The organism is Hyphomonas sp., from assembly GCF_041689225.1.
GTDB lineage: Bacteria > Pseudomonadota > Alphaproteobacteria > Caulobacterales > Hyphomonadaceae > Hyphomonas.
Genome location: NZ_JBDNGN010000054.1, coordinates 1 through 82,912 on the forward strand (window position 1 = coordinate 1; position 82,912 = coordinate 82,912).

An 82,912-nucleotide genomic window follows, 5' to 3' on the forward strand; every position below is an offset into this window, starting at 1 on the left:
AGCGAAACGCCAATCCAAAGCCTTACATCTGGCGCAAAAAGGGCGCCGAAATCCTTGCCAAAATCAACCGAGCCCGCAAAGCACTCGACAAAGCTCAAACCGCATGAGTTATGAGGCCCTATTTGAGTGTCAGGACACTAGAGTGCAGGACGCTCGCTTGCAACGCCGAGCGCAGCTTCGAGGGCACGGCCGAGGGCCAGCATCGGTCCTTCGCGAAACAGCGGGGCCCAAAGCGAGATCGCGACAGGTGTTCGCGCCACGGGGGCATCAGGGTTGGCGTCGGTGTCGAACAGTGTCCGGGGCGTTGTCTCGTCGAAGCCGCAGCGCATCACCAGGCACGGATGCCCAGTGAAGTTCGTCGGCGTGACCATGCCGCTGGAATAGCTCGGCCCGATCACCACATCGACGCCGTCAAAGGCCTCATGCATGGCCTGCATCCACATGCGGCGCAGCCGGTCGACCTGAATGAGATCGACCGCGCTGATGAAGCGCGCCCCGCGGAACGAATTCGGCCACGCTTCCGGATCTTGCCAGGTCAGCTCGTCGTCGCGGCCGGACAGGGTGAGATCTTCGAAGGCGGCGGCCGCCTCGGCGGTCAGTTGCAGGGAGAGCGGATCCGACGCGAGGTCCGGCCGTTTGAAGTCGACGAGAGTTGCGCCCAGGCTTTTTGCCGCCTGGATTGCCGCGCGTTCGGTGCCGGTCGCTTCTTCCAGCCAGGCCGGGTCGATCCCAAGTCTCAGTCCGCTGATGGGCGTGCGATAATCATAGGTGAAACCGGCGGCGATGGAGCCGGCATCGGCAGGATCGTATCCGTTCAAGGCATCCAGCACGAGCGCGCAATCCTCGACGCTGCGGGCGATGGGGCCGGCTTTGTCCAGCGACCAGCACAACGCCATGCCGCCGGCGCGGCTGACGCGGCCGAAAGTTGGGCGCAGGGCTGTCGTGCCGCAGCGCATCGAAGGCGAAACGAGCGAGCCCAGCGTCTCCGTGCCGATGGCAAAGGCGCACAGGCCGGCCGCAGTGGCGCTGGCCGATCCAGCGCTTGAGCCTGACGAGCCTTCGCGCGGATCGAAGGGATTGCGCGTGACGCCGCCGAACCAGATGTCGCCATAGGCCAGCGCGCCACAGGTGGTCTTTCCGAGCAGGATGGCTCCGGCCTCGCCAAGCCTGCGCACTATGGCGCTGTCGCTATGCGACGCCTGATTCTTGTAAGGCGCCGCGCCCCAGGTCGCGGGCGAGCCGTCGGCGTCGAACAAATCTTTGAGCCCGTAGGGTATGCCGTGCAGGGGCCCCCGGATGTTTCCGGCGGCGCGTTCGGCATCCATGGCGTCGGCCTCACGGCGGGCCCGGTCTGCCATCACTGTGACGAAACACTCCAGACGCGGCGCGATCAGGTCGATTCGCTTGAGATAGATGTCGGTCAGCTCGCGACTGGTCAGGGTGCCGGCGCCGAGCCAGGTGGCCAATTGGGTGAGCGTTGCGAAGGCTATGTCTTCATCGGCCGGCCTTGCGGTGGGTTCGTCAGGCGAGACAGTGACTTTCGAGCTAGGCGTGATGCCGTAATTGACGCCCGGAAGGCGTGGCTCGAACACGGTGGCTGGTGCCAGAGAATTCGGTTTTCCCACCGACCGCAACTGTTTGAGGATGTCGAGGCGTGCCTCCAGATCGGACACCATCTGCGCCCGTTCGGCGTCCGTGTAGCTGATTCCGGCAAGTTGCTCCGCGTGTTGAATGGTATTGGTGGAAATGCCGTCGGCAGTGGAGGGCGGCGCCGGTTCGCCGGCGCAGGCGGCGACTGCGAGCCCGGCAAGGCTGACTCCAGCACCTCTCAGAATATCCCTGCGCGATGTGGTGTGCAGTATCTTCGACTCGGTCATGTCCTTCCCCCGTTTGCCATCTGTCGTCTCTCAGACTAAATCGTCATTCACGTCGGGGGACGAGTCAAATCCTTGATTGGGGCCACGGCCCCAGAGCGCCGGAGAGTCCACGCGCAGATTCCTGACCCCCTGACGGCCCTAATGCTTGCATCATGCGCCAGCGCACCCGAAACGGAGACTTTTTTGCCCGAGACGCCCGCCCCTATCATTGAAACCCAAGTCGACGACCCGAACCTCTGGCTGGAGGCGGTCGAAGGCGACGATGCGCTGGCCTGGGTGCGGGCACAGAACGCGCGCAGCTTGGCCGGGCTGCAGGCCGATCCGCGTTATGCGGGGTTTGAAGCGGCTGCGCTTGATGCGCTGAATTCCAAAGAACGCATCCCCTATGGGGCCGTGCGCGACGGGATGGTCTACAATTTCTGGCAGGATGACGTGAACGTCCGGGGTCTCTGGCGCCGGACCAGTCTTGATAGCTATGCGACGGCGAAGCCGGACTGGGAGACGGTTGTCGATTTCGACACGCTCGCCGCAGATGAAGGCAAGAACTGGGTCTACAAGGGTGCCAATTGCCTGCGCCAAGTGGGCAAGCCGGCGCGTCATTGCCTCGTGTCATTGTCCGATGGCGGCAAGGACGCGGTCGTGAACCGGGAATTCGACCTGGTGACAAAGGCCTTTGTCGCGGACGGCTTCGTCACGACAGAGGCCAAGCAGGGTGTCGCCTGGGTCGACGCTGACACATTGCTGATCGCGTCTGACTGGGGCGAGGAGACGGTGACCGCGTCAGGCTATCCGTTCATCGTGAAACGCTGGCATCGCGGTACGCCGCTCGAGGCCGCCGAGGAGGTGATCCTCGGAACGCGCATGCAGGTCGGCGTCTGGCCGATGGTCATGGAACTGGATAACGGCCGTATTCTTCAGGGCGCGGTGAAGTCCGAAACCTTCTTCACCCATTCCTATTGGTGGCTGCCGGATGGCGAAGCCGAGCCCGTGCGCTGGCCGATCCCGCTGAAATCGTCGCCGAACGGCATCTACAAGGGCCAGTTCCTGGTGTCGCTTGAGGAAGACTGGGCGCCGGACGGCCAAGCGGGCTCGTTCAAGTCGGGCGACCTGGTCGCCTTCGGCGTGGACGTTTTCCTCGAAACGCGGACATTGCCGACAGTCAGTCTCGTGTTTCATCCTGACGCGACACAGGCCGTGAATGGTGTGGCGATTGCCAAGGGCGCGGCGCTGCTGTCGATCAATGACAATGTTGTCGGTCGGGTGATGCGTCTGGAGCCGTTGGCGGACGGGTGGACTCACGTCCCGATCGACCTGCCGGGTACGGGACAGGCGGGCATCGCCTTTGCCGACGAGCATGAAGAAGCCGTGTTCCTGAACTATGAGGGCTTCCTCACACCGGATTCCCTGCTGTCCTATGACATCAAGACCGGCGACGTTGCGTCCCTGAAAAGCTTGCCCGGCAAGTTCGACGCATCAGGCCTGAAGGTCGAACAGTTCTTTGCGACGTCAAAAGACGGGACGCAGGTACCCTATTTCATCGTGCACAAAGCCGACATGGTGCTGGATGGCAGTACGCCGACGCTGCTCTATGGCTATGGCGGGTTCCAGGTGTCGATGAACCCATCCTACAGCCCGGTGACCGGGCGGCTGTGGCTGGAACAGGGAGGCGCTTATGTTCTGGCGAATATCAGGGGCGGTGGCGAGTTTGGCCCGGCCTGGCACCAGGCAGGCCTGAAGCTCAACCGCCAGCGCGTGTATGATGATTTCATCGCGGTCGGCGAAGACCTGATTGCGCGCAAGATCACCAGTTCCGAACATCTCGGCATCATGGGCGGATCGAATGGCGGCCTGTTGATGGGCGTCATGCTGAACCAGCGGCCTGATCTCTGGAATGCGGTCGTGGTGCAGGTGCCCCTGCTCGACATGCTGCGCTACCACTTCCTGCTCGCGGGCGCGTCATGGGTGGACGAATACGGCTCGCCGGATGTACCCGAAGAGCGGGCGTTCCTCGAGACATTCTCGCCCTACCAGAATTTCGATGCGTCCAGGCCTTATCCCGAACCCTTCTTTGTGACCTCGACCAAGGATGACCGCGTGCATCCCGGCCATGCGCGCAAGATGGCGAAACTGTTCGAGGATGCCGGTTTGCCCTTCCTGTACTATGAGAATGTCGATGGCGGGCATTCGGCGGCGGCGAACCAGACGGAGCGCGCCAAGCGCACCGCTTTGGAATTCACTTATCTAACCGAGCGCCTTTTTCCTGAAGGTCGTGAATAGAAAGTCTGAAAAAAGAATTCTAATATTTATTGGGTTCCAAAACAGAATTCAGAATTTCTTTTTCCCGCACCCTTGTGTCCGTCGCGATCCGTGAGACGCTAGCTCATGCGGCTCGATGAACAAGGTTTGCACAATGATGTCGTGAGGCTCGACCGGCTGGAGGAATCCGACAGGGCGCGGCTGGGCGGATCAGGCGCCATATCCGCCATGTGGGATTGGCTGCCGGTCATTCCCTCTGGAACGAACTTCAATGCCTATTTCGATTTGATGCTGGCCATGAAGCAGAAGGGCAACGTCATCCCTTTTTCGATTACACGTCAGGCTGACGACGTATTTGCGGGCGTGATTGCTTATCTTGACGTGTCGCGCACCCATCGACGCGTCGGGATTGGATACGTTTGGCATCCGCCTGAAATGCGGGGCACCATCGTGCCGGTGGCGACACAGATGGCGATGATTGGACGTGCTTTCGGCGCGCGTATGCGGCGGATCGAATTCCCGATCGCGGCGGCCAATGAGCGGGCGATCAGCTCGCTAGAGCGCCTGGGTGCGCGCAAGGAAGGTGTCCTGCGCCGTTACATGCGTCTCGCCGACGGCTCATGGGCGGATCTGGCCATACTGTCGCTCGTCGATTCCGAAATTCGCGCGGCCATCGACCTGCTCAAGGACCGCGTCGCCCAGATGCAGCTGGCTTGACCTCACGAACCTCACATGCTTTAGGCGCCGCTACATCCGCGCAAACATGAAAAGCGCGCTTTGACTGACACTTGAGGTCAGCGAGGCCCCCCGCCTGGCGAATTTTCGCTCAGCGGGGCTTCATGCTTTGTGCGCCGGGTTTGAGCGCCTAAGTCTGTCCTGCAGGCAAACGGCAAAGGAGTAGGCACATGTTCGACGCTTTGAGCGATCGCCTTGGCGGCATTTTCGACGGCCTGACCGGTCGCGGCGCGCTGTCCGAGAAGGACGTGAATGCTGCACTGCGCGAAATCCGTGTTGCCCTGCTTGAAGCCGACGTCGCCCTGCCCGTGGTCAAGGATTTCATCGAAAGCGTGCGCGCCCGCGCCGTTGGCGAGGAAGTCGTTCGCTCGGTGAAGCCGGGCCAGCAAGTCGTCAAGATCGTCTATGACGGGATCGTCGAGATGTTGGGCGGAGCGGATGCCGAGACAACCCTGCGCATCGACACGCCGCCAGCCGTGATGATGATGGCGGGCCTGCAGGGCTCAGGCAAGACGACGACGACGGCCAAGATCGCCAGGCGCCTCGGCGAGAAGCAGCGCAAGAAAGTCCTGCTCGCCTCGCTCGACGTGCGCCGTCCGGCCGCGATGCAGCAGCTCGCGATCCTTGCCGACCAGTGCGGCGACAATGTCTTCTCCCTGCCGATCATCGAAGGCCAGCTGCCCGCCGATATCGCGCGGCGCGCCGTGCAGGCCGCCAAGATAGGCGGTTATGACGTCCTGATCCTCGATACCGCCGGCCGCACCACACTTGACGAGCAGATGATGTCTGAGGCGGCAGAGATTGCCGACATCGCGAAGCCGTCCGAGACGCTGCTGGTGGCGGATGCACTGACCGGCCAAGATGCTGTGGAGACGGCGAAACGCTTCCACGACCGCCTGCCACTGACGGGCCTCGTCCTGACTCGGATGGACGGTGACGGGCGCGGCGGCGCAGCGCTGTCCATGCGCGCGGTTACCGGCCTGCCGATCAAGTTCCTCGGCACCGGCGAAAAGCTCGACGGTCTCGACGCGTTCGATGCCTCCCGTGTGGCAGGCCGTATTCTTGGCCAGGGCGATATTGTCAGCCTGGTCGAAAAAGCGTCGGAGCAGATGGATGCCGACAAAGCCGAGCGCATGGCCGCGAAGCTCAAGAAAGGCGAATTCGACCTCGAGGACATGGCCGACCAGCTGCGCCAGATGCAGCGCATGGGCGGGCTCGGTGGCATCATGGGCATGATGCCCGGTGCCCGCAAAGCCAAGGAAGCCATGGCGAATGCCAATCTCGACGACAATGTCCTGAAGCGCCAGGAAGCGATCATCCTGTCGATGACCCGCAAGGAGCGGCGCAAGCCGGCGGTGCTCAACGCGTCGCGCCGCAAGCGTATCGCGGCGGGGTCCGGCACCTCGGTCCAGGAAGTGAACAAGCTGCTGAAAATGCACCAGCAGATGGCCACGATGATGAAGAAGATGCGCACCAAGGGCGGCATGAAAGCCATGATGGGCGCGGCCTCGCAGGCCGGCATGTCACCAGCCGATCTTGCAAAAATGGGTGGCCAGCAAATGCCGGGCGGATTGCCGGGTATGGGATCAGGTGGCTTGCCTGGCCTGGGAGGCAGCCTGCCAGGCCTCGGGGGAAAGAAAAAGTAGATGATGAGTACAGACAACACGCTCGCCCAATTCCAGCTGAACCAGTTGCGCGCCAGCATCGACAACATGGATGCGATCCTCGTCCACACGCTGGCCGAACGCTTCAAGGCAACGAAAGAAGTCGGCAAACTGAAAGCGCTGCACAACATGCCGCCCGCCGACAAATCCCGCGAAGGCCAACAGATCGAGCGCCTCCGCGACCTTGCCAACGAAGCCGGCCTCGACCCGGCCTTCGCCGAGAAATTCCTCTCTTTCATCGTGGCGGAAGTCATTCGCCACCATGAGCAGATCCGCAGCGACGAAGCTGAACTTTAATTACAGAGACGACACTTTACAGGAGTAACCCCAATGTCCCTCAAGATCCGACTCGCCCGTGGCGGGTCCAAGAAACGCCCCTTCTATTCCGTCGTCATCGCTGACGCCCGCGCGCCACGTGATGGTCGCTTCATCGAGAAGATCGGCACCTATGATCCGCGCCAGCCCAAGGATTCCGGCGAGCGCGTAAAAATCGACGGCGTCAAAGCCGCAGCATGGATCAAGAAGGGCGCCCAGCCGACCGACCGCGTCGCACGCTTCCTCTCGCAGATCACCGTCGAGGGTGAGTCCGCCCCGGTCTACACGTGGACTGCCGGCAGCAACCTGAAAAAGGGTGAGCCAGGCAAGAAGGCTCAGGATCGCGTGAAGGAGCGCGCCGACAAGGCGACCGCCGCTGCTGAAGCTGCTGCAGAAGCCGCCAAGGCACCTGCCCCGGTCGAAGAGCCAGCTGCTGAAGAAGCGTCCGCCGAGGAAGCCGCTTCCGAATAGGTCCGGCATACATATAGTTTTGATGAGGCCAGTGCATTTTTGCACTGGCCTTTTCTTTTGTCTGGCGGTGGCTCCCGCAACTGAATGCGGCACAACGCGCAACCTTGTCCCGGTTCAGTTCGCTTCACATCCAAGCGAACTGAACTGACAGGAGACCGCTATGACCAAATTGAGCCTTTTCCGGACCGGCGCGCTCGTCGCGGCCAGCCTTGGCGCCCTGACCGTGCCGGCATACGCGGATCGCGGGCCTGATCCGTATCGCGGCGGATACAGCGGTGTCGTGCTGCATGCAGATGCCGGTTTCCGCGGCGAAGCCATTGAAGTGGCTGGGGCGATCCCCGACCTGAAGCCGATGCGGTTCAATGACCGGGTCTCGTCGATCAGCGTCCGGTCGGGTGCGTGGGAAGTCTGCACGGATGCGAATTTCCGGGGCCGGTGTGCGACCGTCGACACGAGCGTATCCCGTCTGAATGACTTGCGCCTGAACGATAATGTCTCGTCGCTCCGTCCCGTCGGCTACGGGCCCGGCAGCGAGGGACAGGATGGTGCGTGGAACTACGGCCATGGCGGGCGTTCGGCCAATCTGGTCCCGTTTTCGAATGTCGACCTGCGCGGTGAACCGATCGAGATCAATGGCGACATTGCTGACCTTACCGCCTACCGGTTCAATGACCGGGCGAGCTCGGTCCTCGTGACGCGCGGAACCGGGATCGCCTGTGAACACGCGAACTATCGCGGCCGCTACGAAGTGATCTCGCGCGGCTCAGGCGACCTTCGCCCGACCGGACTCAACGACAATATCTCGTCGATCTGCCGATATGACGGCCGGGACGCGGCCCGCAACGGCAATGACCGCGACTGGCGCCGTCACTAAACGGTGTCAGGCCGGTTCTCTCCGGCGCGGTCTGGCGCTACAGAGGCGAGATGAAGACCTATCCGAATGACAAACTGATCGTTGTGGGCGCCCTGAAGGGCGCCCACGGCGTGCGCGGCGAAGTGCGCGTGAAGAGCTTCACGGCAGACCCTGAAGACCTCTTCATTTACGGCCCCCTCACAGATGAAGCGGGGCGGCTGGTGCTGACACCCCTCTCGGCGCGGCCGGGGAATGATCACTTCATCGTGAAAGTCCGCGAACAGAAACAGAAGGAAGAGTGGGATGCCCTGAAGGGCACCCTGCTGCATGTCGAGCGCGCGCAATTGCCAAGCGCCGATGAAGGCGAATTCTATATCGAGGACCTTGTCGGCCTGGAGGTCTGTTCTGTTGGAGACGTTGCAGAAGGGCGGATAAAAGCGGTCCAGAATTTCGGCGCCGACGATCTGCTGGAAATCCACCTGATTACCGGTGGCGGAACCGTTTTCGTACCGTTCACGCAAACCGACGTGCCGGAAATTGACCTCAACGCGGGGCGTGTCCGGATCCCGGGTCTGGCCCAGTGGGCCGAGGTGGAAGACGATAAATAGCAGGCCGCCTGCCTGACGTTGTGCGGCATTCAGACGCCGTGTTCCATGTTACTGTCAGTAACTGAGAGGATTTGGCCATGTTTGCCACGCTCCTGCGCCTTGGCGCCCTTATCGCAGTCCCCCTTGTCGCCGCTGGCGCGGCGGCTGCGCAATATGATGCACCGCAGGATGAAGCGGCGCTGATCCTGTTCAGCGGCGCGAATTATACCGGCGACGCGGTCAATATCTTCGATCCGATCCATGCGCTGCCCGATATCCGGTTCAATGACCGGGCCCGGTCCGTTGCGGTCTTGTCTGGCGCGTGGGAGATCTGCGAACACAGCGATTTCACCGGCCGCTGCGTGTTGTTGCGCGAGGACGTGCCGGACCTGCGCTATTTTGATCTTGGGGGAGACGTGTCGTCGGTTCGGCCGATTTATGAGTATACCGATGCCGAGCATGGCCTGATGTTCGTGCGCGATGAGCGCGGCTATATCCAGTATGGCGATGCCGTGCGTTACGGGAATGACGGCTATGATTTCGGCTACGGTCGCACGACGCGGGTCGAGGTGTATCACTACGGCTATTCACCGGCCTACCGGTCCTACGGCTATTATGATCCGCTGGCGGGCTATGGCCCGTACGGGTTCGGGTATTCACGCGGCGGGTACAATACTTACCGCGCCTACCACCGCGAGCGCCCGCCGCTGCGGGGCCATTATGGCGCGCGTGACGCGGACGCCACCTTGTATGTCGACGCCAACGGGCGCGGTGCGTCGCTTGGCATCGATCGCGGGGTCAAGGACCTCAGCCGCTTCCGGTTCAATGACAATGTCTCGTCCCTGAACATCAAGTCGGGCAAATGGGAAGTGTGCGAACATGCCAACTTCCAGGGCCGCTGCCAGATCATCGATGCCTCGACGGGCAAGCTCAACGGCTACCGCCTGAATGACAATATTTCCTCGATCCGCCCGGTTGGCGATACGCGGCCTGTGACGGGCCGGCCCGGCAAGGGCGAGCGTGACGGCGACCTTAGCCGCGAGCGGGATAGCCGCCGCGACGGACCGCGCGACGGGGATGCAGGGCGCACACGCCGTCCACAAGCTGAAGGCACGCTGCCTGTTCGCAGCAGGGGCTCGACTGCCGCGCTGGCAGGTGATCCGGGCACCGTACCCTCGCTGCCCGATACGACCCTGCCAAATAGCCAGAGGCGCGCGACGCCGTCCTTCATTCCGCCCGACCCGGTCAGCAGAACCGTGCGTGAACCCGGGACGCGCCGCGACACAGCACGCGGTCAGCCGCCTCGCCGTGATGCGAACCCGGCACCGGCCGTCGAAACGCCGCGCGTGCGCCCGGTAACCGAGCAGCCGCGACGGTCGCAGGTGCGTGTTGAACAGACCCGCGTTGAACCCGACCGGGCGCCGCGTTCTGAAGCGCCCCGGGCCCGACCACAGCAACAAGGCCAGCGGACCGAGCGGAACACGCGCCAGCAGGCCCCGCGCGTGCTGCCGCAGAGCCCTGCCATGCGATCTCAGGCGCCCCAGCGGACACAGGCCCAGCCGACACGCCAGACCCGGGCGCCTGTCCAGGCCGCGCCGAAGGCCCGCGCGCCCGTTCGCGCTGCGCCTGCGCCCGCACCCGTCAGGGTTGCGCCTGCCTCTGCGCCGCAAACAAAAGCCAGGTCGCGTCCGAATCCTCGGTCGCCGGACGGCATGCGCGCACGCCAGAATGGCCGCGACGGCAACAATAGAAAATAAGTGGAATGATCACCGCGCGTCCTGATCGGCGCGCGGGTCGTTCCATTCAGCGGCGATGCCGTAGCCGCCGCGCCGCGTCAGCCAGAACATGCCGATCAGATCGAAGATCCCGGCGCCCAGGCGACCCAGGAAGCCGTATTTCGACACGCCGGCCAGACGCTCGCGATCATTGACCTTTTCCTCGCGCACATCCCAGCCTGCGCGCTTGATAAGGGCGGGCAGGAAGCGGTGCATCGAGGCAAAAAAGGGCAGGTCGCGGAAAGCCGCTGTGCGGATCAGTTTCCAGCCGCAGCCCGTATCGGTCGCATCGTCCCGCAGCACGAAACGGCGCACGCCATTGGCGACGCGTGACTGCAGCCATTTGAAGCCGGAATCGTTGCGGCTGTTCCGCTTGCCGGCGATGATGCCAAGCCGGGGCGGGGCGCCGGGCGTGACGATCTCGGCCCAGAGGCGCGCCGTATCGTGCGGATCGTTCTGGCCGTCGCCGTCGAGCAGCTGGACCCATTGCCCACGCGCCGATTTGAGGCCGGTGAACAGGGCAGCCGACTTGCCGCGCCGGGCGACGTGATTGAACACGACGACCGTGTGCGGGTGCCTTGCCTGCGCCTCGGCCAGTTCAGCGCTGGTCGCGTCGTCCGAACAGTCATTGACGCAGATAATCTCGAACGCGATGCCCGATAGCGCTGAATGCACCTCGTCGATCACGGGATGCACGTTTCCTTCTTCGTTGAAAAACGGGATCAGGACGGAAAGCGCTGGAGAGTTCACCATGTATCCTCCCGTATAGAACATGTCTGCCGCGCGCAATTTTCGTGCTCAAAACCCGCTGAAAAATGCACGGATAAATGCCCGTAGGATACCCGGAAATTGCCCGGTGAGTGCCCGCAATGCGCCGAGAAGCGAATATGATTCCACGAACATTACTTTCTGCTTGTTCCGCGACGGGCCGGATTGCAGCTGGTCCGAACATGTATGTGTTGCCAGACTTGCGAGATCAGCCCATCCCAACGGGCATGAACCCGTCCATAGAGACGATCCAAGAAAAAATCCGCGGGCTCGAACTGGAACTCGAGGCTGAATTCGCCAAGCGGCGGACAGGCCTGCGATATGGTCTTGAGCGCGGACGGGCCCGCTTCGAGGAAGAGGTCGCGCGCCGCCATCGTGAACTGCGCACGCATCTTGCGCGATATGTGTTCACCGCCCGGCCGCTTGTGTGGCTCACCGCGCCGGTCATCTACTCGCGGATTGTGCCGTTTGCGGTGGTTGATCTCTGGGTCTCGATCTACCAGGCGATCTGTTTCCGGGCGTACGGAATTCCGCAGGTCCAGCGGCACCGATACCTGGTGTTTGATCGCAGCGGGCTGGCCTATCTCAACATGATCGAGAAGCTGTTGCTATGTGAACGGCGTGATAGCCTATGCCCGCTATGCCGGCTTCGAGGAATATGGTGATGGCGCGAACTATCATGACCGGCTGAAGACCTTGCAGGCCGAGGTCAGGGCGACAGAGGACCCTGCCGTTCCACTGGATGACGGCTGAAGCCAGCCCACCTTGATCTGCCAACAGGCTCGACCATGCGTGGCGCCCAGAATACCGGACGCAGGTTCACAACGAGCCGTGACGGAAGCCGCGACAGGGGCCGCAGCTTCCGGGAAGGCCTAGATGCGCGCGAAATCGTTGCGTGCGAGGCTGGCGACTGTGTCGAGCGTGACGGCCTTGTCGCCCAAACGGCGGCGCTGCAGATCTGACAATTCGAACGGCGCAGCATGGCCGTAATTATCAACCCAGACGCGGTCGACTTCCGATTTGGTGAGAGCGGCGGTCATTTTGACTTCCGGCATCTCATCCATGTTGGAGGAATGCTTCGTGCCCGGCAGGTAGATCGTGCCATTCGAGAAATCGACGGCAAAGGCGACGAGTCCGGGAATGAGGAACAAGAGCAGGCCGATACCATCGAGAATAGCGACACTCGGGTCGATGCGCCCACCGGACTGGCCCTTGCGTTCGGGATAGAGAAGCGTGCCACAGCCGGAGAGGGCTGCCGCCATAACGGCCGTTGAGCCACCAATCAGAAATCGGCGTTTGGTCGTGTCCATGAGTTGATCTCCCGTGATCGGACCGTGCTCACACGCAAGGCTCCTGGCCCTTAAAGCCGCAGGCGCGTTAAAGGTTCCACCCTCAGGAAATCATTCCCGCCTGCGCAGAAAACCGCCGACTGCGGTGAAGGCGGGCACCGACCCAACGTCATTTCCAACAGGTAAACAGGCTCCCGCCAAATCGACTTCCCCGGTTCGCCAGATATTTGTCTATTGGAGGTAGAAGGGATGTATATCAAACGGGGGACCGGATGCCAAGTTCGATGAGATTACACGATGTTCTTGAATCGCTCACCTTCTTCGCTTTTGTTGCGATTACGGCGCTCTGCCTGTCATTCATTTTTTCCATGGTGGTGTACCAGCTCGGCTTGCCGGCGAACCCCAGGGTATTCGTCCTGACCAATTTGGTGGTCTCGGCCTGCGTCGCTGTCCCGACGGCCGCGATTGCGTCGCAGCATGAGTATCGGCTGCGAATCTACCAGCGGCGCCTTGAAGCCCTGGCGGCAACAGACCCGCTCACAGGACTCTATAATCGCCGCTTTTTCAAACAGGCGATGGATGACGAACTGAACCGCATGCGCCGGACGCGCCAGACGGCTGGCCTCGTGTTCTTCGACCTCGACCATTTCAAGCGGGTCAATGACCGTTTTGGCCACAAGACCGGCGACCTCGTGTTGCAGGAAGTGGCAGAAAGTGCGTTCGCCGAATTGCGTGGGCCGTTCGACCGGCTTGGGCGCTGGGGTGGTGAGGAATTTGTCATCCTGCTGAGCGATGTGACGCTGGAACAGGCCGAATCCGTGTGCGAGCGGATCCGCAGACGAATCGAAAGCCTGGCGCTTGAGCATAAAGGCCAGGTGATTTCCGTCACGGCGAGCTTCGGCACATGCCTGCTGGCACAGGGCGGCAATGCCGACATCGCACTTGAAACCGCAGACGCAGCGCTCTTTGAGTCGAAGAATTCGGGACGCAACAAGGTGTCGTCGCGCCGGGCCCTGGCGCCTGTCGCCTAGTCCTGGCCCATTGTTGCCAAAGCCTGCGCGACGTCCAGTTCGGCGGATAACTTGTCGACATAGCGCGCGAATCTGCATGCATAGAGCGACCGGCTTTCGGCCCACCATTCGCGAATGCCAGGATTGCTGAGCGATTCCCAGAGGCGCGCTTCAGAGCCTTCCCAGAGTTCGTCCTCGAACACGCCGAAGCGGCGATGGGTGTGCAGCACTTCGAAATGCCGAAAGGAAATGCTCAGGAAGTTCGAGACGCGCAGGAATTCAGCCCGGGTCCAGCTGTCGCGCCCATTCCCGCGCGTGATCAGCTCGGCCAATTCTGCGCTCTCCGCGATGCGGCCGAGATTGGACGAGAGGAGCTGGGCCGACGTCTGCGCCGCTGCCATGCGGGTAAGATGGGCATTCCGGCGCAGTTGCAGGCCGATAAAGACCAGTGTCAGCATCACGGCGCCGGAGGCCATGATATTGGCAATCGTGGCAATCGTATCGAGATTGATGCGGCCTTCCGCGTTTCTCCGCCATCAAGCGCCGAGGGCGCGCGGGCGTCAACGGGGGCGGGGTGACGGCGTCCCGCGTCTGGGCTAGATGCGCTACATGTTCACGGCCACGCTCATCACCCTTGTGCCAGACGCCTTTCCCGGGCCGCTCGGCGTTTCCGTCCTGGAGCGCGCGCGCGAAAAGGGGATTTGGAGTCTCGAGACGGTGGACCTGCGTACCTTTGGCGTGGGCAAGCATCGCAATGTCGACGATACGCCGGCCGGCGGCGGGGCGGGCATGGTAATCCGGCCGGACGTGGCGGCGGCGGCGATTGACAGCATCCCGCGGGACGGGCGGCCACTTATTTATCTTTCCCCGCGCGGCAAACCGTTTGACCAACAGAAAGCCCGGGACTGGGCGGCCGGGCCGGGGCTCGTGTTTTTCTGCGGCCGCTTCGAGGGACTCGATGAGCGCGCCATCGAAGGGCGCGACATGGAAGAGGTTTCGTTGGGCGACTTCGTACTGGCGGGCGGCGAAGTCGCGGCGATGGCCTTGATCGAGGCCGTCGTGCGCCTGTTGCCCGGTGTGGCAGGAAACGAAGCCTCGCTGACGGAGGAATCCTTCGAGCAGGGCCTGCTGGAACACGCTCACTATACGATGCCCCGCGAGTGGGAAGGCCGTCCCACGCCGGGCATTCTGCTGTCAGGCGATCACAAGCGAATAGAAGAATGGCGTGCGAACAGCGCAAAGACGTTGACAAAGCAGCGCCGCCCCGATTTATACGCCGCTTACTCCAAGATCCCCAAATTCCAGCCGCCGGAGACTGGCGATGAACATGATTGAACAGCTTGAGGCGGAAGAACGCGTCCGTGTCCTCGGCGACAAAAAGATACCCGCATTCTCGCCCGGCGACACGCTGGCGGTGAATGTGAAGATCAAGGAAGGCGACCGCGAACGCGTCCAGCGTTTCGAAGGCGTCTGCATTGCCCGTTCGGGCGGCAGCCTGAGCGAGAGCTTCACGGTTCGCAAGATCTCCTTCGGTGAAGGCGTCGAGCGGGTTTTCCCGCTGGTCTCGCCACTGATCGAATCGATCGAAGTGAAGCGCAAGGGCCGCGTCCGCCGTGCGAAACTCTACTACCTGCGTGATCGTCGCGGTAAATCGGCGCGCATCGCCGAGCGTACGACGGGCCATGGTATCGAGGCTGTGGAGATCGCCGTCTCGAAGACCGAGCGCCGTCGCCAGAAGGACGCCGAGAAGCTGGCCCGCAAGGAAGCCGCTGCAGTGGATCGCGAAAACGCTTCCAAGGCCAAGCTCGAAGCTGAAAAAGCCGCTGCTGCTGCGGCTGAAGCCGAAGCCAAGGCCGCCGAAGCTGCTGCGGCAGCCGCTGCCGCCGAAGCGCCAGAGGCTGCTCCGGAAGAATAGGCCTTTCAGGCCCACCAGATCAAAAACGCCCTTGCCTCCCGGCAGGGGCGTTTTTCGTTCAGCCTCTATTGACGGGCTTGAGCCGACCCTCCCGCCTCCCTAAATCAAGGAGTGATCGCGACGGCATAATGCAGACGGGCGGGTGCGGGCTTCCATCGCCCGCATCTGTCGCTATTGTGCGGCGCAACAGCGAGGAAGAACAATTCGAATGGCCGGTAAGACACTTTATGACAAGATCTGGGATGCGCATGTCGTCCATACCGATGGAGCCTCGGGCGAGAGCCTGCTCTATATCGACCTGCACCTGATCCATGAAGTGACGACCCCGCAGGCGTTTGACGGGCTGAAAACGGCAGGCCGGAAAGTGCGCCGCCCGGACCTGACGCTGGCCGTGGCCGATCACAATACGCCGACCGAGAAGCAGGCGCTTGGCATGGCGGGCGTGGTTGATCCGGAAGCGCGCAACCAGCTGGAAACCCTGACGCGCAATGTCGCCGAATACGGCATCGAATATTTTCCCATGGGCGATATCCGCAACGGCATCGTCCATGTCGTGGGGCCCGAACAGGGCCGCACCCAGCCCGGCATGACGATTGTCTGCGGCGACAGCCATACCTCGACCCACGGCGCCTTCGGCGCGTTGGCGCATGGCATCGGCACCTCGGAAGTCGAGCATGTGCTGGCGACGCAGACCCTGCGCGCGCGCAAGATGGGCAATTTCGCGGTAGAGGTGTCCGGACGCCTGCAGGACGGCGTGACCGCTAAGGATCTCGCGCTGCACATTATCGGCCTGATCGGCACAGCCGGTGGCACGGGCCATGTCATCGAGTTTCGCGGCGAGGCCATCGAAGCCCTGTCGATGGAAGGGCGCATGACCTTGTGCAATCTCGCGATCGAAGGCGGCGCGCGGGCGGGCCTGATCGCGCCGGATGAGAAGACACTGGACTATATGAAAGGCCGCCCGGCCAGCCCGAAGGCCGGCGCGTGGGAAATTGCCGCGACGTATTGGAAGACCCTCAGTTCGGATGCTGATGCGGCATGGGACCATGTCGTGCGGATTGACGGCAGCGCGGTCGAGCCGACGATCACCTGGGGCACCAGCCCGGAACAGGCGATCGCGGTGTCGGGCAAGACGCCTGTGCCGGAAGAGATTGCCGATCCGGTGAAACGCGCAGCTGCCGAGCGGGCACTGGATTATATGGGCCTTGAGCCCGGCGTGCCGATTGCCGGAACGCCGGTGCAGCGCGTGTTTATCGGCTCGTGCACGAACAGCCGGATCGAAGACCTGCGCGCTGCTGCCGCGATCGCCAAGGGCAACAAGGTGGTCGACGGCGTGCGTGCAATGGTCGTGCCGGGGTCGGGGCTGGTGCGGGCGCAGGCAGAGGCCGAGGGCCTCGACATCGTGCTGATGGAAGCGGGTTTCGAATGGCGCGAGCCGGGCTGTTCCATGTGTCTCGGCATGAACCCGGATATTCTGTCGCCGGGCGAACGCTGCGCATCGACCTCGAACCGCAATTTCGAAGGCCGACAGGGACGTGGCGGACGCACTCACCTGATGAGCCCGGCGCTGGCTGCGCGTGCGGCCATCACTGGCGTGATTGGATGAGTCTCAAGGGCTCGACGGATTGAGGACCGCCGCAGGACAAAGCGCCGTTTCGGCGTCAGTCAGCGTGCCGGTCGGCATGGGGTGGCTGATCGCCGGCCCACCGGTAAATTCTGGCACGACACGCGTGTCACTGAGGCCGAGATCGACGGCGTTTCGCCGACCGCGATTGGCCCATGCCGCCGTTTCATCAGCACTGAGTGCTGACTGACCAACACCTTCCACATAAAAGGCGATGTCCCGGCCAAGCCGGTCTGTCCGCTGGTTCGGCGGCCTCACGTTAAGGGCAACATATTGGCGGATCGCCGCCGGGGCGGGCGGCCAGGCCGACCCTGATGCGGACTTCAACGTGCGAAGGGCGTCTTTGAGTTTGCGCTCTGAAATCGACATGTGCGCCGAGCGGTCGATCAAGAAGGCGTGGTCGAGTTCCGATACGGGCAGGCCGAATTCCTCAGACGTCCAGACCCGGTGGAAGGTCGCGATTTTGCCGCCGTCGAAGGAGGCCGAGCGATACACGTCGCGGTAAAGCTCAGGCAGTTCAGCCGTTGCTCCGAGCGCCTTGAAGCCATCGACCCAGGCGGACCGCCGCTTGGGCGACATCCAGACACCGCAGAGATAGGTCCCCAGCGCGCTGTTGTCCGATTTGTTCTCGAGCTCAAGCACGCGCTGAACGGCGGGCGCCTCTGTGCCGAAGGCCGCGTTGAAAAGGTCGGCATCGCCGGGCGCACCGGCATCGCGAAACTGACCGAGGATTGCCTGAACCTCGCGGCCATGGCCGGCGGTCGCACCGTCGGGCCCCCAGGTGATGAAGGACCGCTTGTCATTGCTGAAGCAGGTGCCTTGCCCGTCATCGGGCGCAGAGCGTGGGCTGTTCTGGCAGAAATTCCACTGCATGCGATTGTAGTCGGTCGCCTCGAAGGTCAGCTTCAGGACGGCAGCGCGCTGGTCTACGGTCGGCGCGGGCTTGTCACCCATAATGGCCTTCCAAAGCGCTTCTGTTACGGCGCCGGTGTTTGCCGCGCTGTCGCTCGGGACTTGCGCAGAAATGGTGTCGCAGCCGGTGAGTGCGATAACTGCCTTGCGTGATCCGTTGCCGAACTGGCCATCGACGCCGACCACTTTGTCGATCCCGCAGGTTGCGAGGGCGGCGTTGAGGCCCGCTTGGAACCGTGTCACAGGTCCGGTCTGGCCGTCGCGGGTCATCCATGTGCGATACTCAAAAAGTACGGGGTCATCAGCGAATGCCGTTCCGGCCAGGCAAAGCGAGGCAAGCGCCGCCAGCGTAGAGCGTCGAACCATGAATATCGCCGTTTCCGACGGCCCTGCCAGTTAATCGGAACGTAGCCCAGCGTTTGACGGCGCGGCAACCAAACAAATCCCGAATTCCGGATTACAAAGCGCGCTTGTCTCGCGCATATAGGGGTCATTCAAGCGAGGAAACGCGACATGACCCGATTTACCCTGCACGGCATCTTCGCCTCCGGCCCGACCTACAAGGTCGGACTGATGCTGCACATGACGAGCACGCCCTTTGACTATGTCCATGTCGACCTGCGCTCAGGCGCACACAAGGCGGACGCCTTCCTCGCCAAGAACCGGTATGGTCAGGTGCCGGTTCTGGACGATCACGAGAAGGACATATGCCTGTGCCAGTCATCCGTCATTCTCGACTACCTGGCCGACGAAACGGGCCGGTTTGGTGGCAAGGACCGCGCGGAACGCCTGCGCGCACGTGAATGGCAGCTTTGGGGTGCCGGACAGCTGACGACGGGCATCTATCGCACGCGGGCCTTGAAGCTCGGCTTCTTCCAGTTCCCGGAACAGGTCGCCGAAGCCAACTTCAATGCCGCGAACGGCGCGCTGAAGGAACTCAACGGTCTTCTCGACGGGCGTGACTGGCTTGTCGGCGCCGGGCCGACGATTGCCGATCTCGATATTTACGGTATCGCCGCCTATGCTCCGCAGGCCCAGGTCGACTTGGCGAACTATGCCCATTTGCGCCGCTGGATGGCGAAAGTGGAAGCGCTGCCGGGCTTCAAGAATGTCGATACCGCCTTGCCGAAGGAAAGCGTGAAGGCGTGATTTCAGGACTCGACCATATCGTGCTCGTCTGCCCGGAGATTGTCTCCGGCACGGCGGTCTATTCGGCGCTGCTGGGGCGGGCGCCCGACTGGCAATCGGTTTCGGAAGACGGCGCGGCGACGGCCATCTTCAGGGTCAACAACACGGCGCTGGAGCTGATGGCGCCGAAGGGCGATGGTCCTGTCGCCGAACGCCTCGGCGAGATCATTACCGATGACGGCTCCGGCCTGAAAAGCCTTGCTTTCGCAACGGCCGATATCGAACACGCCCATCACCGCCTCACCCGGCGCGGGCTGAATCCGCACGAGATCATGCCCGGCGAAAGCCGGAGCGACATCAGCGGCAAAACGCGAACCTGGCGCCGGTTTCGGTGTGACGATGCGGAAACGGGTGGAATTAAGACATTCCTCATCGAGCATGTGACCGGGGCGCTGGCGCCGGTGGATGCGCCGGGCGGCGCGGTCGTCGGTCTCGACCATATCGTCATCAACACGCCGAACCCGGACCGTGCCGCAGCGCTTTACGGAGCCCGGCTCGGCCTCGACCTGGCGCTCGACCGGACAGCGCCGGAATGGAAGACGCGCTTCCTGTTCTTCCGAACGGGCGGCCTCACGTTCGAAGTGATCAATCGCCTCGGCGAAGACCATGATGCGCGTGCCAGCGACTCGATCTTCGGCCTGACCTGGGAGGTCGATGACCTTGCAGCCGCGCATGAACGCCTGCTGGACGCAGGGTTCAATGTGTCGGAGATGCGCAAGGGCCGCAAACCCGGCAGCCATATCTTTACCGTTCGCGACGGCACCCTGAATGTGCCGACCCTGTTCATTTCCCATGACCCGAAATAGAATGACCTCATGAAAGCTTTCCGCACTCTCACAGGAACCGCCGCGCCCCTCATGGAGAAGGGCAAGCCGATGTCGAATGTCGACACTGACATGATCATCCCGAAACAGTTCCTGAAGACGACAACCCGTACCGGCCTGTCGAAGGGCCTGTTCCACGAGTTGAAAACCAAGGCAGACGGCTCGGAAAATCCCGATTTCGTGCTCAACAAGCCGCAATATGCAAAGGCGAGCATCCTGATCGTGGGCGAGAATTTCGGCTGTGGCTCGTCGCGTGAGCACGCGCCCTGGGCGCTGCTCGACCAGGGCGTTACGTGTGTCATCGCGCCGAGCTTTGCCGATATCTTCTACAATAATTGCTACAAGAACGGCATCCTGCCCGTCCGCCTCCCCGTCGATGTGTGTGAACGGCTCGCTGCGCAGGCTGGCGGTGCGAACCATGTGTTCACCGTCGACCTTGAAACCCAGATGGTGACGACGCCGGATGGCGCCCAACACACATTCGATGTCGATCCGGGCCGCAAGTCGAACCTGCTGGAAGGACTCGATGAGATCGGCGCCTCGCTGACATCGGCAGATGAAATCAGCGAATTCGAAACCAAACGGCGCCTGATGACGCCGTGGCTGGAGCCGGCAAACTGAACCGATAACCCGTCAGGAGGGAAACGGCGTGTCTCGATGGAAGTTCGCGCTCGCCGCAATGGTGGCTCTGCCCCTGCTTTGTGCCTGTCACGGCGATATCCTCAGCACAAAACCTGAAACGAATGCGACCGTGCCGAAACCGGCACCTGAAGCGCGGCCCGCACCGCAGGCGGAACCGGCTGATGAGGCCGAGGCGCCCACGCAATGATCGTTATCGAGGGCATCATGCGTATCCCGCCTGCCAGGCTGGAAGAGGCCCATTCCGTCATGGAGCAGATGATCCTGGCCAGCCGCGCCGAACCAGGCTGTCTCGATTATGCCTACAGCGTGGACGTGTTGGACCCGGGCCTGATCCGGGTGTCAGAGCGCTGGGTCAGCCGCGATGCGCTGGCGGCTCATTTCAAGACGGCGCACATGGCGACCTGGCGATCGTTTTTCCCGCAGCTTGGCATTACGGACCGGTCGCTACGCCTCTATGAGGCAGAACCCGAGCCGATTTGAGCGATCTTCTTGCGTCTGACAGGATTGCGCACCGACAGGTTGCCTGAAAACCGATGCGCTCGTATAAAAGTCGCAAAGAAATTGAAGGAACCAGAAAAATGAAACGCGGAATTATTCTCGCATTTGCGCCTCTTCTCGTGGCGCTCGTAGCGGCGTGCCAAACCGCCCCCGCACCGACGGAAGCGGCAACACTGACAGTCGCTGCGCCAGCCGTCGTTGAGACGGAGGCCGCATACGCCGAACCAGCATCAACCGAAGGCGTTGAAGTCGCGTCAACCGATGTCGAAGTGATCTGCCGTTCGATCAAGGTTACCGGTTCGCGGTTCGCTAAGCGTGAATGCAAGACCCCAGACGCCTGGAAGCAATTTGACGCCTACACAAATCAGAATGCGAGAGAAGCAACGGACAAGATCCAGCGTGTCGGCACGGGCAGCGCGGCTAACGCCAACTGAGGTCAAATAGCAGATGGCTGTTCCTCCCGGGCCCGGGGAACCGGCGGGGCCGGGGCATTCTGCCAATTGCATGCGGCGCTTCCCGACGTTAGAGCCGTCTGTAAGCCGTGCATTGGCAGAATGAGAGAGTAAAGAACATGACGTCGCAAACTGTCCTGCTACTGCCCGGTGACGGCATCGGGCCCGAAGTCATGGCGCAGGCGCGCCGAGTGGCAGAAATTCTCGTGCCCGATCTCAAGTTCGAGACGGGCCTTGTGGGCGGAGCGTCGTTTGACCTTCATGGTGAGCCTCTCACCGAGGATACGCTTGAGAAGGCGCTTCATGCTGACGCGGTCCTGCTGGGGGCGGTCGGCGGGCCGAAATGGACAGACGTGGCGCGCAACAAGCGCCCGGAGGCGGGCCTTCTCGCCCTGCGCAAGGGGCTGGACGTGTTCGCCAACCTGCGCCCGGCCTATTGCTTCCCCGCACTGGTCGATGCCTCGAGCCTGAAACGCGAGATCATCGAAGGTCTCGACCTGATGATCGTTCGCGAACTGACGGGCGACGTCTATTTTGGCCAGCCGCGCGGCATCGACATTGATGATGAAGGCTATCGTCGCGGATACGATACGGCGGTCTACACGCACCCCGAAATCGAACGCGTTACGCGCGTGGCGTTTGATATTGCCCGGGGTCGGACCGGCCGGGTCTGTTCGGTCGAAAAGTCGAATGTCATGGAATCCGGCCTGTTCTGGCGGCAGGAAGTTACGCTCGCCCATGCTGAATATGGCGGCGGTATCGACCTGATCCACATGTATGCCGATGCCTGCGCCATGGAACTGGTGCGCGCGCCAAAGCAATTCGACGTCATCCTCGCAGGCAACCTGTTCGGCGATATCCTGTCGGATGAGGCCTCGATGCTGACCGGCTCGATCGGCATGCTGCCATCAGCCTCGCTCGGCGCTCCCGGCGTGCCCGGCCTCTACGAACCCGTGCACGGGTCGGCGCCGGACATTGCCGGTCAGGGCATTGCCAATCCCTGCGCCATGATCCTGTCGCTGGAAATGGCCCTGCGCTGGTCGCTGGACCGGGAAAAGGCGGCTGACGCCCTGTTCGCCGCGGTCGGCAAGGCGCTCGACAAGGGCGCACGCACGAAAGACCTTGGCGGCAATCTCAGCGCCGAAGGCATGGCCGACATGATTATCGCCGCGCTCTGAGTCTTCACGGCGCGATTGTCGCGCCACCATGCCTGTGACATCTTCCTGCAAAAATAATCGGAGGAAACCAAATGACATATGCTGGCAGCCGCCTTGTGCACGATTCTGATAGCCACCGGATGGAGTCGAGCGACTGTCTTGACCCTTATTTCGACGCAAAACTGCTCGCGCGCTATCATGACCTTCCGGTCTACAAGTCGAAAAAATCCATCGACGATTTCGTGAACGGCAAGCTCGGCGCGCACGACGATCCGGCCTTCCGCGCGGGGGTGGCCGAGAACATTCTCCTTCGCAAGAATTACGAGGCGCATGGTGCCTTCCGGTCTGCCGACCGGCCAGAAGTGCTCGACCTGCTCGGCTTTGCCAGCCAGCTTGTGTTCACGACGTTCTGTCTTGGTAATTTCGGGCTCGACCAGAGCGACGACATGGAGCTCTGCTACGCCGCTGCCGAGGCGCACAACCGGATGATGACGGACTTCTGTTCGGTCGACCGTCGCCTGTTGGCCACCGCCTACATTCCACTGGAAGACATCGACCGGTCCATCGCAACCGCGCGCAATGCCATCAAGATGGGCGCCAAGGCGCTGATGGTGCCGTCGATGTGCCCGCAAAAGCACGGCCCGAGCCATGTTGGTCTCGACCCGGTCTGGGCGATGGCCGAGGAGGCAGGGCTGCCGGTGCTGTTCCATGTCGGCGGCGAGGACAAACTGAACCCCGTCTACAAGGAGAATGGCCTGCCGCCCGTGCCGGACTTCCATGGCGGCGACGACAATTTCACCTCCGTCAGCTACATGCCGATCCCGAATGCCGCCATGCAGACGCTGGCGACGATGATTTTCGACGGTGTGTTCGACCGCTTCCCGAACCTGAAATTCGGCGCCATCGAACTGGGCGCGTCCTGGGTGCCAGGATGGATGCGGGCGATGGATTCGGCGGCGCATGCCTTCATGCGCAACGAAACCCGGCTGCAGGCCCTGACGGCGAAGCCGTCCGAGATCGTGAGGCGCCAGTTCCGCGCTGCGCCCTATCCGCATGAAGATGCTGGCTGGATCATCGCCAATGGGGGCGAGGAGGTCTGCATGTTCTCGTCGGATTATCCTCATGTCGAAGGCGGACGAAATCCGTTGAAACGCTTTGACGAAAGCCTGAAGGGCGTCTCACCTCACGCAATAAAAGCTTTCTATTCCGGCAATTTCATCGACATGATGGGAGGGGGCCTTGCCCCGGATCTGCGCGTGCCGGAACTTCAGCAGTCCGCTTGAGGCCCGCGCGCAGGCTCACCAAATTCAGGGGGGACGGCTTTGTCAGACGAAGCGCAACCTGATGACAGGCAGTCCAGGCTCGTCCAGCGCCGGGCCCGCGTTGAATACCTTGCTTTCATCGCCCAGATTGTCAGCGCGATTGCTATTGTCATTTCCCTGGTCTTTGTCGGCATTCAGCTGCGCGACGGGAACACGGTTACGATTCGTAATGAATCCAACGCAACTATGGAGCAGTGGTCAGCGTTTCGTGCATCCATTTATGCAGACAAGGATACGGCTGCAATGTTCCGGGCCGGCATGGATGCGACCGCGCCGCTCGATCCGGCAGACCAGATGCGCTTCCTTTACGTGATGCGCGAGCACGCTTGGGCGACATTCCAAATCTGGGACCGTACGAATCGGAGGCTGGTGCCATCTGCGAATTTCGAAGGTGGTGCGGCGCCCGGTTTTCTGAAAGTGATCTGCACGCCGGGCGGTGCGCTAGCGTGGGCGGAAATCCTGAGCGAGTTACCGCCGGCCTTTGTCGCGGACATGGACCGTATCGCCGTGACGTATTCGGTTGCGCAAAAAGTGAGCTGTGTCCCACAGGACGAATGAAGCGGCCTAACTGTAGTCTGCGATCCGGCAGAGCAGGTTGCCGCGGAATTCGAAGAAGCTGGCGCCGCGGATTTTCACGGTCTCGCCGGCCCGGATGCCGTTTGGCAGGTCGACGGCGGCCTTGCCTTCGAATTCGATCTCGGCAGCTGCCTTACCAGCGCCGGTGACGACATTGACCAGCCGCTGGCGGCGATAGGAAAAGGCGTTGCCCGAGAGGTCTGCGACCTGCCGCATCATGTCCTTGCCGTCGAGCCGCATCGACTGGCCGGAATTCGAAATATTCTCGAAGACGACGTCGTCGGTCACGCAGTCGATCATGCCGTCAATGTCGCGGGCATTGTAGCTGGCGATGTAGCGGGCAATCACTTCATCAAGCACGGACAGGTCTCCTAGGGTTCAGGGCAGGCTTTGGTCGTGCCTTACACATAACACGATGGCAACAGGCTTTGCACATGGGACAAAGATGGGTCATAAGCCTGCGGATTACAGGACGGAGCTTTACATATCATGGCCACGCGGATTGCAGTTGTCGGTGCAACAGGAAATGTCGGACGGGAATTGTTCAATATTCTCGATGAGCGCCTGTTTCCCGCAGACGAAGTCTTTGCGATCGCGTCACGGCGTTCGATGGGCAAGGAAGTGAGCTATGGCGACCGGACGCTGAAATGCCACGACCTCGAGACATTTGACTTTTCGCGCGTGGACCTGGTCCTGATGTCGGCAGGCGGCACGGTGTCGAAGCAGTGGGCGCCCAAGATTGCGGCTGCCGGCGCGATCGTGATCGACAATTCCTCGGCCTGGCGCATGGACAAGGACGTGCCGCTGGTCGTGCCGGAAGTGAATGCCGACGCCGTGATGGGCTATGCCAAGAAGAACATCATCGCCAATCCGAACTGTTCGACAGCGCAGTTGGTTGTGGCCCTCAAGCCGATCCATGACGCAGTCGGCATCACACGGGTCGTGGTTGCGACCTATCAGTCGGTCTCCGGCGCGGGCAAGGACGGCATGGACGAGTTGTGGAACCAGACCAAGGGCATCTTCGTCAATGACGAGCCGACGCCGCAGGTCTTCCAGAAGGAGATCGCCTTCAACGTGATCCCGCAGATCGATGATTTCATGGAGAATGGCTTCACCAAGGAAGAATGGAAGATGCGCGAGGAGACGAAAAAGATCCTCGACCCCGCGATTGAACTGGTAGCGACCTGCGTGCGCGTGCCGGTATTTGTCGGCCATTCCGAAGCCGTTCATATCGAACTGGCCGGCCCGATGAGCGCGGCTGAAGCCAAGGCGCTCCTGCGCGAAAGCCCCGGCATCATGCTGGTCGATGACCCGAAGGAAGACCTCTACATCACGCCGAAGGAATGCGTCGGCGACTGGGCCACCTTCATCAGCCGCGTGCGCAAGGACCCGACCGTCGAGAACGGTCTCGCCTTCTGGTGCGTCTCGGACAATCTGCGCAAGGGTGCGGCCCTCAACGCGGTTCAGATCGCCGAAGAGCTGCTGAACCGGGGCGTGATCAAGTCCGAGAAACAGACCGTCACGACAAACTAATCGGGCCACTTGGCTTTGACGCAGGAAACCTAGAGCTTGCGTGAGCAAGAATTGGGTGGCGGGAGCTTGCGGCTGCGCCTACATCGCACGCCATGAGCACTCCGTCCTCCTCCCGCCTCGGATTCTCCGCCGCTCTCGGCGCCTATGTCATCTGGGGGTCGCTACCGCTCTATATCCGCGCGATGAACCATATCGGCGCGGTCGAGTTTCTCGCACACCGTATCCTGTGGTCGGTGCCGACCGCGATCCTGCTGATCGCGCTGGCCGCGAACTGGCGCGATATCCGCACCGCGTTCAAATGGCACAACCTGAAATGGCTCGCCTTGTCGGGCCTTCTGATCGGGGTGAACTGGCTGATCTATATCTGGGCGGTGAACCAGGGCCGCACGATGGAGGCCTCACTCGGCTATTATATCAATCCGCTGGTGAACGTCTTGTTCGGCATGCTGATTTTCTCTGAACGCCTGCGCCCGGCCCAATGGATCGCCGTGGCCGTCGCGGCAATCGGTGTCGGTGTGATGACGATTGCCTTCGGCCATGTGCCCTGGGTGGCGCTGGGGCTCTGCTTCACGTTCGCGTTCTACTCGGTGATCCGCAAGAAGGTGGCGATTGACAGCCGCGCCGGATTCCTCGTCGAGGTGGCGGTTCTGACGCCGCTGGCGCTGGCTTGGTTCAGCTGGTTCTTGCAGCAACCGGACGGTCGCCTGATGGGCACTGGCGGATGGGACATTCCCCTGCTGATGCTGGCCGGGCCGATCACTGCCACACCGCTCATCCTGTTTGGGCTGGCGGCCAAACGCCTCAAACTCTCCACCGTCGGCATGATGCAATATATCGGGCCGACCCTGCAGTTCCTGATTGCAACGTTGGTCTTTCATGAAGCGTTCGGCTGGACCCACGCCATTGCGTTCGGGTGTATCTGGGCCGCGCTGGCGATTTACACGACAGACAGCGTGATCGGCGAGGCCAAGGCGCGGCGTCTTGCGCGCACTGCACGCCCGGCCTGAATGCAAAAAAGCCCCGACGGTCAGGGACCGACAGGGCAGGAATTGCATGTTGAGGGACCAATGTGGTCGATCTGTCTCATGCAATGCCCGTGCCAGATGCGGGTCAGCCCGGCCGGCCCGTCGATACGCCGATCCAGGTGGCAATGGCCACCAGTGCCAGCGCAAAGCCGATCCGGGCCGCCAAGGAGGTGCGCCAGCGCTCAAATGCGGTGCCAAGACTAGCCCCCATAAGCACGATGGACACATGCACCGCAATGGCCAGTGAAAGGTGGATGAGGCCCAGAATGACAATCTGGGTCCAGATCGGGCCGGCAGACGGATCGGCAAACTGTCCCACGATGACAAGATAGAAGACGAGCGCCTTCGGGTTCAATAGGTTCGCTACGAGGCCCCGGCGGAAACCCTCACGCCCGTCACTCCGTATGACTGAGGCAGAGCCCGTGTCGGCAAATGCCTCCCAGGCGAGATAGAGCATGAAGGTGACGCCAGCCCAGCGCAGCGATTCATAGAGAATGGGCGACTCGGACAGCAAGGCCGACAGGCCGGTAGCGGCAGCAACCAGCTGGACCAGCAGGCCCAGGGTCACGCCCGCGACGGCCATCATGCCGGCGCGCCTGCCTGATTTGGCCGACAGCGCGGCGAGCCAGCCCATATTCGGGCCGGGGGTCAGCTCGACGGCCGCCATGGCGATCAGGAAGGCCGGCCAATCGACATGACCGAGCATTCTAAAGGCACCCGTAGACAGCGTTCACCAGGCGCACTGCGCGCGGATCGCCGACCAGGACGTTTGACTGCTTGTTCATGACATAGACGCAAGTCAGCCGCCGGTCCGGATCCGCAATCGCCATCGACCCGCCCCAGCCACAATGGCCGACAGTGGCGGGGTTGGGGCCAAACAGGCCATGCGTATTGCGCATGATGCCCGCCCCGAAACTGGTCGACATGTTGAGCACGAGGTCCGGCCCGTCGACCCGGGGCCGAACGAGGTCTTCAAATGCGCCCGCAGGCATGATCGCCTTGCCGGAGACCGCGCCTCCATGGGCATAGCCATCGCAAAGCGCGGCGATGCTTGCAGCCGTACCATGCCCATTGGCCGACGGGATCTCGATTTGGCGCCAGATCGCGCCACCGCGATTGGGCGAGGACCATTTCGTGCCGAAGGCAGCACGCTTCGGCTCGGTCATTTGGCCAAGTTCGGGCAAGGCGGAAGGTCGGCGAATATCGGCGCAGCGTGCGTGCTCGCTGGCGGGCAGGCCGATATGGAAGTCGATATTGTTGGGCTCGCAGACACGTTCGCGCAGCCAGGTGCCGAGCGTCTGGCCGCTGATGCGCCGGGCAAGTTCACCGACCAGGTAGCCCCAGGTGAGCGGATGGTAGCCATGGGCGCTACCGGGCGGCCAGAGGGGAGCGAGTTCGGCGATGGCGGCGGCGCACGCTGGTGGATCGAGCCAGAGGTCCGGGTCGATTTCGTGGATGAATCCCGGAAGGCCGGCCTGATGGCTGACCATCTCGCCGATGGTCACGCCACCTTTGCCGTGGCCAGCAAATTCCGGCCAGATCACGGAGACGGGGGTTTCATAACCCTCATCAAGTTCCGCCACGAGCGCCGCCAGCACGAGGGCCGACACGCCCTTGGTCGTCGAATAGACCGGCACCAGCGTGCGCGCGTCCCAGGCGTGTGTCTTCTGCCGGTCGGCCCAGCCACCCAGGAGGTCGACGATGAGTTCCCCGTCCTGCAGCACGGCAAAGCCCGCGCCGAGTTCGCCATCATCTGCGAAGTTTTCTGTGAACGCCTCGCGGACGGGCTCGAACCCTGTCGCGACGTGTCCTGAAACCGGAAAGTCTGGCATGGCGTTCCCTTTGGTCATCTTGATCTTTTTGAACAATGAGGCCACCCCTTCCTCAATCCCGAGTCAACCGTCAAGGACCACCCCATGTCAGCCCAAGCCCACCGCCCGCGCCGCTCCTGCCTCTATATGCCGGGTGCCAATGCCCGGGCGCTAGAAAAGGCCAAGGGCCTGTCGGCCGACACGCTGATTTTCGATCTCGAGGATGCCGTCGCGCCTGAGGCCAAGGCCGATGCGCGCGCGGCGATCCAGAACGCCGTTCAGGGGGGGGGCTACGATCCGCGTGAGGTCGTCGTGCGGATCAACGGACTCGATACCGAATGGGGCGCCGAAGACCTGAAAACGGCTGTCAAAGCCGGCGCAGACGCGATTCTCGTGCCGAAAGTCGTGTCGGGCGCCGATATTGACCGCCTCGACGCCGCGCTGACGGCCGCGGGTGCGCCTGCCGAATTCGGTCTGTGGGTGATGATCGAGATGCCGCTCGCCATCCTCAACATCCAGGAGATTGCCGAAGCCGCGCACCGCACCCGCCTTGTCGCCTTCGTGATGGGCACAAACGACCTCGCCAAGGAATACCGCGCTCGCGCGACACCTGATCGGATCGCTTTCCAGACCGCGCTTGGCCTCAGCATGGCCGCGGCCCGCGCTTATGGCCTTGTCGCGATTGACGGCGTCTTCAACGATATCAAGGACGAAAACGGCCTGATGGACGAATGCGAACAGGGCCGCACGCTCGGTTTCGACGGCAAGACGCTGATCCATCCGTCCCAGCTAGAGTCAGCGAACCGGATATTCGCGCCGAGCCCGCACGATGTCGAACAGGCAAAAGCCGTGATCGAGGCTTTCTCCGACCCCGAAAATGCCGGTAAAGGCGTCCTCAAGGTCAATGGCAAGATGACCGAGCTGCTTCATCTTGATGAAGCGCGGCGCACGGTCGCCATGGACCAGGCCATCAAAGCGTTTGAAGCTGCCTGAACCGGAGATTTCCATGACTTATACCCTCCTCCACAATCCCGGATGCAGCACGTCGCGCAAAGGGCTCGAACTGTTGCACGAGAGCGGCATCCAGCCGCGCGTGCGCAAATACATGACCGTGTCCGAGCAGCTCAGCCTGGAAGAACTGGTCGACCTCGCTGCGAAACTGGGGGGCGTCTCGCCCCGCAACTTCCTGCGCCAGAAGAATGCCGCTGATGCGGGACTGTCGGAAACGGCCAGCGATGCCGAGGTCTTCGCCGCCATGGCCGAAAACCCGAAACTGATCCAGCGCCCGATCGGCATCAAGGGCAAGAAAGCCGTACTCGGTCGGCCCGCCGAACGCCTGCTCGACCTGAGCTGATACGGAATTCGATGCGAAAACGGGCTCGTAAAGCCGGATTCGATCAAATTTCATCGGTTCCGGCGACAGAAAATCAGCCTTGATGCGCGATAGTGCGGACATGATGCTGATCCTGTTCACCCTTGCGGCCCTACTGATCGCCTTTTCCGGCTTCTGCATGTTTGGCCTGCCCTACATGCTGATGGGGCCGCGGGCCGTCGACCAGTTCATCGAGCGGACGGACCAGCAGGTTATGGCTGCCTGTCTTGTGGCTGCGGCGATTTCGCTCGTTCTGCTGCCTTTTTCCGCTTCCGGCTTGATTTCGAGCGGCAGCCACGTGCAGGTGTTTGCAGAAACCCTGACTGGCTTCATCGGACGCGCCTGACCTTCTGATCGCGCCGGCTGGAGCTTCACACGTGCGAGGCAGCAGATGGCGAGCGAACAGAAATCAAAACCCGGAAACTATTTCGAAGACTTCCATGTCGGCATGGATCTCGTCCATGCGACGCCGCAAACGCTGACTGAAGGCGACATCGCCCTATACCGCGCCATGACCGGCAATCGCTTCGCCCAATATTCCTCGGCCAAGTTTGCGAAAGCTGCCGGCCTGCCGGGCCTCTGCATCGACCCGCTCCACGCCTTCCATGTCGTGTTTGGCAAGTCCGTGCCGGATATCTCACTGAATGCGGTGGCGAACCTTGGCTATGCCGACGGGCGCTTCTTCCTGCCCGTCATGCCGGGCGATACGCTGAACACCGTTTCCAGGGTGATCGGCATCAAGGAAAATTCCAACGGCAAGACCGGTGTTGTCTGGGTGCGCACGACCGGGTTCAACCAGCACGGCGAGACGGTCATGTCCTTTGTGCGCTGGGTCATGGTCAACAAGTTCGAGATGGACAATCCATCGCCCGAGCCCGTCCTGCCTGACTTGCCCGCTGCCGTGCCCGCTAGCGAATTGTCAGGCTATCCGGAGATGAAAACCTGGGACATGGCCCTCGCGGGCAGCCCTCACACGTTTAACGACTATGCCGTGGGCGAGAAGATCAACCATGTCGATGGCATGACTGTGGAAGAAGCCGAACATCAGATTGCCACCCGCCTCTACCAGAACACGGCGAAAGTGCATTTCGATGCCCATGGCCAGAAAGACAGCCGTTTCGGCAAGCGCCTCATCTATGGCGGCGTGGTTATTTCGATTGCCCGTTCGCTAGCCTTCAACGGTCTCGCCAATGCAGGCCAGATGCTGGCCATCAATGCGGGCAGCCATGTCAGCCCGCTATTTGCCGGGGACACGATCTATGCCTGGAGTGAAGTGCTCGACAAAGCCGAACTGTCGGATACGTGCGGCGCGCTGCGTCTTCGTCTCGTTGCCGTGAAGGACCAGGATCCCGGCGCCTTTGCCTATAAGGGGCCCGACGGAAAATATGCCAGCGGCGTCCTGCTCGACTTCGACTATTGGGCCGCTATCCTAAAGCGTTGACCGCTTAGCGCTTCCGTCCGGACGCGGCATGCCTATATAGTTGGGCATGAGTGGATATGGCCCTTTTGACGGTTTTACGATTGCGGCCATGGTGCTCGCGGTCATCCTGTCCGCGCTGGTCAGCCTGATTGGCACGTCGGCCCGGCGGCGCTCGATCGCCATCGGGGAAGCGCGGGCCGCGGATCTGGCCGAAATGACGGGCATTCTCGACCCGAAACAGCTTCTGGCAGAGTTCGGCCCGCCCGACATGGGTCGGGTCTGGCGGTCCGTGACCCTGCATGACGTGCGCCGTGCCCGCCAGCCACAGGGCTGGCTGATGTCCAGCGACCTTGTCGACTATTGCTGTGTGGCGATTGCGATCCTGTCGCTCTTCATCTCCCACACACTCATGTATGGCGCATTGGTGTTTGTCCTGTGCGTCCAGATCGGCGGCTGGGTGGTTGCCAGTCGGCTCCCAAAGTAGCGATTTGAATCGCCCGGTTTGACGCCGGCAAAAAACGGAATACACAACCGCGATGAGAGTCTGGAAGATGAATGGTGCCGGCAATGCATTTGCCGTGTTTGATGCCCGCTCGACGCCTTTTGCGCCGACGGTTGAGCAAGTGCGCCAGATCGCGGCTGACCTGCAGGCCGACCAGGTGATTGCGCTCGAGCGCGACGCCACAAAGGACGTGTTCATGCGGATCTGGAATGCCGATGGCGGCGAAGTCGCGGCCTGCGGCAATGGTGCCCGCGCCGTGGCCTACCTGATCCTTGAAGAAACGGGCAAGCCGATGGTCACGATCCAGACCGAGGCCGACATGCTGAAAGGCTACAAGGCCATCGACGGCCTTGTCAGGGTCGACATGGGCTCACCGCTGATGGGCTGGGAAGACATTCCGCTTGCAGAAAAGATGGACGTGCGCGGCGTCGACGTGAAGATCGGCCCGATGGACAAGCCCATCCTGTCACGCCCGGCGGTTGTCTCCATGGGTAACCCGCATGCCGTCTTCTTCGTGAAAGATGTCGATGCCTATGACATTTCGGCGATCGGGCCTCTGGTGGAGTGGCACCCGCTGTTTCCCGAAGGCACGAATGTCGGATTCGCGCAGATTATCGACAGGGAACATATTCGGCTGCGCGTCTGGGAACGCGGCGCGGGCCTCACCAAGGCCTGCGGTACCGGGGCCTGTGCGGCGCTCGTTTGTGCCGCCCGTGCCGGGCTGACAGAGCGCACGGCGAAGCTGATCCTGGATGGCGGCGAGTTGATCATCGACTGGCGTGAAAGCGACGACCATGTCTACATGACAGGCCCCGTCGAACTGGAATTCGAGACGGTCATCTGAGCGCCGACTGGCCCTTCCGACTTGATTCCCGGCCCAGACGGCGCGATGTGGCCGGTGAAGCCAGCCATGACTGATACGACAGCCCCTTCCAGCCCGACGCTGATCACGCTCGGATGCCGCCTCAACACCTATGAATCGGAGGTGATGCGCAGCCATGCGTCCGAAGCGGGCCTCGGCGATGCCGTCATCATCAATACGTGCGCGGTCACGTCCGAAGCGGTCCGTTCAGCCCGTCAGGCCATCCGCCGCGCGGCCAAGGACCATCCCGGCGCGCCGATCCTTGTGACAGGCTGTGCGGCGCAGATCGACCCGGCCATGTTCGCTGCCATGCCGGAAGTCACCCGCGTGATCGGCAATCATGAGAAGATGCTGGCCGAGACATGGCAACCGAGCACGTTGCTCGCCGGCCATGAGAAGGTCCGCGTCAACGACATCATGGCCGTGCGCGAAACGGCCGCTCACCTGATTGACGGCATGGAGGGCCGGGCCCGCGCCTATGTACAGGTCCAGAATGGCTGCGACCATCGCTGCACCTTCTGCATCATCCCCTACGGCCGCGGCAATTCCCGCTCCGTGCCGGCTGGCGAAGTCGTGGCGCAGGTGCGCCGTCTCGTCGAGACCGGGCATTATGAGGTCGTGCTCACCGGCGTGGACCTGACCAGCTGGGGCGCTGACCTGCCCGGCGCACCACAACTCGGCAACCTCGTCCAGCGCATCCTGAAACTGGTGCCGGATCTCGCCCAGCTGCGCATCTCGTCCATCGACGCGATTGAGATTGACGACGCGCTGGTCGAGGCGCTCTCCGAGCCTCGTCTTGCTCCCTACATGCACCTCTCGCTGCAACATGGCGATGACCTGATCCTCAAGCGCATGAAACGCCGTCATTCGCGCGACCAGGCGATTGCCCTGACACAGCGCCTACGTGCTGCCCGCCCGGACATGGCCTTCGGCGCAGACCTGATCGCCGGCTTCCCGACCGAAACCGAAGCGCATTTCGAGAATTCCCTGCGGCTGGTCGAAGAGTGCGGCATCAGTTTCCTGCACGCATTCCCCTACAGTCCCCGTCCCGGCACCCCGGCGGCCCGCATGCCGCAACTGGACAAGGTCACGATCAGGGCCCGGGCTGCCCGCCTTCGCGCCGCCGGAGAGAAAGCGCTTGTCGCCCATCTCGCCCGTCATGTCGGCAGCCACGTCGAGGCCCTTGTGGAACGCGATGCCTCGGCCCGCTTGCCCGACTTCACGCCCGTGCGGCTGGAAGGAAATTTGCCGCCTGCTGGACGCGTCGCACGTACCCATATAACCGGGCACAACGGCACGCATCTGATTGGGACTTTGGCATGATCCTGTGGTTCGGGAAGAAACAGAAACGGGATGAGGCGCAGGCCGCCGGTGCGGCGATGGCCGCGCCCGAGCTGTCTGCCGACGAGATTGCTGCCCGCGAGGCTGAAATCGCCGCCAAAGCCGCCGAAAAGGCCGAAATCGAACGCGTCGTCGCCGAAGCCAACAAGGCCTGGGAAGACCGCCAAGCCAGGGAGGCGGCCGACGCCGAGACCGAAGCCGCACGCCTCGACGAAGAGGCCCGCAAGGCTGATGCCGCGCGCGCCGACGCCCTTGCCAGGGCTGACGAAGCCGAAGCAAAGCGTCTTGAAGCCGAGGCCGGGGCCGCCCGGCTTGCCCGTGAAGAGCGCGAAGCGGCACGGGCCAAGGCCGTCGCCGAACTCAAACTGCTGGAAGACCGCCGCGAAGCCGTGCGCTTGCGCGAAGAACGCGAAGCGGCGGCGCGAGCCGCGCTGGAAGCCGAAGCGAATGATCCGGGGTTTGTGGCTAAACTTGGCTCCGGCCTCGCCCGCTCCTCGTCCCGTCTCGGGTCAGGCCTCGCCGCTTTTAACAAGCGCAAGCTGGACGATGAAACGCTTGAAGACCTTGAAGACCTGTTGATCACGTCAGACCTCGGCGCCGCCGTCGCTCGGCGCGTGACCAAGAGCCTGTCGAAGGAGCGGTTCGACAAGGAAATCACCGAAAACGAGATCAAACAGGCCCTAGCGGCCGAAATTGAGTCCGTTCTGGCGCCGCGCGAGCAGAGCGTCGACTTTTCGGACGGCCCGCGTCCGCGTGTGGTGCTGTTCGTCGGCGTCAACGGCTCCGGCAAGACGACGACGATCGGCAAGATTGCGTCCAAGCTGAAGGATCAGGGCGCCAAGGCCCTGCTGGTCGCAGGTGATACGTTCCGGGCAGCGGCCATTGAACAGCTCACCGTCTGGGGCGACCGCGCGGGGATTCCCGTCATGTCCAAACCCACGGGCGCCGATGCCGCCGGCCTCGTCTATGAGGCCATCGAGCGCGCCAAGGCTGAAGACCTCGATCTCGTGCTCGTCGACACGGCGGGACGCCTCCAGAACAAGGTCGAGCTGATGGCCGAGCTCGAAAAAGTGGTCCGTGTCGCGCGCAAACTCGATCCCGAAGCCCCGCATGACGTCATCCTCGTGCTCGATGCCACGGTTGGCCAAAATGCGCTGAGCCAAGTCGAGGCCTTCCGGCATACGGCCGGTGTGACGGGCCTCGTGATGACCAAGCTGGATGGTACGGCCAAGGGCGGGGTGCTCGTCGCCATCGCCGAAGCGCACGACCTGCCGATCCACTTCATCGGGGTCGGCGAAGGGGCGGACGACCTGCGTCCGTTCAGCGCCCACGCGTTCGCGCAGGCGCTAGTCGGGGCAATCGACTAGGGCCTATTCCGCTGCCATCGCCCGCATAGGCGCGGCTTGCGCGCCGCGCAGCAGGCGCCCGGGTTTCGCACCGGTCGGCTTGCCATCGCGGAAGGTAACCTGCCCGGCCAGGATGGTTGCCGTATAGCCACTCGCCTTCTGCATCAGGCGGCGCCCGCCAGCGGGCAGGTCATACTGGACTTCCGGCAGGTGCAGTTTCAGGTTGGTCAGGTCGATCACGTTGAGATCGGCTCGGTAGCCCGGCGCGATCAGTCCGCGATCATTGAAGCCCATCCAGTTTGCCGTTTTCTGCGTCTGGCGGTGGATCAGGTATTCCAGTGGCAGTTTCGGCCCGCGCGAGCGGTCGCGGCCCCAATGGGTCAGCATGGTCGTAGTGAAACTGCCATCGCAGATCATGCCGACATGGGCCCCGCCATCGGACAGTCCCGGCAGCGAGACCGGGCTTTCCATCATTGCGCGGATCGGCTCGAGGCTGCCTTGCGAATAATTGAGGAACGGCAGGTAGAGCATGCCGCGTCCGCCGCGTTCCAGCATCAGGTCGAGGGCGGCCTCTTCATTGCTGACGCCGCGCCCGGCCGCGATGGCCTCAATCGTACGTTCGGGGCCGGGTTCGTAGTCGACCGGGTCGGACAATTGGAACATCTTGCCGAAACTGCGCAGCATGACTTTCAGGAACGGGTTGTCGGTGACCGGTTCATCCGCAAGCAGGCGCGCGCGCAAAACCGGATCATTCAGGCGGCGCACCTTTTCGTCAAACGGCAGGTCGGCAATTTTCCTGAATACAGGATGCGCACTGAATATGTTAAGTGTGAGTTCAAGACCCAGCAACACGCCTACCGGACGCGGGGCCACCTGGGCCGCCATCGGCAACCCGTCCTCGGCGGCCTGTTCGATTGCGCCAAGCAGCATGCGCCAGCCTTCCGGTGCGACATCGGCCTGTGCCAGCGACACGGATAGCGGGCGCCCGGACGCCTCGACGATCCGCCGCAACATCGCGGCTTCCTTTTGGGGGTCGTTGAAATCCGACACGAATTGCAGGACGCCCCGCCCGGCGTCGGCGAGGCCCATGGCGATTCCGGTCAATTCGGCCTCGCTGGCGGTCAGCGTGGGTGTGGGTTGGCCATCAGACGTGCGGTGGTTCAGTGTTCGAGACGTCGAAAAGCCGATCGCTCCAGCCATCACGGCTTCTTTCGCCAGACGCGCCATCTCGGTGATCTCGGCCGCGGTCGCGTCCTCGCGATTGGCGCCCCGGTCGCCCATGACGTACACGCGCAATGCGGCATGGGGCAGTTGTGCGGCGAGATCGACGTCGAATTCGCGATCACCCAGGAAGTCGAGATAGTCAGGAAAGCTCTCCCAGGCCCAGGGCAGGCCCGCGGCCAGGACCGGAAAGGGAATATCCTCGACGCCTTCCATCAGGCGGATCAACCGGTCATGGTCCTGGCTGCGGCACGGCGCGAAGCCGACCCCGCAATTGCCCATCACGACGCTGGTAATGCCGTGCAGGGAGGATGGGCTGATTTCGCTGCCCCAGGCGGCCTGGCCATCATAATGGGTGTGAATGTCGACAAAGCCCGGCGTGACGATCTGGCCGCGCGCGTCGATCTCCTCGCGGCCCTTGCCGTTAACCTTGCCCAAGCCTGTAATCACACCGCCATTAACGGCGACGTCCATCTCGCGCGGCGCGGCGCCGCTGCCGTCAAAAACGAGCCCGCCGCGCAGGATGATATCGTGAGTGGCCATGACGTTCGTCTCCCTCATTTTGGCAAAGAATGAACCTCAGGCGGCATTAGTCAAACCCTGACGCAGCGTCGGGCTTCCCCCCTTGTTCAAACCCGAGCATACACCGCCCGCCATGGCCAGCACGCTCCTCCCCGTTGCGATCTGCCTGATGTCCGCCATCTCGTTGGCGGCATCGAACGTGCTCGTCAAACGCGGCGGCGACATCCTCACGTCCCGCATGGTGCTGTCCATCGTCATGGCGCTGAGCGTCCTCCCCCTCGCGTTTTTTGTGCCATTGCCGCCGCGTGAAACCCTGCCCTTCCTTGCGCTCTCGATCGCCGTGCACTGGTTCTACCAGTTCAGTGCCGTCCGGGCCCTGCATCGTGGCGACCTGTCGCTCGTCTTTCCGGTGATGCGTGGCCTTGGCCCGCTCGCGACAGCAGCCATCGCCAGCGTCGCGCTGCACGAGGCGCTTTCGCTCTGGCAGATTGCCGGCCTCGTCGCCGCAAGTGCCGCGATCATTGTCTTCGCAATGCCGACCGGTGCGACCGTCCACGCGCGCCGCCTCGACCGGTCAGCGCTGTTCTGGTCGGTGATGACAGCATTGGGCGTCGGCCTTTACGCGGTTGCCGACGCGCGGGGCGTCCGGGAAATGCCGAACCTCCTGACCTTCGTCGTCTGGTTGTTCCTGTTCGACTGGATCGGCGTGACGCTCGTCGCGCTCTGGCAGCGCCGGGGCGGCATCATGACGGCGATCCGTCCGCAGATCCGTGGCGGCATCATCGCCGGTGTGCTCGGATCGTTCTCATACGGCCTCGCCATTTTTGCGTACACGCTGACCGACGCGGCAATCGTAACGGCCCTGCGCGAAACATCTGTCGTGTTCGCGGCCGGGTTCGGCGCATTCCTGCTTCACGAGGGTTTCGGCCGGCGACGCACCATCGCTGCCGCCGTGCTGGGCTGTGGTCTCGTTCTGATGCAGGTCGGGGCGTGATCCCGTCTGGCGGTGCGTGTCGCTTTATGCAAGACAGTCGCAAAGCATCCAGGGGCGGCATGACCGCGTAAGATACCGCATGACAGACACTTCAAAAACACCAGTCGCCAACGACACTGCAGTCAAGAAAGCTGGCAGTATCTGGAGCGAACTCGGGCCGACACTCGCCTTCATCCTCATCTACAATGTATTGTTACGTTTTCCGGAAGGCGATGGGCTGCTGACGAAGGACACCGCGCTTTACTGGGCCACCGGCGCATTGATCGTGATCACGTTTGCGGTTGTGATCCAGAAACTCATCAAGGGGCAGAGAATCCCGCCTTTCCTGCTCGTCTCGTCGGCCCTGATCGGCAGTTTCGGTATTGCCGGCATCCTGCTCCAGTCGAAAATATTTCTCTTCGTCAAACCGACGATTATCAACCTGATCTATGCCAGTGTCATTTTTGGCGGTCTCGCGGTCGGACGAAACATCTGGAAAATGCTGTTTCACACAGTATTCGAATTACCGGATTTAGCGTGGAAGACGCTGGCAATCCGCTGGGGACTGTTTTTTATCGCGATGGCGATCTGGAACGAGTTCCTGTGGCGCAGTTTTACCGAAGCAACCTGGGCCAACTGGAAGCTCGGCAATATCGTCATCACGCTCCTGTTTGCGCTCGCCAACACGCCCTACACGCTCAAGCATATGACGGCGCCCGCAGAGCCGGATGACGCCTAGCGCGTCAGCTTTTCCGTTCCCGGCGGATTGGTGAACGGCGGGAACGCGCTGAGGTGCCGTGTGGCGGCAAACTGGGTCAGCGCCCAGACGACCGTGGGGAAGGCGAGCACGGACCAGGGAATATCGTTCCACGCAAACAGGCCGACCTCTTCGCTTTCTGGGCCTGGCGCAATGCCGGACGCGAGGCTGGCCCGGAACATCACCTGCACCTGGCTGATGCGCGGTACCGAATAAACCGCAAGAACCTGCTCGATCCGGATATCGGCACATGCTTCCTCCTGCGCCTCCCGGCGCGCAGCATCCTCAACGGTTTCGTTCTCTTCCATGAAACCTGCGGGCAGAGTCCAGAACCCTTTGCGCGGTTCTATGGCCCGACGGCAGAGCAATATCTTGTCGCCGCGCGTCACCACCGACCCGGCAACAATCTTCGGATTCACATAGTCGACAAAATTGCACGTATTGCAGATTCGGCGCGTTCGATCGTCACCATGAGGTACATCCAGCCTGAAATCAGGTAGAATGGAACCATTTGCTAAGTCATCCGTCATCAAATCTTCAGCCTATCCCGCTTATGGAGAAAACAGTTGATCCGCACACGGGCCTCCTGCTTAAAGCAAGCGACTAACCCATTTCCGGCGGGAAACCGCTTAAAAACCTGAAAGTAGACAATATCATGGCTTCCACAACCAGTTTTAAACTCAACAAGTCTCCGAGCCACCTGTTGCACCGCGCGCAGCAGATCGCCGCAAACCATTCGGCCGTCGCCCTCAAGACTGCCGGCGTCACGCTGCGTCAGTTCTCGGTTCTCGCCGCACTGTCCGGCAATGAAGGCGTCAGCCAGTCCGACCTCGTGAACGCGACCGGCATCGATCGCTCAACGTTGGCCGACATGGTTGCCCGTATGGAAAAGGCCGGCCTCATCAAGCGCGTTGCGTCAAAAGCCGATGCCCGTGCCAAATCCGTTTCGATGATGGCCAAGGGTCGCAAGGCGCTCGAAAAAGCGCAGCCTGCTGTTGACGCTGCCGACGCCGCACTGTTCGAGGCCATGCCGAAGACCAAGCAGGACGCGCTCCTGTCGGGTCTTTCTAAACTGGTGGAAGACGCCGAAGCGCCCGTAGCAAAACCGGCCGCTGCACCAAAGCCGGCCCCAGCGCCGAAAGTCGTGACCAAAGCCAAGCCGAAGCCAAAAGCCAAAGCAAAGGCCACGCCGAAAGCAAAGGTTGCCGCTAAAGCGACGCCAGTGCCAAAGCCTGTTACCAAGGCAAAAGCCAGTGCCAAGTCGGTTCGCCGCAAAAAGTAGTACGACTTCGGGGTCAGTTGCGGGGCGCGTTCAGCGCCCCGCTCACCTCACGAACATCGTTCGGGTCGAGCGGCCCTGAGACATGTACCAGGATCTCGCCTTCGCTTGAGATCACGAATGTTTCCGGCACGCCGGTCAATCCAAAATCCAGCCCGCCTTGCCCGTCCGGGTCCAGCGCCACCTCGGTAAAAGGGTTGCCCATCCGGTTCAGGAAGTCTTCGCCATTGGTTTCTGTGTCCTTGTACAAGACGCCATAGACCCGGCCGGGAAACTGTTCGGACAGCGCCATTAGCCGAGGATGCTCGGCCTCGCACGGCGCGCACCAGCTGGCGAACAGGTTGACCATTACGCTCTCGTCGCCGGGCGGCGGCGCGAACGTCAAAGCCGAACCGTCGAGCGTTTCGAACATTCGATCAGGCGCCACCCGTGAAATGCGTTCAAAGTCGCCCTTCTTGGGGCTCAGCAGCTGGGACAGGGCCAGGACTGCAAATAGCAGCAGCGCCACCACCGGGATTGCGGCTAGCCAGCGCTTCATGATGCGTCCTCGTCGCTGACATTCATCCGTTCCAGCGCAGACTTTGCCGCGCGGGCCTTCAGCACGACGCCGATTACAACGCCGCCGATCAGTATCAGGCCCAGCCCGTAGCAGGCCCAGATATAGGCGGCATTCTTGTCGAGGTGCGGCAGGAAATCCATCAGGTGCCCGCCAGCAGGCTGGCGCGTTGGCGCGCCGCCCGGCGCGTCCAGATTTCCGCCCGCATCAGGGTCATCACCAAGGCCCCGAAGAGCAGCGAATGGCCCAGCCCGCTCATCAGCAGGGGCCAGAGATAGACAGCCGCCATTTTCGGTCCTTCAGATGTGATGACACTGGAATCCTGGTGCAGCGAGGTGAACATGTCGACCGAGAACTTGATCAGCGGCACGTTCAGGCCGCCTACCATGGCGAGGATCGCGCCGGCGCGGGCCGCCTTCTGCCGGGAGTCCATCGCTGCCCGCAGGGCCATGTAACCGAGGAATAGGAATAGCAGGAACAGGACGCTCATCATCCGCGCATCATCCCATTGCCACCATGTGCCCCAGGTCGGCTTGCCCCAGACAGATCCCGTGGCAAGGCAAAGCGCCGTCCATGTCGCGCCGAGCGGCGCAATCGCCTTGGCGGCGATATCGGCCAGTTCATGTCGCCAGACGAACCAGACGAAACTCGCCACCGCCATCGCCGAATAGCTCGCCATGGCGAGCCAGGCAGCGGGAACATGGATGAACATCACCCGCATGATGTCGCCGCCCTGGTATTCATCCTTGGGTACCATCCACAGGCCCTGCCACAGGCCCCATGCGATCAGGACCGCGCCTGCCGCATAGAACAGGGGCGCCAGCCAGTTCGACAGCGCAAGAAACCGGTGCGGATTTGCAAAGGCGGATAACATGCCCATCAGATAGCCTTCCCTCAATCCGCCGCCAAGCGCAGCGCCGCAGCCATGGCGAACGGCGCCAGCGCTAGTGCAAACAGTGTTGATGCGAAGAGCAATAGCGGCGCGCTGTCGCCGCCCGCGGCACCGCTCATCGCCATCGACCCGAAAATCGCCGTCGGCACGTAAAGCGGCAGAGCGATCAGGGCGATAAGTAGCCCACCGCGCCGCACGGTTGCGGACAGGGCGGCGCCGACGCCGCCCCAGAAGAAGAAGGCGAGCCCGCCGAGCCCGTAGATCAGCGCGCCTGACAGCAGGTCGGCGCCAGCCTCGGCCTGGAACATCAGCGCCAGAACCGGGCTCATCAGCGCCAGCGGCAGCCCGGCCGTCAACCAATGCGCGAATGTCTTGGCCGCCGCGATGGCCGAAACCGGTGCGCCCGCCTGCAGCCACAGGTCCAGTGCGCCGTCCTCGACGTCGGCCTGAAAGATACGCTCAAGCGTCACAAGGCTGGATAGTGCAAGTGATACCCAGAGAATGCCGGGACCCACCGTGCGCAGCATGCCGGGTTCGGTTCCGATACCCAGAGGCACGAGAACGGCGGCTCCGGCAAAGAAGCCAAGCGGTAATAACGCCCCGGCTCCGCCCGCCCAGGCTTCGCTCAGGGCCTGCCGGAAGGCGGAGAGGATCGGGGCCGGGCTCACAGCACCAACTCCAGGCTCGCCGCGAAACCCGCGTCACCATGCACCGCTGCGACCACCGCGCCACCCTCTTGCCGATGCCCTGCCACCATCGCAAGGACCCGGTCGCGCCCCTCAGCGTCCAGCGCCGTGAACGGCTCGTCGAGCAGCCAGACCGGGCGTGTTTCCAGCATCAGCCGCGCCAGCGCCGTGCGCCGCCGCTGGCCTGCTGACAGGTAGCGCGCGGCGACGTCCGCAGGCCTCGAAAGTCCAAAATCATTGAGAATTGCGTCGATATCGGCGTCCGCACCCCAGGCCTTCGCCCAGAGGCTGAGATGCGCGCGGGGTGTTTCGTTTGGCTTCAGGCCATCGCGGTGACCCACCCAATGATGGGCACCATCATGGCCGACACTGCCGGCTTCCGGCCGCGTCAGCCCGGCCAGCACACGCAGCAAAGTGGTCTTGCCGGCCCCGTTAGAACCCCTCAGCACCACGGCCTCGCCCGGCGCCACTGCCAGTGACACCCCTTCAAACAGCACCCGCTCTCCGCGCAGGATGCCCAGTCCGGACGCTGTCAAAAGCTGCACATCATCTCCCGAATAGACCCTTTGCCCCAATTGCATCAGGCCCTTAGCACCTATATGACACAAGGTAACGCGCTGCACCGCTGCGGCACCACCTATCACTCCAAGACGCGAGGTCTCCCGCATGTCGTCTCTCGACAGCTTCAAATCCAAACGCACGCTTACCGCTGCTGGCAAGACGTACACTTATTATTCGCTCGCCGCAGCCTCTGAAAACGGACTTGGCGATGTGTCGCGCCTGCCAGCCTCGCTGAAAGTGCTGCTGGAGAACATGCTGCGCTTTGAAGATGGCAAGACGGTCACCAAAGCCGACATTCTCGCGTTCAGGGCCTGGCTCGACAACAAGGGTGCCACCAGCCACGAGATCGCCTACCGCCCGGCGCGCGTGCTGATGCAGGATTTCACCGGTGTTCCGGCCGTGGTTGACCTCGCTGCCATGCGCGACGCCGCAGCGAAGCTTGGCGCATCGCCGGAAGCGATCAACCCGCAGGTGCCCGTCGATCTCGTGATCGACCACTCGGTCATGGTCGACAGTTTCGCTGGCGCCGGCAGTTTCGAGAAGAATGTCGAGATGGAATACCAGCGCAACCAGGAACGCTATGAATTCCTGCGCTGGGGCTCGACCGCCTTCAAGAATTTCCGTGTCGTGCCTCCTGGCACCGGCATTTGCCACCAGGTGAACCTCGAATATCTCGGCCAGACCGTGTGGACGAAAGAGGAAGCTGGCGAAACTGTTGCCTATCCCGACACATGTGTCGGGACCGACAGCCACACGACCATGATTAATGCCCTCGCTGTGCTCGGTTGGGGCGTCGGCGGTATCGAAGCCGAGGCCGCGATGCTGGGCCAGCCGGTTTCAATGCTCATTCCTGAAGTCATCGGCTTCAAGCTGACCGGCAAGATGGCTGAAGGCGCCACCGCGACAGATCTCGTGCTGACGGTTGTCCAGATGCTGCGCAAAAAAGGCGTCGTCGGAAAATTCGTCGAATTCTTCGGCCCCGGCCTTGCCAACCTCACGCTCGAAGACGAGGCAACGATCTCGAACATGGCGCCGGAATATGGCGCGACGTGCGGCTTCTTTCCGGTTGATGACGATACGGTCAAATACCTCAAGAACACTGGCCGCGACGCCGACCGCGTGGCGCTGGTGGAAGCGTATGCCAAGGCCCAGGGCTACTGGCGCCCCGAACAGGCCGAGCCTGTCTTCACCGACACGCTCGAACTTGATCTCGGCGCGGTCGTGCCATCGATCTCCGGCCCGAAACGCCCGCAGGACCGTGTGCTACTGTCTGAAGGCGACACGGCGTTCGCGGATGCCATGACCAAGGAATTCGGCAAGCTGGCAGACGCGGCTGAGCCGATCGCCGTTGAAGGCGAAGACTATACGGTAACCCATGGCGATGTGTTCATTGCGGCCATCACGTCGTGCACCAACACATCGAATCCCAGTGTCATGGTGGCGGCTGGCCTGTTGGCCCGCAACGCGGCGGCGCTTGGACTGACAAGCAAGCCATGGGTCAAGACCTCACTTGCCCCCGGCAGTCAGGTCGTCACGGATTATCTCGACAAGGCTGGGCTGTCGGACGACCTCAATGCGCTCGGCTTCAATCTCGTGGGCTACGGCTGCACCACCTGTATCGGCAACTCGGGCCCGCTCGATGCGCCGCTCGCCAAGGCGATTGCCGATGGCGATCTCGTCTCCTGCTCGGTCCTGTCAGGCAACCGCAACTTTGAAGGACGGATCGGTCCCGACATCAAGGCGAACTATCTCGCCTCCCCGCCGCTGGTTGTCGCGTATGCAATTGCCGGGTCGCTGCGCATCAACCTGACAACGGACCCACTGGGTCAGGACAAGGATGGCAATGATGTTTATCTGAAGGATATCTGGCCGACATCGCATGAGATTGCTGAAGTGATGGCCGTCGCCGTGACGCCGGAAATGTTCGCTGCGCGCTATTCGGACGTCTTCAAGGGCGACGAGCATTGGCAGGGTATCGAAGTGTCTGGCGGGCAGACCTATAGCTGGCCCCCCGGATCAACCTATGTTCAGAATCCGCCCTATTTTGAGGGCATGGGGCTTGAGCCCGACGCACCGACCGATGTCGAGAATGCCCGTGTGCTGGCCCTGTTCGGCGATTCCATCACGACCGACCATATTTCTCCGGCCGGTTCGATCAAGGCTTCCAGCCCGGCTGGCGAATATCTTCAGGCCCACCAGGTCAGCGCCATGGACTTCAATTCTTACGGCTCGCGACGCGGCAACCACCAGGTCATGATGCGGGGCACATTCGCCAACATCCGTATCAAGAACCAGATGGTGCCGGGCGTCGAGGGCGGCGTAACCATCCACTATCCGGATGGCGAGCAGATGGCGATCTATGATGCCGCTATGCGCTATCAGAAGGAAAATGTGCCGCTGGTGATCTTCGCGGGCGACCTCTATGGCAATGGCTCGTCGCGCGACTGGGCCGCAAAGGGCACGATCCTGCTGGGTGTGCGGGCCGTGATCGCAGGCAGCTTCGAACGGATCCACCGCTCCAACCTGATTGGCATGGGTGTTCTGCCACTTGAGTTCGCAGAGGGTGAAAGCGCGGAAATCCTGGGTCTTACCGGCAAGGAACAGGTCTCGATCGAAGGCGTTGCCGACATCCAGCCCCGCCAGACCATGGACGTGAAAATCACGCGCGAAGACGGCACGACCTTCATTGCAAAAACGACTCTTCGTATCGATACGGAAAACGAGCTCGATTATTATCGCAATGGCGGCATTCTTCACTACGTGCTGCGCAATCTTGCCCGCGAAGCCCTGTAGGGAAAAACCGGCAGGACGCACGATTATCAAAGCCCTTCGCGTTTCGGCGCGGAGGGCTTTTTAGCAGTCCTCACACCCCTGTGATTGTCACGCGATTTCGCATGGGCCTATAACGCGACCGTAATGAAGCATGCGCGACTGCCTTTCCTGATACTTTTTGCTCTGGCTGCCTTCCCGGCTGCCGCGCAGAAGCCCGTGGCCGTCGATGCACCGTCGCCTGTTCTTGTCGAGCTCTTTGCCTCGCACAATTGCCGGGCCTGTCCGAAGGCGCATCGCACAATGACGGAAGTCGACGCGACGCGCGATGACGTGTTGATACTCACCTGGTCGGTCGATTACTGGGACTATCTCGGTGAAAAAGATCCGATGGCCATGGCCGAATCCAAGGATCGCCAGCGCGCTTATGTCGACAAGTTCCGGCTGCGCGGACCCTACACGCCGCAGACCGTGTATAACGGCCTTGAGCAATGTCCGGGCAGCAAGCCGGCACAGGTCGAGTCCGCGCTCAAGCGCGTCAGCGCTGCCGACCCTTCGCCGGCGCACCTCGCACGCAAGGGCAAGAAAATCGAACTGACGGGTTCTGTCACCGACCTCACTGATATTTTTGTGATTGAGTACCTCGACGGTGATGCAAACCCGACCAACATGGTCAATCCGGTCACGCATGTGACCTCGATCGGGCCATGGATCGGCGGACGTGTCGAGATCGATCCGTCTGTCTGCAAGACGACATGCGCGCTCGTTGTCCAGGAAGCGGGCTTCGGCCGCGTCCTCGCTGCGATGGATATCAGCCGCTAGGCCTCAGGGCTGGATCGGCGCGCCCGTCTCATCGGGTAGAGGCGGGCGCACAATCGATGCGATGGACGGCGTAAAGTCATTCCAGTCGAATTCGGTGACTTCGAACGCCCATCCGGCCGCCTTCTGGTTGATCGTGCTGCCACGCTGGGCACCTTCACCCGCTTCGATCGCCCGCAGTGTGACGAAATAGCCATCCGGTTCGCGATAGGCCCTCAGCTCCACTTCCAGCCCATCATGCGTTTCCGTGATGTGGCGCGCCGCCAGCCGCGTTGTCAGTTTGGCAGCGGGCTTTACCCCGATCAGCTGGAGTCGCGCGAGGGCAAGCGCGGGCGTCGAGGCGGCGATACGGCTGACGAGGCGATAGTCCTGATACGGCGGGGCCGGGCGAAAACTCCGTTCGCTACTGCCCACCGAGCGCTGAAGGTAGAGGCTGTTGCCGCTGGCGTCATGCAGGCGAACGGCCGACACGGCATCCTCGTGGATGTCGATGATGTCGAGATCAAGCCAGGCGTCGTGATTGTAGAGCGGCGGAAGGTCGCCATTGACGCGGAAAGCCTGCGCCTCACCGGGCAGGCGTGCATAGACGTTCGCGCCCTTGCGGCCCGTCAGCAGCGCGGCTGTGACGGTGCCCGCCTCGTTGACAATTTCAACCAGGGCACCTGTTCCGCCGTCGCGCGGGTCGCCGAGACCGATACGGTTCATCTTGCCGGGGTCGCGCGTGCGCCCCTCGCCCCAGGTCAGCGTCTCAAGCCCGCCGGCTAGATCGGCCAGCCTGTCGGCGCGAATGGGGTAGCCGTCAGTTCCGCCAAGTGTCCAGCCATCCGGGCCGTTGACCAAGCTGTAGGCTTCATCCGCCAGCGTGACCCGAATCTCGCTCGCTTCGGCGCGTATGGTTGAAAAATTCGGCAGGACCCGATCTCCCATCCGCTCGGAGCTCTGTGGGGAATCCTGCCCACCGAGGCTGACAAGGACAGCCAGAACGGTGAGCGCCCCCGCAACTGCGCCAAGCACTTGCAGGCGCCGGACGCGCCGTTGGGCTGGAACATCCGTCATGTGCCACGACCTTCCCGGAATGTCTGGCGGCGCCATACAAGCAAGCCGATTAGTCCTATCAGGAGGGGCCCGCCCCAGATGTTTATCAGTTTAAGCATGCCTTCCAGCCGGTCGATATCGCGCCGATAGTCCCGCTCGATGCTGCGAAGCCGCTCGCGCAGTTCGACGATGTCCGCGCGAAGCTTCGCAAGTTCCGCCCGCTCGTCTTGAGACAGGTCTGCTTCGAGGTCGCCTGAGAAAAAGCCGTCGGTTGCGCTTATGTCCTGCAATTCTTCCAGCCGGGACTGCGCCGTCGCGAGCCGGCTCTCGAGTTCGGCCTGTTGGCGGAAATATTTGGCCTCTGCGTTTTCGCGCATCCGGTCGATCCGCGTCATCGGCCTCAGGCTCGGTGCGCGCGACCTGAGGCGAGACAGTTCCCCGCCGCCCGACAGGGCATCGATCGCGTTCAGTACAAGCGCGCCATTGTCGGCTACGACCACGTCGCGGCCGGGAATGATGTAGAAATCGTCTGCCAGCACATCGACGTCTGCGATCAGCACGATCTCCGCATTTGTCTCGCTCCTGGAAATGTGCGGCAAGGCGTTCGCGGCCTCGGCGCGCGCCAGTTCGGCCAGTCCGGGATCGGCGGGTTCATCCAAAGTCGGGGCACCGGCAGGGAAGGCCGTCGTGAGTGATCCCGACAGGCGCGCGGCCAGGACGAGAGGTAGGGGCGACGTCTTGTAGGACTTCAATACGTCACCGGGCGTCATGTCCCGCACGGCTTCCCGGGCGTCGATATAAGACGGGCTTGGACCGGTTGAAATGAGCGGCGAGAAAACTTCGCCATCTGGCAGGATGCCCGCAAGTAATGCGCCGGGGGCACCGAAATTCACGTTCCGCGTCAGGTCCGCCGTCACCAGGTCGTTCGCGTTCATGTCTGCCGCATGCGCGCCGATGAACAGCGGGTGTGCGAGTTCCTCCATGCGGCCATTGCCGGTATCGACTGGCACAGGCAACGCATTCGCGGCGTCCGCCACAGCGTCCTCAGACAGGGTGACGCCCCATGCCTTGCCGAGCGCGCCAAGGTCAGACCGGGGATGATCACGGGACGCGCCGAGCATGCCGCCTCCCATGGCGGTTTTCGCCGCCGGGTCGACCATGATGACGGCGCGGCCATGGCGCAGGATGTACTGGTCGATCAGCCATTCCTGCCGCGCTGACAGTTCCGGCGGGTGAGCGACGAATAGCACATCCAGGTCTTCCGGCAGCGACTGGAACTCGTCAGATATGCGAACAACGTCGAACGATTTGGTGATATCGGCCAGCAGCGTGTAGCCGCCTTCACCGCCCGGCGCGGTCATGCCCGGCAGGGAAGACAATATCCCGACGCGTGGCGGATCCGGGTCATCTAGGCGCGCCACCATCCGGGTCAGGTCGTATTCCAGCGTGACCTCCCGCTCTGGTGCTAGGAAGGGGATGACCCGCTGGTCATCGACCGCATTACGTCCGATAATCCCGAAATAGAGAGGGTCGGTGCCGTTCGTGCCGACCGCCGTGATGCCCGCTGCCAGGGCCTCGTCTTCGGCCTCCGAGAAGGGCGACGGGTCGATCTCGTGAACGATGACCTGTCCGCCAGACTGGCTGCGATACGATTCGAGCAATTCACGCACGCGCGCCGCGTATGCCCGCACCGCCGGATACTCCTGGCCGACACCGCGGGTGTAGACAAACGTGACCTCAACGGGCTCGGCCACGCTTGCCAGCGTGTCCTTCGTGCCTTTGGACAGCGTGTAGAGATTGTTCTCGGTGAAATCGACACGCGCGCCTGACAGGACGTGCTGGATGACGAGGTTTCCCGACACGAAGATAGTGGCAGCCAGCGCCGTTGCGGCGGGAAGGAAATGTTTCGCCTTCATTGTCTATCCAAGCCTCTGTCGCGCGGCCCAGAGCCCGTTCAGCACCGTCCAGAAGGCCGTGAAGCCAAGGAAGAACACCACGGCGCGCAATTCGAGCACGCCGCGCTGGGCCCCCTCGAACTGGGTCAGGAAGGAAAAGGACGCAACGAGTTCCGCCGTGCTCGTACCAAACACTGACTGCACGCCGGAGAGGACAAGCGGCCAGCCGGCCGCCGTGAAAACAAAGGCGATAACAACGCTGATGACAAAGGCCGTCACCTGGCTGCCGGTCAGCGCGGAAACCGCAGCGCCGATAGAAAGATACGCACCTGCCATCAGGAAGCTGACCATATAGGTCAGTGCAATGGCCGCATTGTCGGGACTGCCGAGCACGTTGACCGTCACCCACATTGGCGCCGTCAGGGCGAGACCGACGCCGGCGACCGTCCACGCAGCAAACAGTTTGCTGAGCACGAGCCCCGGCATGCCGAGTGGCAGCGACAGGAGCAGTTCGTCCGTTCCGGCGGTGCGCTCGTCCGCCCAGAGGCGCATGGCCAGCGCGGGCAGGAAAATCATGTACAGCCAGGGATGCCAGACGAAGAAGGGGGCAAGGTCGGCTGACCCCGTGTCGAAAAAGCGCGACGCCTCCCAGGTAAACAGGCCAAGCGCCAGGAGGAACACGGCCAGGAACACATAGGCCATCGGCGTGGCGAAATAGGCGCCCAGTTCGCGCCGATAGGTTGCGGTGAAGCCGCCGAACTGCTCCTTCAGCCAGACCATCATGCCGTTTCAGCCTCGGCCTGATCTGTCAGTCGCATGAAGGCGCCTTCCAGCGTGCCATCCTCGGATCGCTTGACGAGGGCGCCCGGTGTGTCGTCAGCCACGACAATGCCCCGGTCGATGACGATGGCACGTGTGCACATGGCCGGCACTTCCGTCAGCGTATGGGTCGAGATCAGGATCGCCTTGTTCGGTGCCATGCGCGCGATCAGCGCCCGTACCGCGCGTTTCTGGTTCGGGTCGAGGCCGTCAGTCGGCTCGTCGAGCAGCAGGACGGGCGGGTCATGCAGGATGGCGCCTGCCAGGCCCACGCGGCGCCGATAGCCTTTCGACAGGGAGCCGATGCGCTGGTCGCAGACGGTCGAAATGCGGGCATCGGCTATCGCCCGCTCGACTCCGTCCTTGCGCGCGGCGCCCTTCATGCCCCGCGCCGAGGCCATGAAGACAAGGAATTCCGGCGGCGTCATGTCTTCGTAAAGCGGCGCGCCTTCCGGCAGGTAGCCGAGCGCGCGCTGGGCCTCGCGTCGGTCTGTCAGGATGGATTTTCCGTCGATCAGGGCGTCGCCGCCATCCGGTTCCAGCACACCGGCGATCATGCGCATCGTGGTCGACTTGCCGGCGCCGTTCGGTCCGAGAAATCCGAGCACGGTTCCCTTCTCTAGGCGGAAGGAAACGCCGCGCACCGCGTGCTTTGCGCCAAATGATTTTTCCAGCCTCTGAATGTCGAGCATGTATGCGGTTCGCACGCCTTTCTGGAATCCCCTTCTGATACCGTCCTTTTGACCCTCTGGCCAGCGTCTGAACTGAGGTCGCGCGTTACAGCTTATTCAGAAAACCGCATCACGTCGTCGATCATGGCCCGGGCTGCTGCCTCGACAATCTTCTCGCCATCGGCTGCGTTCGACTGGGTCGGATCAGAGCCGATCCGGCCATCGGGGAAGTCGCGCCGATACTGCACGGCGTCGCCAATCTTGCCGTTTGGCGCGATTTTCGGGCTCATCTCGACCTCTCGTCGTGCACGCTCCGGATAGGCGTAATAGGTCACCGACACTTCCGATGCTGTTGCGTGGCTGCCATGGCCGACCGGATAGAGCTTGTTGCACAGGCCCATCACGTCCCGGAAGTCCCACCAGTCGCGCCGCTTAAGGCTGAGGCCGGGCCGGTTGTCTTCGCCGCGTGGATCGAAGCTTCGCCGCGCATGAATCTCGCTGAAGGCCGCCTCAATGGTCGAAATGTTCCCGCCATGGCCATTGTACCAGTAGATCCGCTCGAACCCGTGCCGCATCAGGCTTTCGGTCCAGTCCGCCATGGCGGCAATCATGGTCGATGGCCGCAGCGTGATCGTGCCGGGAAAGCCGAGATGGTGCTGCGCGCAACCGACATTGAAGGTCGGCCCGACCAGCATGTCATCCGGCGCAAGGCTCTCGGCGTGGCGCGCGATGATTTCCGGGCACAGCGCGTCCGTCCCGATGAAGCCGTTCGGCCCGTGCTGTTCCATCGAACCGATCGGAATGACAATCGTGCGCGATTCTGTGAGCCATTGCTCGATGTCCTGCCAGGTCGATACGGGAAGCAGCATGGATTCAGTCCTTTCGGGGGCCGCCGCGGCGGGTGATGTGGCCCATCTTGCGGCCGGCACGCGCCTCGCGCTTGCCATAGAGAGTCAGCGTTTCGTTCGCGGCGAGGCTTGACGGGTCGATAAGACCCGCCTTGCCGATCAAGTTTATCATCTCCGCATCGAAAAGCCGATGCGTGTCGCCCAGCTTCCACCCGGCGATCGCCCTGATATGCTGCTCGAACTGGCCAGTCTGACAGGCTTCCGGCGTCCAGTGCCCGGAATTGTGGACCCGCGGGGCAAATTCATTGGCGATCAGGCGACCATCCGCCATGACAAAGAATTCAAGCGTCAGCACGCCGACATGGCCCAGCGCATCGACCAGCATCACGGCCTGCCTGCGCGCTTCGGACTCAACCGTCTGATCAAGGCCAGACGGCACAGTCGAGCGCGCCAATATGCCATCTTCGTGGACATTTCTTGGCGGTGCCCAACTCGCCGTCTCGCCCGTGCTGGACCGGGCAACGACGACCGAAATTTCGCACTGAAATGCGATTGCGGCTTCCAGCACGCAGGGTGCCCGCCCGACGGTTTCCCACCCCACGGTAATGTCGGCCTCGTTCTTCAGCCAGGCCTGCCCTTTGCCGTCATAGCCGTCACGCCGGGTCTTGAGCACGCCTTTGCCGCCGAGCGCGCCGAGTGCGGGCGCAATATCGGCTTCGGCATCGATGATACGAAAGTCTGCCGTGGCGATGCCGATGCTTTGCAAGAAGGCTTTCTCGTCGGCCCGGTCCTGAGACAGGGCCAGCGATTTCGCGCCCGGGTGAAGGGGCGTGCCGGTGGCGACAATCGCCTCGACCGCGCCGACCGGGATGTTTTCGAATTCCAGCGTGACGACATCGCAGGCCCGGGCAAAGCCGGTCAGTGCTTCGCTGACGCTATAGTCGGCCTGCCAATGCTTCATGGCGACACGCGCAGCAGGCGCGTCCGATTCCGGGCAGAAGACATGCACGTCAAAGCCGAGCTGGCTGGCCGCATTGGCCAGCATCCGGCCCAATTGTCCGCCGCCAAGGATTCCGATGACCGCGCCAGGAGGCAAGGCTGTCATCCCTCGGGTGCCTGGGCCACGGCGTCCGTTTGGGCCGCGCGATAGGCATCGAGTTTCGCCGCCACATGCTTGTCCTCAAGCGCGATGATCGCGGCGGCCAGGAGACCCGCATTCGCGGCACCGGCCTCACCGATGGCCAGCGTGCCGACTGGAATGCCGCGCGGCATTTGCACGATCGAAAGCAGGCTATCGAGGCCCGACAGGGTTTTCGACTGGACCGGCACGCCCAGCACCGGCAGCGGCGTCATGGCGGCTGTCATGCCCGGCAGGTGAGCGGCGCCGCCCGCCCCGGCAATGATCACTTTCAGGCCCCTGCCCTTGGCCGACCTGGCATACTCGGTCAGCCGGTCGGGCGTGCGATGCGCCGAGACGATCCGCGCCTCATGCGCGATGCCCATCTCGTCGAGGATCGAGACGGCGTGGTGCATCACCGGCCAGTCGGACTGGCTGCCCATAATGATGCCGACTTTGGGAGATGTGGTCATGGCTTTCGGGATCCTCGCCGCCTGAAAGCGCGCACCATAGGAAAGCCGCGCCTGCGGTCAACTGGCGCTTGATCGGGTCCGGCATATGCAATTCATGACCTTGCCGTCTCCCCTTGCGGTCAATTCGGGTATAACCTGTCTCAATGACGGAAGAATTCCATCAGGTATCGCAGGATCAGCGCCGCGCTCTGCTCGACATTCTCGGTGTCGATCTTGACGCGCTAGGCTTGCGTGAGCGGGCTGCGTTGGAGGCCTTGAGCGAGGAAGTGATCGCGCTGCGCAACGAGGCGGCCCGTTTGCGCATCGAACTTTCCGACGCCGAGCTGCTTGCCGACAATGATGCCTTGTGCCCAATTTTCAACCGCCGGGCGTTTGAGCGCGAAGTCCGGCGCGAGATTGCGCTCGCCGACCGGTTCCGCACGCCCCTGTCCTTGATTTTCATCGACCTCGACCATTTCAAGAAGGTCAACGACGCGTTCGGCCACGCCGCCGGAGACGACGTCCTGATGCGCGTTTCAGACATCCTGCTGCAGAATACACGGGAAACCGACATTGTCGGCCGGCTCGGAGGTGACGAATTCGGCGTCGTGCTTGCCCAGGCCAGTCATGCCGACACAATCGCCAAGGCGGCGCAGCTTACGACGCTGATCGACCAGCTCGTCGTCTGCAATGGTGACGCAGAACACGTTGCGCCGGTTCATATCGGCGCGTCCTGCGGGATCGCGAAATGGCAGGAAGGACAGGGGGCTGACACCTTGATCGCTCTGGGCGATCAGGACATGTTTGCCCAAAAAGCACGCAGGAAATGTGCGCGCCCGCTGCACGTCTGACGCATTCTCATTAAACTCGCGAAATCCTTCGGTCGTGCCCTTAACGTCGGCCCGCTTCTATGATTTAGTGTTGCATCAAGGACACAAATTCTTAACCGCAAAAGGAGACTGCCCATGTCGCTCAACGGTCGGATCAGTGAGCTTTCGAACAAGCACCGCCAGCTGGACCAGAAAATCTCCGAGACACAGAAGCACCCCTCGGTAGATCCGCTTGAGTTAAAGGATTTGAAGCGACAGAAACTGAAGCTTAAAGAACAGCTGCGATGGTTGGAGGCCAGCTAGCGCGGCACAGGCGGAACAAGTCCTCCGTCGGCGTGCCGGGCACTGGTGCAGGCAACGGGCGGAGGACGACCCATGAGAGACATATTTGACCAGGATCGACCGATGACACTTGGCGCGGTCAAGATGGCGACCTCCATGCTCGGGCTTGCCCTGTTGGCCGCTGGACTTCTCGTCCTTCTCAATGCGTCCATTTCCCTGTTTCAGGGCCACCTTTTCGTGGCACTGACGAAGCTGGTTGTCGGCTTTGTCGCTGTAGTCTTCCTCTTCGTGACGGTACGGCTGCTTGGCGAAATCCTCGCCGCGCTGCACCGCCTGAATGACCGGCTTGCCATTCTCGGCGATGACATTCGCAACCCTCGCCGCGTGACGACCGCGCCCGCCGATCCGTCCGGAGACTAGGCAAAATGGGTGTACCCGTCACAGCCATACTCGGCCTCGGCCGGGAAGTCGGCGATGCCATCGCGCGCCGTTTCAGCGAAACCGGCCACCGCGTCTTGGCGGCCGACCCGAGCGCCGAACGTCTCGCGACCGCGCGCAATGCCGTGCCCGACGACGTGATCTTTCATCATGGCGAGCTTTTTACCCGCCTCGGGCTGCGCAATGCCTTCACAGCCGCCATCGAAGGCTTCGGCCGCATCGACAATGCCGTGATCATTCCCGAGCTTGAAGCGCCGGATACATTGCTCGATTTTTCCACGGAGAAGTTCGACAAGGCGATCGCCAAGTCGATCCGGGGAACGGCCCTCGCCCTTCAGGTGTTCGCCGAGCGCATCGCCGAACAGGAAGACCTTCCCACCGTTGGCGTCGAACGCCTGCGCCAGAAGGGCACGATTACGTTCGTGCTCTCTTATTCGGCGATTGCGTCAATGCCGGGCCAGTTCACCGAGACGATCTCGCAGGGCGGCGTTCTGGGCGTCATGCGCGCCGGGGCCGTGGAACTGGCCGATCTCTCGATCCGGGTGAACGCGATTGTCGCCGTGCGGCCCAGCGAGGAACGCATCCAGAGCTGGACGATGCGCCGCACGCCGCTCGGCCGGACGGCTCTGGCCGACGAAATTGCAGACGCCTGCCGGTTTATGGCATCCCCGGAAGCCGCGTTCATCACAGGCGAGGCGCTGCGGCTTGATGGGGGCCGCAGGTGCCTCGCAGGCCTGCTGGACTAAACGATCTCAGGCCTTGCTGAGCGCTGACATGCCATTGTCTTCCGCCACGGCCGCATAGGTGGCCACGCGCTCTGCCGCGTAATCTGGCTCAAGCACGGTCGAGACTTTGACGAATTCGCCGCTGACCCGTTCCGGCGTCAGCGTGACGACCGTATAGCCATGGCCGAACGGATCATGCCATTCGACTTCCGTATTGGCGTCTGCGAACTGCTTCCCAAGATCCGGCACGTTGGGGAGATAGCTGCCTGTTCCCGGTGACGTGATCGAGGTGCAACCGAACTCCACGCCGACCCGGGCGCCCTCAGAATCATAGAGCGTATTGGCCCATGCCGTGTGGGTGTCGCCAGCCAGGGTAACGAGACGCCCGCCTGCCGCCTGAACGCTGTCATACAGCCGTTCGCGGGCGGCGGGGTACCCATCCCAGGCATCGAGATTCATCGGCAGGCCAAGCGCCGAGAAACCGATCATGGATCGCACGAACGGATGGTCGAGATCGGAGATCTGTTCAGGCGTCAGCGTCTCCTGAAGTTTTGGCATCGCGACCCGCGCCATCACCACCTGGTTGGCCAGAACCTGCCAGGTCTTCCCGGCCTGAACCGATTTGATCATGGTTTCGCCAAGCCAGGCTTCCTGCGCAGCCCCCATCATCGTGCGGGCCGGATCATTCATGACGGCCATGTGTGCCATGGCCTGCGTGGCAACTTCGTCGGGGTCGGTGGTGCCGCTGATCACATCGGACCATCCGATGCTGGGCGAGCGGCCCGTCAGGCGCGTTTCGGCCGCGTAGATCGTGGCCACGTTGCCGAAACTGAAGCTGCGCCAGACGGCTGACGTGATATCTCCGGACTCCGGCTCGCGCATCGGCATCCATTCGAAATAGGCCTGCAATGCAGCCTGCTTGCGGTCCGACCAGTCGCCTTCGCCCTGTTCCCGATTGTGGTTTTCAGCACCGGTCCGGTAGCTGTCATTCGCGCTCTCATGATCGTCCCATGTGCAAATCCAGGGCGCAGCGGCATGCGCCGCTTGGAGATCGGGGTCCGATTTGTATTGTGCGTGGCGCATCCTGTAATCACCGAGGGTCACAATCTCGGTGATCGGATCATGAAGCCGGCCAAGGGCTTGCGCGGTTTCAGCGCCATAGCCGTCAATGCCGTATTCATAGAGGTAGTCGCCAAGGAACACGATCGCGTCGAGGTCCGGCTCGGCGGCCAACGCCTTGTAGGCGTTGAACTGGCCGAACTGCCAGTTGGCGCAGGAAGCGACGCCCAGTTTCACCGGCGCATTGCCCGAGGCGGCGGTCGTGCGTGTGCGACCGACCGGCGAGGCCACTTCGCCCGCGCTGGTCAGGGCCGTGAAGCGATATAGATAGGCGGTCGCCGGGCTGAGGCCTTTCACGTCGACCTTGACGCAATAATCGTGCGAGGCGTCTGCGGTCACCAGTCCCGAGAGCAGCGGTGTTGCGCCATCGCTCTCGCCATACACGTCATAGCGGACGGGGATCGGGCCTGTGCCGGTCGTCAGCGTCACACGTGTCCAGAGGATCACTTTTGTCGGCAGCGGGTCACCCGAGGCGACACCGTGGCCGAATTCGACCGCGCCATCATAAGCGGGTGCGGCCGGGGCCAGTGTCTTGGTGGCTGGCGCCGCACACGCCGCAAGGCTAAGGGCTCCGGTGGCGGCGGCGCCAAGCAGGCCGCGTCTGGTAACTGCGCTCATGATATCCTCCGTGGTTTCGCGCCGCTTATATGTCGCGACTACGACAACACCATGACGCGGAGACCAGTTCACGTCTATAAGGCCGGATAATGGAAAAGATCACACTCACTGCCCGCCCTGCAGACGCAGGCCTTCGCCTCGACAGCTTTCTCGCTGACCAGGCGGGTACCCTGTCGCGCTCCCGTGCCAAGGCGCTCATCAAGGAAGGCGCCGTGACGATCGACGGTGCAGCAACCGATGATCCTCGCAAGGCGGTCGTCGTCGGCAGCGTCTATGTATTGGCCCTGCCCGATCCCGTGGCAGCGGTGCCGCAACCGGAAGACATTCCGCTCGATATCCTTTTCGAGGACGAACACCTGATCATCATCAACAAGCCGTCCGGCATGGCCGCGCACCCGGCGCCCGGCAGCTGGGACGGTACGCTGGTCAACGCCTTGCTGCACCATTGCGAAGGGCAACTGCCCGGCATTGGCGGCGTTGAGCGGCCCGGCATTGTCCACCGGCTCGACAAGCTGACGACCGGCGTCATGGTCGCCGCCAAGACCGAGGCCGCCCATGTCGGCCTTTCCAATCTGTTTGCTGAACACGATATCGAGCGCGCCTATCTCGCCCTGACACGCGGCGCGCCCCGCCCCCTCGCCGGCACGATTGACGAACAGATTGCGCGCTCATCCGGCGACCGCAAGAAAATGGCCGTGGTCCGCAATCCGGACGGCACGCACGGACGGCAGGCGATCACCCATTACAAGGCGCTCGAAACCTTTGGCCTGCGCGACAAGGGCACCGGCCTGCCCGCCGCCGCCCTCATCAAGTGCACGCTGGAAACCGGCCGCACGCACCAGATCCGCGTCCATATGAGCCATGTCGGCGCCAGCCTGATCGGCGATCCGGTCTATGGCCGGTCAAAAGGGATCACGGCCTGGGGGTCGGGCAAGAAGTTTGACGCCGCGAAAGCAGCGGCCCGCGCGTTCGAACGCCAGGCGCTGCATGCTGCGGTGCTGGGGTTCGTCCATCCGGTCACCGGCGAGACGCTCCATTTCGAAGCCCCGATGCCGGATGACATGGCCGGGCTGCTGGCGGCCTTGCGCCTGTTGCCTCAGGACGATCGCGGCTAGGTCAGCCGCCGCCTGGCGTCGCCGCCGCTTCTTCCATCACGATGGGTTCAAACCGCAGCTTGCTTGCCTGCAGCGTGATCTTGCCGATCTTGTCAGTGTCGGCCTGGATTTTCACCGGCACCGTCACGCCGTTCTCGAGCGGGGCCAGCCACATGCGCAGCGGCCCGTCGATGCCTGACAGATTGTCCTTGTTGGACTCGCCCTTCTTGTAGCCGGCCACTTTTTCCATCGTGACATGGCATTCAATGGCGTCGCCCGACCAGGCGTCGGTCTTCACGTGTTTCTTGCCGGCATTCTTGAGGTGCAGGTAGGTCAGCTGGCGTCCGTCAAAGATGCGGATCGGCCCGCCGCACGGGTCGGCGCCCGGCGCCCGCGGCTCCAGGGCAAACGTGATCAGTGCCGTGATCGGGTCATTCGTGTTCAATACCTGCTGCGTCGTTGCAGCCGGATCGCCGAGGTTCCCGAATTGCGGCAAGGCTTTCATCTTGAAACTGTCCGGCCCGATCGTGAGGTTCACCTTGCGGTTTTTCTTCCCGTCGCGGTTTTGCGAGACATAGGAATAGGTCTTCAGCGCGTCGCCGCGTGTATAGCCCGACGCCTGCAGCACCATGTCATAATTCACGAACCAGTCGGCGATGCCGGTCACCTTGACCCGTGAATTGATCAGGTAATTGTCCGGCTGCATCGCGACATCGAAGCTCGCCCGGCCGGTGGCAGGAATGAACAGGACATAGGCTTTCGCTTCCAGTTCATAGATCATGCGTGTCGGCGTGCCGGCCTTCACATTCGCCAGCAGCGCAGGCGTGGCTGTGCTGTTACGGCTCGCCGTGTCAGCAACGGCGAGGCCCGCCACAGCGAGGCCAAGTCCGGAAGCAAGCAGTATAGCGCGTTTCATCAGGTAAAATCCTTCGGAACTGGTTCCCATCACCCCTTTATAACGGGGCATCGCCAACGGCGCCTGAACAAGATTGCCCCTATAATGCCCCAATCAACCAGGTGGTTGCAGTCAATAATCACGACAGGGAATGACACGGGGCTGTAAAACTGTACGCCAGCCTGTCGCTTCGGAGTTGACAGGATAGCCTCCTGCCTTGTAACGACGCGCCTTCGAGATAACCCTGAACATGCAATCGGAGCGAGGCCCATGTCCCGCGAATGTGAACTTACCGGCACCAAGCCGATCGTTGGCCACCTGGTCAGCCACTCCCAGCACAAGACCAAGCGCCGGTTCCTGCCGAACTTGATCGACGTGACGCTTCATTCCGAAGCCCTTGAGCAGAAATTCAAGATGCGCATCGCGGCCAAAGCCCTGCGCACCGTGGACAAGCTCGGCGGCCTCGACGGCTTCCTGGCCAAGGCCAAGGACGACAAGCTTTCGTCCAAGGCGCTGAAGATCAAGCGCAGCATCGCCAAGAAAGCGGTCGCCGCTGTCGAAGCCTGATCGCCTCCGGGCATCGGCAAACGTAAAAACGCGCCCCCTCGGGGGGCGCGTTTTTGTTTGCGCGCAATTTTTCTGGTCAGATAAAACAGTCAAACATATTTGACACGTCCTTACCCCTCCCCTATGTAAAACATATCTTACATAACTGGGAAAGAAAAGAACATGTCCCGTTCAGAAATTCGCGCCTTCGGATCGCTCATCATTGCCGGCATCGTCGTCTGGTTCATCCAGATGCGGTTCCTTGACGGCTGGCAGGTCGTGGACGTGCCGGCCAGTCATATGCTCAGCACTTATGTCATCGCCACAATCGGCATGATTGTCGGCGAGATCGTCGTGACGGCCGGTTCCACCATCGGCGAGACCATGCTGAACGGCGCGGCTGCGGCCAGCGCCAGCGTTGAGGACGAGCGAGACCAGATGATTGCGCGCCGCGCCGAGCTCATCTCGCACTGGTTCCTCATCGCAGTTGTCAATGTGCTGGTCCTCCAACTCATCCTGCAGGAAGCCTATCCGAGTCCGCTCTTCACGCCGCTGGCCATCGTATCGACCAGCGGGCTGATCTTCAGCCTTCTGGCGCTTCTGTTTGCCGCGCACATCGTGAAGATGATCGCCACGCTCGTGCTCTACAGGCTCTAGGTTATGGCCAAGGGAAAGGTTCGCAATCGCATCAGGCAACTGCGCACGGGCGAAGGCGGCCTGACGCAATCACAGCTCGCTGAAATGGTCGGCGCCACGCGCCAGACCATCATCGCCATCGAGCAGGAAAAGTACGCGCCGTCGCTCGAGCTGGCCTTCCGTATTGCGCGCGCATTCGGCGTACCGTTCGAGGACGTCTACTCCTTCGAACCTTGACACCATGGCAACGGAGCTTTCAGGTCGGGGCATCCCACGCCCTGACCGTAAGGCCGCCCCCATGCGCAACCCCTGCCTCGCCCTTGCCACCCTCCTGCTGGCCGCCTGCGGCGCCCCTGCCGCCCCCGCGCCGGAGGCTGTCACCGCCCCAGCGATCACCGTCATCACCGGCGGCACGATCTATACCGGAAATCCGGACCAGCCGACGGTCGAGGCCGTTATCGTCGGTCCGGACGGGCGCATCCAGGCCACGGTCCCACCCACGTCGGCTGACTGGAGCGAGGATGAGGTCAACCTGATCGATCTCAAGGGCGCGGTCATGTTCCCCGGCTTTACCGATTCCCATGTCCACTTGCTTGGCGTCGGCCAGCGCGAATTGACGCTCAATCTCGAAGGCACGGCATCTGTTGCCGAACTGGTCACGCGACTTGAAACAGAGCTGCAGGACAAGGCGCCGGGCTCTGTCGTCTTTGGACGTGGCTGGATCGAAACCGGCTGGCCCGAGGGCCGCATGCCCACGGCTGCAGACCTCGATGCCGTCAGCCTCGACCACAAGATCATCCTCGTGCGCTCGGATGGCCACGCCATGGTGGTCAATTCCGCCACTTTGGCCGCTGCGGGGATTACGAAGGATACGCCCGATCCCGACGGCGGGCGCATTGAGCGCAATGCCGATGGCGCGGCGAACGGCCTGCTTATCGACAATGCGATGGACCTCGTCGCCCCGCTGGTCACGGTGCCCGACGCCGAAGGGCTCAAGATCGCGCTTGAGACCGGCGCGAAACTCTACGCTTCGCGCGGCTGGACGGGCGGGCACAATATGAGCGTTGCGCCTGAGGAAATTCCCCTCATGGCAGAGCTCGACGCGCTGGGCCGCCTGCCGATCCGGCTCTACAATGCGCTCGGCGAAGACGGCTTCGACATCGCCGCAGGTCGCGAAATGGAAACCGACACGATCACCAATCGCACCGTGAAAATCTACATGGACGGCGCTCTTGGCAGCCGGGGCGCCCTGCTGATCGAACCCTATAGCGACCGCCTGGACACGTCAGGCCTTGCCATGATGAGCCAGGAAGACCTGGCGGCGGTCATGGCCCGGGCCGATGCAGGAGGTGTCCAGCTTGCCATCCATGCGATCGGAGACCTCGCCAATCGCCGCATACTCGAGGCCGTCGAGGCCGGCGGTTATGACGCCGCGCATCGCTGGCGCATCGAACATGCCCAGATTTTTGCGCCCGAAGACATTATCCGCGTCGGTGCCGACGGCCTCATAGCTTCGATGCAGCCTTCGCACGCGATTGGTGACCTTTTCTTCGCACCGGCCCGCCTCGGCATGGACCGTCTCGCCGGTGCCTATGCATGGCGCAGCCTGATCGACAGCGGTGCCGTCGTCGTGGGCGGCTCGGATGCGCCGGTCGAAGTCGGCTCGCCTCTGATCGAGTTCTACGCGGCTGTTTCCCGCAAGAGTCTCAAAGGCGAATCCGGCCCGGGCTGGCACCCTGAACAGGCCCTGACCCGTGAAGAGGCGCTCGCCCTCTTCACCTCCGCTGCGGCCTATGCCGCCTTCGAGGAAGACGACCTCGGCACCATCGAACCGGGGAAACTCGCCGATTTCACCGTCTTTGATCGCGACCTGTTGACGGTGCCCGAAGCCGAAATCCTCGAAGCCAAACCTGTCATGACGATGATCGGCGGCGAAATTGTCTGGCCCCGGGCCGACTGACGCCCCTGTTGTCCGGCCTCAGTTTTACCCTACGTCGCACTAGGCGTTAGCGCTTCGCGTGCTAGAACCTAGTTTGAAAAGATAAATCCTCCCCGACGAGACAGAACTCCATGACTGTAATGAGCGATACCGATGCCCTTGAGGGCATGAAGCCGACCGAGAAGATCAACGTGAAGAAGGTTTTCGGCCTCGACACGACAATGACCGTGCACGGCTTCAAGAAGCGCACCCAATATGTGCCTGAGATCGACCCGGCCTACCGGTTCGATCCCCAGACCACGATGGCGGTCCTCGCCGGCTTTGAGCATAATCGCCGTGTCATGGTCCAAGGCTATCACGGCACAGGCAAGTCGACCCATATTGAGCAGATCGCGGCGCGCCTCAACTGGCCGATGATCCGGGTCAACCTCGACAGCCATGTCAGCCGGATCGACATGGTCGGCAAGGATGCGATCGTCCTGAAGGACGGCAAGCAGATAACCGAATTCCGCGAAGGCATCCTGCCATGGGCGCTTCAGCGCCAGGTTGCCATCTGTTTCGACGAATACGATGCCGGTCGCCCGGACGTGATGTTCGTCATCCAGCGCGTGCTTGAGGCCAGCGGCAAGCTGACCCTGCTCGACCAAAACCGCGTTATCGCGCCAAACCCGTATTTCCGCCTGTTTGCGACAACGAACACGGTCGGCCTTGGCGACACGACAGGCCTCTATCACGGCACGCAGCAGCTCAACCAGGGCCAGATGGACCGTTGGAGCATCGTCACCACGCTGAACTACCTTGAACACGATGCCGAGGTCGAAATCGTGAAATCCAAGGCCACCGGCGTCGATGATGACACGCTGTCCAAGATGGTGACCCTGGCTGATCTCACTCGCAACGCCTTCATGGCCGGCGATCTCTCCACCGTCATGAGTCCGCGGACGGTGATTACATGGGCGGAGAATTTTGCTATCTTCGACAATCTCGGCCACGCATTCCGCATGACGTTCCTCAACAAGTGCGATGAACTCGAGCGTCCGCTGGTCGCTGAAATGTACCAACGGTGCTTCGCCGAGGAACTGCCGGAAAGCGCCCTCATGGTGAAGGTTGCCTGAGACGGACGATATGACTGTAACCAGCCTGACCCTGAAAAGCCGTGACGGCTTTGAGTTTGGCGCCGTACGCGTCGAACCGAAGGGGGCGCGCAAGGGCGGCCTGATCCTCGTGCAGGAAATCTTCGGCATCAATTCCTTCATGATCGATGCGGCGAACCGCTTTGCCGCTCAAGGCTATGAAGTGCTTTTGCCTTCGATGTTTGATCGGCAGCAACCAGGGTTTGCGCGTGAAGACCATTCGCCGGAAGCCCTCGCGGAGGGCGGCGGCTATGCCCGCGCCAACGGGCTGGACGCGGCCATGTCGGACATCGGCGCGTGCGTGGATGCGCTGGAGCGGCCGGTCTTCATCACCGGCTTTTGCTATGGCGGGTCGATTGCCTATATTGCGGCTTGCCGGTTACGCGGGCTTGCGGCATCGGCGACCTATTACGGCAGCCTTCTGCCCGCGTTCAAGGCCGCCGCGCCAAACTGCCCGTCCATCGCGCATTTCGGTCGCCATGACGCGCACATTCCAATGGACGGCGTCGATGCCTTCATTGCGGCGCGCCACGATGTTCCGGTCCATGTCTATGATGCTGGCCATGGCTTTGCCCGGCAAGGCTCGGACGATTACAATCGACCGGCAGATGCCCTGGCATTCCAGCGGACGCTCGAACTTTTTGACAAGGCGCTTATCCGCTGAACGCGGTGAATGTGCATTTCGATCAAAAATAGTCGCTGGTTGGGTTAACCCGGATTTCACGCAGCTGTGCGATGCAGACATATGTCCGAATATGCTCACTCCGTAATGATCCTGTTGTCCGAAAAGGCACAATTCATATTGTGCTTTTTCGCGGTGGTTACGGTTCTGGCCTGGTTCAAAGCCGGGCGCGATGCATTGGACTGGAACGATTCCCTGCGGCATAGCGGGGCCGTCAACCTTGCGATCGTCGCCTTCAATATGGCTGCACTCGTCATTCCGCTCGCGGCGACGGCATTTCTGCTCAACCTGCTGAAGCACCTGCCCCACGTGCCAGCGCAGGTTTGGCAAGACGCCCCGTGGCTCGTGCGGGCACTGATGGCGCTGCTGATTTTTGATCTGGCAAATTATGCCATGCACCGGCTGTCACATTTCAATGCCTGGCTTTGGCCGATGCACGCCGTTCACCCTTCCGATACGGAATTGCATTTACTGTCGGCAAATCGCGCAGACATCCTTGAATGGGTCCTGCTTGTTCCAACCGGCGCGATCGCCGCTTACTTTGCGGCTTGTCGATCAATGACGTGGTGTTCCTGGGTTTGCTGCGCGAGGCACACCAATACTACGTCCATTCCAATTTGGACTGGTCGCACGGCCCGCTGCGCTACATCATCGCCGGCCCGCGCTTTCACCCCTGGCACCATGTCGACCGGGACGATGCCTACAACAAGAATTTCGCGCTCTTCTTTCCCTTTATCGACCTCGCTTTCGGGACCTATTACATGCCCGGCCCGGCCAAAACGATCGCGACGGGGTTTGTCGGCAGCCCGGGTGACCATGCATTGAAATTGCTTGTGTTTCCATTTCGGGAATGGGTCAGGCTCGTGCGCGAACTGGGCGCCGGACGTGTGGGCCGCATCCCACCTCGCGAGCAGCCGGGAAGCGCCCTTCGCCCGGACTAGCGCGGCGGCAACCCGGCATCCCTCTTCGCAAACGCGATCCCGCGCGCTAAGTGATCGTCATGGCCAAGACCGAAACCACCCCTCAGGAACTGTTCAAGCAAGCGCTCGCCGCGACGACCAAGGCGATGACGGCTGACCGCGACGTCGAGGTCGGCTTCGGCAATGATGCAGGCTCTGACGGCGAACGGATCGTCTTGCGGCCGCCACCGGTCGAACTACCTGCGCCCGTGGTCGCGCGCATCCGCGGCGAGGCTGACGCCATCGCCCTGCGCCGGGCGCACCATGATGAAGCGGCACACGTCCAGAACCGCCCGCAGGGCGACCTGCCGCGCAAGGTCTATGACGCGGCCGAACACGCGCGTATCGAAAGCCTCGGCGCCAATGCCATGCGCGGCACGGCCCTCAATCTCGACGCTGTCCTCGAACTGCGCTGCAAGTCCGGCGAATTTGCCATGGGCGCAGAAGACCCGGAAGCGGTCCTCGCCCCGGCGGTGGAATTCCTGCTGCGTGAAAAACTGACCGGCCGCCCGTTGCCGGAAGCCGCCGCTCGCGTGGCCGATGTCTGGCGCGAGCGGGTTGAAGCCGACACGGGCGGCGCGCTCGACAAGCTGATCGCTCAGCTTCACGACCAGCCGGGCTTTGCCAAAACCATTCGCGAAATGATCCGCGACCTCACCGCAGGTGACCAGTCCGGCGACGAGGCCCAAGCCGACGACGACCAGCAGGAACAGGACAGCGAAGACGAACAGTCCCAGCAGGGCGAACAGGATCAGGAATCCGAAGAGCCGATGGGCGCTTCGTCCGAACAGATGGAATCGGGCGACAGCGAGGAAATCGACGGCGAGGAGACAAATGTCAGCGTCGACCAGGATGTCGACCTCGAAGCCGACGAAGACGCTGATGACAGCGATGACGGCTCCAAGCCCCTGCGCCCCAACTTCCGCGACGGCGACGAGCGTGACAAGTTCGCCTACAACGTCTTCACCCGGGCTCATGATGAAGTCGCGCAAGCGGCTGACCTGTGCGACCCGGAAGAGCTGACCCGCCTGCGCGCCTATCTCGACCACCAGCTGATGGGCCTGCAGGGCGCCGTCTCCAAGCTGGCTAACAAGCTGCAGCGCCGCCTGATGGCCCAGCAGAACCGGTCCTGGAGCTTTGATCTCGAAGAAGGCGTGCTCGACACCGCCCGCCTCACCCGTGTCATCACCGACCCGACTGCGGCGCTCACCTTCAAGCAGGAAGACGACAGCAATTTCCGCGACACCGTGGTCACGCTCCTGCTCGACAATTCCGGTTCCATGCGCGGACGTCCGATCATGGTCGCGGCCCTGTGCGCCGACATTCTCGCCCGCACGCTGGAGCGCTGCGGCGTCAAGACCGAGATCCTCGGCTTCACCACCAAGGCATGGAAGGGCGGCATGGCCCGCGAAGACTGGGTCAAGGCCGGCAAGCCGAACGGTCCCGGACGCCTCAACGATGTCCGCCACATCATCTACAAGCAGGCCGATGCCCCGTGGCGCCGCGCCCGCAAGAATCTCGGCCTGATGATGCGCGAAGGCTTGCTGAAAGAGAATATCGACGGCGAAGCCCTACTCTGGGCGCATGATCGCCTGTTCGCGCGCTCCGAACAGCGCAAGATCCTGATGGTGATTTCCGACGGCGCGCCGGTCGATGATTCCACACTCAACGTCAATGTCGGCAACTATCTCGAACGCCACCTGCGCCAGGTCATTGAGGAAATCGAGACCCGCAGCCCGATCGAGCTCATCGCCATCGGCATCGGCCACGATGTCACCCGCTACTACAAGCGCGCCGTCACCATCGTCGACGCTGAACAGCTTGGCGGCGCGATGACGGAACAGTTGGCCAGTCTGTTCGACGAGAACGGCCCCAATCCCAAGGCCATGGCCATCCCGCCGCTGACCGAGCGCACCGTGCGCGGCGCGGTCTCCGGCGCGGCCAGCGGCGCGCCCAGCTATGGCGGACGCAAGACCGGCCTGGGGCGCGATGTAAAAACGACCTCTCTACAGGCGGTCAAAGGCCCCAAATCTTAGGCAAGGACCTGTCCCATATTTCTGCCTTCATGCTAGGGTCTGATGGATCGAACAGGGGACAGGACCGATGCCAGACCATTTCATCCGTACGCCATTTGCGAAGCTGTTGCTGGCGGGCGCATTTGTCCTGCTCGCCGCCTGCGCCTCAAAGCCCGAACCCGACCGCCTCGTCCTGCTCGGCGACGCACAGGCCGTCGGCGACACCGTTCAAGAAATTGCCCTCGCCCGCGCCCTGCTCGCCGATCCGGACGTCAAGGGCGACCTGCGCACCGATCTCGGCGATATCCTCGCCAAGGCAGGCCAGACCGAAGCCGCCCTGGCGGCCTATCACCGCGTCCTGACTGCCGCGAGCGCCGAAACCCCGCCAAACTATGCCCGCCAGATCGACCTGCGCGCCCGGATGGCCGAAATCGCGCTCGATGCCGGTGACACGGCTCGGGCCACCGAGGAAATCGCCAGCGCCGCTCGCCTCGTGCGCGTCCATCTCGGCACCGATCATCCGCGCCTCGCCCCGCTCCTCGCCTTTGCCGTCGAGAACGGTCTCGACACGGCTCGTATCGCAAACGTCACCGGCCTGCAGGTCAACGCGGCGCTGATCCAGAGCGTCGAACGCGCGCGAGAGCGCCCCGTCGCCGTCGCCAGCAGCACCGAAGGCACACGCGGCGGCGTCGAACCGGACTTCGACCTTGTCCGCGTCTTCTTCGGCACCAATCGCGCGCCCCAGGGCGGCAAGCTCAAACGCGTCGATGGCCGGCCCGTCCTCGACGCGAAAACCTATTATGGCGGCAAGTCCGCGCCGCTGCAGACCGGAAGCGTCATGGTCTCGGTGCCGCGCAACCGTGCGCTGGGCGAAATTCCCAAGCCCGGCCTGTTCACGTTTGACCGGCGCCCCAACCCGGCGAAATATGTCATCCTCGGAGACATGAAAATCGACGCGACCATGGCGGAATTCCTCGCCAATGTCCGCATCTCGCTCGCCCGCTCCCAGCGCCGCGAAATCTTCATCTTCATCCACGGCTACAATACTGATTTCCCCACGGCGGTTGAGCGCACCGCCCAGCTCGCGGTCGACCTCGAAATTGATGGCGCGCCCGTGCTCTATTCCTGGCCGTCAGCGGGCAGCGTCTTCGGCTACAAGACCGACCGCAAACAGATCACTCAACAGACTGTCGACGATCTCGAACACTTCCTCCACGTCCTCACCGAGCAGACCGGCGCCGAGCGCGTCAACATTGTCGCCCATTCCATGGGCAATGAATTCCTCGTCCGCGCCCTGCAGGAAATGGCCGACGACGAGCGCGCCGTGCCCAAGCCCTTCGACCAGGTCGTCTTTGCCTCGCCCGATGTCGATGCAGAGGAATTCATCGAGATGATGAATCGTGTCGATGGCCTCGCCAAGGACATGACCCTCTATGCCAGCTCCAAGGATCGCGCGCTCCAGGCCTCGCGCCGCTTCAACGGCTCGGGCCGCCGCGCGGGTGATGCTACAGAGCCGGTGCTCCTCGCCGGCCTCAACACGGTCGACACGACGCAGGGCACTGCCGGCGGCCTCGCGCTTGGCCATACCGATATTTTCGGCGCCGCCTTCTCTGATTTCCAGGCCATCACCTGGCTCAGCCTCGAGCCGGAACAGCGCTGCATCCTCGGCAAGCAGGAGATCAAGTCCGGCACGGCCTGGATCTTCGGCACGCCCCGCTCGGAATTCTGCAACGCCGACGGCTTCTCCGCCGCCATCACCTCCGTCCGCCGCCTCGGCCGCGACAACGCCCTGGCAGACCTCACCGCCCGCGCCAGTGCGCCAACGGAAGACGCCACCCGCTGGCAATCCGCCCTCAAGATCGTCGAAAGCCTGCAATAGGTTTTGTCCGTCCCCCGGCGAAAGCCGGGGCCTCAGGCCTCCAAGAGCGCGGCGCTCCCTGTGCGAAGTCGAAGGACGAGCGCACCGCCGGATCATTGCACGCGCCATAATTCAACCAGAAAAACGACGCCAATAGGTAGAAATCGATTTCCCTTTCAGGTAATGTGGAGCGGTCTGGCCAGGCAACATTGACGTCAACTGAATTGGAGAGTGGAAATGTTGTCTTTATTGGCGGCCCCCTGGCCGCAATAATGATTGTGGTCGCAGGTTCGCCTGCGACCAGCGCGACAAGCCCTGTCGCAGCGTCGGCAAAAAACATGTCGGTCGCCCCATGGGCACAGCCGGCCGGCACGACCTCCTATGGCTGCACCCTCGTCATGGATACGGGATTTTCCTGTATCTGGGATTGCGGCGGTGACTGGATCATTGCCGACACAGATGACTGTTCGATCCCGCCGAACTAAATCTCGCCGAAGCGCCCATCTGGGCGTTTCGGAATGATCGGCTCAGTGTGGCGTGGCGAGGGACCATGGAGTCCCTCGCCACGCCTTCTTATCCCTGACGCTCCACCAAAGCCGCAAACCCTCTCCGTATCGCGCGCAAATATTTCACCGCCGTTTCGCGGTGCTTCACCGACTTGGCCTTCTTCGGCAACCGGCTCAGCCAGTGCGAATTCGGCCCCATGGGGAAGTCGCGTAATAGTTCGCGGCTCAAGGGCAGGGGCCTCCGCGACATCACGTCGACATAGGTGTCGAGCTCGGCCAGCGACGTGAACACCAGCCCCACCCCGTCCACCTCCACCAGCAACACAGGCCAGCCCTTGCCCCCCACTGGCCCCGGCCGCGGCGGATCGAACCGCGTCGCGCGCGAAAAGCTCTCCCCATCGAGCGCCCGATGCACCCAATACGTCATCACCGAAACCGGCGGCGTTTTCCAATAGGTGATCTGGTGGGATTTCAAGTCCCGGTCCCTCAATCCAGCATGTCGACGGCATGGTATAAATTTAGCCGCGGCTGCGGTGATGGTAAGACCCGCCAACACCGACGCTCGCGTTTCAAGTCTAAACTATCAAACCGGATGTCTCATTATCGTTGACACGTTCCGGCTCAATAATTAGATCAGCATCCTTCCATGGCTCAACCGAATGTTGCTAATAGATAGAACGAAAATAGGCTTCAGTGTGTAAGTGCGCATGCAGGAGAATTTCACCTGCCAACCAGTCCAAGTATTCTCCGGTCCGGGACATCTGTTTAATATAGACCCGTGCAACTTCTGAGCTCTCCAGGCTGGAAAATGGGCAGTCCGAAAGTTCCCAAACCGCCGGGCCTTCCACCACGACAATTCTCGAAGACCCCAAAAACTCGTCAATGTGAGCCCGTACTCCCGCAGTTGGAATGCTTTCAGTCCAAGTGTGTTTCGGATCAATTTTCCGGTGACAATACCTATCTAACTCCGCCGTTGAGAAGGTGTCGGATGGCAACATCGATATCCGCGTACTCTTACCTGCGTGCGGTAATCCTTCAAGCGTGATTAATCAAATTCCAAGCGCGTTCATATCGCTTGCCCAATTGAGAAACTGGGTGAGTATTTGATTGCTCTCGACTCGAATTATCTTTTGCAATTCAGTCTAGTTCTTCCCAAACTTCCGGTCCCGCCCGGCCAGCAACCGCAACCTCAGCGCATTCAGCTTGATAAAGCCTTCCGCGTCTTTCTGGTCATAGGCGCCGTGATCGTCTTCGAAGGTGACGATCTTCTCCGAGTACAGAGAATAAGGCGATGAGCGGCCGGTCAGGTAGGCCTGGCCCTTGTAGAGCTTGATCGTCACGTCGCCGGTCACCCAGCGCTGCGAGTAATCAATCGCGGCCTGCAGCATTTCGCGCTCCGGGCTCCACCAGAAGCCATTGTAGATCAGCTCGGCATATTTCGGCATCAGCTCGTCTTTGAGGTGCGCCGCGCCACGGTCGAGCGTGGCCTGTTCGATGCCCCGGTGCGCCACCAGCAGGATCGTGCCGCCGGGTGTCTCGTATATGCCGCGAGACTTCATGCCGACGAAACGGTTTTCCAACAGGTCCAGCCGGCCAATGCCATGCTTCTTGCCATAGGCGTTGAGCGCCGTGAGGATCGTGGCGGGGCTCATCGCCTCGCCATTGATGGCGCAGGCATCGCCGCGCTCGAAGCCGATCGTGATCGTCTCGGGCTCGTCCGGCGCCTCTTCCGGGCTGATCGTGCGCATGTGCACGAATTCCGGCGCTTCCACTGCCGGGTCTTCCAGCACCTTGCCCTCGGACGAGGAGTGCAGAAGGTTCGCGTCCACGCTGAACGGCGCGTCGCCCTTCTTGTCCTTGGCGATCTCGATGCCGTGGGACTCCGCGAATTTCATCAGGTCGGTGCGGGATTTGAATTCCCAGTCGCGCCACGGAGCGATCACCTTGATGTCCGGGTTCAGGCCGTAATAGCCAAGCTCGAAACGCACCTGGTCATTGCCCTTGCCGGTTGCGCCATGACAGACGGCGTCTGCGCCCACCATGTCGGCAATCTCGATCTGGCGCTTGGCGATCAGCGGCCGCGCGATGCTCGTGCCCAGCAGGTAGACGCCCTCATACACGGCATTGGCCCGGAACATCGGGAACACGAAATCGCGCACGAATTCCTCGCGCACATCCTCGATGAAGATGTTTTCCGGCTTCACGCCCGCCGCCAGCGCCTTGGCGCGGGCCGGTTCCAACTCTTCGCCCTGGCCAAGGTCCGCCGTGAATGTGACAATCTCTGCGCCGAACTCGGTCTGCAGCCATTTCAGGATGATCGATGTGTCGAGACCCCCGGAATAGGCGAGGACAACTTTCTTCGGGGCGGCTTTGGCAGGCATGGGCGGGCACCTTTGTTGTGCATAGGGTCAAGCAGTGTTGCATTAAGGACAGATCGGGGCAGTGACAAGCCGGGCGCCGGGCCATTTCCTATGGTTAAAGAAGTCCTAAGCCGCTATAAATGGCCGACACCGTTTAATTCAGGAGCGTCCTTCGGGGCGTGAGATCGCCCAGATGTTCACCAAGGACTTCGTCAAACCTCAGCCGGTCCGGCCGATGATCCCTGACAGTGTGCGCTACACGGTGCGCGCCGCGCAGGATGCTGGCCGCCGGGCGGAAGAACGCGCCAACCTGAACATGCCGTTCCGTGCGCGCTTGCGCGCCCGGGATGGCGTGCGCCCGCAATCAACGCTGGCCATCATTTCCGGCATCGAGAACCAGGCCCAGACCAAGACGGCCACGCCGCCGCGCGGGCCGATCCGTCCACTGCGCGCTGTGCCGGCCAATCCGGGCCTCCTCGCGCTTGGCAGCAACGGCAAGGTTGGCATCCTGTCGGGCGGCGGAAATGGTGACGATGACGGCGGCAACCGCCTCTCCGATATCTCCCAGTTCGCCTTTGCCGGTCTCGCCGTTCTGGGCCTCGCCGGCCTTTCGGTCATGGCGGCTGAAAGCGCGCTGCATGGCGGCACGGACGGCAATGCCGGCCCGCTGGCCGACCTGCCCCCCTCGCTCACCCCCAGTGGCGGCGCTGCCTCCTCCGTCGCCATGGCGGCGGCGTCGACGCCGTCGGATGCCATGCCTACCGCCTGGTTCGACTATCGCGGCCTCGCCGACCGGCTCGCCAGCAACAAGGCTGCCTACGAAACCGCCCAGCGCGACGCCGCTGCCGCTGAGTCCGAACAGGACCGGATTCAGGCTGCCAGCGCGATCGCAGATGCCGAAGCCCGCCGTGTCGCCGAAACCGCCGCGCAGGATGCCGACGCCGAGCAGGCCCGCCTCGCTGCGGCCGAGCTTGAAAAGACCCGGCTCGCTGAAGCCGAAGCGGCCCGCGTCGCTGAAGCCGAACAGGTTCGCCTCGCCAACCTCAAGGTCGAACAGGACGCCGCCGCCGCCGCCGAGACCAAGCGCCTCGCCGATCTCGAAACCCGCCGCCTCGCCGAGGCCGAAGCCGAGACCCGGCGCCTCGCGGACCTGAAAGCCAAGGCAGACGCCAGGGCCGAACAGAAACGCCTCGCGGCCCTCGCCGTCGAGAACCAGAAGAAGCGTCTCGCCGCCGCGGCCGCCGCCGAGGAGACACGCCTCGCCGCCATCACGGCCAGCGTCGCCGTTCCCGCCACCAGCCCCGGCCTTGCCACCCCCTCACCCACCCCGCGCCGCACCCGCCAGATGGTCGCGCATACCGGTGCCGTTCCCCCGCCCCCCAAGCTTAAACCGGCCGGTTCCGGCATCATCCTCGCGTCCCTCAGCGCCCCCGTCACCCGCCCCGTGCCACCCCCGTCCTACACCCGTGCCACCCCCACAGTCCGCCCGTTCAACACCGCTCCCGCCCCAGTCACGTCGCGCAATGTGGACGCATTCATGGCCGAGCGTGTCGAGCTCACTGCGGCGCAAGCCCTTGATTCCAATATGCTAAATACAATGCGCACGGATTTCCTGCGTCTCGTTGACACCCAGGCCGACGGAACCACTCAAATCCTGAAAACTCCCGACGGCCGCGACCTCACCATCGTCATCGAGCGCTCGACAAGTCGCGAAGCCAGCAAATCGACGGTCCGGACCATCGAATATACGGCCCAGCCAACCGATTCCGTCGTCCGCTTCACCTCCGATGTTGTCCCGATGAAAGTCTCGGTCATGTGCCGGGATATCGCCTATGCCTTTCCGGGGCAGGAACGCGGTCGGTTCGCGGCGTGCCACGCGCCGACAGGCGGATGGGTTCTCGCGCGGGCGTCAGACACAAGCGCCTTGCCGCTCACCTGATCTCAGGCTCGGGCTGACGCAGCCTCGCGGGCATGGCGCTGCGCCTTGCGGGTCAGGTGTTTCTCTATAACCTTGAAATTCTTGGTGTTTGACTTGAAGAAGAAGTCGAAAATATCGCCCAAGATCGGGATCGCGCCAATCACCGTATCGAACAGCAGGTTCCAGCCTATCTGGACCGCCGCGATTGGGTGCAGCTTCAGCCGGATCGCCGTGGCTAGCGCATAGGTTCCCGCGATTCCCGTAACAACGTCGCCGGCAACAGGTATGAGACCGAGCAGCGAATCCACACCGAACCGCGCACCCATGACCGAGAACTGCGAATCCAGCATCCGAGAAAACACGCCAAGCCGGCGCAGTTCCTCTTCCACAGTCCGCCCATTCTCCAGCCGGACGTTCAGGTGGGCCTGATCGGCAATGTCCTTGGCCATGTTGGATTCCCTTCCGGCACTGCAGCCAGAGGATCGCACATCGCGTCAGGGACTCAAGCCGCGAGTTGCCGTCCGCCTCAAAGCCTGCTGAAACGGCCGTCATGAACAATACGCATGTCTACAAGTTGCTGACTCTGCCCGATTGGGAGGCAGCCAAGGCTACCGGCGCGACGGCGACAGCGCTCGACCGGAAAGACCGTTACGTCCACCTCTCGGCGCGCAATACTGTCGCCGAAACAGCCAGGCTGCATTATGCAGGGCAGAAGCATGTCCGGCTTCTGGAGTTCGCGATCACCGATCTGCCGCCCCTGAAATGGGAGCCGAGCCGAGGCGGAATCATGTTCCCGCATCTCTATGGCACCCTCGAAATCAAGCACGCCTGCCGTCAGTGGACGCTAGCGCTGGACCCTCAGGGCATTCCTGTGCTGCCGGAGGATCTCTAGATGGGTCTCACGGATATCGGCGTGAACTTCGTCAAGCTGTTGCCCCCGGAAGCGGCCCATACAGCCACGATACGGGCGCTGGAGAAGGGACTCGGCGCGCCCTTGCGTGCGTCCACATTCGACCCTATCCTCGCGACGACGTTGCCGAAATCGGGCTTGAAACTCGCCGCCCCTGTCGGCTTGGCCGCAGGCTTCGACAAGAATTGCGAAGTGCCCTCGGCCATGGCCCGGTTCGGTTTCGGCTTCATCGAATGTGGAACGGTCACGCCCCTGCCGCAACCGGGAAACCCCAAACCGCGCCTGTTCCGCCTCAGCGAAGACCGGGCCGTGATCAACCGGATGGGTTTCAATAATTACGGCCTCGATTATTTCGTCCGGCGCCTGTCGAAATATCGCGCGCCGGTGCCGATCGGCGCGAATGTCGGCGCCAACAAGGACAGCACGGACCGGATCGCGGACTATGTGAAGGGTATCGAGGCCGTGGCGCCGCATGCCGCTTACGTCACCGTCAATATCTCGTCGCCCAATACGCCCGGATTGCGGGGCCTGCAGGACAAGGCTGCGCTTGAGGCGTTGTTGTTAGCCTGCGGCGCGGCTGACCGCGCGGGCAAGCCCGTCTTCCTCAAGGTCGCGCCCGATCTTGATGCCGAGGCGATCAAGGACATTGTCGGCGTGGTAGGCAACCAGGGGGTCTGGCTATCCGGCCTGATCGTGTCGAATACGACACTCGCCCGGCCTGACAGCCTGGCGAGTCGCGACCGGGAACAGGCCGGCGGCCTGTCAGGCGCGCCGCTGATGGCGCCGTCGACCGAGATCCTGAAAGCCTTTGCGAAGGCGCTGAAGGGTGAATTCGACCTGATCGGTGCGGGCGGCATTTCCAGTGCAGCCGACGCTTATGCGAAAATTCGGGCCGGTGCGAATGCCGTGCAGCTCTATTCGGCGCTGGTCTATTCCGGCCCCGGTCTCGTGGCGGACATCCACCGTGAACTAGCCACCCTGCTCAAGGCGGACGGATTCACGTCGCTCGCACAGGCGGTCGGGAAAGACCTCTGAACAGGCGCGGCACGAACCAGCCAAGCGCCGCAGCGCGATAAACATACATGGTCAGGAACGCCACCCAGACGCCCGCATTGCCGAAGGCGGGGCGCAGCAACATGTCCGTCGCCAGGTACAGCAGGGCCGAGATCACGCCCGCCGTGCGCAGCGCCTTGCCCTGCGTGGTGCCGAGGAACAATCCGTCGAGTTGCCACGCGGTGACTCCAAGCAAGGGAACGGCGGCGCAATAGGGCAGGAAATCCAGCGCTGCGCGGCGCGCCTCCGGGTCGGCGATGAATAACTCGATGACCCAGCCGCCCCCGATGAAATACGCAAGGGCAAACACGGCGCCGAAGGCGAAGGCGAATTCCGATGTCAGTCGCATCGCCCGCGCGAGGCGCTTTCCGTCTGATGTGCCATAGGCTTCGCCCGTCTCCTTTTCGGCAACGAAGGCAAAGCCATCGAGTACGAAGGCGGCGACCGTGATGAACTGCAGCAGGACTTCATTGCCTGCTGTGGCAGCTGTGCTGATCAGCGTGCCGGAACGCACGAACCAGCCGAAACAGAATACGAGCGCCAGCGTGCGAATCATGATGTCGCGATTGGCGGAAAACAGCGCGGACAGCTTGGCGGGATCTGCCAGGCGCCCAGTTGCGCCGAAGCCCTTGCGCACGAGGATAAGGCCGACCGCGAGCGCCGTCCACTCGGCGATCGCGGTGCCTGCGCCGATGCCTGTGGGGCCAAGGTCGAGCCCGGCGACGAACCACACGTCCAGTACGACGTTTACGCCGTTCAGTACGATCTGTACGGCAAGCATCTGCCCGGTCTTTCCGGTGCCCAGAAGTCAGCCTGTAATGCCCAAACCCATGAGATAGGCGGGGGCGCCGAAGATGCGGGCGTTGAAATAGCCGGCGGCAAGGGATTCCACTTCGGCTGTGCTGGCAAAGGCCGCGAAGGTGAGCCATCTGAGCAAGGGCGACAGCAGGAAGAGGCCAAGTCCGATGGCGCCGCCAAGCATCATGGCGCGCAGCAGGATGGCGCGGACTTCAGGCCCGTCGCCCCGGCCGTTGGCCTGCGCGGCGAGGCCTGTGGTCGACATGCGCAGGAAGCCGAATCCCCAATAGATAATGCTGTATGCGACGGCTGCGATGGCGACGGCGGCGAGGTCTGCCTTGTCGCCGAACCGGCCCATGGCGGCGGTATCGACAATGCCCGTCGTGGCCGTTGCAGCCTGGGCCAGCACGATGGGAATCGCGAGCGAGAGGATTTTCCGGCGGGTGAGCATCGCGTTCCGGGCCTAGGAGAGCGCCTCGTAAAACGTGTGCGCAAAGGGCAGTGCGTACCATGCATAGAGGGGGGCGGTAAGGGCGAAACAGGCCAGCAGGAGGTGTGTGGTGCGGGGGGTGGCAGGGGGGTGGGACGGGTGTGCCAGGACCGAGGCAAGTCCAGCAAGAAGGAGGCCGCCGAGCGCGAGCCCGGCGAGCGCGTCACTTGGCCAGTGCGCGCCGACATAGACGCGCGAAGCGGCGATCAGGAGGGCGAGCAGTGCGAGCGCCGCCGTTGCGATCCATCGCTTGGGGCCCGTCAGCGACCGGAACACCAAAACGGCCAAGGCGCCATAGATCAGGGTGGCGTTTGCCGCGTGTCCGCTGGGAAAGCTGAATCCATCGGCTCCGGCATAGAGATCGATTGTCGGCCGGGTGCGTGCGGTGCCGGATTTGATGAGATTGACCAGCAGAGGCAGCAACAGGAACGCAGTCGCGGTGGCGGCTGCTGGGCGCCATGCCCGCTGCATGGCCAAGGCGATCACCACGAGTACGCCCATGGGTTTGAGGTAGGCACCATCCCCGAGCGATGTGATGGCGAGCATGACGTCGGTCAGCGCCGGGTTACGCCAGCTTGCCACCCAACCGGCGAAAGCCTGATCGAATGCGACGACGTTCCAGATGCTGGTCACGCCCAGCGCCATCAGCACAAATATGAGCAGGCAGGCCGCGCCGCCAGCGAAATAGCGTGCTGCGGCGCGGTCCACCAAAGCCATCATTTCCGGCCTATGGCGACACGGAATAAGTGATCCATCGGGCGCTTTGACCTACACACGGTCGCGGGCGCGGAAGACGACTTCGTCGAGTTCGCCCTCCCATTTTGCGACCGCTGTCGCAACCGCGAGATCGCCCGTAATATTGGTCACGGTGCGCATCATGTCGAGGATTCGGTCAAACGGGAAAAGGAGCGCGATGATCAGGACGGTCTGGTCTGGCGACACGCCGACCACGCTGAGTGTCGTCGCGGCGAGGAACAGGCTGACAGACGGAATGCCCGCGGTGCCGATGGAGACCAGTGTCGCCATCAGGGCGATGGTAAAGTACATGCTGACGGTCATCTCGATGCCGAGCGCCTGCGCGGCAAAAAGGGCAATCAGGCCCTGATAGAGCGCCGTGCCGTCCATGTTGATGGTCGCCCCAAGCGGGAGGACAGAGGAGGCAATCGGCTTGCCGATGCCGAGGTTTGCTGTTGCGCACGAGATCGTCATTGGTAGGGTGGCGTTCGACGACGAGGTCGAGAACGCGACGGCTTGCGCATCGACCGCGCCCCGGAAGAAGTCGAACAAGGGCAGGCGCAGCAGGCCTTTGATGATGAAACCATAGGTGATCAATATGTGCAGGCCGCAGGCGATATAGAGCGAGGCCGTCATCTTGCCGAGCACCGCAAGAATCGTCAGCCCGCGGTCGCCCATGACCCAGGCCATCAGTGCGAAAACGCCCAAAGGCGCGGTTTCCATGACGATCAGGGTCAGTTTCATCATCGCTTCGGCGGCACTGTTCATCACGTTCGCCAGTGGTTTGCCGGTGTCGCCCGACATCAGGATGCCGATGCCGAACAGGATGGCGAAGAAGATGATCGGCAACACGTCGCCCTGTGCCATGGCGGCAACAGGATTGGTCGGGATGATGGACAGGATGGTGTGCATCAATTGCTCACCGACGCTGCCGGGCTGGGGGTTAGCAGCAAGCTGCGAGCGGGCGCTTTCAAGATCGGCCGTGGCGACGGTTGTCGTATCAAAACCCGCGCCGGGCTGGATCAGGCTGCCGATCAGCAGGCCAATCGAGACCGCGATCAGGGTTGTGCACATGTACATGGCCAGTGCGCGTCCGCCGAGGCTGCCAAGCTTTTTCGGGTCGCCCATGGCCAGAACGCCGGAGACAAGCGTGGTGAAGATCAGCGGCACGACCAGCATCTTGATGAGGTTGATGAAGGCGTCGCCAATCGGTTTGGCCCATGCGGTGACATTGGCACCGGCGGCGTCTGCGCCAAGTGCCTGACGCAGGAGGAGCCCGGTGACCGCGCCGAGCACGAGGCCGACCACAACCCGTTTCCAGAGATCTATTCGAAACCACCAGCCCATAAGCCACTCCCATCAATTCTGAAGCCGGGACGGTAGGGTGGCTTCGCGGGGAAGGCAAATGCCCAGACGGCGATTGCCGCGCCGGGAGGCACACTGCCTAAGCAATAGCCATTGCCCTTCACGGGCCCCCCACCCTATGTCTTCGCACCATGACCGCCGCAATCGCCCCTCTTCCCATTGACGACGTGCTGGCCGACGTCTGCGCGGCCCTGCGCGATGGCACCCGCCTGGTGCTCGCGGCCCCGCCGGGGGCAGGCAAGACGACGCGCGTGCCGCTGGCGCTAGCAGGCCTGATCGGCACACCGGAAGTTATTGCCGGACGCATCCTATTGCTTGAACCCCGCCGGGTAGCCGCCCGCATGGCCGCGACGCGCATGGCCCAGAGCCTCGGCGAGACGCTGGGCCAGACCGTCGGCCTGACGACGCGGGTGGACCGCAAGGTTTCCGCCGCGACGCGTATTGAAGTCATCACGGACGGCCTGTTCACACGGCGTATCCTGTCCGATCCCGAACTGAAGGGTGTCGGGGCCGTGATCTTTGACGAATTCCACGAGCGGCGCCTCAATGCCGATCTCGGCCTCGCGCTGGCGTTGGAGGCGCAGGGCGTACTCAGCGAGCGCCTGCGGATACTGATCATGTCGGCGACGCTCGACACAGGCCGGGTGGCGACGGCGATTGACGCGCCGGTGATCGAAAGTGCCGGTCGCCAGTTCGAGGTCGAGACGCGCTATCTCGGGCGCTCGACCGACCGGATAGAAGACCGCATGGCCGCCGCGATCCGGCGCGCCCTGCGGGAGGAAAAAGGATCTGTGCTGGCTTTCCTGCCCGGCGCGCGAGAAATTTCGCGGGTCGCCGAACGGCTGGAAGACCTGCCAGCCGATTGTGTCGTCACGCCGCTGTTCGGGGCCTTGTCGCCAGCCGAGCAGGACGCTGCGGTTTCCGCTGCCCCGGCGGGCGTGCGCAAGATCGTGCTGGCGACCGATATTGCCGAAAGTGCACTCACGATCGACGGCGTGACGATCGTGATCGACAGCGGCCTCGCCCGGGTCGCCGAAGACGATGCGGGTGGCCTCGGCCAGCGCCTGACGACGGTGAAGGCCTCGCGGGCATCTGTCGACCAGCGGCGGGGCAGGGCAGGACGCACGGCGCCGGGCGTCTGCTATCGCCTCTGGGACGAGGCGGCGACGCGCGGTCTGGTCGCGGCGCCGCAACCGGAAATTCTCAGCAGTGACCTGTCAGGCTTCGTGCTGGCACTCGCCGAATGGGGTGAGCGGGATGCGGGCAACTTGACATGGCTGGATGTGCCGCCCGCCGGGAAGCTGAAGGCGGCAACCGACATGTTGCTGCAACTGGGCGCACTCGACGATGGCGGCGGGCTGACAGCGCTGGGGGCCGAGATGGCGCGGCTACCCTTGTCGCCGCGCCTCGCGGCACTCGTGGCCGGGGCAGGTTCACCGGGGGAACGCGCGCTGGCGGCCGATATTGCGGCGCTGGCCGGGGAGCGCGGGATTGGCGGCAATTCCGCCGACATACGCGACCGGTTGGCACGCTTCCGGGCAGACAGGTCTCCGCGCGCGCGGACCCTGCAGCAGCAGGCCAAGTCCTGGGGCAAGGGGGCCGCGCCACAGGGAGATCTTGCGCGGTTGCTGTCTGAGGCCTGGCCGGACCAGATCGCGCGGGCCCGGCCCGGCAGTGCAGGCGTCTACCTGATGGCTTCTGGCCGGGCGGCCCGCCTTCCGGAGACGGACAGTCTCGCCAAATCCGAATGGCTTGTCGTCGCTGACCTGGGCGGGGCAAGCGGGCAGGCGCGGATCACGCTGGCCGCACCGCTCAGCGAAGCGGACGCCCTGGCCTGGGGCGGCGTGACAATAGAAGAGCGCGCGGACTTTGATCCGAAGACGGCGCGGTTTGCGGCCCGCCGTGTCAGGGCAATGGGCGCGATTGTCCTTTCGGAAGCGCCCCTGCCGAAGCCCGCCCCGAAAGTGGCGGCAAAGGCGATGCTGGATGCCGTGATGGCGGACGGTTTTGACGCCATTGGCGCAGGTCATGTCGTGGACGAGACGCTCGGACGTGTCGGTGTGCTTGAGCGCGCCGGGCTGGTGGAGCCGACAGGCATGACGAAAGCCGGATTGCGCGACAGCGCGGCAGACTGGCTGATGCCGTTGCTGAAGCGACAGGGCGCGCGCGTGCCCAGCGACGGCAAAGTGCGCGATGCGCTTGTCGATTCATTCGACTGGCAATTGCAGGATGCGTTGCGGCTATATGCGCCCCGGACGTTAACGCTGCCATGCGGGCAAATGGCTTCGGTGGACTATGTCGATCCGCGTGCGCCCCTCGTCTCGGCGCGGGCGCAGGCCTTCTATGGGCTGGCGACCCATCCATCGATTGCTTCGGGCCGGGTGCCGGTGACGGTCGAACTGCTGTCGCCGGGCATGAAACCGGCCGCCACGACGCAGGACCTGCCGCGCTTCTGGGACAATGGCTATCGCGACATGGCGAAGGATATGCGCGGGCGTTATCCCAAGCATGATTGGCCGGAACAGCCTGCAACGGCGCGGGCCCATGAGGGCCGGACAAAGAAAAGACTCTAGGCGGGAACAAACCGGTCCATGGGGGATTGAACCAAGTTGCTGGAGGCTATCATGAAAATCGCTCTTTACCTGTTTGCGCCGCTATTGCTGGCCGCGTGTGTGTCGCGTTCGGTTCCGCCCACCGCGTCGGTTGCTGAAGACGACATGGCTGTTGCACCGGATTGTTCGGAAGAACGTTTCGCCATCTATTTCGAAGAGGGCATGAGCGCCCTGTCGGACGAATCCGACGCTGTGGTCGATGCCGTATCTGATTCCTATGCACGCTGCGATCTCTACAAGATGGAGATCAGGGGGCATGCCGATGCCAGCGGAGACGCGGTGACGAACCAGGTCATTTCTGCGGCGCGGGCCGAAGCCGTGCTTGAGGCCCTGAAGACGCGCGGCGTCGATGCCGAACGGGTGCACCTTGTTGCGTATGGCGAACAGGATGCCGTCACGGCCAGCGGCGCCGAAGAGCCGCTCAACCGCAAGACCGAAGTCCGGCTCTTTCCGGAAAGCTGACCTAAAGCACTTCCGCATCATTTGACTCCATATCCAGCAGCTTTGAAGTAGTTCTGGCATTCGTCGGCTGAGTAGAGGTCGATGACCGAGGCGATTGCGTTGTGGAGGTCTTCGATTGTCCTCGCGCCGATCCGTCTGAG

Annotated in this window: 87 protein-coding genes and 1 pseudogene; 57 read left to right on the top strand and 31 right to left on the bottom strand. The window is 62.6% G+C overall.

All coding sequences use genetic code 11. From position 1 onward, the window contains the following. Positions 1-137: 137 nt before the first annotated feature. On the bottom strand, positions 138-1,877 hold the full coding sequence (locus ACESNB_RS04310) for an amidase (RefSeq protein WP_373004353.1): 1,740 nt from the start codon (positions 1,875-1,877) through the stop codon (positions 138-140). Between the two features lie 183 nt (positions 1,878-2,060). Between ACESNB_RS04310 and ACESNB_RS04315 the strand changes: the two genes are divergently transcribed. From ACESNB_RS04315 to ACESNB_RS04350, 8 genes are all read left to right on the top strand, one after another. Further along, on the top strand, positions 2,061-4,154 hold the full coding sequence (locus ACESNB_RS04315; protein ID WP_373004356.1) for a prolyl oligopeptidase family protein: 2,094 nt from the start codon (positions 2,061-2,063) through the stop codon (positions 4,152-4,154). 105 nt (positions 4,155-4,259) lie between these two features. Beyond that, a complete protein-coding gene (locus ACESNB_RS04320; protein ID WP_373004359.1) occupies positions 4,260-4,850 on the top strand; it encodes a GNAT family N-acetyltransferase in 591 nt (196 codons plus the stop codon). 188 nt (positions 4,851-5,038) lie between these two features. Further along, entirely contained in the window at positions 5,039-6,514 is a 1,476-nt protein-coding gene (ffh, locus tag ACESNB_RS04325; protein ID WP_373004362.1) for a signal recognition particle protein, read from the top strand. Then, positions 6,515-6,829 carry a chorismate mutase gene (locus tag ACESNB_RS04330; RefSeq protein WP_373004365.1) on the top strand — a complete coding sequence of 105 codons (315 nt, stop codon included), beginning with the start codon at positions 6,515-6,517 and terminating at the stop codon, positions 6,827-6,829. Between the two features lie 33 nt (positions 6,830-6,862). After that, positions 6,863-7,318, top strand: a complete 456-nt coding sequence (gene rpsP, locus ACESNB_RS04335) for a 30S ribosomal protein S16 (protein ID WP_373004368.1) — start codon at positions 6,863-6,865, stop codon at positions 7,316-7,318. Between the two features lie 160 nt (positions 7,319-7,478). Beyond that, entirely contained in the window at positions 7,479-8,192 is a 714-nt protein-coding gene (locus ACESNB_RS04340) for a beta/gamma crystallin-related protein (RefSeq protein WP_373004371.1), read from the top strand. Between the two features lie 50 nt (positions 8,193-8,242). Beyond that, the gene (rimM, locus tag ACESNB_RS04345; RefSeq protein ID WP_373004373.1) at positions 8,243-8,779 is read left to right on the top strand and encodes a ribosome maturation factor RimM; all 537 of its coding nucleotides are present in this window, start codon (positions 8,243-8,245) and stop codon (positions 8,777-8,779) included. 77 nt (positions 8,780-8,856) lie between these two features. Next, on the top strand, positions 8,857-10,515 hold the full coding sequence (locus tag ACESNB_RS04350; RefSeq protein ID WP_373004376.1) for a beta/gamma crystallin-related protein: 1,659 nt from the start codon (positions 8,857-8,859) through the stop codon (positions 10,513-10,515). A 9-nt stretch (positions 10,516-10,524) separates the two neighbouring features. Here ACESNB_RS04350 and ACESNB_RS04355 read toward each other — a convergent pair whose 3' ends face one another. Next, entirely contained in the window at positions 10,525-11,307 is a 783-nt protein-coding gene (locus tag ACESNB_RS04355) for a glycosyltransferase family 2 protein (RefSeq protein WP_373004378.1), read from the bottom strand. Between the two features lie 113 nt (positions 11,308-11,420). Between ACESNB_RS04355 and ACESNB_RS04360 the strand changes: the two genes are divergently transcribed. Next, complete coding sequence (locus ACESNB_RS04360) at positions 11,421-11,966, top strand: hypothetical protein (RefSeq protein WP_373004380.1); 546 nt, start codon at positions 11,421-11,423, stop codon at positions 11,964-11,966. 207 nt (positions 11,967-12,173) lie between these two features. On the opposite strand, the gene ACESNB_RS04365 is transcribed toward ACESNB_RS04360, so the two are convergent. Next, complete coding sequence (locus tag ACESNB_RS04365; RefSeq protein WP_373004383.1) at positions 12,174-12,611, bottom strand: hypothetical protein; 438 nt, start codon at positions 12,609-12,611, stop codon at positions 12,174-12,176. Positions 12,612-12,874: 263 nt separating this feature from the next. On the opposite strand from ACESNB_RS04365, the gene ACESNB_RS04370 reads away from it, so the two are divergent. Beyond that, the gene (locus ACESNB_RS04370) at positions 12,875-13,621 is read left to right on the top strand and encodes a GGDEF domain-containing protein (protein WP_373004386.1); all 747 of its coding nucleotides are present in this window, start codon (positions 12,875-12,877) and stop codon (positions 13,619-13,621) included. Here ACESNB_RS04370 and ACESNB_RS04375 read toward each other — a convergent pair. Beyond that, positions 13,618-14,076: a hypothetical protein gene (locus tag ACESNB_RS04375; RefSeq protein ID WP_373004388.1), complete on the bottom strand. Its 459-nt coding sequence runs from the start codon at positions 14,074-14,076 to the stop codon at positions 13,618-13,620. The two genes, ACESNB_RS04370 and ACESNB_RS04375, sit on opposite strands and share 4 nt — an antisense overlap. A 133-nt stretch (positions 14,077-14,209) precedes the next feature. Here ACESNB_RS04375 and trmD point away from each other — a divergent pair, with 133 nt between their 5' ends. The 3 genes from trmD to leuC all read left to right on the top strand — a co-directional run bounded on the left by trmD (position 14,210) and on the right by leuC (position 17,121). Next, complete coding sequence (gene trmD, locus ACESNB_RS04380; protein ID WP_373004391.1) at positions 14,210-14,935, top strand: tRNA (guanosine(37)-N1)-methyltransferase TrmD; 726 nt, start codon at positions 14,210-14,212, stop codon at positions 14,933-14,935. After that, entirely contained in the window at positions 14,922-15,515 is a 594-nt protein-coding gene (gene rplS, locus ACESNB_RS04385) for a 50S ribosomal protein L19 (protein WP_373004394.1), read from the top strand. The genes trmD and rplS overlap by 14 nt, the downstream gene beginning before the upstream one ends. Positions 15,516-15,723: 208 nt before the next feature. Further along, a complete protein-coding gene (gene leuC, locus ACESNB_RS04390; RefSeq protein ID WP_373004397.1) occupies positions 15,724-17,121 on the top strand; it encodes a 3-isopropylmalate dehydratase large subunit in 1,398 nt (465 codons plus the stop codon). Positions 17,122-17,124: 3 nt separating this feature from the next. Here leuC and ACESNB_RS04395 read toward each other — a convergent pair whose 3' ends face one another. Continuing rightward, a complete protein-coding gene (locus ACESNB_RS04395; RefSeq protein WP_373004400.1) occupies positions 17,125-18,417 on the bottom strand; it encodes a hypothetical protein in 1,293 nt (430 codons plus the stop codon). 147 nt (positions 18,418-18,564) lie between these two features. On the opposite strand from ACESNB_RS04395, the gene ACESNB_RS04400 reads away from it, so the two are divergent. The 9 genes from ACESNB_RS04400 to ACESNB_RS04440 all read left to right on the top strand — a co-directional run bounded on the left by ACESNB_RS04400 (position 18,565) and on the right by ACESNB_RS04440 (position 24,692). Beyond that, positions 18,565-19,200, top strand: a complete 636-nt coding sequence (locus ACESNB_RS04400) for a glutathione S-transferase family protein (RefSeq protein ID WP_373004403.1) — start codon at positions 18,565-18,567, stop codon at positions 19,198-19,200. Then, a complete protein-coding gene (locus ACESNB_RS04405; RefSeq protein ID WP_373004406.1) occupies positions 19,197-20,045 on the top strand; it encodes a VOC family protein in 849 nt (282 codons plus the stop codon). Before ACESNB_RS04400 ends, ACESNB_RS04405 begins: the two co-directional genes overlap by 4 nt. A 9-nt stretch (positions 20,046-20,054) precedes the next feature. Then, the gene (gene leuD, locus ACESNB_RS04410; protein WP_373004409.1) at positions 20,055-20,684 is read left to right on the top strand and encodes a 3-isopropylmalate dehydratase small subunit; all 630 of its coding nucleotides are present in this window, start codon (positions 20,055-20,057) and stop codon (positions 20,682-20,684) included. A 28-nt stretch (positions 20,685-20,712) separates the two neighbouring features. Further along, positions 20,713-20,892: a hypothetical protein gene (locus tag ACESNB_RS04415; RefSeq protein ID WP_373004411.1), complete on the top strand. Its 180-nt coding sequence runs from the start codon at positions 20,713-20,715 to the stop codon at positions 20,890-20,892. Next, complete coding sequence (locus tag ACESNB_RS04420; RefSeq protein WP_373004414.1) at positions 20,889-21,185, top strand: putative quinol monooxygenase; 297 nt, start codon at positions 20,889-20,891, stop codon at positions 21,183-21,185. Before ACESNB_RS04415 ends, ACESNB_RS04420 begins: the two co-directional genes overlap by 4 nt. Positions 21,186-21,283: 98 nt before the next feature. Then, positions 21,284-21,637, top strand: coding sequence for a hypothetical protein (locus ACESNB_RS04425; RefSeq protein WP_373004417.1), 354 nt, complete (start codon positions 21,284-21,286; stop codon positions 21,635-21,637). Positions 21,638-21,774: 137 nt separating this feature from the next. Beyond that, positions 21,775-22,833: a 3-isopropylmalate dehydrogenase gene (gene leuB, locus ACESNB_RS04430; RefSeq protein WP_373004420.1), complete on the top strand. Its 1,059-nt coding sequence runs from the start codon at positions 21,775-21,777 to the stop codon at positions 22,831-22,833. A 71-nt stretch (positions 22,834-22,904) separates the two neighbouring features. Continuing rightward, positions 22,905-24,095, top strand: a complete 1,191-nt coding sequence (locus tag ACESNB_RS04435; protein WP_373004423.1) for an amidohydrolase family protein — start codon at positions 22,905-22,907, stop codon at positions 24,093-24,095. A 39-nt stretch (positions 24,096-24,134) separates the two neighbouring features. Then, positions 24,135-24,692, top strand: coding sequence for a hypothetical protein (locus tag ACESNB_RS04440; RefSeq protein WP_373004426.1), 558 nt, complete (start codon positions 24,135-24,137; stop codon positions 24,690-24,692). Between the two features lie 6 nt (positions 24,693-24,698). Here the strand turns inward: ACESNB_RS04440 and ACESNB_RS04445 are convergent, their stop codons facing one another. Further along, entirely contained in the window at positions 24,699-25,070 is a 372-nt protein-coding gene (locus ACESNB_RS04445) for a nuclear transport factor 2 family protein (RefSeq protein WP_340692359.1), read from the bottom strand. A 129-nt stretch (positions 25,071-25,199) separates the two neighbouring features. Between ACESNB_RS04445 and ACESNB_RS04450 the strand changes: the two genes are divergently transcribed. Next, positions 25,200-26,243, top strand: coding sequence for an aspartate-semialdehyde dehydrogenase (locus tag ACESNB_RS04450; protein ID WP_373004430.1), 1,044 nt, complete (start codon positions 25,200-25,202; stop codon positions 26,241-26,243). A gap of 92 nt (positions 26,244-26,335) precedes the next feature. Next, positions 26,336-27,250, top strand: a complete 915-nt coding sequence (gene rarD / locus ACESNB_RS04455; protein ID WP_373004433.1) for an EamA family transporter RarD — start codon at positions 26,336-26,338, stop codon at positions 27,248-27,250. 103 nt (positions 27,251-27,353) lie between these two features. Here rarD and ACESNB_RS04460 read toward each other — a convergent pair whose 3' ends face one another. Then, complete coding sequence (locus ACESNB_RS04460) at positions 27,354-27,974, bottom strand: LysE family translocator (RefSeq protein WP_373004436.1); 621 nt, start codon at positions 27,972-27,974, stop codon at positions 27,354-27,356. Between the two features lies 1 nt (position 27,975). Next, complete coding sequence (locus ACESNB_RS04465; protein ID WP_373004439.1) at positions 27,976-29,118, bottom strand: serine hydrolase domain-containing protein; 1,143 nt, start codon at positions 29,116-29,118, stop codon at positions 27,976-27,978. Between the two features lie 66 nt (positions 29,119-29,184). Here ACESNB_RS04465 and ACESNB_RS04470 point away from each other — a divergent pair, with 66 nt between their 5' ends. From ACESNB_RS04470 to ftsY, 8 genes are all read left to right on the top strand, one after another. Continuing rightward, the gene (locus tag ACESNB_RS04470) at positions 29,185-30,072 is read left to right on the top strand and encodes a CoA ester lyase (protein WP_373004442.1); all 888 of its coding nucleotides are present in this window, start codon (positions 29,185-29,187) and stop codon (positions 30,070-30,072) included. A 13-nt stretch (positions 30,073-30,085) separates the two neighbouring features. Then, positions 30,086-30,433, top strand: a complete 348-nt coding sequence (locus ACESNB_RS04475; RefSeq protein ID WP_373004444.1) for an ArsC/Spx/MgsR family protein — start codon at positions 30,086-30,088, stop codon at positions 30,431-30,433. Between the two features lie 82 nt (positions 30,434-30,515). Then, complete coding sequence (locus ACESNB_RS04480) at positions 30,516-30,797, top strand: hypothetical protein (protein WP_373004447.1); 282 nt, start codon at positions 30,516-30,518, stop codon at positions 30,795-30,797. A gap of 45 nt (positions 30,798-30,842) precedes the next feature. Further along, positions 30,843-31,892 carry a MaoC family dehydratase gene (locus ACESNB_RS04485; protein ID WP_373004450.1) on the top strand — a complete coding sequence of 350 codons (1,050 nt, stop codon included), beginning with the start codon at positions 30,843-30,845 and terminating at the stop codon, positions 31,890-31,892. A gap of 46 nt (positions 31,893-31,938) precedes the next feature. Further along, positions 31,939-32,355 carry a hypothetical protein gene (locus ACESNB_RS04490; RefSeq protein ID WP_373004453.1) on the top strand — a complete coding sequence of 139 codons (417 nt, stop codon included), beginning with the start codon at positions 31,939-31,941 and terminating at the stop codon, positions 32,353-32,355. Between the two features lie 52 nt (positions 32,356-32,407). Continuing rightward, entirely contained in the window at positions 32,408-33,217 is an 810-nt protein-coding gene (gene dapF, locus ACESNB_RS04495; RefSeq protein WP_373004456.1) for a diaminopimelate epimerase, read from the top strand. Positions 33,218-33,283: 66 nt separating this feature from the next. Then, a complete protein-coding gene (gene mtaB / locus ACESNB_RS04500) occupies positions 33,284-34,558 on the top strand; it encodes a tRNA (N(6)-L-threonylcarbamoyladenosine(37)-C(2))-methylthiotransferase MtaB (protein WP_373004459.1) in 1,275 nt (424 codons plus the stop codon). After that, positions 34,555-35,943, top strand: a complete 1,389-nt coding sequence (ftsY, locus tag ACESNB_RS04505) for a signal recognition particle-docking protein FtsY (RefSeq protein ID WP_373004462.1) — start codon at positions 34,555-34,557, stop codon at positions 35,941-35,943. The genes mtaB and ftsY overlap by 4 nt, the downstream gene beginning before the upstream one ends. A 3-nt stretch (positions 35,944-35,946) precedes the next feature. On the opposite strand, the gene ACESNB_RS04510 is transcribed toward ftsY, so the two are convergent. Beyond that, positions 35,947-37,686: an amidohydrolase family protein gene (locus tag ACESNB_RS04510; RefSeq protein WP_373004466.1), complete on the bottom strand. Its 1,740-nt coding sequence runs from the start codon at positions 37,684-37,686 to the stop codon at positions 35,947-35,949. Between the two features lie 82 nt (positions 37,687-37,768). On the opposite strand from ACESNB_RS04510, the gene ACESNB_RS04515 reads away from it, so the two are divergent. Then, positions 37,769-38,659, top strand: coding sequence for an EamA family transporter (locus tag ACESNB_RS04515; RefSeq protein ID WP_373004469.1), 891 nt, complete (start codon positions 37,769-37,771; stop codon positions 38,657-38,659). 79 nt (positions 38,660-38,738) lie between these two features. Then, positions 38,739-39,377 (top strand): inner membrane-spanning protein YciB, encoded by a 639-nt coding sequence (locus tag ACESNB_RS04520; protein WP_373004472.1) that lies wholly within the window; start codon positions 38,739-38,741, stop codon positions 39,375-39,377. On the opposite strand, the gene ACESNB_RS04525 is transcribed toward ACESNB_RS04520, so the two are convergent. Further along, the gene (locus ACESNB_RS04525) at positions 39,374-39,925 is read right to left on the bottom strand and encodes an NUDIX domain-containing protein (protein WP_373004475.1); all 552 of its coding nucleotides are present in this window, start codon (positions 39,923-39,925) and stop codon (positions 39,374-39,376) included. The genes ACESNB_RS04520 and ACESNB_RS04525 overlap by 4 nt on opposite strands. Positions 39,926-40,050: 125 nt before the next feature. On the opposite strand from ACESNB_RS04525, the gene ACESNB_RS04530 reads away from it, so the two are divergent. Then, positions 40,051-40,677, top strand: a complete 627-nt coding sequence (locus ACESNB_RS04530; RefSeq protein ID WP_373004478.1) for a MarR family winged helix-turn-helix transcriptional regulator — start codon at positions 40,051-40,053, stop codon at positions 40,675-40,677. Between the two features lie 13 nt (positions 40,678-40,690). Here ACESNB_RS04530 and ACESNB_RS04535 read toward each other — a convergent pair whose 3' ends face one another. From ACESNB_RS04535 to ccmA, 5 genes are read right to left on the bottom strand one after another with little or no spacing between them, the layout of a single operon-like run. Further along, entirely contained in the window at positions 40,691-41,212 is a 522-nt protein-coding gene (locus ACESNB_RS04535; RefSeq protein WP_373004481.1) for a redoxin family protein, read from the bottom strand. Continuing rightward, positions 41,209-41,373 carry a heme exporter protein CcmD gene (gene ccmD, locus ACESNB_RS04540; protein ID WP_373004483.1) on the bottom strand — a complete coding sequence of 55 codons (165 nt, stop codon included), beginning with the start codon at positions 41,371-41,373 and terminating at the stop codon, positions 41,209-41,211. The genes ACESNB_RS04535 and ccmD overlap by 4 nt, the downstream gene beginning before the upstream one ends. Then, positions 41,373-42,110 carry a heme ABC transporter permease CcmC gene (gene ccmC / locus ACESNB_RS04545; protein WP_373004486.1) on the bottom strand — a complete coding sequence of 246 codons (738 nt, stop codon included), beginning with the start codon at positions 42,108-42,110 and terminating at the stop codon, positions 41,373-41,375. Before ccmC ends, ccmD begins: the two co-directional genes overlap by 1 nt. A 14-nt stretch (positions 42,111-42,124) precedes the next feature. Continuing rightward, positions 42,125-42,790, bottom strand: coding sequence for a heme exporter protein CcmB (gene ccmB, locus ACESNB_RS04550; protein ID WP_373004489.1), 666 nt, complete (start codon positions 42,788-42,790; stop codon positions 42,125-42,127). Continuing rightward, entirely contained in the window at positions 42,787-43,353 is a 567-nt protein-coding gene (ccmA, locus tag ACESNB_RS04555; protein WP_373004492.1) for a heme ABC exporter ATP-binding protein CcmA, read from the bottom strand. The genes ccmB and ccmA overlap by 4 nt, the downstream gene beginning before the upstream one ends. A 121-nt stretch (positions 43,354-43,474) precedes the next feature. Here ccmA and acnA point away from each other — a divergent pair, with 121 nt between their 5' ends. Both acnA and ACESNB_RS04565 read left to right on the top strand, forming a co-directional pair. Beyond that, positions 43,475-46,162: an aconitate hydratase AcnA gene (gene acnA / locus ACESNB_RS04560; RefSeq protein ID WP_373004495.1), complete on the top strand. Its 2,688-nt coding sequence runs from the start codon at positions 43,475-43,477 to the stop codon at positions 46,160-46,162. A 123-nt stretch (positions 46,163-46,285) separates the two neighbouring features. After that, positions 46,286-46,960 carry a DUF1223 domain-containing protein gene (locus ACESNB_RS04565; RefSeq protein WP_373004498.1) on the top strand — a complete coding sequence of 225 codons (675 nt, stop codon included), beginning with the start codon at positions 46,286-46,288 and terminating at the stop codon, positions 46,958-46,960. A 3-nt stretch (positions 46,961-46,963) separates the two neighbouring features. Here the strand turns inward: ACESNB_RS04565 and ACESNB_RS04570 are convergent, their stop codons facing one another. The 7 genes from ACESNB_RS04570 to purE all read right to left on the bottom strand — a co-directional run bounded on the left by ACESNB_RS04570 (position 46,964) and on the right by purE (position 53,815). Continuing rightward, a complete protein-coding gene (locus ACESNB_RS04570) occupies positions 46,964-48,013 on the bottom strand; it encodes a DUF4340 domain-containing protein (protein ID WP_373004502.1) in 1,050 nt (349 codons plus the stop codon). Next, the gene (locus tag ACESNB_RS04575; RefSeq protein WP_373004504.1) at positions 48,010-49,908 is read right to left on the bottom strand and encodes a Gldg family protein; all 1,899 of its coding nucleotides are present in this window, start codon (positions 49,906-49,908) and stop codon (positions 48,010-48,012) included. The genes ACESNB_RS04570 and ACESNB_RS04575 overlap by 4 nt, the downstream gene beginning before the upstream one ends. Positions 49,909-49,911: 3 nt before the next feature. Beyond that, positions 49,912-50,670: an ABC transporter permease subunit gene (locus ACESNB_RS04580; protein ID WP_373004507.1), complete on the bottom strand. Its 759-nt coding sequence runs from the start codon at positions 50,668-50,670 to the stop codon at positions 49,912-49,914. After that, positions 50,667-51,398 (bottom strand): ABC transporter ATP-binding protein, encoded by a 732-nt coding sequence (locus ACESNB_RS04585; protein ID WP_373004600.1) that lies wholly within the window; start codon positions 51,396-51,398, stop codon positions 50,667-50,669. The genes ACESNB_RS04580 and ACESNB_RS04585 overlap by 4 nt, the downstream gene beginning before the upstream one ends. 92 nt (positions 51,399-51,490) lie before the next feature. Next, positions 51,491-52,246: a creatininase family protein gene (locus tag ACESNB_RS04590; protein WP_373004509.1), complete on the bottom strand. Its 756-nt coding sequence runs from the start codon at positions 52,244-52,246 to the stop codon at positions 51,491-51,493. 4 nt (positions 52,247-52,250) lie between these two features. Beyond that, a complete protein-coding gene (locus ACESNB_RS04595) occupies positions 52,251-53,330 on the bottom strand; it encodes a 5-(carboxyamino)imidazole ribonucleotide synthase (RefSeq protein WP_373004512.1) in 1,080 nt (359 codons plus the stop codon). After that, the gene (gene purE / locus ACESNB_RS04600) at positions 53,327-53,815 is read right to left on the bottom strand and encodes a 5-(carboxyamino)imidazole ribonucleotide mutase (RefSeq protein ID WP_373004515.1); all 489 of its coding nucleotides are present in this window, start codon (positions 53,813-53,815) and stop codon (positions 53,327-53,329) included. Before purE ends, ACESNB_RS04595 begins: the two co-directional genes overlap by 4 nt. Positions 53,816-53,958: 143 nt before the next feature. On the opposite strand from purE, the gene ACESNB_RS04605 reads away from it, so the two are divergent. From ACESNB_RS04605 to ACESNB_RS04620, 4 genes are all read left to right on the top strand, one after another. Further along, on the top strand, positions 53,959-54,645 hold the full coding sequence (locus ACESNB_RS04605) for a diguanylate cyclase (RefSeq protein ID WP_373004518.1): 687 nt from the start codon (positions 53,959-53,961) through the stop codon (positions 54,643-54,645). 114 nt (positions 54,646-54,759) lie between these two features. Then, positions 54,760-54,927, top strand: a complete 168-nt coding sequence (locus tag ACESNB_RS04610) for a DUF465 domain-containing protein (protein WP_340692325.1) — start codon at positions 54,760-54,762, stop codon at positions 54,925-54,927. Positions 54,928-54,999: 72 nt separating this feature from the next. Further along, positions 55,000-55,326 carry a hypothetical protein gene (locus tag ACESNB_RS04615; RefSeq protein WP_373004521.1) on the top strand — a complete coding sequence of 109 codons (327 nt, stop codon included), beginning with the start codon at positions 55,000-55,002 and terminating at the stop codon, positions 55,324-55,326. Positions 55,327-55,331: 5 nt separating this feature from the next. Continuing rightward, a complete protein-coding gene (locus ACESNB_RS04620) occupies positions 55,332-56,090 on the top strand; it encodes an SDR family NAD(P)-dependent oxidoreductase (RefSeq protein WP_373004524.1) in 759 nt (252 codons plus the stop codon). A gap of 6 nt (positions 56,091-56,096) precedes the next feature. Here the strand turns inward: ACESNB_RS04620 and ACESNB_RS04625 are convergent, their stop codons facing one another. Beyond that, positions 56,097-57,806, bottom strand: coding sequence for an alkaline phosphatase (locus tag ACESNB_RS04625; protein ID WP_373004527.1), 1,710 nt, complete (start codon positions 57,804-57,806; stop codon positions 56,097-56,099). An 89-nt stretch (positions 57,807-57,895) separates the two neighbouring features. On the opposite strand from ACESNB_RS04625, the gene ACESNB_RS04630 reads away from it, so the two are divergent. Further along, the gene (locus tag ACESNB_RS04630; RefSeq protein ID WP_373004530.1) at positions 57,896-58,921 is read left to right on the top strand and encodes an RluA family pseudouridine synthase; all 1,026 of its coding nucleotides are present in this window, start codon (positions 57,896-57,898) and stop codon (positions 58,919-58,921) included. Between the two features lies 1 nt (position 58,922). Here ACESNB_RS04630 and ACESNB_RS04635 read toward each other — a convergent pair whose 3' ends face one another. Then, a complete protein-coding gene (locus tag ACESNB_RS04635) occupies positions 58,923-59,867 on the bottom strand; it encodes a DUF3108 domain-containing protein (protein ID WP_373004533.1) in 945 nt (314 codons plus the stop codon). Positions 59,868-60,065: 198 nt separating this feature from the next. Here ACESNB_RS04635 and rpmB point away from each other — a divergent pair, with 198 nt between their 5' ends. From rpmB to ACESNB_RS04685, 10 genes and pseudogenes are all read left to right on the top strand, one after another. Further along, positions 60,066-60,362: a 50S ribosomal protein L28 gene (gene rpmB, locus ACESNB_RS04640; protein WP_373004536.1), complete on the top strand. Its 297-nt coding sequence runs from the start codon at positions 60,066-60,068 to the stop codon at positions 60,360-60,362. A gap of 162 nt (positions 60,363-60,524) precedes the next feature. Then, positions 60,525-60,998 (top strand): hypothetical protein, encoded by a 474-nt coding sequence (locus ACESNB_RS04645; RefSeq protein WP_373004539.1) that lies wholly within the window; start codon positions 60,525-60,527, stop codon positions 60,996-60,998. A 3-nt stretch (positions 60,999-61,001) separates the two neighbouring features. Beyond that, positions 61,002-61,214: a helix-turn-helix transcriptional regulator gene (locus ACESNB_RS04650; RefSeq protein ID WP_373004542.1), complete on the top strand. Its 213-nt coding sequence runs from the start codon at positions 61,002-61,004 to the stop codon at positions 61,212-61,214. A 61-nt stretch (positions 61,215-61,275) separates the two neighbouring features. Then, positions 61,276-62,937, top strand: coding sequence for an amidohydrolase (locus ACESNB_RS04655; protein ID WP_373004545.1), 1,662 nt, complete (start codon positions 61,276-61,278; stop codon positions 62,935-62,937). Positions 62,938-63,047: 110 nt separating this feature from the next. Continuing rightward, positions 63,048-64,031, top strand: coding sequence for a cobaltochelatase subunit CobS (gene cobS / locus ACESNB_RS04660; RefSeq protein WP_373004548.1), 984 nt, complete (start codon positions 63,048-63,050; stop codon positions 64,029-64,031). A gap of 10 nt (positions 64,032-64,041) precedes the next feature. Next, positions 64,042-64,713, top strand: a complete 672-nt coding sequence (locus ACESNB_RS04665) for a dienelactone hydrolase family protein (RefSeq protein WP_373004552.1) — start codon at positions 64,042-64,044, stop codon at positions 64,711-64,713. Between the two features lie 411 nt (positions 64,714-65,124). Next, positions 65,125-65,672 (top strand): annotated as a pseudogene (locus ACESNB_RS04670) (sterol desaturase family protein). Between the two features lie 59 nt (positions 65,673-65,731). Further along, the gene (cobT, locus tag ACESNB_RS04675) at positions 65,732-67,726 is read left to right on the top strand and encodes a cobaltochelatase subunit CobT (RefSeq protein ID WP_373004555.1); all 1,995 of its coding nucleotides are present in this window, start codon (positions 65,732-65,734) and stop codon (positions 67,724-67,726) included. A gap of 67 nt (positions 67,727-67,793) precedes the next feature. Further along, a complete protein-coding gene (locus ACESNB_RS04680; protein WP_373004558.1) occupies positions 67,794-69,584 on the top strand; it encodes an alpha/beta hydrolase in 1,791 nt (596 codons plus the stop codon). Positions 69,585-69,901: 317 nt separating this feature from the next. After that, complete coding sequence (locus ACESNB_RS04685; RefSeq protein WP_373004561.1) at positions 69,902-70,048, top strand: hypothetical protein; 147 nt, start codon at positions 69,902-69,904, stop codon at positions 70,046-70,048. 88 nt (positions 70,049-70,136) lie between these two features. Here ACESNB_RS04685 and ACESNB_RS04690 read toward each other — a convergent pair whose 3' ends face one another. Continuing rightward, positions 70,137-70,544 carry a hypothetical protein gene (locus tag ACESNB_RS04690; protein ID WP_373004564.1) on the bottom strand — a complete coding sequence of 136 codons (408 nt, stop codon included), beginning with the start codon at positions 70,542-70,544 and terminating at the stop codon, positions 70,137-70,139. A gap of 667 nt (positions 70,545-71,211) precedes the next feature. Continuing rightward, a complete protein-coding gene (locus tag ACESNB_RS04695) occupies positions 71,212-72,450 on the bottom strand; it encodes an argininosuccinate synthase (RefSeq protein ID WP_373004567.1) in 1,239 nt (412 codons plus the stop codon). 172 nt (positions 72,451-72,622) lie between these two features. On the opposite strand from ACESNB_RS04695, the gene ACESNB_RS04700 reads away from it, so the two are divergent. After that, a complete protein-coding gene (locus tag ACESNB_RS04700; RefSeq protein ID WP_373004570.1) occupies positions 72,623-74,368 on the top strand; it encodes a hypothetical protein in 1,746 nt (581 codons plus the stop codon). Positions 74,369-74,370: 2 nt separating this feature from the next. Here the strand turns inward: ACESNB_RS04700 and ACESNB_RS04705 are convergent, their stop codons facing one another. Continuing rightward, positions 74,371-74,796, bottom strand: a complete 426-nt coding sequence (locus ACESNB_RS04705) for a DUF4112 domain-containing protein (RefSeq protein ID WP_373004574.1) — start codon at positions 74,794-74,796, stop codon at positions 74,371-74,373. 101 nt (positions 74,797-74,897) lie between these two features. Here ACESNB_RS04705 and ACESNB_RS04710 point away from each other — a divergent pair, with 101 nt between their 5' ends. Beyond that, a complete protein-coding gene (locus tag ACESNB_RS04710; RefSeq protein WP_373004577.1) occupies positions 74,898-75,239 on the top strand; it encodes a DUF952 domain-containing protein in 342 nt (113 codons plus the stop codon). After that, on the top strand, positions 75,240-76,292 hold the full coding sequence (locus ACESNB_RS04715; protein WP_373004580.1) for a quinone-dependent dihydroorotate dehydrogenase: 1,053 nt from the start codon (positions 75,240-75,242) through the stop codon (positions 76,290-76,292). Here the strand turns inward: ACESNB_RS04715 and ACESNB_RS04720 are convergent. From ACESNB_RS04720 to ACESNB_RS04735, 4 genes are read right to left on the bottom strand one after another with little or no spacing between them, the layout of a single operon-like run. Further along, positions 76,255-77,091: a hypothetical protein gene (locus ACESNB_RS04720; protein WP_373004583.1), complete on the bottom strand. Its 837-nt coding sequence runs from the start codon at positions 77,089-77,091 to the stop codon at positions 76,255-76,257. The genes ACESNB_RS04715 and ACESNB_RS04720 overlap by 38 nt on opposite strands. A gap of 27 nt (positions 77,092-77,118) precedes the next feature. After that, the gene (locus ACESNB_RS04725) at positions 77,119-77,559 is read right to left on the bottom strand and encodes an MATE family efflux transporter (RefSeq protein ID WP_373004586.1); all 441 of its coding nucleotides are present in this window, start codon (positions 77,557-77,559) and stop codon (positions 77,119-77,121) included. 12 nt (positions 77,560-77,571) lie between these two features. After that, positions 77,572-78,306, bottom strand: coding sequence for a phosphatase PAP2 family protein (locus ACESNB_RS04730; protein ID WP_373004589.1), 735 nt, complete (start codon positions 78,304-78,306; stop codon positions 77,572-77,574). A 60-nt stretch (positions 78,307-78,366) separates the two neighbouring features. After that, positions 78,367-79,680, bottom strand: a complete 1,314-nt coding sequence (locus ACESNB_RS04735) for a dicarboxylate/amino acid:cation symporter (RefSeq protein WP_373004592.1) — start codon at positions 79,678-79,680, stop codon at positions 78,367-78,369. Between the two features lie 149 nt (positions 79,681-79,829). On the opposite strand from ACESNB_RS04735, the gene hrpB reads away from it, so the two are divergent. Next, on the top strand, positions 79,830-82,271 hold the full coding sequence (gene hrpB / locus ACESNB_RS04740) for an ATP-dependent helicase HrpB (protein WP_373004595.1): 2,442 nt from the start codon (positions 79,830-79,832) through the stop codon (positions 82,269-82,271). 51 nt (positions 82,272-82,322) lie between these two features. Beyond that, entirely contained in the window at positions 82,323-82,772 is a 450-nt protein-coding gene (locus ACESNB_RS04745) for an OmpA family protein (RefSeq protein ID WP_373004597.1), read from the top strand. Positions 82,773-82,912: the final 140 nt, after the last annotated feature.

Coding starts and splice junctions, on each gene's coding strand:
- ACESNB_RS04655 (WP_373004545.1), top strand. CDS start 61,276: ATGCGCAACCCCTGCCTCGCCCTTGCCACCCTCCTGCTGGCCGCCTGC.
- ACESNB_RS04615 (WP_373004521.1), top strand. CDS start 55,000: ATGAGAGACATATTTGACCAGGATCGACCGATGACACTTGGCGCGGTC.
- ACESNB_RS04420 (WP_373004414.1), top strand. CDS start 20,889: ATGATCGTTATCGAGGGCATCATGCGTATCCCGCCTGCCAGGCTGGAA.
- ACESNB_RS04465 (WP_373004439.1), bottom strand. CDS start 29,118: ATGACCAAAGGGAACGCCATGCCAGACTTTCCGGTTTCAGGACACGTC.
- ACESNB_RS04525 (WP_373004475.1), bottom strand. CDS start 39,925: ATGACGGATGACTTAGCAAATGGTTCCATTCTACCTGATTTCAGGCTG.
- ffh (WP_373004362.1), top strand. CDS start 5,039: ATGTTCGACGCTTTGAGCGATCGCCTTGGCGGCATTTTCGACGGCCTG.
- ccmC (WP_373004486.1), bottom strand. CDS start 42,110: ATGGGCATGTTATCCGCCTTTGCAAATCCGCACCGGTTTCTTGCGCTG.
- ACESNB_RS04310 (WP_373004353.1), bottom strand. CDS start 1,877: ATGACCGAGTCGAAGATACTGCACACCACATCGCGCAGGGATATTCTG.
- ACESNB_RS04595 (WP_373004512.1), bottom strand. CDS start 53,330: ATGACAGCCTTGCCTCCTGGCGCGGTCATCGGAATCCTTGGCGGCGGA.
- rplS (WP_373004394.1), top strand. CDS start 14,922: ATGAACATGATTGAACAGCTTGAGGCGGAAGAACGCGTCCGTGTCCTC.
- ACESNB_RS04625 (WP_373004527.1), bottom strand. CDS start 57,806: ATGAGCGCAGTTACCAGACGCGGCCTGCTTGGCGCCGCCGCCACCGGA.
- ACESNB_RS04705 (WP_373004574.1), bottom strand. CDS start 74,796: ATGGCCAAGGACATTGCCGATCAGGCCCACCTGAACGTCCGGCTGGAG.
- trmD (WP_373004391.1), top strand. CDS start 14,210: ATGTTCACGGCCACGCTCATCACCCTTGTGCCAGACGCCTTTCCCGGG.
- ACESNB_RS04365 (WP_373004383.1), bottom strand. CDS start 12,611: ATGGACACGACCAAACGCCGATTTCTGATTGGTGGCTCAACGGCCGTT.
- ACESNB_RS04425 (WP_373004417.1), top strand. CDS start 21,284: ATGAAACGCGGAATTATTCTCGCATTTGCGCCTCTTCTCGTGGCGCTC.
- ACESNB_RS04630 (WP_373004530.1), top strand. CDS start 57,896: ATGGAAAAGATCACACTCACTGCCCGCCCTGCAGACGCAGGCCTTCGC.
- ACESNB_RS04735 (WP_373004592.1), bottom strand. CDS start 79,680: ATGGGCTGGTGGTTTCGAATAGATCTCTGGAAACGGGTTGTGGTCGGC.
- ACESNB_RS04605 (WP_373004518.1), top strand. CDS start 53,959: ATGACGGAAGAATTCCATCAGGTATCGCAGGATCAGCGCCGCGCTCTG.
- ACESNB_RS04375 (WP_373004388.1), bottom strand. CDS start 14,076: ATGGCCTCCGGCGCCGTGATGCTGACACTGGTCTTTATCGGCCTGCAA.
- ACESNB_RS04620 (WP_373004524.1), top strand. CDS start 55,332: ATGGGTGTACCCGTCACAGCCATACTCGGCCTCGGCCGGGAAGTCGGC.
- ACESNB_RS04565 (WP_373004498.1), top strand. CDS start 46,286: ATGAAGCATGCGCGACTGCCTTTCCTGATACTTTTTGCTCTGGCTGCC.
- dapF (WP_373004456.1), top strand. CDS start 32,408: ATGAGAGTCTGGAAGATGAATGGTGCCGGCAATGCATTTGCCGTGTTT.
- leuC (WP_373004397.1), top strand. CDS start 15,724: ATGGCCGGTAAGACACTTTATGACAAGATCTGGGATGCGCATGTCGTC.
- leuB (WP_373004420.1), top strand. CDS start 21,775: ATGACGTCGCAAACTGTCCTGCTACTGCCCGGTGACGGCATCGGGCCC.
- ACESNB_RS04475 (WP_373004444.1), top strand. CDS start 30,086: ATGACTTATACCCTCCTCCACAATCCCGGATGCAGCACGTCGCGCAAA.
- ACESNB_RS04520 (WP_373004472.1), top strand. CDS start 38,739: ATGACAGACACTTCAAAAACACCAGTCGCCAACGACACTGCAGTCAAG.
- ACESNB_RS04370 (WP_373004386.1), top strand. CDS start 12,875: ATGAGATTACACGATGTTCTTGAATCGCTCACCTTCTTCGCTTTTGTT.
- ACESNB_RS04530 (WP_373004478.1), top strand. CDS start 40,051: ATGGCTTCCACAACCAGTTTTAAACTCAACAAGTCTCCGAGCCACCTG.
- cobS (WP_373004548.1), top strand. CDS start 63,048: ATGACTGTAATGAGCGATACCGATGCCCTTGAGGGCATGAAGCCGACC.
- ACESNB_RS04725 (WP_373004586.1), bottom strand. CDS start 77,559: ATGCTCACCCGCCGGAAAATCCTCTCGCTCGCGATTCCCATCGTGCTG.
- rpmB (WP_373004536.1), top strand. CDS start 60,066: ATGTCCCGCGAATGTGAACTTACCGGCACCAAGCCGATCGTTGGCCAC.
- ACESNB_RS04585 (WP_373004600.1), bottom strand. CDS start 51,398: ATGCTCGACATTCAGAGGCTGGAAAAATCATTTGGCGCAAAGCACGCG.
- purE (WP_373004515.1), bottom strand. CDS start 53,815: ATGACCACATCTCCCAAAGTCGGCATCATTATGGGCAGCCAGTCCGAC.
- ACESNB_RS04610 (WP_340692325.1), top strand. CDS start 54,760: ATGTCGCTCAACGGTCGGATCAGTGAGCTTTCGAACAAGCACCGCCAG.
- ACESNB_RS04400 (WP_373004403.1), top strand. CDS start 18,565: ATGACCCGATTTACCCTGCACGGCATCTTCGCCTCCGGCCCGACCTAC.
- ACESNB_RS04460 (WP_373004436.1), bottom strand. CDS start 27,974: ATGCTCGGTCATGTCGATTGGCCGGCCTTCCTGATCGCCATGGCGGCC.
- ACESNB_RS04350 (WP_373004376.1), top strand. CDS start 8,857: ATGTTTGCCACGCTCCTGCGCCTTGGCGCCCTTATCGCAGTCCCCCTT.
- ACESNB_RS04320 (WP_373004359.1), top strand. CDS start 4,260: ATGCGGCTCGATGAACAAGGTTTGCACAATGATGTCGTGAGGCTCGAC.
- ccmD (WP_373004483.1), bottom strand. CDS start 41,373: ATGGATTTCCTGCCGCACCTCGACAAGAATGCCGCCTATATCTGGGCC.
- rpsP (WP_373004368.1), top strand. CDS start 6,863: ATGTCCCTCAAGATCCGACTCGCCCGTGGCGGGTCCAAGAAACGCCCC.
- hrpB (WP_373004595.1), top strand. CDS start 79,830: ATGACCGCCGCAATCGCCCCTCTTCCCATTGACGACGTGCTGGCCGAC.
- rarD (WP_373004433.1), top strand. CDS start 26,336: ATGAGCACTCCGTCCTCCTCCCGCCTCGGATTCTCCGCCGCTCTCGGC.
- acnA (WP_373004495.1), top strand. CDS start 43,475: ATGTCGTCTCTCGACAGCTTCAAATCCAAACGCACGCTTACCGCTGCT.
- ACESNB_RS04700 (WP_373004570.1), top strand. CDS start 72,623: ATGTTCACCAAGGACTTCGTCAAACCTCAGCCGGTCCGGCCGATGATC.
- ACESNB_RS04665 (WP_373004552.1), top strand. CDS start 64,042: ATGACTGTAACCAGCCTGACCCTGAAAAGCCGTGACGGCTTTGAGTTT.
- ACESNB_RS04720 (WP_373004583.1), bottom strand. CDS start 77,091: ATGCTTGCCGTACAGATCGTACTGAACGGCGTAAACGTCGTACTGGAC.
- ACESNB_RS04570 (WP_373004502.1), bottom strand. CDS start 48,013: ATGACGGATGTTCCAGCCCAACGGCGCGTCCGGCGCCTGCAAGTGCTT.
- ACESNB_RS04590 (WP_373004509.1), bottom strand. CDS start 52,246: ATGCTGCTTCCCGTATCGACCTGGCAGGACATCGAGCAATGGCTCACA.
- leuD (WP_373004409.1), top strand. CDS start 20,055: ATGAAAGCTTTCCGCACTCTCACAGGAACCGCCGCGCCCCTCATGGAG.
- ACESNB_RS04340 (WP_373004371.1), top strand. CDS start 7,479: ATGACCAAATTGAGCCTTTTCCGGACCGGCGCGCTCGTCGCGGCCAGC.
- ACESNB_RS04470 (WP_373004442.1), top strand. CDS start 29,185: ATGTCAGCCCAAGCCCACCGCCCGCGCCGCTCCTGCCTCTATATGCCG.
- ACESNB_RS04680 (WP_373004558.1), top strand. CDS start 67,794: ATGCCAGACCATTTCATCCGTACGCCATTTGCGAAGCTGTTGCTGGCG.
- ACESNB_RS04695 (WP_373004567.1), bottom strand. CDS start 72,450: ATGCCTGCCAAAGCCGCCCCGAAGAAAGTTGTCCTCGCCTATTCCGGG.
- ACESNB_RS04580 (WP_373004507.1), bottom strand. CDS start 50,670: ATGATGGTCTGGCTGAAGGAGCAGTTCGGCGGCTTCACCGCAACCTAT.
- ACESNB_RS04510 (WP_373004466.1), bottom strand. CDS start 37,686: ATGGCCACTCACGATATCATCCTGCGCGGCGGGCTCGTTTTTGACGGC.
- mtaB (WP_373004459.1), top strand. CDS start 33,284: ATGACTGATACGACAGCCCCTTCCAGCCCGACGCTGATCACGCTCGGA.
- ACESNB_RS04535 (WP_373004481.1), bottom strand. CDS start 41,212: ATGAAGCGCTGGCTAGCCGCAATCCCGGTGGTGGCGCTGCTGCTATTT.
- ACESNB_RS04330 (WP_373004365.1), top strand. CDS start 6,515: ATGATGAGTACAGACAACACGCTCGCCCAATTCCAGCTGAACCAGTTG.
- ftsY (WP_373004462.1), top strand. CDS start 34,555: ATGATCCTGTGGTTCGGGAAGAAACAGAAACGGGATGAGGCGCAGGCC.
- ACESNB_RS04395 (WP_373004400.1), bottom strand. CDS start 18,417: ATGGTTCGACGCTCTACGCTGGCGGCGCTTGCCTCGCTTTGCCTGGCC.
- ACESNB_RS04490 (WP_373004453.1), top strand. CDS start 31,939: ATGAGTGGATATGGCCCTTTTGACGGTTTTACGATTGCGGCCATGGTG.
- ACESNB_RS04710 (WP_373004577.1), top strand. CDS start 74,898: ATGAACAATACGCATGTCTACAAGTTGCTGACTCTGCCCGATTGGGAG.
- ACESNB_RS04715 (WP_373004580.1), top strand. CDS start 75,240: ATGGGTCTCACGGATATCGGCGTGAACTTCGTCAAGCTGTTGCCCCCG.
- ACESNB_RS04685 (WP_373004561.1), top strand. CDS start 69,902: ATGTCGGTCGCCCCATGGGCACAGCCGGCCGGCACGACCTCCTATGGC.
- ACESNB_RS04650 (WP_373004542.1), top strand. CDS start 61,002: ATGGCCAAGGGAAAGGTTCGCAATCGCATCAGGCAACTGCGCACGGGC.
- cobT (WP_373004555.1), top strand. CDS start 65,732: ATGGCCAAGACCGAAACCACCCCTCAGGAACTGTTCAAGCAAGCGCTC.
- ACESNB_RS04360 (WP_373004380.1), top strand. CDS start 11,421: ATGATTCCACGAACATTACTTTCTGCTTGTTCCGCGACGGGCCGGATT.
- ACESNB_RS04450 (WP_373004430.1), top strand. CDS start 25,200: ATGGCCACGCGGATTGCAGTTGTCGGTGCAACAGGAAATGTCGGACGG.
- ACESNB_RS04355 (WP_373004378.1), bottom strand. CDS start 11,307: ATGTTCTATACGGGAGGATACATGGTGAACTCTCCAGCGCTTTCCGTC.
- ACESNB_RS04480 (WP_373004447.1), top strand. CDS start 30,516: ATGCGCGATAGTGCGGACATGATGCTGATCCTGTTCACCCTTGCGGCC.
- rimM (WP_373004373.1), top strand. CDS start 8,243: ATGAAGACCTATCCGAATGACAAACTGATCGTTGTGGGCGCCCTGAAG.
- ACESNB_RS04635 (WP_373004533.1), bottom strand. CDS start 59,867: ATGCCCCGTTATAAAGGGGTGATGGGAACCAGTTCCGAAGGATTTTAC.
- ACESNB_RS04485 (WP_373004450.1), top strand. CDS start 30,843: ATGGCGAGCGAACAGAAATCAAAACCCGGAAACTATTTCGAAGACTTC.
- ACESNB_RS04745 (WP_373004597.1), top strand. CDS start 82,323: ATGAAAATCGCTCTTTACCTGTTTGCGCCGCTATTGCTGGCCGCGTGT.
- ACESNB_RS04645 (WP_373004539.1), top strand. CDS start 60,525: ATGTCCCGTTCAGAAATTCGCGCCTTCGGATCGCTCATCATTGCCGGC.
- ACESNB_RS04435 (WP_373004423.1), top strand. CDS start 22,905: ATGACATATGCTGGCAGCCGCCTTGTGCACGATTCTGATAGCCACCGG.
- ACESNB_RS04575 (WP_373004504.1), bottom strand. CDS start 49,908: ATGAAGGCGAAACATTTCCTTCCCGCCGCAACGGCGCTGGCTGCCACT.